Source organism: Hahella sp. HN01, from assembly GCF_018986435.1.
Lineage (GTDB): Bacteria > Pseudomonadota > Gammaproteobacteria > Pseudomonadales > Oleiphilaceae > Hahella.
The window spans coordinates 1-115,343 of record NZ_JAHMIN010000007.1; the positions used below are offsets into that span (position 1 = coordinate 1).

105 protein-coding genes (1 of these 105 running past the window's edge) are annotated in these 115,343 nt (G+C 54.4%); 56 read left to right on the top strand and 49 right to left on the bottom strand.

The features are described 5' to 3' along the window. Nucleotides 1-145 precede the first annotated feature (145 nt). The gene (locus tag KP814_RS08535; RefSeq protein WP_216736380.1) at nt 146-931 is read right to left on the bottom strand and encodes a type IV pili methyl-accepting chemotaxis transducer N-terminal domain-containing protein; all 786 of its coding nucleotides are present in this window, start codon (nt 929-931) and stop codon (nt 146-148) included. Between the two features lie 382 nt (nt 932-1,313). Then, on the bottom strand, nt 1,314-2,012 hold the full coding sequence (locus tag KP814_RS08540; RefSeq protein WP_253938259.1) for a type IV pili methyl-accepting chemotaxis transducer N-terminal domain-containing protein: 699 nt from the start codon (nt 2,010-2,012) through the stop codon (nt 1,314-1,316). Between the two features lie 666 nt (nt 2,013-2,678). On the opposite strand from KP814_RS08540, the gene KP814_RS08545 reads away from it, so the two are divergent. The 4 genes from KP814_RS08545 to KP814_RS08560 all read left to right on the top strand — a co-directional run bounded on the left by KP814_RS08545 (nt 2,679) and on the right by KP814_RS08560 (nt 6,667). Further along, nucleotides 2,679-3,362 (top strand): hypothetical protein, encoded by a 684-nt coding sequence (locus KP814_RS08545; protein ID WP_216736382.1) that lies wholly within the window; start codon nt 2,679-2,681, stop codon nt 3,360-3,362. Between the two features lie 251 nt (nt 3,363-3,613). Beyond that, nucleotides 3,614-4,369 carry an MBL fold metallo-hydrolase gene (locus KP814_RS08550; protein WP_216736383.1) on the top strand — a complete coding sequence of 252 codons (756 nt, stop codon included), beginning with the start codon at nt 3,614-3,616 and terminating at the stop codon, nt 4,367-4,369. Next, nucleotides 4,317-5,174 (top strand): hypothetical protein, encoded by an 858-nt coding sequence (locus KP814_RS08555; RefSeq protein WP_216736384.1) that lies wholly within the window; start codon nt 4,317-4,319, stop codon nt 5,172-5,174. Before KP814_RS08550 ends, KP814_RS08555 begins: the two co-directional genes overlap by 53 nt. A gap of 26 nt (nt 5,175-5,200) precedes the next feature. Further along, entirely contained in the window at nt 5,201-6,667 is a 1,467-nt protein-coding gene (locus tag KP814_RS08560; RefSeq protein WP_216736385.1) for a sensor histidine kinase, read from the top strand. Here KP814_RS08560 and KP814_RS08565 read toward each other — a convergent pair. Further along, the gene (locus KP814_RS08565; RefSeq protein ID WP_216736386.1) at nt 6,664-7,707 is read right to left on the bottom strand and encodes a GlxA family transcriptional regulator; all 1,044 of its coding nucleotides are present in this window, start codon (nt 7,705-7,707) and stop codon (nt 6,664-6,666) included. The genes KP814_RS08560 and KP814_RS08565 overlap by 4 nt on opposite strands. 195 nt (nt 7,708-7,902) lie before the next feature. Here KP814_RS08565 and KP814_RS08570 point away from each other — a divergent pair, with 195 nt between their 5' ends. Then, entirely contained in the window at nt 7,903-8,799 is an 897-nt protein-coding gene (locus KP814_RS08570; RefSeq protein ID WP_216736387.1) for an alpha/beta fold hydrolase, read from the top strand. Between the two features lie 125 nt (nt 8,800-8,924). Here the strand turns inward: KP814_RS08570 and KP814_RS08575 are convergent, their stop codons facing one another. Beyond that, on the bottom strand, nt 8,925-11,228 hold the full coding sequence (locus KP814_RS08575) for a molybdopterin-dependent oxidoreductase (protein ID WP_216736388.1): 2,304 nt from the start codon (nt 11,226-11,228) through the stop codon (nt 8,925-8,927). A gap of 136 nt (nt 11,229-11,364) precedes the next feature. Between KP814_RS08575 and KP814_RS08580 the strand changes: the two genes are divergently transcribed. The 8 genes from KP814_RS08580 to KP814_RS08615 all read left to right on the top strand — a co-directional run bounded on the left by KP814_RS08580 (nt 11,365) and on the right by KP814_RS08615 (nt 19,595). Beyond that, nucleotides 11,365-11,841 (top strand): helix-turn-helix domain-containing protein, encoded by a 477-nt coding sequence (locus KP814_RS08580; RefSeq protein ID WP_216736389.1) that lies wholly within the window; start codon nt 11,365-11,367, stop codon nt 11,839-11,841. 352 nt (nt 11,842-12,193) lie between these two features. Continuing rightward, entirely contained in the window at nt 12,194-12,790 is a 597-nt protein-coding gene (gene betI, locus KP814_RS08585; protein WP_216736390.1) for a transcriptional regulator BetI, read from the top strand. Continuing rightward, nucleotides 12,787-14,250: a betaine-aldehyde dehydrogenase gene (betB, locus tag KP814_RS08590; RefSeq protein WP_216736391.1), complete on the top strand. Its 1,464-nt coding sequence runs from the start codon at nt 12,787-12,789 to the stop codon at nt 14,248-14,250. Before betI ends, betB begins: the two co-directional genes overlap by 4 nt. Before the next feature lie 9 nt (nt 14,251-14,259). Further along, entirely contained in the window at nt 14,260-15,936 is a 1,677-nt protein-coding gene (gene betA, locus KP814_RS08595) for a choline dehydrogenase (RefSeq protein ID WP_216736392.1), read from the top strand. A 66-nt stretch (nt 15,937-16,002) separates the two neighbouring features. Continuing rightward, on the top strand, nt 16,003-16,941 hold the full coding sequence (locus KP814_RS08600) for a choline ABC transporter substrate-binding protein (RefSeq protein ID WP_216736393.1): 939 nt from the start codon (nt 16,003-16,005) through the stop codon (nt 16,939-16,941). Between the two features lie 12 nt (nt 16,942-16,953). Next, a complete protein-coding gene (choW, locus tag KP814_RS08605; protein ID WP_216736394.1) occupies nt 16,954-17,799 on the top strand; it encodes a choline ABC transporter permease subunit in 846 nt (281 codons plus the stop codon). A 45-nt stretch (nt 17,800-17,844) separates the two neighbouring features. Further along, nucleotides 17,845-19,023: a choline ABC transporter ATP-binding protein gene (gene choV, locus KP814_RS08610; protein WP_216736395.1), complete on the top strand. Its 1,179-nt coding sequence runs from the start codon at nt 17,845-17,847 to the stop codon at nt 19,021-19,023. A 182-nt stretch (nt 19,024-19,205) separates the two neighbouring features. After that, on the top strand, nt 19,206-19,595 hold the full coding sequence (locus KP814_RS08615) for a DUF2721 domain-containing protein (RefSeq protein WP_216736396.1): 390 nt from the start codon (nt 19,206-19,208) through the stop codon (nt 19,593-19,595). Between the two features lie 59 nt (nt 19,596-19,654). Here KP814_RS08615 and KP814_RS08620 read toward each other — a convergent pair whose 3' ends face one another. Beyond that, nucleotides 19,655-20,404: a hypothetical protein gene (locus KP814_RS08620; RefSeq protein WP_216736397.1), complete on the bottom strand. Its 750-nt coding sequence runs from the start codon at nt 20,402-20,404 to the stop codon at nt 19,655-19,657. 219 nt (nt 20,405-20,623) lie between these two features. Beyond that, nucleotides 20,624-21,631: a low-specificity L-threonine aldolase gene (ltaE, locus tag KP814_RS08625; protein ID WP_216736398.1), complete on the bottom strand. Its 1,008-nt coding sequence runs from the start codon at nt 21,629-21,631 to the stop codon at nt 20,624-20,626. Nucleotides 21,632-21,948: 317 nt separating this feature from the next. On the opposite strand from ltaE, the gene KP814_RS08630 reads away from it, so the two are divergent. The 4 genes from KP814_RS08630 to KP814_RS08645 all read left to right on the top strand — a co-directional run bounded on the left by KP814_RS08630 (nt 21,949) and on the right by KP814_RS08645 (nt 28,465). Beyond that, complete coding sequence (locus KP814_RS08630) at nt 21,949-23,736, top strand: GAF domain-containing protein (RefSeq protein WP_279504153.1); 1,788 nt, start codon at nt 21,949-21,951, stop codon at nt 23,734-23,736. 205 nt (nt 23,737-23,941) lie between these two features. Next, on the top strand, nt 23,942-24,550 hold the full coding sequence (locus KP814_RS08635; RefSeq protein ID WP_216736399.1) for a hypothetical protein: 609 nt from the start codon (nt 23,942-23,944) through the stop codon (nt 24,548-24,550). Beyond that, complete coding sequence (locus KP814_RS08640) at nt 24,540-27,044, top strand: ATP-binding protein (protein ID WP_216736400.1); 2,505 nt, start codon at nt 24,540-24,542, stop codon at nt 27,042-27,044. The genes KP814_RS08635 and KP814_RS08640 overlap by 11 nt, the downstream gene beginning before the upstream one ends. An 11-nt stretch (nt 27,045-27,055) precedes the next feature. Beyond that, entirely contained in the window at nt 27,056-28,465 is a 1,410-nt protein-coding gene (locus KP814_RS08645; protein WP_127968454.1) for a response regulator, read from the top strand. A gap of 53 nt (nt 28,466-28,518) precedes the next feature. Here KP814_RS08645 and KP814_RS08650 read toward each other — a convergent pair whose 3' ends face one another. Continuing rightward, on the bottom strand, nt 28,519-28,866 hold the full coding sequence (locus KP814_RS08650; RefSeq protein ID WP_127968455.1) for a YceK/YidQ family lipoprotein: 348 nt from the start codon (nt 28,864-28,866) through the stop codon (nt 28,519-28,521). Between the two features lie 219 nt (nt 28,867-29,085). Between KP814_RS08650 and KP814_RS08655 the strand changes: the two genes are divergently transcribed. The 3 genes from KP814_RS08655 to KP814_RS08665 are packed head-to-tail and all read left to right on the top strand — an operon-like array spanning nt 29,086 to nt 31,785. Then, on the top strand, nt 29,086-30,171 hold the full coding sequence (locus KP814_RS08655; protein WP_216736401.1) for a DUF2157 domain-containing protein: 1,086 nt from the start codon (nt 29,086-29,088) through the stop codon (nt 30,169-30,171). Continuing rightward, nucleotides 30,164-31,261 (top strand): DUF4401 domain-containing protein, encoded by a 1,098-nt coding sequence (locus KP814_RS08660; RefSeq protein WP_216736402.1) that lies wholly within the window; start codon nt 30,164-30,166, stop codon nt 31,259-31,261. The genes KP814_RS08655 and KP814_RS08660 overlap by 8 nt, the downstream gene beginning before the upstream one ends. After that, a complete protein-coding gene (locus tag KP814_RS08665; RefSeq protein WP_216736403.1) occupies nt 31,258-31,785 on the top strand; it encodes a GDYXXLXY domain-containing protein in 528 nt (175 codons plus the stop codon). Before KP814_RS08660 ends, KP814_RS08665 begins: the two co-directional genes overlap by 4 nt. Before the next feature lies 1 nt (nt 31,786). Here the strand turns inward: KP814_RS08665 and KP814_RS08670 are convergent, their stop codons facing one another. Further along, entirely contained in the window at nt 31,787-33,076 is a 1,290-nt protein-coding gene (locus KP814_RS08670; protein ID WP_253938260.1) for an MFS transporter, read from the bottom strand. 331 nt (nt 33,077-33,407) lie between these two features. After that, complete coding sequence (locus tag KP814_RS08675) at nt 33,408-35,687, bottom strand: Ig-like domain-containing protein (protein ID WP_216736405.1); 2,280 nt, start codon at nt 35,685-35,687, stop codon at nt 33,408-33,410. Between the two features lie 618 nt (nt 35,688-36,305). Here KP814_RS08675 and KP814_RS08680 point away from each other — a divergent pair. Continuing rightward, nucleotides 36,306-37,016 carry a DUF1223 domain-containing protein gene (locus KP814_RS08680; RefSeq protein ID WP_216736406.1) on the top strand — a complete coding sequence of 237 codons (711 nt, stop codon included), beginning with the start codon at nt 36,306-36,308 and terminating at the stop codon, nt 37,014-37,016. A 17-nt stretch (nt 37,017-37,033) separates the two neighbouring features. On the opposite strand, the gene KP814_RS08685 is transcribed toward KP814_RS08680, so the two are convergent. Continuing rightward, entirely contained in the window at nt 37,034-37,504 is a 471-nt protein-coding gene (locus KP814_RS08685) for a type III secretion system chaperone (protein ID WP_216736407.1), read from the bottom strand. 228 nt (nt 37,505-37,732) lie between these two features. Then, nucleotides 37,733-39,163: a dihydrolipoyl dehydrogenase gene (lpdA, locus tag KP814_RS08690; RefSeq protein ID WP_216736408.1), complete on the bottom strand. Its 1,431-nt coding sequence runs from the start codon at nt 39,161-39,163 to the stop codon at nt 37,733-37,735. 248 nt (nt 39,164-39,411) lie between these two features. Between lpdA and KP814_RS08695 the strand changes: the two genes are divergently transcribed. The 5 genes from KP814_RS08695 (at nt 39,412) to KP814_RS08715 (ending at nt 42,795) form a co-directional block, all read left to right on the top strand. Further along, nucleotides 39,412-39,891 carry a DUF2059 domain-containing protein gene (locus tag KP814_RS08695; protein ID WP_216736409.1) on the top strand — a complete coding sequence of 160 codons (480 nt, stop codon included), beginning with the start codon at nt 39,412-39,414 and terminating at the stop codon, nt 39,889-39,891. A 463-nt stretch (nt 39,892-40,354) separates the two neighbouring features. Continuing rightward, entirely contained in the window at nt 40,355-40,582 is a 228-nt protein-coding gene (locus tag KP814_RS08700) for a hypothetical protein (protein ID WP_216736410.1), read from the top strand. A 275-nt stretch (nt 40,583-40,857) separates the two neighbouring features. Next, nucleotides 40,858-41,673 carry an AraC family transcriptional regulator gene (locus KP814_RS08705; RefSeq protein ID WP_216736411.1) on the top strand — a complete coding sequence of 272 codons (816 nt, stop codon included), beginning with the start codon at nt 40,858-40,860 and terminating at the stop codon, nt 41,671-41,673. A gap of 73 nt (nt 41,674-41,746) precedes the next feature. Further along, nucleotides 41,747-42,484: an AzlC family ABC transporter permease gene (locus tag KP814_RS08710; protein ID WP_216736412.1), complete on the top strand. Its 738-nt coding sequence runs from the start codon at nt 41,747-41,749 to the stop codon at nt 42,482-42,484. Beyond that, nucleotides 42,484-42,795 carry an AzlD domain-containing protein gene (locus KP814_RS08715; protein ID WP_216736413.1) on the top strand — a complete coding sequence of 104 codons (312 nt, stop codon included), beginning with the start codon at nt 42,484-42,486 and terminating at the stop codon, nt 42,793-42,795. Before KP814_RS08710 ends, KP814_RS08715 begins: the two co-directional genes overlap by 1 nt. Nucleotides 42,796-42,864: 69 nt before the next feature. Here KP814_RS08715 and KP814_RS08720 read toward each other — a convergent pair whose 3' ends face one another. The 5 genes from KP814_RS08720 to KP814_RS08740 all read right to left on the bottom strand — a co-directional run bounded on the left by KP814_RS08720 (nt 42,865) and on the right by KP814_RS08740 (nt 49,572). Then, nucleotides 42,865-43,575: a CARDB domain-containing protein gene (locus tag KP814_RS08720; RefSeq protein ID WP_216736414.1), complete on the bottom strand. Its 711-nt coding sequence runs from the start codon at nt 43,573-43,575 to the stop codon at nt 42,865-42,867. Between the two features lie 143 nt (nt 43,576-43,718). Next, entirely contained in the window at nt 43,719-44,204 is a 486-nt protein-coding gene (locus KP814_RS08725) for a hypothetical protein (protein ID WP_216736415.1), read from the bottom strand. A gap of 345 nt (nt 44,205-44,549) precedes the next feature. Further along, complete coding sequence (locus tag KP814_RS08730) at nt 44,550-46,916, bottom strand: ATP-dependent DNA helicase (RefSeq protein ID WP_216736416.1); 2,367 nt, start codon at nt 46,914-46,916, stop codon at nt 44,550-44,552. Beyond that, nucleotides 46,907-48,568 carry a VRR-NUC domain-containing protein gene (locus tag KP814_RS08735; RefSeq protein WP_216736417.1) on the bottom strand — a complete coding sequence of 554 codons (1,662 nt, stop codon included), beginning with the start codon at nt 48,566-48,568 and terminating at the stop codon, nt 46,907-46,909. Before KP814_RS08735 ends, KP814_RS08730 begins: the two co-directional genes overlap by 10 nt. 17 nt (nt 48,569-48,585) lie before the next feature. After that, nucleotides 48,586-49,572 (bottom strand): GlxA family transcriptional regulator, encoded by a 987-nt coding sequence (locus tag KP814_RS08740; RefSeq protein WP_253938261.1) that lies wholly within the window; start codon nt 49,570-49,572, stop codon nt 48,586-48,588. 321 nt (nt 49,573-49,893) lie between these two features. Here KP814_RS08740 and KP814_RS08745 point away from each other — a divergent pair, with 321 nt between their 5' ends. Next, a complete protein-coding gene (locus KP814_RS08745) occupies nt 49,894-50,160 on the top strand; it encodes a hypothetical protein (protein WP_127968473.1) in 267 nt (88 codons plus the stop codon). 73 nt (nt 50,161-50,233) lie between these two features. Here KP814_RS08745 and KP814_RS08750 read toward each other — a convergent pair whose 3' ends face one another. After that, nucleotides 50,234-51,157 carry an SdiA-regulated domain-containing protein gene (locus tag KP814_RS08750; protein WP_216736419.1) on the bottom strand — a complete coding sequence of 308 codons (924 nt, stop codon included), beginning with the start codon at nt 51,155-51,157 and terminating at the stop codon, nt 50,234-50,236. Between the two features lie 248 nt (nt 51,158-51,405). On the opposite strand from KP814_RS08750, the gene ehuB reads away from it, so the two are divergent. From ehuB to KP814_RS08790, 8 genes are all read left to right on the top strand, one after another. Then, nucleotides 51,406-52,233, top strand: a complete 828-nt coding sequence (ehuB, locus tag KP814_RS08755) for an ectoine/hydroxyectoine ABC transporter substrate-binding protein EhuB (RefSeq protein WP_216736420.1) — start codon at nt 51,406-51,408, stop codon at nt 52,231-52,233. Between the two features lie 10 nt (nt 52,234-52,243). Continuing rightward, entirely contained in the window at nt 52,244-52,906 is a 663-nt protein-coding gene (ehuC, locus tag KP814_RS08760) for an ectoine/hydroxyectoine ABC transporter permease subunit EhuC (RefSeq protein WP_216736421.1), read from the top strand. Further along, nucleotides 52,903-53,580 (top strand): ectoine/hydroxyectoine ABC transporter permease subunit EhuD, encoded by a 678-nt coding sequence (gene ehuD, locus KP814_RS08765; protein WP_216736422.1) that lies wholly within the window; start codon nt 52,903-52,905, stop codon nt 53,578-53,580. The genes ehuC and ehuD overlap by 4 nt, the downstream gene beginning before the upstream one ends. Next, on the top strand, nt 53,577-54,350 hold the full coding sequence (gene ehuA / locus KP814_RS08770; protein ID WP_253938262.1) for an ectoine/hydroxyectoine ABC transporter ATP-binding protein EhuA: 774 nt from the start codon (nt 53,577-53,579) through the stop codon (nt 54,348-54,350). The genes ehuD and ehuA overlap by 4 nt, the downstream gene beginning before the upstream one ends. A gap of 127 nt (nt 54,351-54,477) precedes the next feature. Further along, the gene (locus KP814_RS08775; RefSeq protein WP_216736423.1) at nt 54,478-55,149 is read left to right on the top strand and encodes a VWA domain-containing protein; all 672 of its coding nucleotides are present in this window, start codon (nt 54,478-54,480) and stop codon (nt 55,147-55,149) included. A 6-nt stretch (nt 55,150-55,155) separates the two neighbouring features. Continuing rightward, complete coding sequence (locus tag KP814_RS08780; protein WP_216736424.1) at nt 55,156-55,917, top strand: PP2C family serine/threonine-protein phosphatase; 762 nt, start codon at nt 55,156-55,158, stop codon at nt 55,915-55,917. Further along, a complete protein-coding gene (locus KP814_RS08785; protein ID WP_216736425.1) occupies nt 55,896-58,670 on the top strand; it encodes a hypothetical protein in 2,775 nt (924 codons plus the stop codon). Before KP814_RS08780 ends, KP814_RS08785 begins: the two co-directional genes overlap by 22 nt. Beyond that, nucleotides 58,667-59,635 (top strand): ankyrin repeat domain-containing protein, encoded by a 969-nt coding sequence (locus KP814_RS08790; protein WP_216736426.1) that lies wholly within the window; start codon nt 58,667-58,669, stop codon nt 59,633-59,635. Before KP814_RS08785 ends, KP814_RS08790 begins: the two co-directional genes overlap by 4 nt. Before the next feature lie 129 nt (nt 59,636-59,764). Here KP814_RS08790 and KP814_RS08795 read toward each other — a convergent pair whose 3' ends face one another. Then, entirely contained in the window at nt 59,765-61,594 is a 1,830-nt protein-coding gene (locus KP814_RS08795; RefSeq protein WP_216736427.1) for an Ig domain-containing protein, read from the bottom strand. A gap of 322 nt (nt 61,595-61,916) precedes the next feature. Between KP814_RS08795 and sbcD the strand changes: the two genes are divergently transcribed. Beyond that, nucleotides 61,917-63,233: an exonuclease subunit SbcD gene (gene sbcD, locus KP814_RS08800; RefSeq protein ID WP_216736428.1), complete on the top strand. Its 1,317-nt coding sequence runs from the start codon at nt 61,917-61,919 to the stop codon at nt 63,231-63,233. Beyond that, entirely contained in the window at nt 63,230-66,919 is a 3,690-nt protein-coding gene (locus tag KP814_RS08805; protein WP_216736429.1) for an SbcC/MukB-like Walker B domain-containing protein, read from the top strand. The genes sbcD and KP814_RS08805 overlap by 4 nt, the downstream gene beginning before the upstream one ends. 66 nt (nt 66,920-66,985) lie before the next feature. Here the strand turns inward: KP814_RS08805 and KP814_RS08810 are convergent, their stop codons facing one another. The 3 genes from KP814_RS08810 to blaOXA form a co-directional block, all read right to left on the bottom strand. Then, nucleotides 66,986-67,210, bottom strand: coding sequence for a hypothetical protein (locus KP814_RS08810; RefSeq protein ID WP_127968486.1), 225 nt, complete (start codon nt 67,208-67,210; stop codon nt 66,986-66,988). 158 nt (nt 67,211-67,368) lie between these two features. After that, entirely contained in the window at nt 67,369-68,406 is a 1,038-nt protein-coding gene (locus KP814_RS08815) for a hypothetical protein (protein ID WP_216736430.1), read from the bottom strand. 201 nt (nt 68,407-68,607) lie between these two features. Continuing rightward, a complete protein-coding gene (gene blaOXA, locus KP814_RS08820; protein WP_216736431.1) occupies nt 68,608-69,420 on the bottom strand; it encodes a class D beta-lactamase in 813 nt (270 codons plus the stop codon). A 193-nt stretch (nt 69,421-69,613) separates the two neighbouring features. Here blaOXA and KP814_RS08825 point away from each other — a divergent pair, with 193 nt between their 5' ends. Then, a complete protein-coding gene (locus KP814_RS08825; protein WP_253938263.1) occupies nt 69,614-70,717 on the top strand; it encodes an ABC transporter substrate-binding protein in 1,104 nt (367 codons plus the stop codon). Here KP814_RS08825 and KP814_RS08830 read toward each other — a convergent pair whose 3' ends face one another. Together KP814_RS08830 and KP814_RS08835 are read right to left on the bottom strand one after the other, a co-directional pair. Beyond that, nucleotides 70,718-71,500 carry a secretin N-terminal domain-containing protein gene (locus KP814_RS08830; RefSeq protein WP_216736433.1) on the bottom strand — a complete coding sequence of 261 codons (783 nt, stop codon included), beginning with the start codon at nt 71,498-71,500 and terminating at the stop codon, nt 70,718-70,720. A gap of 83 nt (nt 71,501-71,583) precedes the next feature. Continuing rightward, the gene (locus KP814_RS08835) at nt 71,584-72,294 is read right to left on the bottom strand and encodes a hypothetical protein (RefSeq protein ID WP_216736434.1); all 711 of its coding nucleotides are present in this window, start codon (nt 72,292-72,294) and stop codon (nt 71,584-71,586) included. Between the two features lie 198 nt (nt 72,295-72,492). Here KP814_RS08835 and KP814_RS08840 point away from each other — a divergent pair, with 198 nt between their 5' ends. Both KP814_RS08840 and KP814_RS08845 read left to right on the top strand, forming a co-directional pair. After that, on the top strand, nt 72,493-73,329 hold the full coding sequence (locus KP814_RS08840) for a hypothetical protein (RefSeq protein ID WP_216736435.1): 837 nt from the start codon (nt 72,493-72,495) through the stop codon (nt 73,327-73,329). Beyond that, nucleotides 73,326-73,529 (top strand): hypothetical protein, encoded by a 204-nt coding sequence (locus KP814_RS08845; RefSeq protein WP_216736436.1) that lies wholly within the window; start codon nt 73,326-73,328, stop codon nt 73,527-73,529. The genes KP814_RS08840 and KP814_RS08845 overlap by 4 nt, the downstream gene beginning before the upstream one ends. A 6-nt stretch (nt 73,530-73,535) precedes the next feature. Here KP814_RS08845 and KP814_RS08850 read toward each other — a convergent pair whose 3' ends face one another. Continuing rightward, entirely contained in the window at nt 73,536-74,477 is a 942-nt protein-coding gene (locus tag KP814_RS08850; protein WP_216736437.1) for a LysR family transcriptional regulator, read from the bottom strand. A gap of 151 nt (nt 74,478-74,628) precedes the next feature. Here KP814_RS08850 and KP814_RS08855 point away from each other — a divergent pair, with 151 nt between their 5' ends. Further along, entirely contained in the window at nt 74,629-75,495 is an 867-nt protein-coding gene (locus tag KP814_RS08855) for a DMT family transporter (RefSeq protein WP_216736438.1), read from the top strand. A gap of 8 nt (nt 75,496-75,503) precedes the next feature. Here the strand turns inward: KP814_RS08855 and KP814_RS08860 are convergent, their stop codons facing one another. After that, nucleotides 75,504-76,046 carry a YaeQ family protein gene (locus KP814_RS08860; protein ID WP_216736439.1) on the bottom strand — a complete coding sequence of 181 codons (543 nt, stop codon included), beginning with the start codon at nt 76,044-76,046 and terminating at the stop codon, nt 75,504-75,506. Between the two features lie 64 nt (nt 76,047-76,110). Continuing rightward, nucleotides 76,111-76,911 carry an ABC transporter substrate-binding protein gene (locus KP814_RS08865; protein WP_216736440.1) on the bottom strand — a complete coding sequence of 267 codons (801 nt, stop codon included), beginning with the start codon at nt 76,909-76,911 and terminating at the stop codon, nt 76,111-76,113. Between the two features lie 201 nt (nt 76,912-77,112). On the opposite strand from KP814_RS08865, the gene KP814_RS08870 reads away from it, so the two are divergent. Then, complete coding sequence (locus tag KP814_RS08870; protein WP_216736441.1) at nt 77,113-78,081, top strand: hypothetical protein; 969 nt, start codon at nt 77,113-77,115, stop codon at nt 78,079-78,081. 12 nt (nt 78,082-78,093) lie between these two features. Here the strand turns inward: KP814_RS08870 and KP814_RS08875 are convergent, their stop codons facing one another. Together KP814_RS08875 and KP814_RS08880 are read right to left on the bottom strand one after the other, a co-directional pair. Further along, nucleotides 78,094-79,035, bottom strand: coding sequence for a ribose-phosphate pyrophosphokinase (locus KP814_RS08875; RefSeq protein ID WP_216736442.1), 942 nt, complete (start codon nt 79,033-79,035; stop codon nt 78,094-78,096). Nucleotides 79,036-79,151: 116 nt separating this feature from the next. Next, nucleotides 79,152-79,871 carry a sterol desaturase family protein gene (locus tag KP814_RS08880; protein ID WP_253938264.1) on the bottom strand — a complete coding sequence of 240 codons (720 nt, stop codon included), beginning with the start codon at nt 79,869-79,871 and terminating at the stop codon, nt 79,152-79,154. 161 nt (nt 79,872-80,032) lie between these two features. Between KP814_RS08880 and KP814_RS08885 the strand changes: the two genes are divergently transcribed. Next, nucleotides 80,033-80,446, top strand: coding sequence for an FAD-binding oxidoreductase (locus KP814_RS08885; protein WP_216736443.1), 414 nt, complete (start codon nt 80,033-80,035; stop codon nt 80,444-80,446). 7 nt (nt 80,447-80,453) lie between these two features. On the opposite strand, the gene KP814_RS08890 is transcribed toward KP814_RS08885, so the two are convergent. The 8 genes from KP814_RS08890 to atpD form a co-directional block, all read right to left on the bottom strand. Next, nucleotides 80,454-81,257, bottom strand: a complete 804-nt coding sequence (locus tag KP814_RS08890; RefSeq protein WP_216736444.1) for a FoF1 ATP synthase subunit gamma — start codon at nt 81,255-81,257, stop codon at nt 80,454-80,456. Nucleotides 81,258-81,260: 3 nt separating this feature from the next. Further along, nucleotides 81,261-82,766 (bottom strand): F0F1 ATP synthase subunit alpha, encoded by a 1,506-nt coding sequence (locus tag KP814_RS08895; protein ID WP_253938265.1) that lies wholly within the window; start codon nt 82,764-82,766, stop codon nt 81,261-81,263. After that, entirely contained in the window at nt 82,759-83,487 is a 729-nt protein-coding gene (locus KP814_RS08900; protein ID WP_216736445.1) for a F0F1 ATP synthase subunit delta, read from the bottom strand. Before KP814_RS08900 ends, KP814_RS08895 begins: the two co-directional genes overlap by 8 nt. 27 nt (nt 83,488-83,514) lie before the next feature. Further along, a complete protein-coding gene (locus KP814_RS08905) occupies nt 83,515-83,778 on the bottom strand; it encodes an ATP F0F1 synthase subunit C (RefSeq protein ID WP_370454957.1) in 264 nt (87 codons plus the stop codon). Between the two features lie 8 nt (nt 83,779-83,786). Further along, entirely contained in the window at nt 83,787-84,491 is a 705-nt protein-coding gene (locus tag KP814_RS08910; protein WP_216736446.1) for a F0F1 ATP synthase subunit A, read from the bottom strand. Between the two features lie 64 nt (nt 84,492-84,555). Further along, entirely contained in the window at nt 84,556-84,822 is a 267-nt protein-coding gene (locus KP814_RS08915; RefSeq protein ID WP_216736447.1) for an AtpZ/AtpI family protein, read from the bottom strand. A 27-nt stretch (nt 84,823-84,849) separates the two neighbouring features. Next, nucleotides 84,850-85,233 (bottom strand): hypothetical protein, encoded by a 384-nt coding sequence (locus KP814_RS08920; RefSeq protein WP_216736448.1) that lies wholly within the window; start codon nt 85,231-85,233, stop codon nt 84,850-84,852. Continuing rightward, nucleotides 85,230-86,609, bottom strand: coding sequence for a F0F1 ATP synthase subunit beta (gene atpD / locus KP814_RS08925; RefSeq protein WP_216736449.1), 1,380 nt, complete (start codon nt 86,607-86,609; stop codon nt 85,230-85,232). Before atpD ends, KP814_RS08920 begins: the two co-directional genes overlap by 4 nt. Before the next feature lie 232 nt (nt 86,610-86,841). Here atpD and KP814_RS08930 point away from each other — a divergent pair, with 232 nt between their 5' ends. Together KP814_RS08930 and KP814_RS08935 are read left to right on the top strand one after the other, a co-directional pair. Then, nucleotides 86,842-88,938 (top strand): ATP-binding protein, encoded by a 2,097-nt coding sequence (locus KP814_RS08930; RefSeq protein WP_216736450.1) that lies wholly within the window; start codon nt 86,842-86,844, stop codon nt 88,936-88,938. Beyond that, nucleotides 88,931-90,286, top strand: coding sequence for a sigma-54 dependent transcriptional regulator (locus tag KP814_RS08935; RefSeq protein WP_216736451.1), 1,356 nt, complete (start codon nt 88,931-88,933; stop codon nt 90,284-90,286). Before KP814_RS08930 ends, KP814_RS08935 begins: the two co-directional genes overlap by 8 nt. A gap of 8 nt (nt 90,287-90,294) precedes the next feature. Here KP814_RS08935 and KP814_RS08940 read toward each other — a convergent pair whose 3' ends face one another. From KP814_RS08940 to KP814_RS08965, 6 genes are all read right to left on the bottom strand, one after another. Then, nucleotides 90,295-90,678, bottom strand: a complete 384-nt coding sequence (locus KP814_RS08940; protein WP_216736452.1) for a hypothetical protein — start codon at nt 90,676-90,678, stop codon at nt 90,295-90,297. A 2-nt stretch (nt 90,679-90,680) separates the two neighbouring features. Then, nucleotides 90,681-91,055, bottom strand: coding sequence for a nuclear transport factor 2 family protein (locus tag KP814_RS08945; protein WP_216736453.1), 375 nt, complete (start codon nt 91,053-91,055; stop codon nt 90,681-90,683). 1,681 nt (nt 91,056-92,736) lie between these two features. Continuing rightward, the gene (locus tag KP814_RS08950; RefSeq protein ID WP_216736454.1) at nt 92,737-93,015 is read right to left on the bottom strand and encodes a hypothetical protein; all 279 of its coding nucleotides are present in this window, start codon (nt 93,013-93,015) and stop codon (nt 92,737-92,739) included. 153 nt (nt 93,016-93,168) lie between these two features. Continuing rightward, on the bottom strand, nt 93,169-93,753 hold the full coding sequence (locus KP814_RS08955; RefSeq protein WP_253938266.1) for a hypothetical protein: 585 nt from the start codon (nt 93,751-93,753) through the stop codon (nt 93,169-93,171). 133 nt (nt 93,754-93,886) lie between these two features. Continuing rightward, nucleotides 93,887-94,105: a hypothetical protein gene (locus KP814_RS08960; RefSeq protein ID WP_216736456.1), complete on the bottom strand. Its 219-nt coding sequence runs from the start codon at nt 94,103-94,105 to the stop codon at nt 93,887-93,889. Between the two features lie 68 nt (nt 94,106-94,173). Beyond that, nucleotides 94,174-94,485: a hypothetical protein gene (locus KP814_RS08965; protein WP_216736457.1), complete on the bottom strand. Its 312-nt coding sequence runs from the start codon at nt 94,483-94,485 to the stop codon at nt 94,174-94,176. A 273-nt stretch (nt 94,486-94,758) separates the two neighbouring features. Between KP814_RS08965 and KP814_RS08970 the strand changes: the two genes are divergently transcribed. The 6 genes from KP814_RS08970 to KP814_RS08995 all read left to right on the top strand — a co-directional run bounded on the left by KP814_RS08970 (nt 94,759) and on the right by KP814_RS08995 (nt 102,714). Continuing rightward, nucleotides 94,759-95,772 (top strand): TAXI family TRAP transporter solute-binding subunit, encoded by a 1,014-nt coding sequence (locus KP814_RS08970; RefSeq protein ID WP_216736458.1) that lies wholly within the window; start codon nt 94,759-94,761, stop codon nt 95,770-95,772. Nucleotides 95,773-95,832: 60 nt separating this feature from the next. After that, complete coding sequence (locus KP814_RS08975; protein ID WP_216736459.1) at nt 95,833-97,920, top strand: TRAP transporter fused permease subunit; 2,088 nt, start codon at nt 95,833-95,835, stop codon at nt 97,918-97,920. Nucleotides 97,921-98,162: 242 nt separating this feature from the next. Further along, nucleotides 98,163-99,689: a type VI secretion system contractile sheath domain-containing protein gene (locus KP814_RS08980; protein WP_216736460.1), complete on the top strand. Its 1,527-nt coding sequence runs from the start codon at nt 98,163-98,165 to the stop codon at nt 99,687-99,689. A gap of 194 nt (nt 99,690-99,883) precedes the next feature. Beyond that, nucleotides 99,884-100,645, top strand: coding sequence for a metallophosphoesterase (locus KP814_RS08985; protein WP_216736461.1), 762 nt, complete (start codon nt 99,884-99,886; stop codon nt 100,643-100,645). A 72-nt stretch (nt 100,646-100,717) separates the two neighbouring features. Further along, entirely contained in the window at nt 100,718-101,194 is a 477-nt protein-coding gene (locus tag KP814_RS08990) for a GNAT family N-acetyltransferase (RefSeq protein WP_216736462.1), read from the top strand. 242 nt (nt 101,195-101,436) lie between these two features. After that, nucleotides 101,437-102,714: an immunoglobulin domain-containing protein gene (locus KP814_RS08995; protein ID WP_216736463.1), complete on the top strand. Its 1,278-nt coding sequence runs from the start codon at nt 101,437-101,439 to the stop codon at nt 102,712-102,714. Nucleotides 102,715-102,774: 60 nt separating this feature from the next. Here the strand turns inward: KP814_RS08995 and KP814_RS09000 are convergent, their stop codons facing one another. From KP814_RS09000 to KP814_RS09010, 3 genes are read right to left on the bottom strand one after another with little or no spacing between them, the layout of a single operon-like run. Further along, nucleotides 102,775-104,016, bottom strand: coding sequence for a vWA domain-containing protein (locus KP814_RS09000; RefSeq protein WP_216736464.1), 1,242 nt, complete (start codon nt 104,014-104,016; stop codon nt 102,775-102,777). A gap of 34 nt (nt 104,017-104,050) precedes the next feature. Continuing rightward, nucleotides 104,051-104,614, bottom strand: a complete 564-nt coding sequence (locus KP814_RS09005; protein WP_216736465.1) for a hypothetical protein — start codon at nt 104,612-104,614, stop codon at nt 104,051-104,053. Further along, complete coding sequence (locus KP814_RS09010; protein WP_216736466.1) at nt 104,611-105,141, bottom strand: PspA/IM30 family protein; 531 nt, start codon at nt 105,139-105,141, stop codon at nt 104,611-104,613. The genes KP814_RS09005 and KP814_RS09010 overlap by 4 nt, the downstream gene beginning before the upstream one ends. A 201-nt stretch (nt 105,142-105,342) precedes the next feature. Here KP814_RS09010 and KP814_RS09015 point away from each other — a divergent pair, with 201 nt between their 5' ends. The 3 genes from KP814_RS09015 (at nt 105,343) to KP814_RS09025 (ending at nt 109,695) form a co-directional block, all read left to right on the top strand. Further along, on the top strand, nt 105,343-106,047 hold the full coding sequence (locus KP814_RS09015; RefSeq protein ID WP_216736467.1) for a response regulator transcription factor: 705 nt from the start codon (nt 105,343-105,345) through the stop codon (nt 106,045-106,047). Further along, nucleotides 106,047-108,221, top strand: a complete 2,175-nt coding sequence (locus tag KP814_RS09020; protein WP_216736468.1) for a sensor histidine kinase KdpD — start codon at nt 106,047-106,049, stop codon at nt 108,219-108,221. The genes KP814_RS09015 and KP814_RS09020 overlap by 1 nt, the downstream gene beginning before the upstream one ends. Nucleotides 108,222-108,486: 265 nt before the next feature. Then, nucleotides 108,487-109,695: an MFS transporter gene (locus KP814_RS09025; RefSeq protein WP_216736469.1), complete on the top strand. Its 1,209-nt coding sequence runs from the start codon at nt 108,487-108,489 to the stop codon at nt 109,693-109,695. 66 nt (nt 109,696-109,761) lie between these two features. Here KP814_RS09025 and KP814_RS09030 read toward each other — a convergent pair whose 3' ends face one another. Continuing rightward, on the bottom strand, nt 109,762-111,042 hold the full coding sequence (locus KP814_RS09030; RefSeq protein ID WP_216736470.1) for a hypothetical protein: 1,281 nt from the start codon (nt 111,040-111,042) through the stop codon (nt 109,762-109,764). Nucleotides 111,043-111,297: 255 nt separating this feature from the next. On the opposite strand from KP814_RS09030, the gene KP814_RS09035 reads away from it, so the two are divergent. Together KP814_RS09035 and KP814_RS09040 are read left to right on the top strand one after the other, a co-directional pair. Then, nucleotides 111,298-111,882, top strand: coding sequence for a PrsW family intramembrane metalloprotease (locus tag KP814_RS09035; RefSeq protein WP_216736471.1), 585 nt, complete (start codon nt 111,298-111,300; stop codon nt 111,880-111,882). 10 nt (nt 111,883-111,892) lie between these two features. Next, entirely contained in the window at nt 111,893-112,645 is a 753-nt protein-coding gene (locus tag KP814_RS09040) for a DUF5071 domain-containing protein (protein ID WP_216736472.1), read from the top strand. Nucleotides 112,646-112,679: 34 nt separating this feature from the next. Here KP814_RS09040 and maiA read toward each other — a convergent pair whose 3' ends face one another. The 3 genes in view from maiA to KP814_RS09055 are tightly spaced (at most 23 nt apart) and all read right to left on the bottom strand, a layout consistent with a single transcriptional unit that may run on beyond the window. Further along, nucleotides 112,680-113,327 (bottom strand): maleylacetoacetate isomerase, encoded by a 648-nt coding sequence (maiA, locus tag KP814_RS09045; protein WP_216736473.1) that lies wholly within the window; start codon nt 113,325-113,327, stop codon nt 112,680-112,682. Next, a complete protein-coding gene (locus tag KP814_RS09050) occupies nt 113,324-114,307 on the bottom strand; it encodes a fumarylacetoacetate hydrolase family protein (RefSeq protein WP_216736474.1) in 984 nt (327 codons plus the stop codon). Before KP814_RS09050 ends, maiA begins: the two co-directional genes overlap by 4 nt. A gap of 23 nt (nt 114,308-114,330) precedes the next feature. Continuing rightward, nucleotides 114,331-115,343, bottom strand: partial view of a homogentisate 1,2-dioxygenase gene (locus KP814_RS09055; RefSeq protein ID WP_216736475.1) — the 3' portion only. 115 nt of this gene lie beyond the right edge of the window; only the last 1,013 of its 1,128 coding nucleotides appear in the window; its start codon lies beyond the right edge, outside the window; its stop codon occupies nt 114,331-114,333.

Below are 115,343 nucleotides of genomic sequence, written 5' to 3' on the forward strand. Positions count from 1 at the left end.
TCCGCTCCAGAAAGATTTCCCGGCGGGTCTTACGCTTTTTATTCTGGTATTCGGCTTCGGAGAAAGTCATCTGTTCCATGAAAAGTGTTCCTGCTGAGTTGGGCTGCCGTATTATGACTGATTCTTGGGGTTATTCAGAGGTTCCTTAGCTTTGCAGATTCTCGTAAAGGCCCGTAATTCTCTCCATATTCTTGAGCATGCCTTCCGTCGTGGTGGCGATGATAAAAGGCACAAAGTTCTGGCCTTGCATCAACTGAAACCCTGAGCGAGAGAAGCTCCACTGGGAAATCACTTTGTCCAGGGCGGCGTTGATGTCCTGATTGTTGGTTTTCGCCTGACGCAGCTCATGTAACGCCTGATCATATTCCTGCACGGCCTGGGTGAAACTGTCTTGTAGATCCGCCTGCTCCAGATTCCAGCTCAACGCGGAGTAATAAAGCGCGATGCGCTGGGACAGCATTCGTTGTCGGCCGGAGAGGTTGATCATTTTGTTCTTGGGACTGCCCGACTGTTGCTCCAGTGACTGTACGATTTTATTGCTGAGCGCGAGAACACGCTCTCCAGCGTTGATCAGCTCAATTGCCTTGTCCTTCGCGGGCTTAGCCGTCGCCAATTGACGAAACCCAGTCCACTCCTTACGCACGGACTTGAGCTGCCCCGAGATTTGCGGCGACTTGGAGTAGGCTTCCAGTTCTCCCAGTTGTTGTTCGAATAAGGCGACGCTCTCTGTGAGCTGGCTTGAAGATTTATCTGGTTGAATATCCTGACCCATCAGCAAATATGACTTCACAATTCGCTGACTCAACATACGTTGGCGCCCAGCCTTGTTGATGGCTTCGTCCAGGTCGGTAATGTCTGCGATAACAATGTGGCTCCAGGAGAGTGCAAGCAGGGAGAGAACAAGCAGACTAAAGTTCCTTATATGGCGCATATGCGTTTACCTCATGTGATTAAATCTGGTGCAGTCTAAGTTAAAGCCTATAAATATCAGATGCTTACGGCGCGATAACTGGGTAGGTAGTTAACGCATCGCTGATCTGGCGCAAGTTAGGCGCCAAATGAACCGGAAATTTGTGGGTATGGACAAAGAGCGGTTTTTGAGAATGGCGAAAAGGCTTTTAGAAACAATAAGAAAGAGAGGAGTAGTCGCGTATTTGGATGAAGCGGAGCACTTTTACGCGATGAGCGACGCCTGCTGAATGCGAGAGGGAAAAGAGGCTGAGTAGGCGGGAAAAAAGAGTGCGGCTTGCGCCGCACTAAACGAAGAAGACGAATAAAACAGGAACTCGGTTTAAGAGTTCAATCCTTGCGGATTAGCTTTTCAGACCTGCGTACATGTCGGAAATCTTGCGCATGCTTTTCAGCATGCTTTCAGTGGTCGTCGCGATCACGAAGGGGACGAAATCATGACCGTCCATTTTTTCGAAACCAGAGTGGGAGAATGACCACTGTGAAATAACTTTATCCAGCGCCTTGTTGATATCTTCGCTGTTGGCGTCCGCTTTACGCAGCTCGCTCAAACCTGCATCGTACTTTTTGACCGCGGCTTTAAAATCGTTTTCCAGGTCGGAAACGCCCAGGTTCCAGCTCATGGCAGAGTAGTACATGGCGATTTTCTGGGACAACATGCCTTGTTCGTTGGAGATATTGATCAAGCGGCCTTTGGTGCTGGCGACTTGTTTTTCCAGGTTGCTGGTGACGCCTTGAGTCAGACTCAACAACTCTTCGCTTTGCTGAATCAGTTTCGCTGCGTTTTCCTGGTTGGGAGCGGTGGTGGCCAGTTTACGGAAAGCGGTCCACTCTTTGCGGACGGATTTCAAATCGCGCGCCATTTCGCCTGCTTTCAAATAACCTTCCAAGTCGGACAGTTGAGATTCAAATTGCGCCACACTGTCATGTAATTGAATCGATGATTTGTCAGGAAGAATGTCCTGACCAATCAATAAATATGCTTTAACGATTCTTTGACTCAACATTCTTTGTTGACCCGCGATGTCCAGAGCCTGATCCATGCTCGATATTTCCGCGCGAGCCAGGCCGGCGCCGAATGCGGTAAGTGTGACAAGTAAGAAACAAATCTTTCTGAACGACTGCATTAAAGTTTACCTAGTGCTAAAAATGGCGTGCATATTGAAGGATTTAGATCAAAAATCAAGCGCCAAATGGCTTTTGACATATAAGTAATTTACGAAGTCAATAGATGTTGTTCGTTTCCTATCAAATATATGTGTCAATATGTTTTGTAACAGTGAGTTTAATGCACATTTATGTAACTAAAAGTTGCATTTCAATGAGGAAAAAGAGGCGGGTATATAATTCGTTATACTGTATTATTTTTAATAAATTTTACATTGTTTTTCTTTTACGAATTGTACGTCACGTTTTTATCGCCATGCGTATTCGTAGTTATGTTTGAAAAAACATCAATGGATGGCTGTTTTTTTGATTAAAAAAGCGACCGGACTTTCGCTGACATATTCCGCGTCTTGGTCTATAGATGAATAAAATTAGTCCTGATAACAAAACATTATAAAAAATATGAAGGGCGTTTGAGTCGGGTTGACGCTAGCTTCAGTATCCGGTCACGCGCGCGGCGGGACGCCTTTTCCCAAAACGAGTAAGAACCAAGGCGAGGCTGCGGTGACTGTCGGCAATAACGAGTTTAAGGAGACGACAAGATGGCCCTGGCGGATATTTTTAAACAGAATGCGAACAAGTCAATTACCGTGACCGGCGCGGAATCCTCAAATATTTCTCACGCTACCTACAGCGTCAAATGCAACAACATCCAACGCAACTGCTATCTGGTGAACCAGCTTGAGCGGGCCAACCTGCAAGAAGGCGCACATGTGGCTGGCGGAAATACGGTCACAGTCGCCACTGCTCACAATGGTAACTGCTATTGGTTGCCATGGCGCGGGTGGCGGGCTGTCGCCGGACAGCTTCAGGGGGCGTGTAACTTCTTCGTCACCGCCAATCTGACCGGGTGCTGCTTTGTTGTATCTGGTAATCAGGTATCTCCCTTTGTCGTCCATATGAACTGCCAGCCAGCTAACGAAGGCTTGGTGAGCTTCCCCAACAGTGGAGATATCAAGGAATATAACTTTGATCTGCAAGCGGCGCAGGATCAGTTCTATGGGCAAGTCACCGAGCAATTGATCACTAACAATGTGATTGCACACGCTGGTCTGCAGATGTTGAAACCAAGTGATTACGGGGCCAAAGCGAGAGAAGGTTACGGGACGCCCACGAGCGTCTTTGGCGTCCGCACAGGGGGGCTGTGGACCTTCTATTACAACGTAGGTAAAGGCGGCGGACCTGGCATTACCCGTGAACTGTTCCCGAATTTCCAACCTCTCTGACAGCGCGCTTTCATTTCACGTATTTGCACCGCCGGCGACTCAACGCCGGCCTGCCTCTGCGTTTTCCTTGATCCTTCATCTCAACCTATCTCAGCGCCTTACATTACAGTCATTGGCGTCCCGTTTATAAACCCATAGGTTAGTGGCATAATCCCGACGGCAATCAACAGGTTGCCGCCATGCAGGCATGGGAGCGCCATCCACGCGTTGCGCGATGAGATGGAAAATGGAAAACACGGAAAGCTTTTGTTATGAAGAATTTGCTGATTGTCGGTAATGGAGAGGCCTTCTCGGAAGAGTGCAACACCTCATTCCTGTTGCAGTCCGCCGATAGCTCCATTCTTATCGACTGCGGTTATCAGGTTCCACCCCGCTTATGGGCGGGCGATTTGCACCAGAATATTGATCTGGTTTTGCTGACCCACCACCATGCGGACCACTCCTTCGGAGTCGTACCTTTGCTGGTCCGCTATCTGGAAGAAAAAAGAACCCGCCCCCTGAAGATCTGGGGACCGGCGGGCACGGAAAGTTTCATTAAAAGTCTCCTTGAGCACGGCTACCCTGGCGTGTCCAAGTATTTCAAGTACACGATTGAGTTCGCCGAGTTCGACACCCTGGACAGTAAAAAATACGGGGATGTTTCCATTCGCTGCGCGCCCACCGTACACTCTATCCCGAACTTATTGTATCGACTGGATTTTGACGGCCGCTCCTTCTCCATATCCGGAGATGGCAAGCTGACGCCGGAAGCCGTTGAGCTGATTCAAGGCGTCGAACTGCATTTGCAGGAAGTCTACGAGCTTAACAACAACATCCCCAGTCACTATTCATTCAGCGAAGTGCTGCAACTTGCTCAATCCGACGTGGCCGCCAGTGTTGGCGTCACTCATATGTGCCGGAATGAAATCAGCGTGATTACTGAGACCTACGATAAGTTAGTAAGGGAGAATGAGATTGAAAAGGACAGACTGTTTATCACCCGTTCGGGGCAAACTTTCGAATTTTAAAACCTGCGCGCTACTGACGGCCGGCGTTTGGGCGCTGTCGCTCAACGTCGCCGCCAAGGAAATCTTCGTCATCAATAAAAACGCCGCGGACTATCGCGTGGTGGAGACGAACAAAAGCGCCAAACGCATCGACGTATATTCCAATACGCCGCACCGATACCTGAACAGTGAGAAAAAGGAGCACGTTTTCACCGGTGTGCCTGTGAGCGAGCTGCCGCCCAAGGAGTGGCGTTACGATAACGTTTACTTCATTGGCGACGACGACTACATCACGTTCATGCCCGCGCAGATCGCCAACAATCCGCAAACCATCCTGGCGAGCGCCAAGGACGCCGCGCCGTTAAGTAAGAGAGATGGTGAAGTTCAGGTCATTCTGCCCACTCGCGAGGAAGCAAAGGTGGAAGATAAGTATCTGAAAAAGGCCGCTTTTTGGGCCTGGTATGTGAAGGCGGTGGTGTATGGCGAACTGGACAACCGGCTGCAATATGGCGGCGCTTCCATCGACATGAGCAACGTTATTGGCGCGCCTGCGGAAGCCTATAAGGCCCCTTCCGTATTTTCCTATGATCCTATCGCTTGCCCGGATACCTATCAGGTGTCGGTAAAAGATCTGGACCCGGGATTTGATAAAGGCAAAGTCGAATTCCTGCAATTGAACGGCAATCAGCGGACGTATGGCGCGGGAGACGTCATGCTGATTTTCTCCAAGGAGGATACGGCGCTGCCTATTGAGTGCGGCGGCCCCTATGCGGTGCGCAAGGGCGAAGAGTATATCTACAGCGTATATTCTTTTAAGGGAATTTAATCAGCTAACAAAGTGCGTCTAACAATATGGATAGTTTTAGAAAGTACTCGTTTCAGCGTTGCATCAAGTTTACGGTTTTGGTCGCTTTGTTTGGATTCGCGGTGTCCTTTTTCGTACACCAATATCAGGTGCTGGCGAACTCGATCAAGGTCTCCGATCAGACTTCCGGGTTGATTAACCGACAGCATATTTCCGTGCTGCTTGGACGGGGCAACTTTGTCCATATTGAAGACGCCTTGGCGCAGCTGGTTAAGGAGAGCCCTCTGCTGTTCGCCTATGTGCTGGACGCCGACGGCAAGGTGGCGGCGACCAGTCACAAATCCGCAGCGGTGGACGTTCCCTGCTGTTATGACTGGGAGAACCTTGAGGATAGCGCGTTTAAGTTTGAGGGGACGCCTGCGGCGCCTTTCGAGGCGGTAGCGGATGGCGTTTCCTTCATTCGCAAAGTAACGCCAGTGCTTGAGCACTCCTCGGGAGAAGAAATCGGTTCCCTGGTGACCTTTCTCGTACCACGGATGATCAAGCGTGAGCATCTCGTGGATACTCTGATTATCAGTTCCATGGCGCTGATTTTTATCCTGGCGACCGGTGTGGCGCTTTCGCTGTTATTGTCGCGGGCGCTGACCGCCCCGGTGAGGGAGCTGACGCGCTTTGTCGACTCTGTGGACGACACTGACGCCAAGGAAGAGTTAAGCCGACTGGGATCACATCAATTCGCCGGCAGCAACATTGTGGAGATACGGCAGTTGCTGCAGTCGTTTCTGGCCTACCGCGAAAAAATTCTTGATCACAAGAATATCCTCGAAGCGCAGGTGCGCGAGAGAACTCATGCCCTTGAAGTGGCGGTTGAGGAAAATCGCATGCTCGGGAAGACGCTGCGTACTGCGTTGGAAGGCGAGCGTAAGCTCATCGCCCAGGAAATTCACGACAACTTCAACGCCACGCTGGTCGCTATCAAGATGTACTCCCAGAAAATTGAGCAGTTGGCTCGGGAGGGTGGCGAAGACGCGCAGATCGCCAGCATGGGAAGGAAAATTACATCCATCGTCACGGATGCCTATAGCTCGGCCAGAAGTCTGGTTTCCCGGCTGCGACCCGAGATTATCGATACGCTGGGCTTGGGCGGCGCCCTGGAGGAACTGGTCAACAATTACAATCAGTCCTCAAATGGGTGTTCGTTTATGCTGTCGATTGGCGACCACTGCGACAATCTGGATGAAGAGCGCAATATCGGCATTTATCGCATCGTGCAGGAAGCTGTCACCAATGCGGTTAAGCATGCCTCGGCGAAAGAAGTGGCGATTTCCTTACACCGGCCCAAAGATTATGAGCTGGTGATTCAGGATGATGGCGTGGGCTTCAAGTCCTCCCAGGATAAGGACGCGGGCATCGGGTTGATCTCCATGCGCGAACGCGCCATGAGTCTGGGCGGGCGCTTCGAGTCGGAAAACACCCAGGCGGGCGCCCGCATCAAAGTGTCTATTCCCGCCTAAATGCGCCTTTCCAGAGCAGGTATGCCGACTCGTGGCGGTGTTACATAACTGAAGCGTTTGCGGTATTGCTCCATCGTGCATCCGGTGGCTCGTTTAAAGAGTCGCCGGAACGAACTGATATCCTCGTACCCGACCTCCCAGATAATTTCATTCGATGACTTGAGCGTCGTCTCCAATTGGTGCTTCACCGCTTCCACCCTTAATTGTTGCAGGTAATTGATCGGATTCTCGCCGGTGGCTTCCTTGAAGCGGCGTTTGAATGTGCGTCCTCCCAGTCCGGCCAAGGCCGCTACATCGTCCACGGAAAAATGCTCAGCGTAGTGAGACTCCATCCACTCCTGCGCTTTTTTCACGGCGTTGTCTTTGTGGGACTTGTAGCCATAGAAGGTGATGTAAGGCGTTTGTTGTTGGCGTTTGCTGTCAAACAGGTGCAGTTTGGACACCGCTGACGCCAGCCCTTGGCCCGCGAAACGTTCGATCAGATGAAAGCTGAGATCGATATAGGCGGTGGCGCCGCCGGCGCAAATGATGTCGCCGCTATCGATGAGCAATCGATCTATGTCCAACCTGATTTCCGGGTAGCGCTGGCGGAAATGTTCTGCAGCGCGCCAGTGGGTGGTGACGGTTTTGCCTTCCAGAAGTCCGGCTTCGGCCAGAACGAAGCTGCCAGTGCAGGCGCTGGCGACGATGGTCCCGCGTTCGGTATGGCGGCGTAGCCATTCATAAGCGTCATGAAATTGCGCCAGATGTTCCGGCAGGGTGGCGCCGGCGGTGATGGCCTCAATTGCGGATGCGACGATAATCAAATCCGGCTCTACTGACTCGAACGCCGCATTCGGCGCAATGGCCATGCCGTTGTAGGCAGTAACGGGCTGGTCATTCTGCGTCACGACTTTGATGTTGAAGTACGGCTCCAAAGGGCGTTTGCCGGCGGCGCCGGACAGTCGGGCGTGACAGTAATTCGCTGTCGTGAATATATCCAGAATGCCATGCACAGAGGCGGCGGCGCAGTGGGGAAGGGCGAGTAAAACGATCTTCATGGGCGACTCCTTCATCCAATTCGGCAGTGAAAAAAGAAAAGATGAAATGTCATAAAAAGCAATTTAAGTGTCAAATATGACACTCCCGCTAATGCATTGCAAACCTTATCTTGTAGTCATAGCCGCTGCGACAAGGCCACGAAAAAAAGGCGTGACGCAGGCGATTGTATCCAGCAAGTTAAGAGGAGAAGTCCCATGTCCGCGAACATTCCCCTGGTTGTCGCCCCATCCAAGCCTCTGCGGGAACCGCAGGTTCCCTTCGCCTTGAAAGCCATGCGCTGGGCGATTCGCGCCTATGCCCGTATTTCCTCTCAAGGCGCGGGCCGAATGCTGAATCGCCTGTGGTTCACGCCGCAACGTTATGGTTTGGACTCGCGCTTTGACGCCTTGTTGGATAAGGCGGATGTGTTTATGAATCTGAAAGTGGGCGCATTGACGATCCCTGTCTATAGCTGGGGAAGCGGCCCTGTGGTGTTGTGCGCCCATGGCTGGTCCGGGTCTGGCGTGCAGTTTGGCGCGATGGTGAAACCCCTGGTGGACAATGGGTATCGGGTTGTGGCGTTTGATGCGCCCGGTCATGGACGGGCGCAAGGCGTGCGCACTAATGTTCTGCAGATGCGGGATGCGATTCTGCAAGTGGCGGCGCAGACTCTGGGCGTGCACGCAGTGGTGGCTCATTCCCTGGGCTCTATCGCCGCCGCCATGGCGGTGCGGGAAGGGTTATTGACCAACAAAGTCATTATGCTGGCGCCGCCGGCGGACATGCAGGTGGTGCTGGATGTGTTTCAACAGCGTCTGCAGGTTCCGGACGCCGTCATGCTCGCTCATTGCAAACTGATGGAGCAGGAGTTTGGCGACGATATTTGGGACCGTTTGTCATTGATGAAAAATGTCCCACTCATCCAGGCGCAAGGGATGATCGTATCAGATACAGATGATGCGGAAGTTCCTGCTGCGTACGGTGAAGCCCTCGCCCTCAAATGGCGCGGCAGTCGTTTCTTGCAGACCGCGGGGCTGGGGCATTATCGGGTGCTTCGGGATGAACGCGTCATTGAGGAAGTAGTGAAGTTCATAAACCGACTCCCTGATTGACGCCGGTGAGGGGCATTGTGGTTAAGGGACGGTCTCCTCGGTCAGACCGGCGCAGCGACGATACGTCGTAATCATTTTTTAGGTGAGTGCGTATCGTCGCCTTTTTGTGGCGGTTATATTGCTGGTTAGACGTCAACGGCTTCCAGCGCAACCGGAACGTATTTGTGATAAGGCGTCTTGGCGATGGGATCGCAGTGTTGTGCGTCCGTCAGCAGGTTGATCGCCGGACCATTGCGCAACTGTCTTCCTTGATCATCCTGATAGAGCATGCCGAAACCATGAGGCAACGTCAGTACTCCAGGCAAAACGCTCTCGTCTGCGGAGGCGATAGCCTCCACGGCGCCACGTCGGGAACGGCAGCGCACTTTATCTCCAGAAACGAGCCCCAGCTTGGCCAGATCGGAGGGATGAATGCGTAACAGGCCCTCCTTGTCCGTCTTGCGCCACTCCGGTCCACGGTAGATCTGGTTGGCGTTATAGGCGCGGCGTTCGCCAGCGGCGAGGATGAACGGATAGTCCCTCTCTTCACTGAGAGCCTCTGTTTGCAAACGGTCCAGCCACTCAGTCAGTTCGGGTATATACAGGTTTATTTTGCGATCCCTGGTTTTGATCAGGTTCCAGGTTTCCTCCACCTTGAAAGTGGCGATGGGCGCAGGTCTGGGACTCTCCAGAAAACGATTGAACAACGCCAGCCCCAGTGTGTAGCCCTTGCCATGCAGCCCGGTGCGCCGGACCTGCGAGCCGAACTTGGCGACGTACATCTGGCAGACGCCCCAGATTGCCGCAGCGGATTGCATGCCTTCCGGCAATGCCTTGCCAAGGGTGGCGTATAAAATGACTGGGACGTATTGGCGCCACTGCGGATGGCGTTTTAGCGCCGCCGCCAGCGCTAATGGAAAGGCGCGGCTGACGGGCAGGCGACGGTCCAGTTTGGCGGCCTTCTCCAGTAGTGGAAAGCGGTCGGGAATCGCTCCCAGACCCACCAACAGGCGTCGGTAGATTTCCGGCTCGGGAAGCGTGTCGCCGCTGCGGGGCAGTATGGGGCGACGCAGATGGTAATAGTTAGTGGGGAAACCGAATGTGAAATAGGTGGACTCCACTTTTTCAAACTGACTGTCCGCCGGTAATATGTAGTGCGCGTGGCGGGCGGTTTCCGTCATCGCCACATCAATCACCACCATCAGCTCCAGTTTGTCGAATGCTTTTCGATAGGCTTCCGTATCAGCGGCGGACAGGGCGGGATTGGCGCTGTCCACCACTAAGGCGCGGATGCGGTCAGGATGATCGCTATCGATTTCCTGGGGCAAAATGTTGGGCGGAAACAGCTTGGCGATGCCATACATCCCAGTGACGGCGGTTTTCTTGTCATCGGCTTTGGAATGACCGATCAACGGGGCGAATTGCGCCATCAAGTGATTGCCGCCCTGTTTATTGAAATTGCCGGTCACCAGAAACAATAGCTTCTCCAGATAGGAATTCAGCGTGCTGTGTAAACTGTGTTGGATGCCAAGGTCGGCTCTGACTGTGGCGGATTTAGCGGTGGCGAAACCTCGGGCGACCTGCCGCGCTAACTCGGGATCGACGCCGGCGATGGTGGCGTACTGCTCCACTGGCAGATCGATGAAATGACGGCGCAATTCGTCATAGCCGTTGGTGTGTTGACGCAGGAATGCTGTGTCTTCCAGCGCTTCCTGAAAAATGACGGCGATGATGGCGGCGAGCAGGTAAGCGTCCATACCTGGGCGCACCCGCAAATGAATGTCCGCGTCTTTGGCGGTCTCGCTGACGCGCGGATCAACGACGACCAGGGTGCGGTTGGGATCTTTCTTGTAGGCTTTCAGCAGGTCCCGGGTTTTGCGCACGCCGTGGGCCATATAAGGGTTGGCGCCCAGCACGATGCAGTAATCAGAGTGTTCCATCCCTTCCAGCACAAAGCAGCTTTCGCGGCCGAACAGTTTTCCGTTTACCCAGAAATCCCCGGTCTTTTCCTGCGCTAGCGCAGTGTATAAATAGGGCGTATCCAAGGCCGTCCGCAAAGCCCCGGAATAACTGCCGCCCAGGTGGTTGCCCTGACCTCCGCCTCCATAGTAGGCGAATGCGCCGCCCCCATGTTGGGCCTTGATGTCGCGCATGCGCGCAGTGATCTCGACGATGGCGGCGTCCCAAGAGATAGGCGCGTACTCGCCGTTTGGCTGACGTTTTAGGGGCTGCCGCAGACGGGCTGGGTGATTCTGGTAGTGATCAAGTTTGGCGGCTTTCTGGCAGATGTAGCCTTCTGAGTTTGGCGCCAGCTTATCGCCTCTGACCTTGACGATGCGTCCCTGGTCCACCTGCATTTCCAAGCCGCAATTGATGCTGCATAGAATGCATGCAGTAGGCTGCCACTCGTGTTGATCGGTGTGCTTTTCAGCCGTCTCGGTATCATGCATGATCACTCTCCTTTTCTTGTTAGTTCTATTTTGGAACTTTCAAAATAGTAAATTCCAAACTGGAACCTGTAAAGCTATACTTCCCGTCATTCTCCATTCCTATTCCGCTAACCCAGATAAGACGCCGTATTCACCTATGCGCTGGAATGAAATCCAAGATATCCCTTGTTCAATCGCACGCACCCTATCCGTCATTGGCGACCGCTGGACTCTGTTGGTCATTCGCGAAGCGTTTCTGGGCGTGCGTCGGTTTGAGCAGTTTCAAAAGCGTCTGGAGATCACGCGTCATCGCCTGTCGGATCGTCTGAACAAGCTGGTGGAAAGCGGCGTGCTGCGCAAAGCGTTGTACCAGGAGAGTCCCGCCCGTTATGAGTATAGGCTTACCCGCAAAGGGATGGACTTATACCCCGTGATTCTCGCTATGGCGGGGTGGGGCGATAAATATATGGCTGGCGATGCGGGCCCACCGGTGGAGTATGTCCACCTGGGTTGCGGTAAGAAGATAACGGCCACGCTGGTTTGCTCTGAATGCGGCGAACCGATAGACGCCAAGTCTGTAAAACCCATGCTAGGTCCCGGGCTTAGTGGGCTAGCGAAAAAGGCGGGCGAATAAAACCAGGGCGCGCCGCCTGACGCCTTTACCGCGCTGAGATAATTTCCGTTTCTCCGTTTCTCTTCTGTCGTGCACCCACTTCTTGTCAGCTTTTCTTTGAGAAATTGTTGCTACTCAAAGTAATTCCAGAAAATTCTTCTCCTTTCTAATTAGAGTGCTAAATATTGTGTGTTTACAAAAAATTACAATGAGCGAATACTCTTCTTTTATGTGTGCTTAATTGTCTGTAATTAAAGTAATTTAATCTGTTTTTCGTTAGTCTTTCTGCTCGTCTCCTCTTGTTCTTCAAAATTGAAATATTGAGTTCAAACTATTAGTGTGTGTTTTTAATTGAACATTCAATCAATAAAAAATGCCCAAAATCGTCGTCGAAGCAGAGAAGAAAGAGCAGCTTATCGAAGCCACCCTGAAGTCGGTGGAAGCCTATGGCATTCAAGGCACGACTATTAATTCCATTAGCCGTTACGCGGGCGTTTCTACAGGAATTATCAGTCACTACTTCGGAGGCAAGCAGGCGCTGATGGAGGCGACTGTCCGCTACCTGCTGGAAGCCTTGAAAACCTCCCTGCTGAAAGAGCTGGCCAAATCCAAGGACGGTTCGCCCTACAGTCGTCTTCTTTCCATTGTCGAAGCCAACTTCAGCAAGCTGCAGGTGAGTGAACGGGCGGCGAAAACCTGGATGGCCTTTTGGGCTCAAGCGATGCATGACCCACAGCTGGCGCGATTGCAAAGGGTCAATGAACGGCGATTGTTCTCTAATTTGAAAGTAAGCCTGCGGGAAATTCTGCCGCCTTCCCAGGTGGAGGATCAGGCCCACGCGATCGCCGCTCTGATCGATGGCTTGTGGCTGCGCAGCGCGCTCAGCTCTGGCGGTTTGTCCGTGGTGCAGGCGGAACGTATTTGTAAGAACTACGTAAGTGAGTTGTTTGAAGGAAAACATAAAGCATGAGCATTCCTGTTTATCAGTCTTTTGTTGACGGCGCTTATCGGGCGTCCACATCGAACGAGACCTTTGATGTGATGAATCCCGCTACAGGCGAACTGATCTATCGTGTTGAGCAGGCTTGTGAAAGTCTGGTGCAGGCGGCGGTGGAGTCCTCACAGCACGGGTTCGCGGAGTGGTCTGCGATGACCGGCATGCAACGAGGACGAGTGCTGCAGAAGGCCGTGGCCTTGTTACGGGAAAGAAACGACGAGCTGGCGCGCATCGAAGTGCTGGATACCGGTAAGCCCTGGCAGGAAGCAAGTGTCGTGGACGTAGTGACCGGCGCTGACAGTATTGAGTTTTTCGCTGGCCTGGCGGCGTCGATCGAAGGCAATCAGCAATCCCTGGGCGAAGACTTTTACTACACCCGTCGAGAACCTTTAGGCGTTTGCGCCGGCATTGGGGCCTGGAATTACCCCTTGCAGATCGCCTGCTGGAAATCAGCGCCAGCCTTGGCGGCGGGCAATGCGATGGTGTTCAAACCTTCTGAAGAAACCCCGTTGGGCGCTTTGAAGTTGGCGGAGATTTTTATTGAAGCAGGCGTTCCCGCCGGCGTCTTCAATGTGGTGCAAGGCGATCATCGCGTCGGCCGCATGCTGACCGCCCATCCTGGCATCGCCAAAGTCTCCTTCACGGGAGAAGTGGGGACCGGCAAGAAAGTGATGGCGGACTCCGCCTCCACCCTGAAAGACGTGACCATGGAGCTGGGCGGTAAATCGCCGTTGGTGATCTTCAATGATTGCGATCTGGAAAACGCCGTCTCCGCCGCTTTGCTTGGAAACTTCTACACCCAGGGCGAAGTCTGCACCCACGGCACGCGGGTGTTTGTGCATAAAGAGATTTACGACCGTTTTCTGGCGCGAGTGAAAGAGCGCGTCGAAAGCAATGTGCGCATTGGCGATCCCATGCATCCCGACACCAATCTGGGGGCGTTGATCTCCGCGCCGCACCTGGAAAAAGTCATGGGCTACATCGAGTTGGGCAAGCAGGAAGGCGCAAGGCTGCTCTGTGGCGGCGAACGGGTGCGCCCGCAAGGTGTGGAAAACGGCTACTTCGTCGCCCCCACTGTCTTCGCCGACTGTCGCGATGACATGAGCATCGTGCGGGAAGAGATATTCGGGCCCGTCATGAGCGTGCTCAGCTTTGAGGACGAAGAAGAGGTCATTGCGCGCGCCAATGATACGGAATACGGCTTGGCCGCTGCCGTGTTCACCAATGACATCCGTCGCGCCCATCGTGTGATTGGCAAGCTGCAGGCGGGCATTTGCTGGATTAACAGCTTCGGCTATTCACCGGCGGAGATGCCGGTGGGCGGTTACAAGCAATCCGGCATCGGCCGCGAAAACGGCATGGCCACCCTGAATCACTATACCCAAATCAAGGCCGTCTACGTCGGCATGACGGACCTGGAATCACCTTTTTGAGCGAGCGTTATGGCTGACAAGCAGTTTACCAATAGTTTTGATTACATCATCGTCGGGACCGGCTCAGCTGGATGCGTTCTGGCCAATCGCCTGTCCGAAAGCGGTAAGTTCAACGTGCTGGCGCTGGAAGCGGGTCGCAAAGACGATACCTGGAAGATTCACATGCCCGCCGCACTGACTTTCAATCTGGCGGACGACAAGTACAACTGGTACTACCACACCGAACCTCAGGCGTTCATGAATAACCGCCGTCTGTATTGGCCGCGGGGAAGAGTGTGGGGCGGCGGTTCCGCCCTCAACGCCATGGTGTATATCCGTGGTCACGCGCTGGATTATGACCGCTGGGAAGAAGAAGGCGCCAAGGGCTGGGCGTATAAAGACGTGTTGCCGTACTTTCGTAAGGCGGAGACCCGTGAACGCGGGGGCGACGCCTATCGTGGCAACGCCGGCCCCTTGAACGTGCATACCGGGGACGAAAAGAATCCGTTGTTTGACGCGTTCATCAAGGCGGGAATGGAAGCTGGCTATCCCTACACCGAAGACATGAACGGCTATCAGCAGGAAGGCGTGGGCGTGATGGACATGACCATCAAGCACGGCAAACGCTGGAGCGCCGCCCAGGCGTATTTGCGTCCAGCTTTGTCGCGTCCCAATTTGACGGCTGAGACCGGCGCAATGGTGACCCGTCTGTTATTCGACAAAGGTCGCTGCACTGGCGTTGAGTACGAACAAAACGGCGTGCTGATTAAGGTGAAAGCGGAGCGGGAAGTCATTTTATCCGGCGGCGCTATCAACTCGCCGCAGACCTTGATGCTCTCCGGCATCGGCGACGAAACACAGTTGCAGTCTCTGGGTATTCCCGTCGTCGCGCATGTGCCCGGCGTAGGCCAGAACCTGCAGGATCACTTGGAATTCTACGTTCAGCAAGCCTGTTCGCAACCGCTGACCCTGTACACCTATACCAAGCAGCCCCGTAAGACGCTGGAAGGCGTGAAGTGGTTCCTTAATCACGACAGCGGCGCCTGCCGCACCGCGCACTTGGAAGCAGGCGGCTTTATCCGCACTGAAGCAGGCGTGAAGCACCCGGATATCCAATATCACTTCCTGCCGTCGCAGGTGATCGATCATGGGCGCGTGGACCCGCACTTGCACGCCTATCAGGCGCATGTCGGTCCTATGCGTCCAACCTCCACTGGCTATCTCAAGATTCTGTCCCGCGACCCGCGTAAACATCCGCTGCTGGAGCCGAATTATCTGGCGACCGAGCGTGACCGCTGGGAAATGCGTCAGTGCGTGAAGCTGACCCGGGAAATATTCGAGCAACAAGCGTTTGACCCATTCCGTGGCGAAGAGCTGCGCCCTGGACCCGCGGTGACCAGCGACGAGCAAATAGACGCATTTATTCGCGACAAGGCGGATAGCGCTTACCACCCCTCCTGCACCTGCAAAATGGGTGCGGATGACGACCCGATGGCGGTGGTGAATTCCGAGGCGAAGGTCAGGGGCGTTGAAGGACTGAGAGTGGTGGACGCATCCATCATGCCCAGCATCGTCAGCGGCAACCTGAACGCGCCGACCATTATGATGGCCGAGAAGTGCGCAGATCACATTCTCGGCGTTTCGATGCTGCCGCCCAGCGACGCGCCAGTCTGGATTCATCCCGACTACGCGAACAAGCAGCGGTAGCCAAGGCCGTCCTGTTGGCAGGGCGGACCCCAACCATTTCTGGAACGATTGAAGAGAGGAAAAATAATGAACCACTTCAAGCGACTGTTGATCAGCGGTCTGATGTTATTGACGAGTGTTAACGCCTATAGCGCGCAAAGCTGTAAAGAAGTCACTTTTGCGGATGTCGGCTGGACTGACATCACCGCCACGACTGCGTTGACCTCCGTCATTCTGCAGGGACTGGGCTATTCCACGGAATCCCAGTTACTGTCTGTGCCGGTGACCTACAAGTCGCTGGAGAACGGCGACGTGGACGTATTCCTGGGCAACTGGATGCCGACCATGGAAGCGGATATTCGCCCCTATGTGGAAAACAAGTCTGTGGAAGTCGTCGGCAAGAACCTGGAAGGCGCCAAGTATACGTTGGCGGTGCCTTCTTATGTGGCGGAAGCGGGCGTGAAAACATTCGCGGATATCGCCAAGCATGCGGATAAGTTCAAAGACCGTATATACGGCATTGAGCCTGGCAACGACGGCAATCGTCTGATTCAGGATATGATCGATAAAGACGCCTTCGCTCTGAAAGATTTCAAAGTGGTGGAGTCCAGTGAAGCAGGCATGTTGTCGCAGCTGAAAAGAGCCGTTAAGCGTAAAGAGTGGATTGTGTTTCTGGCCTGGGAGCCGCATCCGATGAATGCTAATTTCGAGCTGACCTATCTCAGCGGCGGTGATGACTATTTTGGTCCCAACTTCGGCGGCGCGTCTGTATTCACTAACGTGCGTAAAGGCCTGATGAGCGAGTGCGGCAATCTGGCGCAACTGCTGAACAACCTTGAGTTTTCCCTGCAGATGGAAAACGAAGTCATGGGCGCGATTCTGGATGACAAGAAAAAGCCTGAAGCGGCGGCCAAAGCCTGGTTGAAGGAAAACTTCGACAGCGTCGAAGCCTTGTTGCAGGGCGTGAAAACCATTGACGGCAAGCCAGCGGCGCCGGCAGTGAAAAAACACCTGGACCTGATGTAAGCAGGCGCAGGTATGGACTGGAGTAGTAATTTAAGCGCTCTCAGCAGCTACAAACTGCCAGTCGGCGATTGGATGGAAAGCCTGGTCGATGTGCTCATCGACCATGGCGGCGCCTTCTTCGACGGTGTCGCCGTTTGTCTGGAATACCTGATCCAGGGGCTCACCGAAGCGCTGTTGTTTGCGCCGCCCTGGTTATTTATCGCCGCCATCGTGGCCTTCGCCGCCTGGCGTCATCGCAACTGGTCATCGCCGTTATTCGCACTGTTCGCCCTGGGGCTCATCTGGAATATGGGGTACTGGGAGGAGACGATCGAAACACTGGCGCTGGTTCTGTTTGCGACCGGGTTCTGCGTGCTGTTCGGCGTTCCTATCGGCATCGCCGCCGCGCATCGTCCCTGGTTGTATCGTGGTATGCGGCCTTTGCTGGACCTGATGCAGACGATCCCAACCTTTGTTTATCTGATACCGACCCTGACCCTGTTCGGTCTGGGCGTCGTACCTGGCCTGATTTCAACCGTGATCTTCGCGATCGCCGCGCCGATCCGTTTGACCCATCTGGGCATCACGCAGGTGCCGGAAGAATTATTGGAAGCGGGTAAAGCGTTCGGCTGCAAACCCAGCGTATTGTTGCTGAAAGTCGAAATCCCCGCGGCGATGTCCAGCATTATGGCGGGCGTCACTCAGTGCATCATGTTGTCTCTGTCCATGGTGGTTATCGCGGCCCTGGTTGGCGCGGACGGACTGGGCAAGCCGGTGGTGCGCGCTTTGAATACCGTGGATATCGCCACCGGGTTTGAAGCTGGCCTGGCTATCGTACTGATCGCCATTTTATTGGACAGACTGTTTAAAAGAGCCTGAGCGCATTGCGCTTGGTCTCTGCTGAAAAAGTAGTGGGCAATTGCCATGATTGAGTTTAAAAACGTAGATGTGGTGTTCGGCGACCAGCCCCAGCAGGCCTTAGGCATGCTGGATGAAGGTCTGGACAGGGAAGCGATTCTCGACCGCACCGGACACACCGTCGCCGTCAATAACGCCAGCTTGCGAGTAGAAAAGGGCGAGATCTGTGTGCTGATGGGGCTGTCCGGTTCCGGTAAATCCAGCTTGTTGCGCACAGCGAATGGTTTGAATGACGTGAGCCGGGGACAGGTCCTCATCACCACGGAAGACGGCGAGCAGGACTTCTTTGCCTTGTCGGTGGAGCAGCAGCGCAAGCTGCGACTGGAGCGCATCACCATGGTGTTCCAGAAGTTTGCGCTGATGCCTTGGCTGACGGTGGGAGAGAATGTCGCTTTTGGTCTGGAAATGAAAGGCATGAGCCGCGCCCAGGTAAGAAAGCGTGTGGACGAGCAGTTGGAACTGGTGGGGTTGGCGCAATGGCGCGACACCAAGCCCGGCGAACTGTCCGGCGGCATGCAGCAGCGTGTCGGCCTGGCGCGGGCGCTGGCGATGGAGTCCGATATTATCCTGATGGACGAGCCGTTCTCCGCTTTGGACCCGCTGATTCGAAATCAGTTGCAGGATGAGTTGCTGCGACTGCAGGAGAAACTGAACAAAACGGTGATCTTCGTCAGCCACGATCTGGATGAGGCGCTGAAGCTCGGCAACCATATCGCCATTATGAAAGACGGATGCATCGTGCAGCATGACACGCCGGAAAACATAGTGTTGAATCCCGCCAATGATTATGTGCGCAGTTTTGTATCGCACACCAATCCGGTTAATGTGCTGCTTGCGCAATCGCTGATGCGTCCGCTGACGATGGCGGAAAAGGTGGCGGATGAAATCTGCGTCAGCAAGCGCTACGACTACTGGCTGAAAACGGCGGACAAGCTGGAAGAGAGCCAGGTTCGGTACGCGGACGCCGTATTTCCTGTGCAACGCTGGAGTACGGAGCAAGACGTGGAAAGCCTGCAAAAGCTGCCCACGATTATCCCTGCAGATACGCTCATGCGAGACGTAGTGGCCATCCGCCACTTCACCGGCCACGCCATACTGGTTGGCGGAGAAAAGGAAATATCCGGCGTCATCAACGACCAGAACATCTACCACGCCCTCCTGGGCCGTCACCTCGACGACAACTGATCTCAACGGCTCGCAGAATGCGAGCCGTTTTCTTTTATCCCGATTTCAGTCTCATTGTACTTATAGGCCTCATTACCCTTTAATCCACTCCACGCAAAGCGTTAGACGTCTGGCGCGCCCTGTCGCTTTGTGATTTGATGGATAGCCTAGCTTTTAATTGAAGACTTCAGCCACGCTTAATCATGTTGAACATCTCTACACCTGCACTACTGTTTCCCGCCATCTCCTTGCTATTGCTGGCTTACACCAACCGTTTTCTGGTGATTGCTCAGTTGATTCGCTCTTTGTACAAGCAGCTGAATGAGACGAAGGAACGTCATATGAAGCAGCAGATTCTGCATTTGCGGAAGCGGATTCATTTGATTCGCTGGATGCAGACTCTTGGAGTGATGGCTTTTATTTTATGCACGCTCTCCATGGGCAGTCTGATTTTGCAGTTGGAGTACGTGGGGGAAGGGCTGCTTGGAGGGAGTTTATTGTTTTTAATCGGATCTCTGATTATATGTTTGGTGGAGATACATATCTCTGGCGCTGCGTTGAGCATCCAGTTGAATAACCTGGAAGATCTCTGATATCTACATAAAAAAGCCAGCATTATGCTGGCTTTTTCGCGCAAGAAGCCGCTTGGCGATTAACCCGCCATAGTTTCCTCTTCCACGCCGAAGATATTACGGTACAGTGCGCCGTAACAAATCATGGTCATGGGCAAGGTCCAAATCAAGCCAATGCCCAATGGGATCATTGCCACAAAGTTAATCAAGCCCAGCAGCAAGAACAAGCCAAAAACGGCGAACCAGCGCTTGGTGATGGCTTTACGAGAGGCTTCCAGAGCCTGCCACGGAGAAAGACCCTTTTCTGCAATTAAAGGCAACGCCAAATAATAACTAACAGCTAGATAGATGCCTGGAATGATCAGCAGTACAAATCCGAGGGCGATCAACAGGTACATCAGGATCACGCCAATAAGTAGCGGGACGACTTTGCTGAAGTAGTTGAAGATTTCTCCTACATTGATAGGCGCATCAACTGAACGCTTTAATCCTAGGATGAACATGCCCATTGCAATAGGGATGGTGACTGCGGAAATGACAATCTGGTTTACAAGACCGAGAATGAGGGCGATCACGGCGTTGTCTGGGGTGATAATGCCGAAAATGATGCTTGTGACGATTGTCACGCCGAACATTACCGCGATATAGACTATTCCCGCGAGGATGAGGGTCATTTTCGCACCATTGGTGCGCTCCCAAGCCTCGCTGATCAGTTCGCCCACCCGAAAGTGGTAGTTGCCGTTAACGCCGTCTTCCAGCGAGCCCCACCTGCGGTCTCCACTACGCTCCGGAGTGAGGTTGGATTGCGGAGTAGAATAAACGTCGCTCATAGTTATTCCTTAATGCCCGTTGTTTTATTAAAAATAATTAACAGACAAAATATAGCATATTATTCCTAACAGGTAGCCAGACTGGAAAATTTATTTTTTACAAAGAGTTACGTAGCCCTCGGTGTGAGGTGGGAAGTTGCTCAAAAAGGGAACTGTTTGTAGCGTTACTGAGCGGGGAAAGTATTGGAGCCTTTATCCAGACTCCAATATACGTAGCGCTTATTTTTTAAATGCCTGCAGCGCTTGCATCAGGCGATCGACGTCATCCCTTGAGATATCGAGGTGCGTAACAAACCTGATCATTGGTGACGGAGAAATTAAGATATTTTGTGACTTCAGATACTGCGCCAGCGCGTTGAGGTCGTCCCCCCGGTAGGCGGCGAACACCATGTTGGTCTGCACCAGACTTATATCTATGTCGAACAGGTTGGTCTCCGCCAGACGTTGCGCCAGATAAGCGGCGTTGTCGTGATCCTCTTGTAGACGTTCAACCCCTGATTGCAACGCAATGATGCCTGCTGCGGCCAGGACGCCAGCTTGCCGCATGCCGCCGCCACAGACTTTTCGCCAGCGCCGGGCGGTGTCGATAAAGGCCTTGTCGCCGCACAAGAGCGAGCCAACCGGCGCGCCGAGGCCTTTTGACAGGCAAATGGAGACGGAGTCGAAGTATTGCGTGACCTCTTTGGGTTCAATGCCTTGCTTGACGGTCGCATTGAACAGGCGGGCTCCGTCCAGGTGAGTGGCGAGGCCCCGGCGGCGGGCAAGGTCCGTTGCGTTTCGGATGTAATCTTGCGGAATCACCTTGCCGCCTATCGTGTTTTCCAGGCTTAGCAGACGGGTGCGTGCGAAATGAAAGTCGTCAGGCTTGATGGCCGCCTCGATTTTCGCCAGAGGGATAGTTCCGTCCGCATCGTGCTCGATAGGTTGAGGTTGTATGCCCCCCAACACCGCTGCGCCGCCGCCTTCATATTTATAGGTGTGCGCCTGTTGGCCGACCAGGTACTCGTCGCCGCGCTGGCAGTGGGTGAGCAACGCCAGTAGATTGGTCTGGGTGCCGCTGCAGGCGAACAAGGCGGCTTCATAGCCCAGCATCTCCGCCGCCATGTCCTGCAAGCGGTTAACCGTTGGGTCATCGCCGTAGACATCATCGCCGACTTCTGCGGCCGCCATGGCGGCTCTCATGGTCTGGCTGGGGCGGGTGACAGTGTCGCTGCGAAAATCAATCATAATTGGATCCCAATGCGATAGAATGTTCTGTTTTGACCGGGCTGCTCAAATCATTGACGCCGAATATCCTGTCCGTGAGGACAGGAACGAGTTGTCAAGCCAATACTAATTTGGTAATTCTGAGCGCCCCTGACTTTTTTTAAAGGACTAGACCAGAGCGAATATTACGGATTAATCGCGAAATTGCGGAGCCTGGCCCTCCCAATTGTGTTAAAGTTACGTGTTACTACGTATGCCTCTGTAGTCGACGGTTTATGCGGCTAAATAAACCGTATTGAGGGTAGTAAGGATTAACACGCCCAGATTCGGACGACAATGTGTTTCGAACCAAAAGACGTAGAGCCAAGCACTCGATCCAGTTCCATTTGGCGATGGCCTTTATTGCGCTGTTACTGACCTTCGGCGCGGTATTGGGCTGGTTTCATCACCAGAAAATGTCGGACATATTCATAACGTCCACCCATCACTTGTTCGATAGAGTGGCCACGGACGTTAGCGGCGCGTTTTACGCAGGCTACTCTCCCGTTTCCGCCACCGTCAAACTACTCTCACTATCGCCGTTGATGCAGGAAAGCGACCTCGAAGGCCGCTTACAGCACTTACCCAGCCTGGTCGCCGTTTTACGGGCGCAGCCGCAAGTCGCCGCGTTATCCGTAGGGTATGCGGACTCCGAATACTTCATCATTCGCAACCTGAACTCGGAATATCTGCTGAAACGTTTTGACGCGCCATTGGGCGCCCATTATGTGGTGGACAATATCGAGCGCAGCGACGGCGCCAACGCTTTCATGCGCTTTTACTACGATGAAGCGCTGAATCGAATTGGCGAGAAAGACCTCGGCTACTCCAATTACGATCCCACCGTGCGTCCCTGGTATCGTCTGGCGGCCTATACTCGCGACGTCACCACCACGCAGCCTTATTTGTATTATTTTATCGGTAAGGTCGGAGTGACGGCGGTAAAGCAGGACCCCGCCAGCGGCGCGGTGTTCGCGGCGGACATCACCCTGGAGTCGCTGTCGCAGACTTTGCAGGAGAATCGAGTCAGTCCTTCCTCGCAAATGCTGATCTATACCCATGACGGTAGTGTGATCGGTAGTCTGGACCCCGCCACCATAGTCGTGGATAACGACCCCGAGAAATTGCGCATCCTGCAACTGGCGGACCTGAAAAGTCCTGAGATTCGCGACTTCATCGCGCGGCAGAAGGAATCCGCTGGCTCCGACTTCTTCTTTGACTCCCACGGCGAACGTTGGTTGGGAGTGACCCGTCCCGTTAACCTGGTGGGCTTCACCGCTAACCTGATGATACTGGCGCCGGAGTCCGAGCTGTTGGCGGAGGCGTACGAAATCACTAATCAATCAGGCATTATCACTCTGGTTATCGTGATACTGGCCTTGCCGTTCGCCCTGTTTTTCGCCAATCAAATTGCGCGCCCGCTCAGAAATCTGGCGGAGGAAACCCGCCGTATCCAGCGCCTGGATTTTGTGTCGCCATTAACTGTGAAGTCATCTATTAGCGACATCGACTCCCTGGCGTCCGCGATAGAACTGATGAAGAACACCATCAGCCGCTTCACTGGGCTGACTCGTACTCTGGCGGAAGAGCAGGATTTCGAGCGCCTGCTGCATGAGGTGTCCCTGAATGCGATGCATATGAGTCAGGCGGAAGGGTCGCTGGTCTACCTGATCGACCCTGAAGAGGAGCATTTGTGGCCGGCGTGTTTCCAGACGCGTCATGGCGCTAAAACTCATCACGCAATGCCGTCGCTGCGTTTGTCTGATCAGAATATCGCCTTTGTGCAGGCGACTTATCAAGAGGACCTGAGCGTCATCGCCGTCACCTACGATTCCGCAGCCCGTTGCGGCACCCATGAGAGCCTGCTGAATCACGTCGGCAGCGAACGCCTCAGCGCTGTGGCGATGCCGCTCAAGAATCGCCAGGGGCGTCGCATTGGTCTGCTCTGTCTGCTGTTTCAACCCGATGAAGAAAATGGCCTGTCCGCGCCGGAGGAGAGGCTGGCGTTCGTGCGGGCGCTGGCGGGCCTGTGCGCCCTTTCCATCGACAGCGGATATCGCGCCAGTCCCCGCAAGCAGGCGGTCTGAGGCTAAGCGGCCCGCATAGCGGGCTATGCCATCTCTCAACTTGATTTATAATTCGATTCGTGGAAAGGTTGTGCCCACTCATGCGGATCAAATTAGCGAACAAATAATGCCGAAACGTCAACAGCCTCTTGGCGTCCGAACAGGCGACGAATATGCAGCGCGAGCGCGTCGCCGCAAGTCATGCGGCAAGCTCCAATAAGCCTGTATGCCAATTCATTTTGTTACCGGCTCGCATAATTTCAGGCGGCTTCTATCCTTACTCCTGTTGCTTCTCAGTTGCGCCTGGGCGTTAACGGCGCATGCGGACACCATGGAGGAGCGCCGCATCCGCACCGGCTTGAAGTTATTCCGCTCCCTGCTGGCGGCGGATCAGGATATCGAGTCCAAGAAGACCCACGACGATTATTTAAAAATAGTGCTTATATACGCCAACAACAGCGCCAAAGCGGAGTTCTATGGCCGTGAGTTGTTGGAGCTGGGCGAGGGCGAGCTGCAGGCGCGGGTGCGAGGGCTGCCCATTCGGGTTGAGATCTCCAATGATTTCGCCTTGAGCAAATATCAGACAGCGCCACCCGCCGGTATTTTCATCATTGAAAAACTGTTTGACGACGAACTTAAGCAATTGATCGAGTTCGGCGTCGACAAACAGGTGGTGCTTTTCTCTCCGTTTGAAGGGGATGTGTCCAGAGGCGTTTTGGGCGGACTGGCGGTCGAGGCGCATATAAAGCCTTACATCAATTTGCAGACGTTGGCGGAATCGCAGATTCGTATCAAAGCGTTTTTTCTGAAGGTGGCGAAAACATATGGCCCGTGACATCCGTGCAGAGCGATCCCGCGTGCCTATCGCCGCCACGCTTGCGTTTTCATTGCTGGCGCTGGCGTTGGAAGGCGTATTGGCGGTTTATTGGTTTCTCGGCCTGGAGCCCCGTTTAAGCGAAGAAGCGCAGGCGAACGCCCAGATACTGGCCTACTCCCAGGGAGTGGCGTTGGCGGATGTGCTGACGGAGCATCCTGGTCAGCCGGTGGACCGGGAGCGTGTGGAGCGGGTGATTGATCAGATTCTGCTGCTGACCGACCCGGTGTCGGAGACGCCTTTTTTCCAGAGCGTGACGCTGGAACTGGACTACACCACGTTGAATGCGCCATCAGGGATTCTCAATCGCACCTGGGGCGTGCGCAAATGCGCAGGTTGCTACGCCGCTCAAATTGAGCTGTATTCCAGGGTGACGGACGAACTTCTGGGCGTCGCGCGTTTTGAAGTCAGCCATCTCTTCTTCAGCAAGCTCAAGCGCAACATGCAGCATGCGTTTTTAATGGACGCTTTATTGACGCTATGTCTGTTGCTCATCGCTTGGGTGGCGATCAACATCCTGATACGGAAACTGCGTGGTGAGATCGATGCGCGCAAGCAGACGGAAAAAGAACTCATTCTGGCTAAAGAACAGGCTGAAACCGCCAGTGAAGCCAAGAGTTTCTTCGTCGCCAACGTCAGCCATGAGATTCGCACCCCCATGAATGCGATATTGGGAATGTGCTATCTGATGCAGCGCACGGACCTGGACGCAAGGCAGACAGATTTCCTCACCCGCATTAACGTCGCCGCCAAGTCGCTGCTGGCGCTGATCAATGACATTCTCGATTTCTCCAAGATCGAAGCGGGCAAGCTCAAGATTGAAAACAGGCCCTTTTCGCTCGACGGCGTTCTACAGCAGTTGGCGCAAATGGAAGCGGCGAAGGCGGCGGAGAAGCAACTGGAGCTGATCTTTTCCGTCTCCCAGGACGTGCCGCAGCGTCTGAAAGGCGACCCGGACCGTCTGGGACAGATCCTGCTCAATCTGGTGAACAACGCCATTAAGTTCACGGAGCGAGGCAAAATTGTGGTGACGGTGCGTCTGTACAAGAAAGAAGCCGGCGACGAAGGACCGGTGATGCTGCGCTTTTCCATTCGTGACACCGGCGTGGGCATTGCGCCGAAAAATCTGTCGCGCCTGTTCGCTGCATTCAGTCAGGTGGATAGCCGTTTAAGTCGACGTTATGAAGGCACCGGCCTGGGGCTCGCCATCTGTAAGCAACTGGTGCAGTTGATGGGGGGCAAGATCTGGGCGAAGAGCACGCCAGGCAAAGGCAGCACATTTGTATTCACGGCTGGTTTCCAGGTGGATACGGACGAGGCTCCGCCGCCACAGGAAGTGAAAGAAGTCGGTCCTGTGGCCCGTCCAAGGGTATCTGGCAAAGTGCTGGTGGTGGAGGATAATCCGGGTAACCAGGAAGTGGCCCGTCATCTGCTGGGTGACCTGGGGTTACATGTAGACATCTGCAACAACGGCTTGCAGGCCATTAACCGTATCAAAGACGCCTTGTATCGCAAGGAAGGACTCTGGGATCTGATATTCATGGATATTCAGATGCCCGAGATGGATGGCTTGCAGGCGACGCAATTGTTGCGCAAACTGCCGGGTCTGGATAAAACGCCGGTTGTCGCCATGACGGCGATGGCGATCGCCGGTGATAAAGAACGTTGCCTTAAGGCGGGTATGAATGATTATATTACCAAGCCTATTGACGTTAACCAGTTGTATCGGACGTTAAAAGCCTGGATGCGGGAAGCGCCCCCAAGCAAGCGGACAGAGGCTGCCGAGTCTGCTGTGGACAAGCCCGCCCGTAAGATCACGGAGAACTCCATTGAACTGGATCTGCCGGGGATCGACTGGCAGCAAGCGCAAGCGCGCTTCCTGGGCAATATATCGCTGCTGCTGCATCTGGTCGTGGATTTTATTGAAAACAATTCTCACGCCTGCGCCCGTTTGCAGGACATGCTGGACCAAGGCGATGAGCAGGGGGCTGAACATTTGGCCCATAGCCTGAAAGGCGAAGCCGGTAATCTCGGCGCCGAGGGTGTGTATCAAGCCGCCATGACTCTGGAAAAGGAGATACGCCTGGGGCAGGTGAGAAACGAGTCTCTGGTGGTGCTGGCGGACGCACTGGACGAAATGTCCGGCTCTGCGCGTCAGGCGGAGCTGCTGTTGCTGGAACTGGAAAGCAACGGCGAACCCGAGCCGCAGCCTCAAAACGAGGATGGGCCGTTAGCTCGGGGTGCATTGCTTGAAATACTGGATGAGCTGGAAAAACTTATTTCCAGCAATAACTTACGCGCCAGGGACGTCGCTAAAGAAGTCAATGCGTACGTATTAAGTGACGCCGCAAAGAGAGAAAATCAGGATTTGCTATTAAACTTACAGAAGTTGAACTTTAAAGAGGCGCTGGAAGCGTTGAGACGTTTGCGAAACCTGATACGAACAGACGATTAGAGCGACGACCTATGGCTAAGCAACAACCGGCCGGGCGTATTTTGGTGGTGGATGATCAGGCCACCAATATTGAGCTTCTGCATAACATCTTCAAAGAAGTGCACGAAGTGGAGTTCGCCATGACTGGCGAAGAGGCGCTGGAAATGGCGATCCGGGACTTACCGGACATTATCTTGCTAGATATCCAGTTGCCCGGCATGGATGGCTTTGAAGTATGCCGCAGGCTTAAAAGCAACGCGAATACCCGGCATATTCCCGTCATTTTTCTGACTGCGAAAAATGACGTGGACGACATGGTCAACGGCTACAAACAAGGCGCCGTGGACTATGTCATCAAACCGTTTAATTGGTTCGAACTCATCGCCAAGGTCAACACGCAGTTGGTGTTGCGGGAAATGAAGTCGGAACTGCGCAACGCCCAGGAGCGGGAAGAATTATTCCTGCGCCAGATTCAGCTGTCTTTGGAAGAAACTGAGCTGACTCTGGGAGGCGGCAGACCGCAGACCAAGCAGCGTGTTCTTATCGTGGACGACTCCGTCAGTAATATTGAGACTCTGGCGAGCATGCTGGGGGACGAGTATGAGCTGTTCTTTGCGGTCAATGGCGAGCAGGCCAAGCAGATCGCCCGTGAGGCGCATCCGCATCTGATCATGTTGGATGTGGTGCTGCCGGATACGGATGGCTATCAGGTCTGTAAACAGCTGAAGCGTGAACCGGAAACCCGCGATATCCCCATCGTGTTCGTCACCTCGCGGGACTCTGCGGAAGACGAGACGCGCGGCCTGGAAGCCGGCGCCATCGATTACATTATCAAACCTTACAGCCACTCTATCGTCAAAGCGCGAACGCGTAATTTGCTGGAACTGGTGCGCAACCGGGACTTGTTAAAGAAGCTGACCTTGACCGACGCGCTTACTGGCGTGCCAAACCGGCGCAATTTCCAGGAAGTCTACCGTCGCGAATGGTTCCGCGCCTGCCGGGCGCGAGAGCCGTTATCATTGATCATGATCGATATTGATAACTTCAAGCGATTCAATGACTTCTATGGTCACCCCGCCGGCGACGCCTGCCTGCAGAAAGTGGCGAAGATGATTTACCAGGTGCGCAAGCGCAACACGGACTTTGTCGCCCGCCTGGGTGGGGAAGAGTTCGTGGTCATTCTGCCAGACACGGATGCGGAAGGCGGTCAGCGATTCGCTGACGCCATGTTGAACGCCGTGCACAAACTGGCGATCGCCCATGAACATAACGATGGCAAGAAGATCGTCACCATCAGCGCCGGGCTGGTGACATGCTATCCCGGCCCACACATCAGTCGCGAAAATCTGCTGTCCACCGCCGACGAATGCCTGTATCAGGCCAAGAAGGAAGGGCGTAACCGGGTATGCAGTCGCATGGAGCCGCCGGACGACCCGGCGTAAACTCCACGTCTTAGATTACTTTCAGGCGCATTTTCTAACGAGAGGCCCCGCGGTCATTTGATGCGGATATTGCCTTGCTCTGACTGCTTGAAAATGGTGTAGGGCAGGGACAACGTATCGAGCACGCCTGATACGACCAAATCCACTACTAACATGTGCGCTTCTCCATCCGTCGCCTGCCAGGTGTGAATGGGGGCGGGTGCGCCATGCAGGCGGCACAGGTCATAGGCGACGCCGCTGTAGACCCGGGGAATGGATTCACAATGAGTGCCTATTTCGTTGAGGTTGCGCGCGGCGACGTCATCGCCGCGCATGACAGTGTTTACTGTGCCACAGCCGGTAAAAGCCGTGACGGAGACAGCCGCGAGGCTGCCCAGAATGGCGGTTTTTAATATATTCATTGTTGGCGGATTAACTGCTGTATTTGTTGTTTAGTTATTGTTTTTCTTTATCTATTTTTATGAGTCGGCGCGATGTCGACGAAGAAAAATTCTAGCCAAAAGATCAGCCTTTTGGCGTGAACTTCATCAACATTGTCAACCGGACTTGGTTATAGAAAAGTATTCTAATAAGCGAGTCTGGGATAGACTACCGTCTAATGACCCTATGAAAATCCGCCTATGCAGACGAACCAGAATTTACCTCCTTCCACCGCAAAAGAAGCCGCCGAGCTGCCTCTCTCCCGCGCCTTGATATTTTGTCTCGCCAATGAGTTGCAATGGGATCAGACGACTCTGGATCGCGCGTTGGACCATGCCGGTTATCAGACCTCTCGCCCGGATTGGCTCGCCAGATGCCGCCTGTTTTTTATGTTGTGCGGCGCTGCGTTGATATTGGCCGGCGTCGCCGCATTCTTTGCCTTCAACTGGCAGGATCTGCACAAATTCGCCAAATTCGCTTTGATCCAGACGGGTGTCGTAGCAGGAGCCTGGGGCGCCTGGCGTAAAGGGCTGGATAGCATCGTCGGGCGTTGCTGCCTGTTCGCCGCTGCGTTTTTGACGGGCGTTCATTTGGCGGTGTATGGACAGATCTATCAGACTGGCGCAGATCCATACGGACTCTTTGTCGCCTGGGGCGTTCTCGTGGCGGCCTGGGTGGCGATTGGACGACAGCCAGGCTTATGGATGCTGGCGGCGGTGCTGGCCAATCTTGCCCTGATTCTTTATTGGACGCAGATGCTTTATCCCCACTCAAGCTGGAGCGAAGACTTTGGCGGACCATTGCTGATGCTTGGGCAAATGGTGTGGGATCAAGGGCTGGCGCTGGCGCTCTTGTTGCTGAATGGCCTGGTGCTGGTCGCATGGGAATATAGCGCCGAACGCGGCGTGTCCTGGATGCGGGGACGCTGGTTTCCCAGGGTTATTGGTACGGGCGTATTGGCGTTAATGGCCTGCGCCAGCTTGTCCGTCATTTTTGATGGGTGGCAGCATGGCGGACGCCTCGCTCCATTAACGCCTGTAGGTTTCATTGTGGTAGTGGGCGGTTGCCTTTGGTTTTATCAGCGTCGCAAGCCTGATTTGCTAATTCTGGCGGAATGCGCCTTAGCTATCATTTTGGTGTTGAACTCTCTGATAGCAAGACTCTGGGCGGATTCATTCGAGTTCGCGTTGTTCATGGCGTTGCTGGTGATCGGGCAAACCGCCTTCGCCGCACTCTGGTTGCGTGAGCTGGCGCGTAAGATTCGGAAGGGAGCTTCCCATGAGTAACGATAAATTAACCCTGGCGCAGCTCCTGGAGCGCATGCGGGCGGAGAATCCCGCGATTACTGCAGCATCGGAGTTACCTGCTCCGTTACAGCAACGGCTGTTGCAGTTTGAGGAGCAGCCCTGGTTCATCAAGGCGCTGGTGGGGTTTGGCGCCTGGTTGGGCAGTTGGCTGTTTATCGCCTTCGCATTAGGCGTTAGCTTGATGGCTTCTGATGGGGGCTATGTCGCCCTGGGGTTGATTTTCATCGTTGGCGCTACTGTTCTGAGTCGTTTAGTGGATCACCTGTTCGTTAACCAAGTGGCGTTGGCGACCAGCATGGCTGGCCAGCTTATGCTGGGCTTTGGTCTGGAAGAGATGGATCTGGTTGACGATGTGGAAGGCATACTGGCGACGCTGATCATGCTTAATCTGGCGTTGATTCTGCTGTTCGCAGACCGTGCGCATCGCTTTTTGTCCGTACTTTTTATCTGCATCGCGACAGCCATACTGCTTTATATCCACAAGCAACAGGCGCTGATACCTGTAGCGCCGCCTCTGTTGGCGGCGGGATTCGCTTGGCTGACCCTGAATGACTCGCAAAGCGGGTTACGCCGATACGAAGCTCTGACGTCCCCTCTCGCGGCGGGCATGATCGTCGCTGCGTTAGTATGGTCGTTATTGTCGACGGTTTATGTGCTGCCGGATCTGCTGGATGATTTTGTGTTTTACCCCAACCCCTGGATTTCCACCTTGGGAATAGCGGCGGTTTTAATCTGGTCGATATGGCGGGTGTTGTTTCCTGTCTTTGGCGAAGACAAACGTGCGCCAGCAATCCTGATCGCGACGGTGCTGATTACTGCGGTAACCGCGCATAACGCACCAGGGTTGATGGTCGCGTCTCTGGCTCTGGTGGTGGGCGTCGCGCAATGTCGCACGTTTTATATCGGTCTGGGCGTCGTGTTTTTGTCCGTGTTTCTGACGGCCTACTTCTACGGAATCGAAATCAGCCTGTTGGCGAAGTCAATCAGTCTGGTTGCGACAGGCGCAGTCCTGATTGGCGTGCGCAAATTGCTGGATCGCATTGGCGTTGAAGAGGGGGCCAGATCATGACCGAGATGATGCGCAGACGAATTCTCTGGGGCGGCCTGACGCTGGTCCTACTGGTATGCAACGGGCTGATCATCGCCAAAGAAAGACTGCTGGCTAGCGGTGAAACCGTGCTGCTGGAACTTGCTCCTCGCGATCCCCGCTCGATTATGCAGGGAGACTATATGCGCCTGCGTTATTCGCTGATCCGGCAAATCGACAATGCGCTGGGGGATCAGGAAGACGTTGTGACGGCGGACGGCTATGTGATTGCTACGCTGGATGAGGATAACGTCGCCCGCTTTCAACGCCTGGCGCAATCGGCGGATGAGGCTGGCTCATCCGAGGTGGCGCTGCTGTACCGGATCAGAGGCGGGCGGATCAACATTGCTTCGGACGCGTTTTTCTTTCAGGAAGGGTTTGGCGAGTTTTATGAAGCCGCTCGCTATGGAGAAGTGAGAGTGAGCGCAGGCGGCGACGTATTGCTGGTTGGGCTGCGGGACCGCGACAAGCGCTCCATGCAGCCGGCTTTGTCGGAAGCGGAGTAGGTTACGCCGCTTGTTCTTCTTCGCTGTTTTCCTCGTCCGTGATCTCTTCATGATCCGAACGCGGGTCGAATTCCGCCATCACCGGCGTATTCGGCGTAGTCAGCGTGTAAGCCTGGTGTTCTTCCAGGGGCACAGGCGTTCTGACTCTCCGACGCCATAACAGGAACCCAACCAGGGCGAGGGAAACGGCGGCGAAGTAAGTGAAGATGCCCTTCGGTCCCATCATAGAAACAAAGGCCGGCTCCACCAGTGGTCCGGTCATCGCGCCGATGCTGTAAGCGATCAGTAGCCCCTGATTGGCGCTGATCACCTGCTCCGGCTGCAACTCATCGCAGGCGTGGCTGAGACTGATAGGATAAATAGAGAACGCGACGCCCCCCAACAGGAAGATCATCAGCGCCATCGTAGCGTTGCTGCCGCCGGCGCCATAGCTCATCAGGCTCATGATGCTGCTGAGAATAGCCAGCGCCGCCGCCAGCGCTGTCAGCGTCAGACGACGGTCATAGCGGTCTGACGCGCGGCCCACCGGATATTGCAGCGCCATGCCGCCGACGATCACCACCGCCATCAGGTTAGCGACCCAATCCAAATCATAGCCGGACTGGGTGAAGAATAACGGCAACAACCCGTACACCACACCCAACACCATTCCCGACATAAAGCTGCTCAATACGCCGGCTGGCGTAAGGCGAATCAGCTCCACCATGCTCAACGGATGCGGCTCGCCCATTTCCGGCATAGGCACGCGAGTAAGAGAAAGCGGCACTACGGACAGTGAGGCGGCGATAGCGGCTAACGCGAAAGGAATCAACGTTAAAGGATCGATGTACTTAAGCAACAGCTGTCCACTCGCCAGCGAGGCGTAGAAGAGAATCATGTAGACCGCCATCACCTTGCCGCGGTTTTCGGAAGAGCTGGACACCAGCATCCATGATTCAATGACCACTAACAGGCCGCCAGTGGCGAAACCGCCCAGCAGACGCAGAAAGGCCCAGGTGTAAGGCTCCACCACCAGTCCATACATGATGGCGACGCTGGCCAGCATAGATGCGTACGCCGCGTAGGCGCGAATATGGCCGACCCGGATAATGAGTTTGGCGTTGACGAATGAACCGATCACCAGACCCGCGAAATACGCGGTGGAAATCATACCGATGGCGAAGGTGGAAACATTCTCCGCGGACATGCGCAGGGTCAGTAACGTGGTTAACAGGCCATGGCCGACAACAAAGATCAGCATGCTGAAGAGAGGAGGTATGACGCCAAGGGCGCCTGAACGGGGGGCTGACATGGTCAGACTCATAGTGGAAACGAACTCACTTTGGTAAAACAAGAGACATGCGCATTTTTCTGGGGACTATAGTGTATGCAGTTATTTATTCAAGTGAGTGAGGGTACGTGAAGATACCTGTAACGGCGGTCTTCTTCGGCGAAGAGGTGTGGCGGGTTTGGTATATCCTATTGTTTTATATATAAATATCTATTTGATTACTTTTGTGTAGAAATTGTAATTGGCGAATTGTTGGCCGATTAGGTTAATCGATATACGCAGTGGCGCGAGGGATTGGAGAAGGGATAGCAGTGGTTGAAAAAAGGGCGCCTAAAGGCGCCCAAGGCAGGGACTATAAACCGTTGAGGAACGGCTTATGGTTCTTCAGATATTCGTTATTGTTGACGCGATCCCAGTTGATGGACCAGGTCATCAGGCCTTTGAAGCCCGGATAACCATCAGGATTCTGCAACTGGTAAGTTCCGCCGAAAGATTGCCCTTTCACCAGATAATTCACCGCTTGATGCACGACCGAGGGCGAGGTGTAGCCGCTGCCTGCGGCCGAAGCTGAGGCGGGCAGGCCAATCGCCACTTTTTCCGCTGGCAGAGGCGGGAAGCGGTTGTTGGCATTGCCGCCTACAGGGAAACCAGCCAACAGCATTTCCGCCATGGCGACGTGGAAGTCGGCGGTGCTGACGCTGTAGCACTTGCCGTCCAGCCCGAGCATGCAGCCGGAGTTATAGTGCTGCACATGAATGAAGCTGAGTTCATTGCGCAAGGCGTGAATGACCGGCAAGTAAGCGCCCGAGCCGCCGCCATAAGCGCTGAAGCCGCCCTGAACATAGTAGGTTTCCGGCGCCATGGTCAGCATCAGGTTGCTGCCGAAATTGCCGATGATGCGCTTGCTGGCGGAGATCAGATGCGTCAGTACCGGAGATTTCGGATTTTTGAAGTCGGTGTCGCCAGCATCCAGAGACAAGGAACTGCCCTCCAGATCGATATCGAATCCGTCGAAGCCGTATTCGCGAATCAGCGCCGTCATGCTGTCGACGAATTCCTGCTCAGCGTTGGCGTCCGTCAGCTTCACTACGGCTTCCGCGCCGCCGATGGAGATAATGACTTTCTGACCGCGGGCCTGTACGGCGGCGATATCCGCTTTCATCTGCGCCGGTGAAATCTGGAACGGAGAGAATTCCATGTCGGAATGGCTGCCCAGCTTGGGCGTGGCGAAGGCGACATCAATCACATCCCAGTCCGCTGAGACATCCGGCAGTCTGACGAAGCCGGAGCCATTGTCGAAGTTGTGCCAGTAACCGACGATAACGCGATCAGACGTCTTGCCGCCAAGCACAGTCACCAGGATGGGAGCGGAAGTGGCGTCGTAGCCATCCTTGTCAGTGGCTGTGACGGTCAGCTGGTATTGGCCTTCCGCCGTAGGCGTCCAGTTACTTTGATAGGGCGCGCTGGCGTCTGAGGAAATAGAGGTTCCGTTAACAAAGAACTCCACCTTGGCGATATCTCCGTTGATGGAGCTGGCGCTGGCGCTAATGCTGACGCTGGCGCCAAGCGTGACTCGCGCATTGTTTTGCGGTGAAGTGATGGCGGTGGCGACGGCTTCGTCGCTGACGGTAATGGTGATGCTGTCGGAGGTAGTGGACTTGCCCCCATCGTCTTTAGCCACGGCGGTCAACGTATGTTGTCCGACAGGCGCGTTCAGCCACTCATAGGCGTAAGGCGTGTTTACCGTGCTGCCCAGCAGGTTTGAACCGTCGTAGAAAGAGACTTCCGTGACCACGCCGTCGCTATCGGAGGCGCTCGCCTGCAGATTTATGGCCGTTCCGGAGAGGATAATTGCGCCGTCTGCAGGATTGCTCAGGGAGACCGTCGGAGCGGCGTTGCCGTCGCTGCATACGCCAAGATCGCCCCAGGCTTGTTCCCAGTAGAGCCCTTTACCTGGTTCGTACGCCCAGGCGGCGCTGGAGGAGCACCATCCGCCGACCTTACACTCGTAAACCCGACCCAGATTTTGCACTTGGTCGCCATTGGCATATGTCGTTCCCGCGGCGTATTGCGGGGCGTCACAGTCCGAAGAGGGCGGTTGTGTGTCGTCATCAGAGACATTAATGGAAACGGTTGCGGATTCGCCCTGTGCGGAACGGTCATCGGTAGCGACGACTTTCAGGGTATGCGCGCCAGCGGTGGCGGTCCAGGTGGCCGCATATGGCGCGGTGGCGTCCTGGGCGATTTGTGCGCCGTCTACGAAGAAGGCGACGTTGGATACTGAGCCGTCTGCATCGGTGGCTTCTGCGTTAATCGCCACCGTCGCTCCAACTTTGAATGTTTGCCCTGCGCCGGGTGAAGTCAGTTTGGCGGTGGGGCGTTGATTGCCGCCGGCGCCATCACAGGCTCCTTCCGCTTTCCATTCCTGCCATTGTCCGGAATGGGCTTCCGGGTCTGCGCCCTGGTTCCACCAGTTAGCGGTGTAGGCGTTTTGCTTGTGTTGGATTGTTTTGCCGCCGACATAGACGGCGGCGGCGTCCCAGCTGCTCAGTCCTGCGCAGTCATAGGCCATTGCCGGCCCGGCTGCGATAAGCGCGGCGATAGCCGTCGCTTTAAGTCCCTGCTTAATCATTGGCGATACCTTATGTAATTGTCAGGTTTAAAAGGCCGACGCGCTCACTGCGCGCGTCGGAATCTCCCGAGGAAGCTTTACGCCGGAGGGGCTGGAGCCGAGTTCACAACTTCGACATAGCCAATGCTGTATTAGCGCGCCAGCAGCCATGACGGACGGAAGACGGCGCCTGTCATGTCGCCCCCGGTAATTCGTCGCAACGAGAGTGTTTGCTGGTGCTTAATTAAGTAACGCCTTTGTCCGTGGTCATTCAGACGGGACAAGACGTTGAAGTGGAATCGTTTTCATTATGTGTGCGAAATACTCTAGCTTTCCTTCGAAATATTGCAAACCCCCATTTGGACTACATCCGGTGATTTGGGAGATAACTGAAACGCCTGATAACGATGCTTTGGCGGGGCTTATTCTCAAGAGGCCATTGCTTTCTCTGGAAAGCGTTTTCAACGCTAACCGTCGGGTCTGGGTGTCGAGAAGAGACTTGAAATGGAACTAATGCATCGGGGCGTCCAGGGAACTGATTGTCTTAAGCGGACTCTAAACCGTCAGACTTTGGTTTTATTCAATGACCAGAGGCTGTCGTCTTGATGTCTACAGCCCCTGAAGCGCGAGGAGTGAAAAGTGAAAGCTAACCTGTTTGCATGCATATTATTGGCGTGGCCATTACTGGCTCCTGCGCAGGAGTTTGTCAGCGCCAAACACGCCACGGATGTGGTTGAACTCTTTACTTCCGAAGGCTGCAGCAGTTGTCCTCGTGCGGATGAGTGGTTGTCGGAAATGAAAGGGGACAAGGGGCTGTTTAAAGATTTCATCCCTATGGCGTTTCATGTGGACTATTGGAATCAGCTGGGCTGGACCGACCGCTTTTCGCGGAAGGAATACAGTGAGAGACAGCGGGATTATGTGCGCTCAGGTCTGGTCGCCCATGTTTACACGCCGGGCATTGTGGTGAACAGCAAGGAGTGGCGTCGCTGGTTTTCCGGGGCGAGACGATGGCATGGCGGTGACGCCGAGCCTGGCGTACTGTCGGCGCAGTTGCAGGACGGCCGTTTACATGCCTCGTTTGCGGCTTCCAGTAAAGCCGTTTTGAACGTTGCATACCTGGGCGTGGGGCTGACCTCCGAGATCAAGGCGGGGGAAAACCGCGGACGTATGCTGATGCATGACTTTGTCGTGCTGGACAGGATGCAGACGGCGGGCGCAGGGGAGTGGGACATCGAACTTCCCCCGCCGCCGCAGATAGGTCAGGAGAAAACGGCGTTGGCGATATGGGTGTCGCCGCCGGATTCTCCCCGTATTATCCAGGCTGTCGGCGGATACCTTCAGCCCTAGTGCGCCCTGTATTGACCTCAGAGCGCTTGATGACGAGCGTGCAGGACGCTTGCGCCTAAGTGCGGGCTGCACGGCTTGGGCGTGCTCTGAGGCGTCTCCAGCTCCTGCCTGAGCGATTGCCGCATGTCCATCATGTTCAGCAGGATGGCGGCCATTTCGCTGTCGTCCAGGCTGAGCGCCTCGCGACTCATGCATAGCTCCACCGCACCCGAGTGTTCCGATAGCGCAAGCCATGCCCCCAGCATGGTTTCCGGTTGTGAGTTGATGTGCAGTAGTTTGGCGTAAAACGTCTCCCTGTTGGCGTTGGGGGGCTGGGTCAGAGGCATTCTGAATACCACCGTTTCTGAATCCCGGCCGACCTGCACGTGCAAACGGGACTCCTGATCAAAGGAGAGCGTGCAGTAGCCGTTCTTCAGCGTCAGATCAACGCCGCAACGGTTTCCTATCACCTGCAGCAATTGATGAATATGCGTTTGATATAGAGTCATATTGGAACTCGCTATACTCCTGTGGTTGATACTACCCGGTATAAATGCAGCGCCGACTCGTCCTGCTGGTCATAGCGCCTCAACTTGTAAGTAACAGGGAAAGCGAAAAAGTTCCTAGTCCAAAAAGATTATGCCCACTGTAGCGCCATGAAATGGCGGCGGATTTGATTTCTCCGGGTAATAAAAAAGCCGGCGTGAAAGCCGGCTTTTGAGTAGCGAGTGAGGTGATCAGGATTTCTTGATCTTCGCCATGGGGTTAGGCAGGTCGGTAATGGTTCCCGCCGCCAATTCGCCAGCCAAACCAACGGTTTCGTGCAGCGTTGGGTGAGCGTGGATAGTCAGCGCCAGATCTTCCACATCCGCGCCGAACTCAATGGCCAGACTCAATTCGCCCAGCAGTTCGCCGGCGTTGATGCCCACGATGCCGCCGCCAATCAGCGTGCCGTCTTCTTTGTAGATCAGCTTGGTTTTACCTTCGCTGCGCGCGGCGCCTAAAGCGCGTCCGCTGGCTACCCAGGGGAATACGGCGGTTTTGTACGGGATGCCCGCCGCTTTGGCTTCTTTCTCGGTCAAACCAGTCCAGGCTATTTCCGGGTTGGTGTAGGCGATGGAAGGAATGACTTTAGGATCGAACACGCACTTGTGGCCTGCGATCACTTCCGCCGCTACATGGCCCTGATGGGTGGCTTTATGCGCCAGCATCGGGTTGCCGGCAATATCGCCGATGGCGTAGATGTGCGGTACGTTGGTGCGCTGCTGGTTGTCAGTGTTGATGAAACCGCGCTCATCCACTTGGATGCCTGCTTTTTCTGCGCCGATCTTCTTACCGTTGGGAGAACGGCCTACCGCCACCAGAATGGCGTCATAAGACTGCTGGCCTTCTGGCGCATTCTTGCCTTCGAAAGTCACGTACAGACCGTCTTTCTTCGCTTCCACCGCCGTTACCTTGGTGGACAGCATGACGTTGAACTGGTCTTTGACGAATTTGCTGTAGACGGCGATCAGGTCTTTGTCCGCAGCCGGGACCAATTGATCGGCGAATTCGACGATGCTGACTTCGCTGCCGAGGGCTTCATATACGGTGCCCATTTCCAGACCAATGATGCCGCCGCCAACGATCAGCAGGCGTTTGGGGATTTCTTTCAGCTCCAGTGCGGAGGTGGAGTCCAGAACGCGGGGATCGTCGTGAGGAATAAAAGGCAGTTTAACGCTCTGAGAACCCGCCGCGATGATGCAGTGGTCAAAGGTAATTTCGGTTTTGACGCCTTCGTTGTCCACGGTAATCTGGTTGGGGCCGGCGAATTCGCCATAGCCGTGAACCACTTTCACTTTACGGCCCTTGGCCATGCCCTGGATGCCCTGGGTCAGCTTCTTGACCGTGTTGTCTTTGAACGCGCGCACTTTATCCAAGTCCACTTCCGGCTTGGCGTAAGTGACGCCCACGGCGGAGGCGGAATGCGCTTCTTCCATAACGTAAGCGACGTGCAGGAGCGCTTTGGACGGAATACAGCCTACATTAAGACAAACGCCGCCCAAGGATGAATAGCGTTCAATCAAGGTTACTTCCAAGCCCATATCCGCGGCTCTGAACGCTGCGGAGTAGCCCCCCGGTCCGCTGCCCAACACTACAACCTGGGAATGAGTCGTTTGCCCGGCCATATAGTCTCCTTAGTTGTCTTCTAGGTTAGATTTTTTACCAGCTAGGCAAACTAAAGGCTTATTCTCACCGGGTCAATAAGATGTTTGTCGACGGGAACTGACGGTGGTTTGGGGCGTGTGGACGATGCGCCGCCAGCGCCTGGGGGAAACCCCAGGTTGTAGTGATTTGCAAGGCGTCAGAGTGAATGATTCGTTACAATGGCAGCAGCGTCTGACTATAAATCTATTGATTCTCAAGGAGAAAAATGATGTTGAAATCTGTAGTCGCCTGCGTCATGACGGCGATTCTACTGAGCCCTTCCGCTTTCGCTGCGGATGATGGCGCCAAGAAAGCCGCAGCCAGGCTGCTGGATGTTATGAATATGGAAGTCATGATGGAGCACTCCATCGAACAAATGATGACGATCCAGCTGCAACAAAATCCCAATCTGACGCCTTTTCGGGATGTCATGATGAGATATTTTAAAAAGCAGATGAGTTACGACACCCTGAAGGGAGAGTTCGTGAAAATCTACGCGGACGCTTTTACTGAAAAAGAGCTCAATGAGATTATCGCTTTCTATCAGACCGAAACCGGACAGAAAGCTATCCAGAAGATGCCTGAGCTAATGAGCAAGGGCGCTCAATTGGGCGCTTCTCGCGTGCAGGCGAATATTCAGGAACTGCAACAGATGATCAAGGCGGAAGCCGAGCGTCTGAAAACTGAGGGCGGTCCTACTCCTCAGTAAAAACGTTTCCGGCACAAGGATGTGTCGCGGCTTTCAACTATTTCTTCCGTGCTTATCATCACTATACTGCTCAAATATCGCTCTTCTTAACCGATCTGACGACGTGTCAGGGTTCCGGGTTTGTTTCCTGAATGTTCCTTCAATCCTGCTAAGTGGCGAGATTTCTGGAAAAATTTTGAACGATGTTCACTTATCGGGAGCCCAGGCCTGGTCTGGACTAGGACAAATATAGATCCTTTGGGTGATCGTCTGTAAACGGTTCCCGTCCTATACTCGGCGGTTTCGAGAAAAAAGATAGTTACTCATGTTTGGGTGTAGCTTGCGGAGGCGGATTTGGTAAGTGTTCCGGCAAGTCTATGGCGCGGTCCATGGGATCACAGCAAGTTTCGAAACGCTGCCGCCGATGTGGTGGAAACAACCCAAGCGAATCAGAATTTCTTAAACGATACAGGTAGTAATGCATATGGATAAGCAAAAGCAGCCCACGCCTCAGCAAATGGTTGAGGAGGCGATCAAACGCTACGCTCCGATATATGTTCCTGATGCGCCGCAATGGGCTGAGGAGCAGATCTGGGCGACTACGGATGAGCAACGGGACTGCCGATATCGCAGAAATATGGGACTGCGCCAGATCGCAGAAGTTATGAACGGCGGAGTCGCCGCTTCTCAGGTTAAAAGAAAGAAGAGCTGATCTTCATCAGAATGGCTGCAGGCGCTGGTTCCAGCGACCTGGCTGTCAGCCGCCGAATTTTTTTCTCAATCGTCACACGCCCTTGGCCCGCCACCGGCAAACTCAATTAACTCAACTCTCTCCGCATCCTCCGTCCCATTTGCAACCTTAACGTGCGTTATCCGCAGCGCAAAGAGCAAAAACGTACAATACAGCCGTTAATGAAGCCGCTAGACTGACTCTATATTGGGCCTTCCCATTTATCGTTAAGTGACCTTTACCATGAGTGTCGGTTTGTGATTGAGCATGCTAAGTACTGGCAGGACAAAGCGCTAGGCGGCGTCGAGATTCTGAAAGCCACCTTCGTCAAACAGCACTTTCCCCGGCATGTGCACGAGGGCTACTGCGTGGCGGTCATTGAAAAAGGGGCGCAGCATTTCCTTCGCGATGGCGCTGAGCATACTGCGCCTGTCGGCAGTATCGTATTGGTTAATTCCGATCAGGTGCACACGGGGCGCACCGCGACGGAAGAAGGGTGGTCCTATCGGGCGATTTATCCCACTCCGGCCGAACTGGCGCCGGTTATCGCGGATATATTCGGTCCTGGCGTTGAGCCCTGGTTCCCGGAGCCGGTGGTGCGCGATCCACAGTTGGCCAGAGGACTGCAGGTTCTGCACTGTCTTCTGGAGCAGGGCGATGAGCCGCTGCATTGTGAGACGCTTTATTACCAGATGATGGGGCAGCTGATGCAGCGGCACGCCCGTATGCGTCCCCGTCAGCTTCTGGAGAAGGGCGGCTCGCACTGGGCGGTGGCCAAGGTGAAGGAATATCTGCAGGCGCACTATGCCGACGCAGTTTCATTAAAGGATTTGACCGACTGTACCGGGTTGAGCCCCAGCTATCTGACGCGGTTGTTTACGCGCATGACGGGCATGCCTCCGCACGCATATTTGAATCAGGTGCGGGTAAGCCGCGCGCAGCATTTACTGCGGATGGGGCTGAGCCTGACGGATGTGGCGGCGGCCACAGGATTTTCCGATCAAAGCCACTTAAGCCGTCACTTCCAGCGAATTATGGGCGTCTCTCCAGGACGTTTTGCGAAAGTCTGTTAGTTTGACGACCCTGATGCGCTCATCTTCGATGCTTTCTATAAGCAAATAATTAATCTCTTAGAGCAGTTCTTTTATGACGACTCACGCATTTGAATCGCCCGGACAGGCGTTCCGAGCCGGCGCACAGAACACGATTCCTTTGATCGTCGGCGCTATTCCATTTGGCATTGTATTCGGCACCCTGGGGCCGGTGAATGGGCTGTCTTTTGAGGCGACGCTGGCGATGTCTTTGATCGTGTTCGCCGGCTCGGCTCAGTTTATTTCCCTGGGTTTACTGGCGGCGGGAGCGTCTCCCTGGTTGATCGTCCTGACTACCTTTGTGGTTAACCTGCGTCATCTTCTTTACGCCGTCACCTTGATTCCCATGGTGCGCACCTTGCCGCAGCGCTGGCGGGCGCCGATGGCGTTTTGGCTGACGGACGAAACCTTCGCTGTTGTCGCCGGCCGCCTGGGCGGCGAGCATACAGGGCAGTTTCATTGGTATTACCTGGGGTCTGCGCTGTCCATGTACCTCAATTGGCAGCTATGCACCCTGTTGGGACTGACCTTGGGCGAGTGGGTTCCTGATATCGAAAACTGGGGCCTGGATGTGGCCATGGCGGTGACCTTTATCGGTATTGTGGCGCCGCAGGTGGTTAACCGTCCTCGCCTGGCGGCGGTGTTGGCGGCTGGCGTCTGTTCGGTATGGTGGCGTGATTGGCCGCATCAGCTGGGGCTGTTTGCGGCGGCGCTGACGGGAATACTCTGCGGGTTGGGCGCGGAAGTGGCGTTGCAAGACCGCAAGTCTGAACTGGCCGAAGGAGGTTGCTGATGGAGTGGGCCATGTTATTGGGCATGATGGCGGTAACCTTCGGCATTCGCTATCTGCCGTTCGCCCTGGCGGATCGGCTGCGTCTTAATCCATGGGTGGAGAGAGCTTTGAGCTATGCGCCGATGGCGGTCCTGTCGGCGATTATTGCGCCTGCTGTGCTGGTTCCGAAAGGCGAGCTTTGGCTTGACTGGCGTAATCCTTATCTGGTCGCGGCGGTCGTGGCGATCATTGTTGCCGCGCTCACCCGAAATCTGCTGGCGACCATCGCCGCGGGCATGGGGCTTTTCGCACTATGGCGGTTTTGGTTGTAACGCGCTTTATCTTTGGGCGGGGACGGCGCTCAGAAGAGCGCCGTTAACCTGCCTCCCGCACAGTGATTACTATCCCTGCTTTTTGTAGATAGCGGTATTATTGCTTTCGTCGCACTCGTCCACTTTGTGGGAATAATCCACCATGAAGTGCAGTTCGGCGTCAGGGTCGAATACCCAATAGCCAAGCCGGAATGCCACGCCAGCGGAAGCTCCCGGCGCCAGTGCGGGGACGGGCTGTACGTTCGATGCGCCCGTACCGGGATCGTAGACGCGTGCGTCCGTTGCCGCAGACATGCTGACGCCCACATTCGTGACGACAATTTTTATGACGGACTCGCCGGTCGTAGAATCCCATACAGGGTCGTATACCGTACGAATTACCAAGTCCGGACCACTGCAATTGCTGACGCAGAGGCAGTAATAACGCTCGCTGACGATAGTCTTTTCACTGGGCGTTCCCATGAAGCAGGCTTTTTTATCACCAAACTGGTTTCCGTAGAGCCACATGTCTCTGTCAGTTGGTGAGGGGATGGTGTCGATGTTGTTCGACTTGCACACATAGGTGGCTTTATGCTCGTCATAGGGAGTCCGTTCACCTTCGGCGCGCCAACCTGTCCAGGCGCGGCAGGTTTTCGGGCAGGTTAAAGGACCCTCGTTTTCATAAACGTTCGGATACCAGCCGGCCTTGTAATGGTTGGAAACGCTGTCCTGAATCGGGTCAGCGAAGGCATTGGAAATCGCAAACAAAAGTGCGATAGAAATACAGCGAAGAAATGTCATGGCGTCCCTCCATCATAATCCTGAAGTGATAAAGGCATCCTGCCCGGGCGTTGAGAGTCCATGCCCGGTATGGGTAGTTTAGATTCGGCGGGATTTTATTGGAAATAACGAAAAGGAACTTATCGGTTTAAGGCGTGACGCTATTACTTCGTTGAGCAATATGCGCTGTTTTTTCTGTCTTTTACGCTTTGCAGCATATGCCAGACTAGGTATGCATGCATTGTTTCCTCGTTATGGAAATCGGCCAGTGATTGTTTGCTAAAGGTATTTATGGATTCTTTGCTGGCATTGTTAGTCAGCCACTTGGAGAAGGAATTAATTAATATCTTCTCCTGATCGGAGCCTTGTTTAACTCTTTGAGCCCGCCCCTCAAGCTGGCCTAGGATAAAGGTGCAAGGATGCTCTGACTCAAGCGCCTTGTCGAAAGTTACCCACATTTTTTCACCGTCGGTATCAATGCAATAGGCCATGCTTCCGCCATCTGAAGGCAGCGCGAGTTCACAAATGTCAAAATCGCCATCGCTATCCTGGATATGACTTATAGCCGCCCCCGACGTGTCACAAGCTGAGAAAAAAGGAGTTGAGATAAGCGCCAGGGTAAAGTGCAAGTAACGGGATACTTTTCTCATGCCAGAAGTATCTTTCCTTAATTTTGGCTCATGAATGTATAGATCTGAGCTCAAGCTTCAATGCTTGAGATCAAATATAAAGGCGCCGGATCTGAAGTTTCTGGTGTAAGCGATCTTAACCCTGCCCGAGCGGCGACGATGCATAATGCCTATTTTGTTGAGAAGTTGTTATTTTTTTTCTGGCGGACTGCCTATCTTTGCCTACACTTAGAAAGACACAGCGAATGCGCAGTCTGCCTCGTCAGACCAGCGGTTCGAACCTCTCGAATGATGTTTTCTTGAACGCTACTCGGCCCCTGCTTGGGGCCTTTTTTTATTCCTGGACCTGGAGCGTCGTATAGCTGCTCAATGGTCATCAGGGGCTGGGTCTTGCGACCAGAATTGAGTAAGACCGGATTGCAGATTTTGACTGCTTCTGACGAGCTTCGGACGCCAATGTTGTGGGGCCAAGGCAGGGTAAGGCGGTTTGGTGAAACGGTCGTCCACCAGGATCACGACGCCTTTGTCTGACTCCGTGCGGATTACCCGTCCTGCGGCCTGCACCACCTTTTGCCAGCCCGGCAATTGGTAAGCGTAGGCAAAGCCGTCCATTCCCTGGCGCTCAAAATAGGCGGAGATCTGCTCGTTGACCGGACTGATCTGCGGTAGACCAGGGCCTAGAATAATGCAGCCCACCAGACTGTCTCCGACCATATCGATACTTTCCCCATAGACGCCGCCAATAACGGTGAAACCCAGCAGCTCGCGGGCCTTGCGGAAGCGGGTGAGAAAACGCTGCTGATCTTCCTGGCTGGCCTGTCGGGTCTGCTGCGCAAACTCTATCTCTGGATACAGCTTGGCGAAGCGCTCAGTGAGCTGCTCCATGTAACTGAACGCTGGCGTGAATACCCAATAGTTTCCAGGTCGGGAGGCGATGCTCTGCTGGATCAACGCGCACACTGCGTCCAATTGCGTGTCCCTGCTGCGCAGCCGGAAATTTAAGTAGGGCGCAATAAACACTCCCAGATGCTCTGGCGGAAAAGGCGACAGGCTACGCAAAAGCTGAGGATTGTCGTCCAGGCCCAATAAGCTCTGGTAGTAATACGGCGGCGTCAGTGTTGCGGAAAACAGGGTGACGCCATGACAGGCCTGCAGCATCGGCCGCAGTAAACGGGCGGGAGACAGACAACGTAGACTCAGGACGCGCTGTTGCTCCCAGTCGCGCTCGAAACAGGCGAAATCGTCGCCGATGCTGGGCGCCAGACGTATCCAGCCCTGTGCGGTGAAAATCGCCTCCTGCACCTGTCGATTCAGCTCCGTATCCGCTGACGCCAGCAAATCCTGGGGCGACATCAGCCAGTGCTCCGCCACGGCGCAAAAATCCTGCAGACGCGCCTCCAGCGCTTGCTGGCCTTTTCCTGGCGCCTGCTCGGGCGTGATATGCATTTGCCTGATGGCTTTGGCGACGGCGCTGGCGTCTTTCCTCAGCGCCTTGCATTGTCGGCCAATACGGTTGAAAGGAGCCTCGGACAGCTCTGCGGAGAACAGATCCCGCGCCCGGTCAGGCAGGTTGTGCGCTTCATCCGCCAGCAGGCCGATACGATTTCGAGTGAAAAGGCTGTCTGATCTGACCTGGGGAGAAAACGCATAGTTATAGTCGCCAATGAGGACATCCACCCAGGGCGCCAGCTCGCCCTGCAAACCGTGAGGGCAGAGATCGTATTTCAGCGCAATCTCGCGCAGGCGTTCGCCATCCAGCCATGCCGCTTCCAGCGCTTCCTCCCTTGCTTCCGGTAGACGTTGATAGAAGTCGCGTCGGCGTGGGCAGTCCAGCGGATCGCAAACGGAGTCACCCCCGCAAATACGGTCGCGGGCATGGAGCTGCAAGGTGCGCAGCGGCGCATTGTCCAGGCGCATATCCTGCGTGGCTTTTAGCGCGGCTTCTTGGGAAGAAGTCTTGGCGGTGATCAGCATCACTTGATCCAGGTGACCTTCCCCCATGGCCTTCAGCGCAGGGAACAGCGTCGCCAGTGATTTGCCGCTTCCAGTGGGCGCCTCTATCAGCGCCTGACTGGCGTCGCGCAGGCTAAGATAGGTTTGGCGCGCCAACTCCCGCTGACCCGGGCGAAATCCGCTATAAGGAAAGTTGAGATCGCGCAGCAGACCGTTACGTTGAAGTCGATGCTCGGTCAGACGCCGATACCACTCTTGCAGACGCTGAAACAGCGTGTCGCTCTCTTGTTCGGCTTCCTCACAGGACATTTCGCTATCAAACTGCGTTTGCTCCATGTCCGGAACGCGCACATAAGTCAGACGCAGCCTGATCGGCGTTAGTGGGGGCTCTGTTTGCTCCCGTCGCCACAGCAGGGCGTACAGCAACAGCTGCAGCCGGTGTCTTTCCGCCAGTCCAAGGGGGATATGCTGAGGGTCCTGGCGCAGCGTTTTGATTTCTTCGAACAACACATGGTCGTCAGCAATGCGGAGGCCGTCTATGCGCCCCTGCAGTTGTAGTTGAAAGTCCGTTTCGGAGAGGGTGATCTTTACCGGGGCTTCGCTGATGTAGTCCGCCGGCCAGCCTTCCTGAACCTGCTTGTGCGCAAGCTGCCCTTCGCGGGCGCTGGCGGTGTCCCGATCCTGATGGTCGAGATCGCCCAACAGCGCAAGAAAATGAGCGGCTTCCCGAACGCTGAGCTTGTAGGAGAGTTTGTCCGGAGGCGAAGTCTTTATAGCCAAGTGACTTGAACCAGTTGGTAAGGGATGCCATTTTGCTCGAACGTCGCCATCCAGCGCTTTTGATTAGGTTGCAGGCTGTCGGTGGGGCTTTTCACTTCCAGCAATTCATAGCCGCCCTGTTCAGGGAAGTGAATCAAGTCTGGAAAGCCGCTGCCGTTCTCCCGCAAGTCCCGCAGCATGCGTTGAAAGACTGCCCGCCAATGCTCGCGGGGAATACGCTGTAGCGCTATCTGCAGGTGGTCTTCTCCTGCTTCCGGCCAACCGACGAATGGATTGCTCAGGCCGAATTTGTCCCGCCATCGCGCCAGTATGACCTCCGGCCAGTCTTCTGCGTTTAATAAAGCGAAAGCGGCCTGGATCTGCGTATGACGCTTCTTGGTGAAGCTGGCGTCGTAAAGATCATGGGGGCGATGCTGATAGGGATGGCTGAAAGCGCCGGAAACCGGGGCGAAGACAGCCGGCCAGAAGGTCAGCCCGAATACCGCATTGAAGAGCCAGTTCTCTACGTAGACACAAACTCCGCCCGCCCCGGCGACCTCCAAGCGCACCAGTTCCTCCACCCGCAACTCGGGATTGGCGGCGATAGTGAGCAAGCGCTGTAGGGGACGGAAAGGCGAAGAACGGTCCTTTGGGCGGCCCAGTGCTTTGGCGCACTTGTCGGTGAACTGCTCAGCGAAAATCAACTCCGCTTCGGTGTAAGGCGAGTCAATGATGCTTGCGCAGATATCGTGCGCCGCCTCATATTTTTCCTGCTTGAACAGAATGCGGGCGCGGCGCTCCCGCGATGGTGGCGTCTCCGTACGCTGGTAAACCTGATACGCTAGATCCAGATCCTGCAGGCGCTCCAGATCACGAGCGACTTTATTGCAGAAGCGATCGTGGCGACGGCGTAGGACGGCGCTATCTCCCGGCGCCGGCGTTCTGGCGACAATATCGGCGCATACGTCGACGCTTAGAGTTTCTAGAGCGGAATATTCGTCCGCCAGCGCCACCAGTTGCTTGATGTGATCGATATCCTCACGTGCGGCGAACAGTCGGTGCTCGGGATCGAGCTGGTAGCTCTCGTAGCGAATGACGCCCAAATCAGAGGTGACGAAGGTGGTCAGGTCCTGATAGAGGTTGCCGAAAAACAGCAGCCGAAACAGCAATACTAAATCGGTATGGTTCAGCTGCAGAAAGCGGAAGTCGCCCTGTTGATAAATGTCCGCGCAGGTCAGCTCAAGTCCTTCCAGCAGTTTGTCGCGTTTGCTGCTGCGAGGGGCTTCCGCACGCCAGTTCTGGCGGATTTCCTCCTTGGTCAACAAGGCCAGTAACGCCGGGGCTTCTGCATCAGGATTGAATTCAATCCAGCCCTTGTCGGCAAGAATATCCAGGTCTTCGCCAAGTTGGGGAATCTCTGTATAAGCCAGTTTGTCGCTACGAAACAGCGGGCCTTTGCGCCCGTACAAGCGCACCAGCAATGCCTGTTGCGTGCGCGTCAGGGAGCGGAAATTCTGGATATAGGCGCTTTCTTCTGCGTTCAGCAGGTTGGCGTATTGAGCCTCCACGCAGCTCAACAGGGTAAGGAAGTTGTCCAGGTAATAAAACGGCTGAAGCGGCGGCGCAGTGACGGGAACATCCGCGTTGGAGAGGGTGGCGTTTGCTTCAGACATAGGGTTGGCTTCGGACATCAGGTTATGCTGCGCCGCTGGAACTTGTTTCGATACTCTTTCGGCGTCAGGCCGGTTTTTTGCCGGAACAGTTTGGTGAAAGAGCTGACGTCTTCATAACCCACCGCTAGCGTGATCTGACTGACGTTGTCGGAGGTTTCCTCCAGGAGCTTTTTGGCCTCTTCCAGACGCAATGTCTGCAGGTAGCCAAGCGGCGTATCGCCGGTGGCGGCCTTAAAGCGGCGCGCCAGAGTGCGTGGACTCATATTGAAGCGTCCCGCCAGGTCGTCGATGCGCACGTCCTGATCGCAGTGCGTTTCCAGCCAGTTTTGCACCCGCAGCACATCCTCATCGCGATGATATTTGCGCGCCCGCATGGAGGAATAGCTGGATTGATAGGTGCGTCCCATATCAATGACGAAGGTTTTGGCGGTCTGCACCGCCACTTCGTGGCCGCAGAAATGTTCGATCAGGTACAGACACAAATCCAGCCAAGCGATGCCGCCGCCGGAGCAGAACACGTTTTCCGAGGCGGTGAGCATTTGCTCCGGCCGCAGGTCCACGCTGGGGTATCGCTGGCGGAACATGTCCACAAAGGCCCAGTGGGTGGTCGCAGTGCGGTTGTCGAGAATGCCAGCTTCCGCCATGAAAAAGGCGCCGGTGCAGTTGCCCGCGATGATTGTTCCCTGACCATTCATGGTTTTCAGAACCTCAATCAGTTGAGGGTTCTGCGTCAGTGTTTTTTCGATATCGCCAGCGATGGAGGGAATAACCAGGATATCGCTCGGCTTAATATCGTCAAAGCAGGCGTCGGCCTGAATCAGCAGCCGGTTATGGCAGCGCACAGGCTGGGCGTCCCGGGTGGCTACGCGGATATTGAACTTGGGATGGGGCTGGCTGCGCTGAATGTGATTCCAGGTGACCCCGGCCATCGCCAGCAAATCCACCACGCCGGTAATGGCGGAAGATACCGCGTAGTCGAAACCGAGAATTGTGACTTGCTGCATGCTTTTACCCGTCATCGCTTGGATTGGCTATATTAGCCTAAAAAATGTCGAAACAGACAGTGTTGGAGCGAGGCGATGCATGACATTCTGCTTTGGCCAACCAGATAGCGGCCTAACAGCTATCCTTTCTGGTTTGATTTGTCTCATACGCACCGCGTCAGCGGTACTTATCAGTCCATGTTCGACGACTCCCATGAAGGCGTCGGGCGTGGGTTTTTTTATGGATAAACCCTCACTATACTCACTATAAGAACTCAGATACGTTGTCTCTTGGTTTTTGCGGAATAAATTATTAGAACAAGCTGTTATAGGAGATCGCCAATGAGTATGGCGGAAGAGAGCCGGCAGGCAAAAATGATTGCGGAGATGCGGGGCTTCATTAAGAAAGTGCTGATGGATCCCACCATTCCGGTTAAGTGCATGGAAATCGCACGCAGGTTGCAGCAGGAAAAAGACGCGGAACGTAAAATGGCTGATGAAATCAGCGCCAGCACCACCATCCGCATTCCAGAAAACATGAGTGATGCGGACAAGCTGTTCCTGGACGTACTCAACGAAGTCTTGGAGGATGAATCGGCGCTGTACTGATTCCCGCAGGCCGGCGTCGCCGGTCTGATCAACGGCGCGCCAGAGTATTAATGACTCTGGCGTCGCACGCTTCTTATTCGCTTATTACCACTTTATACACATACAACTCGGCGTCTTTATCGCTAATCACATAGAGCGTTTGGCTCGTCGGATCATAAGCAACTCCTTCCGCCTTTCGCACTGGCTTGAGCTTGCCGGGCTTTTTCCCAGGCTTGGTCAGCGCCGCAGAGCTTTTAACCCGTCCGCTTGTCAGATCATAGAAATAGATCCTCGCCGCTTTGTCGCTGACGATAGCCAGTAAGTTGTGCTCGGGGATCACGGTCAGGCCGGAGTAGTCGATGTCATCCAGGGCGATATCGTCGTCGCTGACGCCGGTTTCCGCGAGTTTGACGCTGCTTATCACCTTGCTTAGATCGCCGGATAAATGCAGAAGTACGCCGGGATCGCCTTCTTTTATAGCGTAAATGCTTGCGTCTGCGGGGTTCCAGGCGATTCCTTCCAGGCCTTTATTCTCTCTGGTTTGAGAAAAAAAGGTCGCGCTTTGGGCGAAGTCCTCGAAGTCCGATAAGCGACGCTGCGCCACTGGTTCGCCAGACGCGAGGTCGAAAATGAAAAACGCGTTGCTTTCCTCTTTAACCGCGATCAGACGGCGGTGTTCAGGGTCATAGGCGACGCCTTCAAAACCGGATGCAGGCGCATCGATGCTCTTGAGCACCTGTCCCTGACGATCCAGCAGAAATAACTTGGCGGTGTCGTCGCTGACTGTCCAGAGTCCGCCGTTGGCGTCGAGCGTCAGCCCGGATGGCTCCGTTAGCCCTAGGGCCTTGCTTTTAACAGAATGGTGTTCGGCGAACTGCAGGGATATTTCCATGGGCGCCGCCTCTGCAGACAGGTGGATACTGGCGGCCAGCAGCAATGTGAGCCCCGGTTTGCGCGCCATGAAATGACGGAATGGTCTGGCGAAAATATGGGAACAGGAAAACGAATAGCGGCGCATAAGTTTGATGTCGAATATTTATTGGCAAGGTTGGGGCGCTATTGTAATGCAAAACCTGATTGAGACGCCGGTTAACTCCCTGAAAGCCTCTGTTTCAGAGGCTTGCGGAACTGTTGGTGAGGAGGGTTAGGTTGTAAATATCATTAGAATTCAAAATATTTATTGAGAATTAACTTTCACCTACTTATGATTTTTAAGGATTTCGATAGACATTTTTGTTTAGTCATATAAGGAATTCGAGGGAAGTCATGAAAAGTATATTCGCGTTTATATTGTTCGCGCTCTCCACCGTCACAATGGCTGACACTTGGGATGAGATCAGCAAAGAAGGCAAGATCACCCTGGGCGTCGCCAACGAGCGTCCCTATGGATATCTCACTCCCATGGGGGAGCCCGCGGGAGAGGCTCCATCCATCGCCATGTACGTTTTGGACAAGCTTGGTGTGGATGATGTGGAAGTGGTCGTAACGGAATTCGGCTCCCTGATTCCCGGATTGAAAGCAGGCCGGTTCGACGTCATTGCCGCCGGTATGTACGTTAACCCCAAAAGATGCAAACAGGTGTTGTTTTCCAACCCTACCTACACTATCGGCGAAGGCTTTCTGGTGCTTGACGGTAACCCCAAGGGGTTACACGGCTATGGCGACGTGAAAAAAGCGGATGAAGTAAAAATGGGCGTGATGGCTGGCGCGGTTGAATTTGGCTACGCGAAGAAATTCGGCGTGCCGATGGACCGCATTGTGACGTTGCCGGACTATCCTGCTGGCGTAGCGGCGTTGAAAGCCGGGCGCATTGATGCGCTAGCGGGCACCAGTTTGACCATGGCGCAACTGGCGCAGAAAGATGAGCGCGTGGAGTTGGCGCAGCCGTTTGATGAACTGAAGATTGATGGCGAATCTGTCAAAGGCTACGGCGCATTTGGCTTCCGTAAGGGCGATGAAACCTTGCGCGACAACTTCAATCGAGTGCTGGATGGTTTCCTGGGAACGGAGCAGCACGTCAGCATGGTGCAGGAATACGGATTCGGTAAGCACACTTTGCCGGGCGACATCACTACCCAGGAGCTGTGTAACTAAGCCTTATCTCATGGAACTGAGCGAACTGACGCCTATTTTGCTCCAGGGCGCCTGGATCACCCTGAAAATTCTATGCCTGTCTCTACCCGTAGCGGGGGCGCTGGCTTTTATCGCCGGCTTGACGCGACTGTTCGCGCCCACCCCGTTGCGGCAGATGGCGCGGGTATATATTGAGTTTTTTCGCGGCACTTCCGCCTTGATTCAGCTGTATTGGATTTATTTTGTGCTGCCGTTTTTCGGCTTGAATCTGGATGCGATGACGGCAAGCGTCATTGCGCTTGGATTGAATATCGGCGCTTATGGCGCGGAGGTGGTGAGAGGATCTGTGCTGGCTGTGCCCAAAGGGCAGTACGAGGCGGCGGTGGCGTTGAACTTTACGCCCTGGAGCCGGTTATGGCGCATTATTCTGCCGCAGTCGCTGATCAATATGATTCCGCCGTTCGGCAACCTCGCTATCGAATTGATGAAAGCGACCTCACTGGTATCTCTGATCACCATTGGCGACCTTACCTACAAAGCCAAAACCCTGGCGGACGCAACCTTGCAGGTGGGGGAGATTTTTGGCCTGGTATTGCTGATCTATTTCGTGATGGCGCAAGCGATGGCCTTTTTGTTCCGGTGGCTGGAAGCCCGTCTGGGCCGGGGCCTGGATAGAGGAGGCCTGCGCTCATGATAGAACTGGATTGGGACTGGGATTTCACCTGGGAAGTGTTGCCGGATCTATTGAACGCCGCACAGATAACCTTATTAGCCACCCTGCTGGGCAGCCTGCTGGCGATTGGCGTGGGGTTGGCTTTGTCATTGTTGCGACGCAGCCCCTCGCGCTGGATCAGTTGGCCGGTCTACTGGGTGGTTGAGTTCGTGCGCAGCACGCCGTTGCTGGTGCAGATCTTTTTCCTTTATTACGTCATGCCGGAGTTTGGCGTGAGTCTGTCGCCCATGACCACTGGCGTGCTGGCGCTGGGCGCGCATTATGGAGCGTATTTGTCTGAAGTGTTTCGCAGCGGCATCGATGGGGTGGAGAAGGGGCAGTGGGAAGCCGCCAGAGCGCTTAACCTGTCTCAGTTCATAACCTATCGCGATATCGTATTGCCGCAGGCGTTGCGGGCGATGATTCCGGCCACCGGCAACTATATCATCGCCATGTTCAAGGAAACCCCTCAGCTCTCCGCCATCACTTTGCTGGAAATGTTGCAGACCGCCAAAATCCTGGGTTCTGAAAATTTTCGCTACCTGGAGCCGTTCACGCTGGTCGGCTTGCTTTACCTGGCGTTCAGTATTGTCGCTGCGCTGGGCGTACATCAGATCGAGCGTCGTTTTCCCAAAGAAGGATTCAGCCTACGATGACCTCTCCCATTATTGAATTTCAAAATGTAAAAAAGCAGTTCGGCGAACTGGCGTTATTTGAAAATTTTAACTTCAGTGTCGAAGAAGGCGAGATCGTGTCTATCATTGGCTCCAGCGGTTCCGGCAAGAGCACGCTGTTACGCATCCTGATGACCCTTGAGGATATCGACGGCGGTGTGGTCAGGGTGAAAGGCGAGCCGTTATGGCATATGTCCAAAGGCGATCGGCTTGTTCCCGCTGATAAAAAACACCTGCGCAAGATGCGCAACCATATGGGCATGGTGTTTCAGCACTTTAATCTGTTTCCGCATATGACGGCGCGCCGTAACATCACCGAGGCCCCTATGCGAGTGAAGGGTAAATCCCGACAGGAAGCGGAACGGGAAGCAATGGATCTGCTGGCGCTGGTCGGGCTGCAAGATAAAGCGGACAGCTATCCCGCGCAGTTATCCGGCGGACAGAAACAGCGGGTTGGCATCGCCCGCGCTTTGGCCATGCGGCCGGAAATTCTGTTGCTGGACGAAATAACGTCGGCGCTTGACCCGGAGTTAGTGGATGAAGTGTTGGACGTGATTCGCAACCTCGCCAAAGAGCACAGCTTCACCATGCTGCTGGTGACTCACGAAATGTATTTCGCCCGGGAGATAAGCGATCGCGTCTGCTTTTTCGACCAGGGCAGAATTCTCGAAGAAGGGCCGCCGGATAAAATTTTTGTGGCTCCAGAGAAAGAGCGTACGCAAGCGTTTCTGAATGCTTTTATAAGCGCCTGATATCCTTCAGAATGCCCATCTAAACAGGCGTTTTTTTCTATATGTCGGCTATATGACGGGTCGCTTTTATAAATAGCGCTTTGTGTTTCTTTTGCCTGAATTCATCGGATGTAAACGAGGAGTAGGTATGTCTGATACTTTGATACCGGATGTGGTCTTTAATGATAACAACAGCCAGCGCACCCCCTGCGTTCTGGTTCTGGACGGCTCCAGCTCCATGTTTGGCGAGCCGATCAGACAGCTCAACGAAGGACTGAGACTGTTGGAGCAGGCCCTGAAAGAGGACGCCAGCACAGCGATGCGCGTGCAGCTTTTGGTGATCCGCGCAGGCAACCATGATCAGGCGGAAGTGCTGACGGACTGGGTGGATGCGATGGACTTCAACGCCCCCGAAGTGTTCGCCAACGGCACGACGCCGCTGGGCGCCGCCATGAATCTGGCGCTGGATAAAATCGAAGATCAGAAAGCCGCGTATGACGCCAACGGCATTTCCTCCACGCGTCCCTGGATTATCCTCATCAGCGACGGGGCGCCCACAGACTTCGACTGGGAGAGCGTCGCGGATCGTTGCCGCCATGCGGAGCAGAATCGTAAAGTCGTAATTTTTCCCATCGGCGTGGAAGGCGCAACCTTCGAGACGCTCAACCAGTTTTCCAACAAAGGCGCCAAGAAACTGAAGGGCCTGCAATTCCGTGAGCTGTTTGTCTGGCTGAGCCGGAGTATGGCCACTGTATCGGTGTCGTCTCCTGGCGAAAAAGTGCAGTTGCCTGCGACAGACTGGTCCGAAGTCGAAGTTTAATCCTCTATGACAAGCAGTTATCCAGAGCCGGCCTGGAAAGTGGTCGCGGCCAGCGTTGCTGGCCCGCACCATGTCCGGGACGGACTACCCTGTCAGGATGCGTTCAGTTGGCGCGTTATTGGTGAGCGGCTGGTTGCGGCGATAAGCGACGGCGCAGGTTCTGCGGCGCAGTCGGAGCAAGGAAGCCGCATGGTAAGCCAGTGTGTCGTGGACGCCTTCGTTGAAATCGTTGCCGCGCCGTTGCAAGAGTCCGACGTACGAAGGATTGCCGAGCAGGCCGTCGAAACTTGTCGCGCCCAACTACTGCAGGCTTATCCTGACGCCAAACTGGCGGACTTTCATGCGACGCTGGCGGCAGTTGTCATGGACGACAGCGGCGGATTTATTCTGCAAATCGGCGATGGCATGGCGGCGGCGGTGCAGGAGCGTCAATGGGCGCCTTGTCTGCTGTGTTTGCCGGAAAACGGCGAATACGCGGAAGAAACTTTCTTTTTCACTCAGGATCGCTGGCGTGAGCATCTGCGCATAACCCCAGTGCCCTCTGAATATGATGAGCTGATACTGGTGACTGACGGCGCCTACAGCTTTACCGCCAAACCCGCGGCTAATGGATTGGACCGCGACTTTATCGCTCCGGTCTGCGCATTTCTGGAACAGAACGAAGAAGAGCGGGGCGTTGTTGCGCTCAAGCAGATTCTCGATCACGCCAACGCCCGCCGCATTTCTGGTGACGATAAGACGCTGTTATGGGCCAGACGCAAACGCTGATTGAGGTGGGCGGCGGAGCCGTCCGCCTGCTGGATAAACCTCTGGGGCAAGGCGCGGATGCGGCCATATACCGCGTCGAGGGACGCCCTGATCTGGTCGCCAAGATCTATCATAAGCCAGAGCAGGACCCCGGACGCCGCGCCAAGCTTGAAGCCATGTTGGCGAATTCGCCAGAGCTGTCCCACATTGAGCACGATGGACATCGCTTTGTGCAAATCGCCTGGCCGCAGTCCATTGTGACGAATAGGCGCGGCGAGTTGAGAGGCTATCTGATGCCTTTCGTCGACCTGTCCCGAGCTGTTTCACTGGAAATGATGCTGAACCGTAAGACACGGCAGTTCAGCAAGCTACCGGAGCACTACGGATACCGCCTTTCCGCCGCCAAGAATCTGGCAGCGCTGATCGCAGCGCTGCATCGCAAGCGCCATCATGTCATCGACATGAAGCCGGTAAACATCAATGTTTATCGGGAAACCTTCTTCACTGCATTGCTGGACTGTGACGGTTTCAGTATTCAAGGCGCTGGCAAGCGCTTCACGGCGCACCAGTACACGCCTGACTATATCGCCCCGGAAGCCATCAAGGGACGTCAGGGGCCGGATCAGCTTGGTGAAGAGCAGGACCGTTTTGCGCTGGCCGTCATCCTGTTTCAATTGCTCAATCAAGGCGTGCATCCGTTTCAGGGAACCCCCAAAGGCGGCGCCAATTTACCTACGACTAACCACGAACGTATTGGCGCGGGTCTCTATGCTTATGGCTTAAAGGAGCACCCCCGGATTGCGCCTTCCCCCTGGAGCATTCACCAGGCTCTGGACTCACGCACGCAACAGTTGTTTGAAAACGCCTTCACTAAGCCTCCCTACGCCAGACCCTCCGCACAGGAGTGGAGTGATCATCTGCATTGGCTATTGGCGGCGGATGACTCCCCTTTGCAACCTTGTCCGAATAACAAGGAGCACTTGAGCTTCGGTAATGGGTGTCCGTTCTGTACTGTTGAACAAAAAGCCGCGAATACTGTAAAGCGTAAAGCCAAGCGGCCCGCCAATGCGCAACCGCCCAAAGGGAGAAGGGCGCATCGCGCTACGGCGCAGACGCAACCCCAACCTCAATATAGGCCCCAACCTCAGCCCGCGGCGCAGCCTATTGTCATGCCGCGCAAGGTTAAGTGGGGGCTAATCACGGCCTTGTCAGTGGTGGTTATCCCTCTTCTGTTATCAGCGATTTTGAATCCGGTCATTGCTTCCTGGCGATGGCCTGGCTTTACGGAGGCGGCGCTTGATATGGGCTGGCCCGTCTGTGACAGTGACCGGGACTACAATTTGTTATCCCAGGCGCTACTCTCAGAAGAAAAGGGGCATATCCAACTGGCTTTGCAACATATCAAGGGAGCTAGTTGTTTAGGCGATGTCGCCGTCAATTACGCCTCTGGGTGGCTTGGTTCAGACGTGGATGATGACAGGCTATGGATGCTGCTGGAGAAACTGTCCTCAGCATCGCAGTCATATGAAAGATGGATGTCATTGGATACAGCAGCCCGGCAGAACTATAGTGGCGCTTATACCTCCTACTACCACGATCCGTTGGGATATATCGAGACGGCCGTCAGGGAGCGCCTCTCAAACCTGCCTTATAGTCCTGAAATGAGGGACAGTTGGCGACAGCGCCTGAGAAGCGTAAGCGAAGACCATGGTCGGCGAGCATTAGGCGACGACTCGCCAGGGGATGAGTTAGCGCCGACCTATGCGCACGCCAGAGCTGTTGTGAATGGGATAGAAGAATCGGTTTTAGAACCTCTGTGGAAGTGGACGGCTGAGCATGACCTTGAGGGCTTGATGGAGATATTGCCCGAGCGGGCTCTCGTTGACTTGAAGAAAGTAGAGTGGATTATCGCTGCGGTAGCGGAAAAAAACGTAGATAAGCTGGCGGACCTTCTTCAGCGTCCGGCCATCGCCTTCAATGAGGGTGACTATGCCGGTGAGGACAAGTTGGCGCGCGACCAGAGCATCGTCGCCAGCACGCTGCGAGTGTCAGACCTGTCTACGCTTCCTGAGGCGGTTAAAACGTTGTCTTTGAATTGCGCTCAGTTGTATCACGCCTTCAGTGTTCTGGGAGAGGGCAACATGAACTTTATGTCTCCCCGCAGAGTGCCTACACCCTACTACAATCCCTTGATTGCAAGGAATGCTTCATCGTCGGAAGTTCCTTTGAAAAGTGGAGGCATGGCGTATCTGGTGCGGCAACCTGAGCTGGCTTGTGCGTTGTCGGCGGTAGCCGACGGGGATAGCGGGGATGGGGTGAGTCTGAAGGCGGTGGCGGTCTTTTTGACCAGGGCTGAAACCGCAGAGCCAGGGATAAAGCAAAAAGTGCTTTGGGATATGGCGCGAAACATGCCCCGCTGGGAGAGCGATAGCGGGCTAAGGCTTTACAAATCCCGCGACAATACCGAAAGACTAGTGGCTTGGCTGGTGGAAGAGCAAACTGCCGCTGAGTGGGTGGATAGAGATGGCGAGACACTGGCGCATTACCTGGTGAACTGGGTGTCGCCGGAGTTGGTGCAACGCCTGCCGAGTTTGGGGGCGTCGACTTCACTGCGTAATAGTCGCAATTTAACTTTGAAAGAAGCATACCAGCGCCGTCTGTCAGCACAAGGGACAGCGTCGAACCATGAGAGAGCTGCGCTGGAGGCGCTGGGTCGCCGCAGTCCTGCCGAAAAGCTTGATGACTACTTTTTTGGAAGCGAGAGCGATTCATGACGGCGTTTTCCAAGGGAAGCCTGCCCATCGCTAAAAAACCTGTCGCGTGGATACTGATCACGGGAGTTACGATTTCCATCCTGATGCTTTCCTGCCTGGCCAAAGCAGAAACCGAGAGGTCTAAGGCGGAAGCGCTATATGCGGCGGACAAGTTGCAGTGGGACCAGGTAGTGGACACAGCATGGCCTGAGATGATGAAAAACGCCAAGCACACTCGCTATCCGGTGCAAGGTATTAATCCTGAACAATACACGGATGAAAATACGCAGGCGTACGGGGGCTTCTCCTATCTCAATTTTCTCGCCCGGGACGGCATGTATGACGCGCTTTTGGACGCGCTTCGCGCTGGCGTGAAGTTTCCCCGTAGCGATAACTATGACGCCGTGTACACCGCTGTGATTGAGTCGAAGGAGCACAAAAATCCCTTTTTCACCATGGCGTTGGTGTCCTCCATCGACCAGTGGAATATCGCCCATCGTTTGGCGGCTCGCAACAAAGTCAAAGAACTACGCGGGCTGGATAAAAAAGTACTGATGGCGCAGACGAAGTTTGGCCGCAACGCGCTGATGCTGGCGATTCTTTACCAGAATGAAGAGGCGGTGAAGTATTTAAGCTCCTATCAGGCGCTTCTGAACCAGAAGGATGACTTTGGCTGGAGCGTTATGATGTATGCGGTTTATGTGGAAAACCCATCGATTCTGGACGTGTTGTTCAGCCTGCCAAAACCGCCAAATGTAAACCTGCAGTCTTATGCATGCGTGGACGCCCCTAAACTGCGTATCGCCATGATTGGCAGTCGTATGCTCAGGCAGGCGATGTCGGGAAGAGGAAGCCCTGCGGACTCACGGGAGCTGTTACAGCAGGATGCCATCTACAACCGACTGCTGGCGCTGTCCAGCAAGCAACGTAAAGACTCCTGTAAGTATTATTTGATGGACAGACCTTATCATAACTGGTTGTTATAACTGGTAAACAGTAAGTCCACACTTTACTCAGGACGGGTCACCCTAATAAAAAAGGCCGAACATCCCGATGGATATTCGGCCTGTCTCGAGGCTGGCAGTCAGCCGATCATTACACTCTTGTCAATAACATCAGTTACAGGGAACTGCGCCGATGTCAGAACCGTCACTGGCCGCGCCGCAGACCGGGGAGTTGGGGAGCGGGGTGTAGTCACGGAAGGCTGGGCCTATGAGCATAGGGCTTCCTACAATGCTATTAATATCTTGGCCAAATGAGTTCCATGTAGACATTGTGAAGCGATTACTTCCCCACATACCTGCGATGATGGAGCTGTTGGTGGATATGAAGTTGTAGTCTCTTGAAACAGTATCAGAGGCCCATGCCCCACCATCACCTGTATTACAACAGAAATAAGTGGGTCTGGATGATCCTATGTTATCAATGATGTTATCGCGAATCTGAATGCTATTTTCGCCGCCAACTGGAGTTGTGCCGTTTGTATGTGACATGCCTCCATAGATAGTGTTGTGATGGGCGAGGATATTCCCAATTAAACCAGTATTTTGATGGCCTATACGAAGCCCTATAAATGATGCTGTTAGCTTGTTGTATAAAATATCTAGACCGTAAGAATACTCTTGGTTAGAAATGGATATGCCAACATCTTTCACATTATACGCAAGGTTGCCGCGGAAGGTGTTTTTAAAAGATCCGGCCTTGTCATGGAATGCCATCCCATCAATGTTATAAGCAATATTGTCTTCAACTAGAGAATGATGAACGTCAAACATGACAATGGCATTGCCTGAATAATCAGCATGGATGTCGCCATTTACGCCTGAGCCCCGGTCAAATAGGTCGCGGAACTTATTGTCCTGAATAACAAATCTATAGCTGTTTGCCTTGCCGTCCCAAAAGAATATGAAGGCTGAGTTTACATTTTTATTCGCAATATCATAAAGGTGGTGCATATGATTGCGTCGGAAAATCCAGTCAGTTTCGTTACCGCTGGCGGAGAAGCACCATTTTTGGCAGTTTTTAATTTCAAGGCCGTCAATGACTCCATAATGGTCGCGAGTATCCATAATGCCACCGAAGTTAACATCCACTACTGGCGTTTCACTTGGATAGGCAATTACTTTATTTGTTTTCCCTAGGTCAAACTTAATTAGCTCACGGTAATCACCACCACGCACATATAAAATGTCGTCGAGGGTACCTTGGTCTATGCCATGAGATATTGTTTGCCAAGGGTTGTTAATCGTTCCATCCCCATTTTCATCAGAACCATGGGGGGATACAAAGTGAAAGCCTGCCTTGGTCACCTGGAGTGTATACTCCTGTGAAGTCATTTGCTGGAGGCTATCATATACGTCGACTTTAATTTGATAGCTTTGTCCCTCAGATGATGTAGATGGCTTCCAGGAAATTTCACCCGTTTTAGGGTGAATAGACATACCAGAAGGTGCTTGTGCCAGAGTAAAGGAGTAGGGGTATTTCCCACCAACAACACCAAGTCGGATGTTATATTCAACGCCAGGATAAGCTTTGCTTAAAGGCCAAGAAATAACTTCCGGGGTTAGGCTGACCATTGAGTGTATATTGAGCGGCTTTCCTTGGGGTAAAGAGGTGGCGCTCAATGAGCTTGCATTTGTCCATCCATCAACGCCAGACTCATAATCAATATTCCACCAACTCTCGCCATTTATATCAAATGGCCCCTCAACGATAATACCAGCTGAATCTACTGATTGAGTACCGATAGATGACGCGCTAGCGAGCTTGGGAGGAATGGTATAGATACTGCTATCAGCAATATTTTTAACCGTTACGTTAACACCAAGAGAAAAGTCTTCAGCACTTGCTGAGCCTGTTGATGCAATAAGACCAAGCGGTGCAAGTAATGCAAGACTACGCGCTAGCTTGGATTGAAAGAGATGAGTAGGTTGTTTCTTTAACATGACCGAATTAACTCCATGGCCGGTTGTTTAAGAGCTTTATCGTTTTATGAGCGTCACGGAAGGGGAAAATTTGTTCGGCCATCCGTGTCCGCATCGCAAATCTATACTACAAGTTATAACGACATAACTAGGGTGTGCACTAGGTAAGTTTTTGACTTCAAATGTGATAGCCGGTTTTGAGCTGTGCTGAGTGGACAAATATTCTACTATGTGTGCTCTGTTAACTCCGGGCGGAGTTTTCACGTTATCCCCTTCATCTATAGCCTTTACCCGCCAAGCTTCGTAAACTTTGCCGAAATTTGGATTCGGCTGACTTTTTCTAATGACCTTTCGTATTCTTCATACCTCGGACTGGCACCTTGGCCAGCACTTTTTCGGTAAAACGCGGGCGGACGAGCATGCCATGTTTTTCAACTGGCTGTTGGAGCAAGTCCAGGTGCATGAGGTGGATGCTTTAATCGTCGCGGGCGATATTTTCGACACGGGAGCGCCGCCCAGTTATGCGAGGGAGTTGTACAACCGCTTTGTTGTGGAGTTACAGCGGACGGACTGCCAGTTGGTGCTGCTGGCGGGGAATCATGACTCTGTCGCCACGCTTAATGAATCCAAAGATCTGCTGGCCTGTCTGAATGTGCATGTTGTGGCGGGTATGCCGGAAACGCCAGAGAACAACGTGCTGTTGTTGAATGATCGCAATGAAGAGCCGGGCGCTATTCTGTGTGCGGTTCCCTTCCTGCGGCAGCGGGATCTCACCACCAGCAAGGCGGGACAGGACGGTGTTGAGAAACAGCAGGCGCTGCAGCAGGCGATTGCCGATTACTATGCGCGCCTGTTTCAGTTGGCGCAGGCGCGTCGTGAGGAGTTCGGCGAGGCGCTACCCATTATCGCCACGGGTCATCTAACGACGGTGGGGGCGGAACTCTCGGAGTCTGTACGGGATATCTATATTGGCGCTTTGGACGCGTTTCCTTCCGGCGCCTTTCCTCCCGTGGACTACCTCGCTTTAGGCCACATTCATCGCTCACAGAAGGTGGGCGGTCAGGAGCATATTCGCTATAGCGGCTCGCCCATTCCTCTGAGTTTTGATGAGGCGGAGCAAACCAAATCGGTATTGATGGCGGACTTTGAAGATGGGCGTTTGCAACAAGTGACGCCACTGGAGACGCCCTGTTTTCAGCCGATGCAAGTGATTCGCGGCGATCTGAAGTCTATAGAGAAACAGCTGGGCTCCATTGTTGCGCCCAATTCGCAACTGTCGCTGTTCAGCAATGCGGATAAGGTCTGGGTCGATATCGAGGTGGCGGCGACTCAGGACTATCTCGATGATTTGCAGCGCCGCATCCAGGAGATGGTTGGCGCTCTGCCGGTGGAAGTGCTTTTGGTGCGTCGCGAACGCAAGAATAAGGGGCTCAGACTGGAGCGGCTGGAGAAAGAAACCCTGGCGGAGCTGACGGTGGAAGAGGTTTTTGAACGCCGCCTCGCTCAGGAAGTCTGGGAAGGAGAAGATGCGGAGGCGCGGAGGCAGCGCCTGATTGGGATGTTTCGTCTGGTGGAGAGTGATGTGCTTGCGGACGGCGTGGAAGCGGAAGTTATCGCTGAATCCAGTGTTGAAGCCTCTGTGACGGGGGACGATGCATGAGAATTTTGAGTCTTCGCCTCAAGAACCTGAACTCCCTCAAAGGCGAGTGGAAAATAGACTTCAGAGCAGACCCTTTTCATAGCAATGGGCTGTTCGCCATTACCGGACCGACCGGCGCTGGCAAAACAACATTGCTGGATGCGATCTGTCTTGCGTTGTATCACCAGACGCCACGCATCAACGTCTCACCCATGAACAATGAGATCATGACCAGGCACACTGCGGAGTGTCTCGCCGAGGTCGAGTTTGAAGTGAAAGGCGAGGCCTATCGCGCTTTTTGGAGCCAGCGACGTGCGCGCAATCTGGCGGAAGGTCGGTTTCAGCCGCCTCAGGTCGAGCTGGCGACAGCGGACGGTAAGATCCTGGCGGATAAAGTGAAGGATAAGCTGACCCTGATTGCAGAGTTAACGGGTCTGGACTTCGTCCGGTTCACCAAGTCCATGTTACTGGCGCAGGGCGGCTTTGCGGCGTTTTTGAACGCCCCTGCGAATGAACGCGCCGAGTTGCTGGAAGAGCTGACCGGCACAGAGATCTACGGCAAGATTTCCGCCCGGGTCTTTGAGCGCCAGCGTGACGCAAAAGGCGAGTTGGAACGACTGCGGGCGAAGGCGGAAGGGCAGGACCTGCTCAGCGACGATGAGCTGACAGCCTACTATGAAGAAGCGGCGGCCCTCGACACTCAGGAAAAAACAGATACCGAACGCCTTGAGACTTTGCGGGCGCAGAAACAGTGGCTGGACCGATTGACCCAGGCGCAGCAGTCCTTCAATGAAGCTGAACGGCGTCTTACCGAGGCGACGGCGCGACTGGAGCAGGAGAAAGCTGACTTAGGGCGACTGGCGCTGAGTGAGCCGGCGGAGAAGTTGCGTCCTTTCTATAAAGACTTCCAGCAGGCCCATGACGCTTATGCGCAGACGGAAAGGCATATCAAGTCTCTGACGGAAAGCCTGGAATTAGCTCGCGAAGAGCTGGAGCGCAAATCCTCTGAACTTGCGTCGGCGAAACAAGCGTTGATGCAATTGCAGACGCAACGGGAAGAGTTGGAAAGCCTGGTGGCGGAAAAGGTCATGCCTCTGGATCAGGCGATCGAACAACTCAGTTCTCTGATGCGGCAGCAACAAGAAACTGTCACTGAGACCCTGCGACGCCAAGAGGAATCTGGAGAGCAGGAAAAAGCCCTATCTCTCCAGTTGAAGGCGTTACGGGAGGAGATCCAAGAGGCGAACGAATACCTCGAAAACAGGCGCTCCCATAAGCGATTGCCGGAGAATCTGCCGTTATGGCGGGAGCGTCTGGCGCAGCGAACAAAAGCGACGGTTGAGCTGACCAAGTTGCAAGAGGCTGCCAGCACGCGTCAGGCGGAGCATCGCCAGCAGGAGGCGGAGTCTGTTCGTTTACAGGAGGCGCAGGCTACGGCGCACAGCGTTCTGGAAGAGCGTCGTCAGACCGTCGCCGCGACTCAGCAAGCCATACTCGATGTATTGTCGGGAGTGACCGAGGCAGACCTGCGTGAACGCCTGGCGTCAATGCAAAAAAGCCGCACGGATCGCTTTCGGCTGGGACGTTTGGCGGATGATCACGGCAAACGTAATCAGGAGTTAACGGCGCTGAATGCGCAACTCAGCCAGCGCGAGAACGAGTTAGAGCAAGGAAAGCAGTCTCTGGCGTTGATGCGTAAGCAGTATAAAGCGGAGAAGACGCATCTGGATGACCTGGATCGTCTGCTACAGCAAGAGCGTCAGATTGCTTCGCTCAGCGAGCATCGCGCCCGCCTGAGCCCCGGAGAGCCTTGCCCTTTGTGCGGCTCTCACGAGCATCCCGGCATCGCGGCTTATGAAGCGCAGCGGGAGTCCGACACAGAAAAACGCCTGCAAGAGAAGCGCAAGCAATTGCAGGAATTGGAGGACAAGGGCAAGAAGCTGAACGAAGCGGCGGCCCGACTGTCCAGTGAGTTGGAGTTGGGGGTGGCAAGCCGCGGCAAGTTGAATCAGGAAATGGCTGCTCTGAAGGATGAGTGGACGCAGTTGTGTCAGGAGTTCGGCGTCAATCTGGCGATTGATGCGCCTGCGGGCGCCCAAAACGGTGTTGATGTTTATTTACAGAAAGAAGAAGCCAAAGAAAATGCTCTGGCGGAGCGTGTGCGGTCGTTGGAGCAAACGGAAAAACAACTGCAGCAAGCTAAAGAGTCCGCGACTGCTGCGGAGCAGGAACTTGGCGAGATCCGCAGAAAGTTAGAGCTGCAGCAGCGCGATCTACTGAATCTCGGCAAAGAGATTGATGCGCACCTTGCGCAGCAGACCGAGCAACGCTCTGTGCTGAGCGCCCTTGAACAGGGGCTGACGGAAGCGTTTTCCAGTATGGGCTATGGGATGCCCCAGGAGGATGAGCAGGACGCCTGGCTGGAGGCGCGTAATGCCGAAGCGCGAGAGTATCAGGCCCGCCAGGAGAAGCTGGAGCAGGGCGTGAAACAAGCCGGGGATCTGGAGCGTCAGCGGGAGCATGTAGCGGAGAAAACCGCGGATATCGCACAAACCTTAAAAGGATTGCAGGAAAACTTGGCGCAGACGGAAATGGCGTTGGCGGAGAAAAAGACGCAGCGTCAGGCATTATTTGGCGACAAGTCGCCGACGGAAGAGCGTAAGCGTATGCAGGAGCAATTGGCGGCGGCGGAGAAGCGTTGGGCCACATTGCAGGAAGCCAAAGAAATGGCCGACACTGCGCTGCAGCAGCACTTGGGACGTGAGGAAGTGTTGAAGACGCAGCTGGGCTCACAGCGTGCTCTATTGTCCGATGCGGAACGCTTATGGAGCGAAGCGCTCGCCGCAAGCCGCTTTGCGGATCAAGCTGCTTTTGAACAGGCGTTGATTAATGAAGACGAGCGACAGGCGCTGTCGGTATTAAAGCAGGAGCTGGATCAACAGAAGGATCGAGCGGCCACCCTGAAGCAGCGTGCGGAAGCAGAATTGAATGCGTTGTTGGCGGCGCCAGCGACTCAGTTAAAAGAGTCTGAGTTGGCGGAGCAGCTGCAAGCCCTCACGGATGGCCTGAAAGCCATTAGTCAAAAACAGGGTGAAATCAAACAGCTATTACAAAGCGATCAGTCCAGGCGGATGAGTCGGCAAAAGCTGCTGGTCGATATTGAGTCGCAACAGCAGCGCTACGACGACTGGGCGTATTTGAGCAGCCTCATAGGGGCGGCGGACGGCGCCAAGTTCCGCCGTTATGCGCAAGGCCTGACTTTGGACCATCTGGTCTATCTCGCCAATCAGCATTTAAGTCGCTTACATGGTCGTTATGAATTGGAGCGCCGTGAAGGCGAAGCTCTTGAGCTGCAAGTGGTGGATACCTGGCAGGCGGATACCGTCAGAGATACCAAAACCTTGTCTGGCGGGGAGAGCTTCCTGGTGAGCCTGGCTTTGGCGTTGGCCTTGTCTGATTTAGTCAGCCATAAAACCAGCATTGACTCACTATTTCTGGACGAAGGCTTCGGCACTCTGGACAGCGAGACCTTGGAGGTGGCGCTGGATGCCTTGGACTGCCTGAACGCCAGCGGCAAGATGATCGGCGTCATCAGTCATGTAGAGGCGATGAAAGAGCGTATTTCCGTACAGATCAAAGTGAAGAAGATGAGCGGGTTAGGCGTTAGCCGGTTGGATAACCGGTACTGTCTGGAAGGCGCTATGTAGGGCGCGATTCGGAAGAAATTGAAGGCAATAAAAAACCGAGGCGTTCGCCTCGGTTTTTTTGTCCGCTTAGAGCAGGATATGCACTTTGCGGGGGTCGCTCTCAAGTCCGAAGAAGTTGGTGATTTTCTTTTCACCATCTTGCACTAATTCACGGACTTCTGAGGCTGATAATTCTTCCGGGATATTACGGGGCATCAGTTCCCGTAACTCGCCGCCGAATGCGTAAAAAAACAGCTCGAGTCCGCTTGGATGAATGGCGTTTCTTTGGCTGCTATTGATTATCCAGTCCACAACACTAACCGTATATGTTTCTATGTATTCGAGAGTAGTCTAAAGAATCAGTCGGTTAGCGGTCTGTAGTGGATTCTCTGTAAGCATTATTGCTTAAGGCTGGAAACGCAGATATAAGCCTGGGCGAACTTGCTGTTCGCCCTTGAAAAACAAGGCTTTTAGCCATTGCAGCGTTTGAGGGCGGGGATAGCTTTGCGCATATCCTGCAAACTGAATTCCTGGTGAGCAAGCGACGACTTTTGCTCACCTAATACCAGGTAAACGTGCAGCATTTTGCTCTTTTCCAGTTGCTCGCTCAGGTCCGACAAGACAAGCGTGCGGGTAGGGTAATCCTGTTGTGAGAAAGTCATCAGCTTGGACTGGTCCAGGCGTAGGCCTACGCCGCGTTTTTTCAGGAAAATGTCTGATGAGGCGTAAACGACAAAGCGGCCCGGCTCCAAGGATAACCATATTTGAGAGGTGTGGTCGCCGATTTCCACCTGGCGGGTTGGCGTGCTGAGGCGGCAGCTGTCCGGGTGTTCTCCATCCCAGTTGCGCTCCAGGGTCCAAATGCCGAATGAAGCGACGCTCTGACTCAGCGCGGCTGTCGTGGAGGAACGTTCGATAGAGGTAGGCTGAGCTTTGACTTCCACGACCTTCAGTGACCCGGCTTCTTCATCTACAACATCTTCACTTTGCCCTACCGCCTTAGCGTTGGCTTGCTCTGGCGAAGGCTTTGAATCTTGCGCTATCGCCAGCATGGGCTGTGAAGTCGCCTGTTGATCATGGGAGGCTTCCGCCGTCGGTGGCGTAAGTGCGGAGGCTGCTGTCGTCTTTGTGACGATAGTGGGCTCTTTACTGGTTTGCGTTGCAGGTTGGAGTGAATCCTCGTGCGCTAACGCCGCTGTGTCATGTCCAGCCGCAGGAGGCTCGCTACTGATGATTTCTAGTGAAACGATAGATTGTTCGAACTCGTGGCCTTCGATGGCTTCTTCAGGTGTTGAGACAGCTGCAGTCTGAGTCTGAGAGATGGACTCATTGGGGACGACAATCTCTTCCGCTTGGCTGATCTCCTCTTGTGGCGCGGAGGGCTCCGCGTCTTGCCACCAGGAAGTCGCACACCCGTGCAGGCTGACGACCAGACTGACGAAAAGGCTGAAACGAATTGTGTTGTGGAGACGACGGGAGAACTGCGACTTTATTATTGTTAGTGGCATGGCTGTTACCCTGAAATAGGCGTTGCTGAATCGATATGACAGCTGTTGACTGTGCAGGCTAGCACTTAATTTCAGGGCAAACTGATAAGCAGTCCTCGAAAAAAATGGGTTATTCACATGGCGGCGACAAGCCCGCCGCTTCTGTTATCGCAGGCGAGACAAATAAAAAGCCGCTACTTGTCCGCCGGCTGAATAACGCCTCTATGGCAGAATCCCCTCCGATGTCATGATGCGTCGGGGAATGCTTTTTCTGAACGCCAGCTTTTCATTCTTGTCGATATCGAAATTGGCGGCGAAGAAATACAGATCAGCGCCTTTTTCCACCCATCCGACCCACCAGGCCAAACCAGGTTTGGTTGCATCGTTGTATCCTGGCATGCCCAGGCTATAGCCGGTTTTACTCCTTAATAAAAAGGTGTTGGCGGCTTCGGTCAGCAGCGCCTCTTGTACGATCAGTTGATTGCGTTCAGAAAATGGCAGTCCGGCGTAATAAAGGCGGGACAGGAATTCAATTTGCTCCGCGGCGGATATTCGCAGCGCGCCATCAAGCCAGAAGTGGTCCGCGCCGCCGCTGATATCGGCGTTACCATAGTTCACTTGAGCGACATGATGGCGCATGCGTTCTTCGCCAATCTTTATCGCGAGTTCCTGAAAAACCGGCTCGACGGAGTTTTGCATGGCTCCACGTAAGCTGAAGTCGTCTTCCCATATTTTGAACGGGCGTTTTTGCCCATCCCAGTGAAACACTTCCCGGCCGTCTTTCAAAACTCCGGTCTCCAATGCAATCAGCGCCTCCAGGATTTTGAATGTGGAGGCAGGGACAAAGCTCTCTGAGGCGCGCTGTAGATCGCTGGTCTGACAGTTGTCCGCATTTTGTCGGCAAAGCACGAAGACGCCCTGAACCTGCGCGTTGCGGAAAAACTCGCGCCAGTCGCTGCGCTCCGTTAGCTCGCGGGCGTAAAGAGAAGAGCAGAAACATAAAAAATAAAGGGTAATCAGAAAGCGCCGTAACATGGTGCACTCCGAGTCTTGGGGCGGGGAGCGCATACTATTACGGCTGCGCAGGCCGCGCAATCAGGAAGCGCCGACATGGAAGGAAATATTTTACGTCAGTGGGCGCCAGGCGGATTCTTTGCAAACTAGCGGTTATGGTCCACTCTTAATGGAGGTGCCTTATCTATAAATAACTATGAATCTCGCAACTGTAATGAAGTTCTTGCGCGGCTTCATTGTCGTCTGGGTTATCGCTTCGTCCGGTCTGTGTCATGCTGGCGCTCCGTCTGTCGGACGCTTGTCCGATACGGATTATTTCCTGTTTATATCACCGTCTCCCGCTGAAAATATCTTCTGGGGGAAGACCGGCGCCTTCGCCAAAGACGTGGCGAAGGACCTGGGCGTCAAACTGGAAGTCATGTACGGGAACGATCAACGCTTCAATGTGTTGAAAATGGGCATGGAGGCGCTGCAGCGTCCCAATCCGCCGAAGGTGATTATTGTTGGATACTTTTTTTCCATTACAGAAAAGCTCCTGCAGGAAGCTAATGCCCGAGACGTAGGCATATTTCTTGTCAACACCAGTGTGCCGGAGCGCGATCGGGTTCTGGTGGGACAGCCGCGTTCGGAGAAGTTTCCTAATTGGCTGGGACATATGTACCCCGACGATGAGGAGGTCGGCTATCTGGTCGCGGCGGAGTTACTGCGACAGGCTCAGGCAAAGTGGCCGCGAAAGGGCAGCTTTGACATGCTTGCGTTCAGTGGAGGCATGGATTCCACTGCGGCTTTGGACCGTAACGCCGGTTTGCGGCGGTTTCTGTCAGAGCACACTGATAAGGTGAGCCTGAAACAACTGGTTTACGCCAACTGGTATTGGGATGAAGTGACGGCCCGCGCTCCGAAAATGTTGGAACGCTATCCCTCGGTGGACCTGATTTGGGCCGCCAGTGACTTGATGGCGCTGGCGGCGCGCTCAGTCGCGCGGGAGCCGGAGCGCCTGATTGGCGGTGTGGACTGGTCGAATGAAGGGTTAGAAGGGGTAAAGGACGGGCGCCTGTCCCATAGTGTGGGTGGGCACTTTGTCGAAGCCGGCTGGGCGGTCGTGCTTCTGTATGATTATTTCAACGGCGTTGATTTTGCGGATTATCTGGGCGTCACCATTCGCACGCATCTGGCTATAGCGACGGCGGCCAACGTGGATAAGGCCATCGATGTCGTCACGGAAGCCCACTGGGCTAAAGAGGATTTTCGCCGTTTCTCTTTATCGTTGCGACCGGAAAATAAGGGCTATCACTTCCACGACTTTTTTACTGAATAGCTAATTCCCCAATAATTCAACTTTGATGAGAACGCTTTGTTCATCTGCGCTCTGTCTGCGTGTGGAATAGGTTATGCCGCTGTCTGAGCGGCTGCTGGTTAATGACGCGCCTCCCAGCTCCACCCACTCGCCGAGCTGGACGACGCGAATGGTGTCCAGGGAAGACGTATTGATGCGTTGCTGTTGAATGTCGTCGCGCTCGTTGCTTTGTGAGCGGACTTTCAATTCAACCCGGTTCTGTCCGGTCAGACGGGGCTCTACGTAGACGCCGCTGCTCAGGTCCAGATATTCCACGTTATCCACCAGTCGGCCATTGATTCGTTGCGTCGTTCTGACAGGCTGCTTCTGGCCGGTATTGATAAAGGCGGAAGAGCCTTCCACGACGGTGAGCGTTTGCTGCCCGCCGCCCCGGGTGGAGTAGACTTTCTTGCCTGCTTCGACCCGCACCGATCCGCCTTCATTGCTGATGACGCCTGAGACGCCCCAGCCGCTGTTTTCTCCCAGCCGATTGCGGTCACGGCTGACAGTAATGAGAAACTGCCGTTGTGGGGTATCCAGTTGCATCACCAGGTCATGGATTTCCGCAATAACCGAGTCGTCTGCCCGAATCAGCAACTGGTTGCGATGTCCGCTGATATGGGCCTGATCCTCGGGGTACAGTTCCCGAATCTGGCGCGCCATGTCCTCTGCTGTTCGGTGTTGCAGTGTGATGGTTTCCAGACGCTGGGCCTGTGTCATGAGACTCAGGCCCAAAGCCAACAGCAATGTTATGGCGCGTAGCATGTCCATACTCCCTCAATCGATTCTGGCCAGACCACGAAAAGTGGGAGGCGTGCTAACTGAGGATAATGGACGTCGCTGAGGAGTTAAAGAGTGGACGCTGCGCTTCCGCTGGTTTCTTGCCTGAGTCGCTCGCCGAAATTTTTCAACGCGTTCAGACGGGCGAGGCGTCGGGTTTCATACCTTTCTGAGTACATGAATGGTCGGGTTTGAGACGCTTTGCCGAAGGCGCGGGCGAAAGCGTAGAGATAGCCGTTGCGAACATCCACCAGAGAGCCTTCCAGGCGCACGTCCGACGACGTGTGATGCGCCGGGACCACCCACATGCCGACCAGTGTGATGTTGAGAATGCTCAAAGGGTTGGCGTATTCCTCTTCACTGCTGTTGATGTCGAAAGCCAGCCAGGCGTGCGCCTGAAAGCGCGCTGCCTCCATGCGCTGTTCTTCAAGTTGGCAGTTGTCATACTGATAGCAGTTTCTGCGCGACGACTCCGGCGCGACAAATAATTCAGACACCAGGCCGTTTTTTTTCAAGAAGGGCTTCCATGACTCGATTTCCTCAATCTCCTCCTGGCTCCACGGGTTGTCATTGGCGGGTTGTGGTACGTACAACCGCAATGGAAGCTCGGCTTGCGGTTTCAGTGCGTCGATTTCTTTGACCGAGTCAGCCCGTGCGTACTCTTTGGGCTGTCCAGACTCGGCGGATATTCCTTCCATTGCGGCGCGATTGAAGTGAGAAGAGGTGGCGCAGCCACTGAGGTAAAGAAGAGTGATAGCGGCTAAAGCAAGTTTTTTCATGATCGGTTCCTAGTGCTGATTGCGGCGGTAGCGGCGCTTGACGCAGCCTTTGATTCCCGGTCAGCATAGCGATCTGGAAAGAGGCCTAAAAAACCAGTTTCATAGCAAAAACTGGTCTTGACATTTTGCAGAACATAAATGCCTACAACTTTTAACAAAATTCATCGCTTAAAACGTCTTTGGACATGGGAAGCGTTTTTGGCCCAGTATGAGGCTGGCCCGGATATCAAAACGCTGAAGGCGAACTATCACCATCCCCACCATAAACCCAATAAAAATACGGTGGACATTATCAATGCTTTGCATGAAAGGGAGTTTCCCAATCCGTTTCCTGCGGCATTGGAAGGCATGTTCGATCTGTACGAGGACTTGCTTCGTCGTAATGGCGACCTGTCGCAGGAGGAGAATATCGGGCGTCTGGAGTTTTTCCTGCGTCATGAGTTGAGGATTGCAGGGCGCGCGCCTGTGGGGCGCGCGCGTTTGTGGTGGTTGCTGGGAGATATATTGTTTGACCGTTGCCTTGGCGCGCGTAAACGCAATCAGGACCAGCGTATGCTGGCGTATCGCGGAGAAGCGATTCAGGCATACCAGTCCGCACTGGATATTCTTGAGCAGGCGCAACTGGCTAATTTAGTCATCCGTTATAAGTTGCGGCAGAATATCCTCGCCTGCTATCTCAATGCGTCGAAACGCCAGGGCGTGTGGACGAAAGATCCAGAAACCCTGAGTTACTTTCATGAATCTTGTTTTCTGGCGCGTACTAAAGAGCTGCTGGCTGAAGAGCCCTTCCAGTGGAGTGTCGCCAGAAACGGGCTGCGTTTTGCGTCGCTGTTGGAGAATGCGGAAGAAGTCATTTATTTTTTCGCTTGTCTGCTTAAGGTCAGCGTCCAATTCGCCGACTTTGATTATCAACCCTATCAAGCCCCTGCGATAGGACGCAGTAAAGACTTTGCATGGGCGCGAGAAAATGTATTGACGGATGAGCGGGTGCGCAGCCTGATTGACGAGTGCAAATTAAAAGGAAAATCCAAGTGAAAAAGCTGTCTAGACGGAAGTCGCGTTGGCTGCGGCCTGCGTTAGTCGCTTTGTTGGCGCTGGTGTTGTCGTCCTGCGCGTCGCATCATCAGCCTGATCCGCAAACTCAGCATCCGGTTTGCGACGAAACGCAAACAGACAAAGAATGTCGCAAAGCGGAGGAGTTATCCGAAGATGATGACATGGGGCGTTTGCGTTGAGCGTCTTTAGTCACTCAAGCGTCCGTCCGCCTCGATGAATCCGTCGCTGAAACGCTCGGAAACCATCACTGTCCGTATGGCCTGCGCGAACGCTGCGAGCCGCTTGCGGATTGGCGCTGACGGCGGATAGCTCAAGTAAAACTCCGTCAGTAGCGGCGCGCTATAGGACGGAAACAGCTCAATGACCTTGCCTTCCGCGATATCCCGCCCCACAGCGAAGCTGGGCAATATCGCTACTCCCAGATTATTGCGAACGCCTTCCGCCAGTGCGAAGGTATTGCCAAGACGCATGCGCTCCGGCATCGCATCCAGATTGAGATCATTCTGCTTTAATAACTGTCCCCAACTGGCGGCTTTGCCGTTGGCGCGGGTTAGCAGACGGTGATGTCTTAGATCTGCGAGAGTGTCCGGCAGACCGCGTCGCTGCAGATACTCTTTGCTGGCCACCACCTGTTTTTTGGAGGTCGTCAGCAGGTGATGCGTCAACCCGGCGCCTGTCGCAGGAGAGCGAATTGCGACGTCAAACTGCTGCGCGACAAGATCGATCAGGTCGTCACTGACGTGCAGCTCTATTTGCAGCGCAGGCGCCAGACGCTCCAATTCCGCAATGGCGGCAGGCATAACCAGACTGCCGAAGTCGACGGGGGCGGTGACCTTTAATCTGCCGCTGAGGCTTTCACCACTCAGACTGTCGAGAGTCGCCTGCAGGCGCTGCTCGCTGACCAAGTACTCATCCACCAGATTCTGTCCGGCATGGGTCAGATGGATGCGGCTACCGGATTGGCGCACGACCAGACAAACCCCGATCTTTTGCTCCAACTGCCGAATCTGGTAGCTCACCGCCGCCTGGGATACGTGCATTTCCTCCGCCGCGCGGGTAAAGCTGCGCGCGCGATAGACCGCGGCGAGAAAGGGAAGATGGGCGATGATGTGATGAGATAAATTCATAAAGTAATTTTATTAATTAATAAAAATAAACTCGTTTCACAAATGTTAGACGCTGCCGCAAGCTATCCCAAGTGAAATTTTCCGCCTCGCACTGCTGATCTGAGGGATTGGCGTGTGTGATGTGTTGTAGGACTGATTAGAGGGGGCGACTATGAGAGCGGCGCTGATGGCCCTGTGCGGCTTTTTCTTTTTTACCTGGATGGACTTAAGCATCAAACATTTGTTGGCGAATTACCCGTTGCCACAGGTCATTTTTTTCAACTGTTTGTTTGCTCTGCTGGCGTTATCGGTATGGGTGGCTCCACGCTGGACGCTATTGAAGACATCGCGGCCGGGCCTGCATTTAATTCGGGCCGTCATGCTGTTGCTGGTCGACGCCCTGGCGTTTTACAGCTATGGCGCTGCGCCGTTAACGGAGGCGTACAGTCTGATTCTGACCATGCCTGTGTTTGTCGCGGTATTCGCGATGGCGATGAATATGGAGCGCTTCGATACGGGACGCTTCATGTTGGCGCTGATGGGCTTTGTTGGCGCGTTGATTGTGCTCTCGCCAAGTTTTGGTGTGGTGAATATGGCTTTATTGCCCGCCTTGGCGAGCGCCATGATTGAAGCGGCGGCATTCATAATGGTCGCAAAATATAAAGACCAGGAGCATCCTCTGGCGTTCGCCGTTTATGGGCTGAGCCTGATCGTCGTCGTGACGGGATGCTGGCCCGGATGGTCTTTGTTCTCCTTTGATATGTCGGCGCTGGCGATCAGTGCGGCGGGCGGAGTGTGCTACGCCTTGGCGACTTTGTTGGTGCTGTCAGCATTTCAGAGCGGATCGCCCAGTACGGTCAGTGCGATGCAGTATTCTCAGTTGGTATGGGGGATGGCGTTGGCTTATGTGTTCTGGGAGGAAACGCCTGCGTCTTTGGCGTTAATCGGCGCTCTGCTGATCGCGGCGAGCGGTTTGTTGCTGATGCGGCGGGAAATGAACGCACGGCGCGCCAGAAAACGCGCGCCGCTTGCGGCGTAAACGAAACCCTATACGGGGAACAGGCTGACGGGTTCGATGGCGACGCTGTTGGAGGCGTCGCTCAGCCAGACCTGTCCATCCTGAATGGTGCATTGCAGATCCATGGCGCGTTGCGCCAAATCCGCCAGTTGTTTGGTCGTCTCTGCGCTGACTTCCATGATGCGCAGGTTATCAAAGCGGGCGAGTTCGTCCTGATTTTTCCGCCACCATAACGGAACGGCTCGACCACCATAGGCGTAAATGATGACTTGCCTGGCGCGACCGCAGGCTTTGCGAATGCGGCTTTCTTCCGGTAGTCCGAGATCAATCCACAAGTCTATTTCATCACTCAGGCTTTTTTCCCAGATATCCGGCTCATCCTGCGTGCTGATGCCTTTGGTGAACTGCAGACGATCCGATGCGTGCAGCGCGAATGCGACCAGACGCAGCATCATGCGTTCGTCGGTTTCTGAAGGGTGTCTGGCGACGGTGAGTGTCAGGTCCTCGTAATAGTTCCGGTCCATATCTGCAACATGCAGTACGGCTTTATAGATGGTTGCTTTTAACGCCATGGGGGGTGCTCCGCTGATTACGGCGGGGATTATACATCTGCGGCGATCACAGTGAGAGGCTCGATTACTCGGGGTTGAGGTATTTCTGATGGATCGCCTGGATTTCTCCCTTATCCCATAGCGTCTGCAGCGCGAGCCTGAGACTGTCTACGGTTGCGTCTGGCGTCTCCAGGCTGCAAGCCATATAGAGGTTGTAGGAAATGTCGTCCAACGTCAGCACATTCTCTACCTCCGCAGGGGAAAAACCCTCTTGTTTCAACATGATGGGGAGGCTGAACTCACTGAATGGAATCAGGTCGATGCGCTTGGCGAACAGCATGCGAATGTTGAGCTCGTCTTCCGCCATCAGCACAATATTCTTACCCACCTCGAAGCCCTGCTTAACCAGATAATCCTGCTTGATATCCTGATACTCACCGCCGACGACATAGCGTTTGGCGTCTTCCAGGCTGCTTATAGTGATGTTTGATCGGCTTCTCAGCTTGTAGAGGTTGACCCGAAACGGCGCAATCTCACCCACCCACTTGAACAGCGGCTCTCGTTCGGAGGAACGGGCGATGGAGTAGATCAGCGTGTTGGGCTCGGTCTGAGCAAGTTTATAAGCCCGCGCCCATGGGTAAACGCGGAACGAAGACACACCGACGCCAGACTTCGCCAACACGGCTTTCACCACTTCCGTCGCCATACCACGGATTTCGCCGCTCTCTTCAAAGGAATAGGGGGGGAAGTCGGTGGTGACTACTTTTATTTCTGCTGCGGGAAGTCTGAAGGAACATAGCGCGATCGCTATTATGACCAGCAGTACGCCAAGCTTTCCTCTTTTGCTAAATAATGAGTTTTCCATAACGGTGCTGCTAAGAGACATAGTTTGTCCTTTTCATGTGGCGTATCAGGAATAAGTTTAATGCATAACTGAAAGCTTTCACCCCGGAATCTAAATGAGCTTTCCGTGAATTTTGCTTCGTGAAATAACTCTTATATTTCATGCAATTATTTTTTATACGTGAGGCGTTTTCATCTTTTTTGGCGCTAATGCTATGTTTTAGTAGCCCAAGGAAATGAAACGATGGATTTCGCAATTAATCCGGATGATTTGAAAAGGACTCAGGCCGTTCTCGCAACCAACGGCTTCGGAGAAGTTCTTCACACTGCTGCATGGCTGATTGCGATGTGTTACGTCGGGAAGGCGTCGGATGTGGAGTTAATTATTGATTCCCTGGAGCCGCCAGGTGATATTGTTTCCGACGCGCAGATACTACACTTTTTACATAGATTTCATCCAATAAACTCTAAGCTTAAGCGACAGAATAAAGACGATCCTCTCACGACAAACCGCACCACTCTTACTGCCTATAGTCACCTCGATGAGCTTGGACCTCCGTTAATTCGTGAAGAAATCAGAAAGGCGTTTGTATTCGCCTGTAGCCCGGTTAATCCAAGCATTGAAGGTCAGCTGCACCGTCTTTTGGGCAATATACAGCGAAACAAAGTATTGGTGTGGGTCCGGCGCGGTAGCAAGGACCGGCGAGGTACATCAGAGGCGTCTTTGCAGCAGGTTGTGGAAGCGCTAGATGCGCGAGGTCTTGTGGCGGTGCTTGTTGGCGACCTCCGGGATATCAAGAAGATTCCTGCAAAGGCGATTGATTTGACTCCTGTGCAAAACACGCTTTACACATTGAAAGCTTCTTATGTCAGCCAGGGTGGCATGTTACTTTGCGCGCACGGTATGGGGGTTTTTGCGTCGATAGGCATGATGAGTGGGGGAATGGATTTTGGCGCGTTTCTGGGGATACCTACGGTCAATATAACCAAGTATACGCCCAGCCCAACTGTGTCCCAGCGGATGCGGGCGATGGCTAAAATAGCGTACATGAAAAACGTGGGCTATGATGAAGCCTGCTATGACTCACAAAGTAATACGCCTTTGCCTCAGCGCGTTATTGATGAGGCGATGAGCTACATTAGCGCGTGGCACAAGAAGTCCACGTATCTGGCTTCTTGGTGGGACCCCGTCAACAATAGTCTGTTCCGTTAATCGCTTCCGTTATTAACTAAACAAAGCCCCCACACTCTCCCCGGAATGGATTCGGCTGATCGCCTCCGCCATTAGGGAGGCGACGGAGAGTTGGGTGATTTTCTCCAGTTGTTTCTGTTCCGGTAGATAAACCGTATTAGTGACGACCAAAGATGAAATGCTCGCTTCACGCAGATTGGTGATGGCGGGACCGCAAAGCACTGGATGCACGGCGCCGACATGAATGCTGCGTACGCCTGCCTGCTGCAGGGTTTTGACGGTGGACATCAGCGTGCCGCCGGTAGAAATTTCATCTTCGAAAATCACGGCGTCCATATCCTTTACGTCGCCCACGACATGTCCTTGTTTGACCTGAGTGTCGCTGACGCGTCGTTTATCGATGATCGCCAGAGGAATATTCAGGCGTTCGGAAAAGCGTCCCGCCCGTTTGGCGCCGCCAGCATCTGTCGCAACCGCCACCATCCGGCTCAGATCGTAGTTCGCTTTGAAGTAGTCGGCGATCAGCGGGACGGCGGTCAGGTGATCGACGGGAATATTAAAAAAGCCATGCACCTGGTCTGCGTGTAAATCCATGGTCAACACCCGATTGGCTCCGGCGGTTTGCAGCAAGTCGGCCATCAGCTTCCCGGCGATGGAAATGCGAGGGGCGTCCTTCTTGTCGGAACGGGCGTAGGAGTAATAGGGAATGACTGCGGTGATACGGCGGGCGGAAGCGCTGCGTAAGGCGTCAAGCGTAATCAGCAGCTCCATGATGTGTTCGCTGACCGGCTCAGTGAACGGCTGCACCACAAATACGTCCCGCTCGCGCACGTTTTCCTGGATCTGTACAAACAGGTTGTCGTTGGAGAAACGTGAGATTTGCAGGGGGCTTAGATCTATCCCCAAATGCCCGCATATTTCGTGGGCCAGGGCTGGGTTGGAGTTGCCGGTGAACACTTTCAGGGGATGTTTCATTGCGCCTCTCTCGTTGGGTTCCGCGCTGCATTGATAACCCGTATTACACATCAATTCAAGGGATTGCGCTATTTTATTAGCGCTAACTCTCCCTGCTTATTTTGAGTGGGAGGTCTTTATTCCTTATGGACGTCGCGGTACATCAGCATATCCCATAGGCGCTGTTCTTTGGCGTCGTCGAAACCGCAGGTTTTATTCCAGGTTTTGGGATTCTCATAAGTGCCAAAAAGCATGTCCCACCAGGTAATATCGCCATAGTTATTCTTGTGGCGACCGTATTCATGATGAATACGGTGCATTTCCGGGCGCTGGAAAAAGTAACCCACCCAGTGCGGCGTCTTGATATTGGTGTGGTAAAAGAACTCACCAATCGCCGTGCAGAAGGTATATACCGCGCCAGCGGCGGGGTCCAGGCCGAGCAGCGCATAGACCAGCAGACCGCCCAGGATGGAGTTGAAGATCATTTCACCCGGGTGTTTATAAAAGGACGTGATGACTTCAAGGCGCTGGGGACTGTGGTGTATTTGATGGAAGATGCGCCATAAAAAGTCGCTTTCATGGCGCCAGCGATGCCACCAATAAAAAACGAAGGTGGCGATGAAGTACGCGAAAAAGCCGCCGGCGATAGGGTTCAGGTGACTCGAAAGATTGAAAACGGAGTAAGCAGACAACCAGATTTCCCAGGTGACGCCTGCCAGCAAGACCACCGCCAGTTGGAATGCATTCACCAGTAATACGCGGAACCACCAAGTCTTTACCTGTGGCAGACGCCAACCGGTGTGCACACGTTCCAGAATAAAACAGCCGATAAAAATCAAGAAGAGACAAAGCAGCATGATGCGGTCCTGGCAAGAGTGTTAGGTATCGTTTGAAGAACGGCCACCTTGCCTGATTGATCTGCTTTAGCGCTAACTTGGGGGGACAGGTTGCGCTTTGTAATACGCAGGGTTCTGGCATAAGCTACGGGCAGGATTACCGGTGTTGGATTGATTGCTCTATGTTCGCCCGCAATATTGTTTTGTCGTTATTATTGCTAGCTCCCGCCTTATGCGTCGGAGAGGAACTCAAGCCTTTCGTCAGCGATGGCTGCAGTTTGTTTCCCGATGGCTCCTTCAGTGAAGAAAATCTTTGGTTTGACTGCTGCTATCAGCATGACCTCGCCTACTGGAGAGGTGGAACATACGAAGAGCGCGTACAGGCGGATAAAGCCTTGCAGCAATGCGTCGCCGGCGTAGGAGAGGAAAGCCTGTCATTTGTGATGGAAGCCGGTGTGCGCGTCGGTGGGTCGCCATACTGGCCGACTGGCTTTCGCTGGGGATATGGCTGGCCCTACCTAAGAGGCTACAAAGCGCTCACTGACGAAGAGACGCGTCAAGTTGAAGAGGCGTTGGAGAAGTTGACCACACCCTAGCGCTACGTCAGTCGGCCACCACAAATAACAGAGCCTCTATATCCTCAATAATTTCTTCCTGACGCAGCATATTGGTTTGTAGCGTTAGCGCATTCATCCGCTCTTGCAAGTGGCGTGTTGCGTACTCCAGATGACTGAGCCGCTTCCTGTTTTCCCCCAGCAACGCATCCTTGAGACAGGATTGTAGAGAGGCGAATAGATACATGGGGATCAGTTCCAGCAACAACTCCGGCGCAGGACGGTACATCATGGGAGTTATGGCCGCGGCGCCTCCTCCATGATTCCGCTTGGGGAAAAGTGGAAATCGGCGGGCATGTCCGTCCTGCTCCCGGTAGTAGAGAATCTCCGCCTCGGTTAATGGGTAGCGTTGGCTGTGTTGGGACAGAAGAGTGACCAGCTCATCGGTGACCGATTCAACGTCTTCCGCCACGGAAGGGCCCGAGACTTGCGCCAGCACTTCAAAGTTTGCGTGGGCATGACGATATAACTGGTCGCCCACCAAAATGACGCCACATGGCGCTGTCCTCATCATCTCAGTGGTTGCGTCGAGCAGACGACGGTTGATATCGCCACAAAAACCTCGCTCTGTTCCCATCACAATGACCAGCTTGTTATGTGGCCCGTCTTCACTAGGGTGTTGCTGCAGTTTTGCTATGGCGGCGCGCATGCGCTCGGCGATCGCCAATTGCGGCGGAATCTGTCGCTGTAACTTGCGGGTTTCCGCATAGGCGAGGGCTTTTAGCGCCGCCATGATTTTATTCAATGTGGCGTACAGCTCTTTCTTACTCTGCAACTGGCGTCTGCTTGGCATGGTTCAGTCGTCCGCGTGCGTCAGCATTTCCTGGAGCGCCGCCGTCCAGTCTTCACGGGGCGTTTCCAGACTCAGGCGAGAATTGAGCCCGGACGGTATCTGTAGCAACACTGAAGGGATGTCTGTGAGGCTATGGTCGTCCAGAAGCCCTTCGTTGTAGGCGATCATCCAGGCCAGTTCCTGTTCCGGCGAAAAGCGTTCGAATCGGTCCTGTTTGAGGAGTTCGCGGAGCAATTGGCCGCGTTTGATAATGGTCTGCATGCCTGGGTCCAGTTTGGCTCCGAAACGGGTAAAGATTTCCAGTTCCAAAAAACGGGAATAGTCCAGCTTCATGCGGCCGGCTTCATGTTTGATGGCGGGGTGCTGGGCTTTGCCGCCGATGCGCGATACGGAGCGCCCCACGTCAATGGCGGGGCGTACGCCGGCGGCGAACAGGCTGCGCTCCAGATAGATCTGGCCGTCCGTGATGGATATCAGGTTAGTGGGGATGTAAGCGGCGATTTCTCCCTGTTGGGTTTCCGCAATGGGCAATGCAGTGAGGCTGCCCCCGCCTTGCTCGGGCGAAAGGCAGGTCGCCTGCTCCAGTAGACGTGCGTGTACAGAGAACACATCCCCAGGATAGGCCTCGCGCCCAGGAGGCCTGCGCAGCAACAGAGACAGCTCCCGATAACTGCGCGCATGGCTGGAGAGATCGTCATACACCACCAGAACATGGCGACCTTGGCGCATCCAGTGCGACGCCAGCGCCGATCCGGCGAACGGCGCCAGATACTGCAAACCGGGCGGCGAGCCGGCGTCAGCCACCACCAGTGTGGTGTAGGCGTCCGCGCCATGCCGTTGCAGCGTCTGCATGACATTGACCGCCGCGCCTCGTTTTTGTCCGATCAACACGTAGACACAGCGAACATCCTTATCTTTCTGATGTAACACCGCATTCAGCGCGATGGAAGTGCGTCCCAGACCTTCGTCGCCAATGATTAATTGCCGCTGTCCTCTGCCGATAGGAATCATTGCGTCGATCATGCGGATGCCGGTATAAAGCGGTTCGTGCACGAAGTCCCGTTCAACGATGGCTGGAGTGGGGGCGTTAAGGTTAACCCAGGCGCCTTCATGTAAGGGCGGTTGACCGTCCAGAGGTCGGCCGGTGGGATCAATGACACGACCAAGCAGGTTGTCATGGGCCATTAACCCCAGGGGACGACGAGTGCGATGCACCTCTTGTCCGGCGGTCAGGGAGCCGGTTTGTTGCAGAATGACGGCGCCGACCAGTTCTTCGCAAAGGTCGAACACCATGCCCTGGCTGCCGTCTTCAAAATCCAGCAACTCTTCCATGCGCGCCGACGGCAGGCCCTTGATCCAGGCGACGCCATCGCCGACGGACACCAGCACGCCGCGCTCCTGTATGCGAACGTCAGGGGAGTAGTCGGATATCCAGTCACGGGTGCGCCGCAGCGCGCGGTCATCTTTGTTGGGATTGGGATCTTGCATGGGGTCAGAGAGATTATTCATGGTGTGACTCGGCGAAACCTCTTAATTCATCCGCCAGATTCAGACCGAGCGTCCAGCCTCCAGAAGCGATTCTGACGCCGGCCAGAAGACTTGCGTCCTGTTGAAAGAGTATGGAGCGATGGTCCGTCGCCAACGTTTGCAGCGTCTCCTGCAGACGCTGTTGGGCGTTTTCCTGCAATGGATAGGCGGTGCTGATTTCGATGTCGCCGCCATTGCGCAAGCCGCTGAGTCGTTCCGGGGGCCATGCGCTGACCCGCTCACAGAACAGATTGACCAAGCGTTCTTCCAGGTGAGGATCAGCCAGTGGCTGCAGCAATGCGGAAGCGAAACCTGCGCCCATCTGCAACGCCTGCTCGGTGGTCTCTCTGCGCCACTGCTGGTTCTGGCTTTTGCGAGCCGCGCGGGCTTTGTCCACCTCTTGATCCAGACGCACTCGCAATGACTCCAGCTTGCCTGCTTTTTCGCGGGCGAGTTCTTCCTGCAGTTTATGACGGGCTTCCTGCTTCTCCTGTTCCCAGGTCTGCAGACGCTCGTTGTACTGGCGCTTGAGAGCGTCGGCCTGCGCCTGGGCGTCGCGAGCCTGATCGAGAGAGGCTTTGATGTTGGCTTGCCGCTGCTCGACGATGTTCAGCACGGGGCGGTACAGAAAGCGTTTCAGTAACCACACCAGAATTATGAAATTGATAATTTCCAGTGCGACGGTGGTCCAATCCAGTTCCACGGTATTTTCCTTCTAGGCCGGTCGGAATTATTGCGCTGGCAGCAGGTACTCCAGTAGCGGATTGCGGAACAAGACGATCAGCACGATGACCAGCACATAGATCGCCAGGGATTCAATCATCGCCAAGCCGATGAACAGCGTGCGGGTAATCGACTTTTCCGCTTCGGGCTGACGCGCCAAGGCATCGAGCGCGCTGCTGATGGCTTTGCCCATGGCCAGGGCGGGCAGCATGGCGCCCAGCGCAATGCCGATAATCGCTGCGACGGTCGAGAAAGATACAAAGCTGTTCATGGTCTCCATTAAGGGGCTCCTGAGTTTGAACGTGACGAGGTCGTTACGGGGGATTCCGTTGTTTGTTGCATGGCGCCGGCGACATAGATCAGCGCCAGCATGCCGAAGATGTACGCCTGCACCAGCGCTTCAATGATGTGTAGCATGAGAATCGGAACGGGCGCCAGAAAACCCGCCACCAGCAGAATCAGCAGCGCCGCCATTTCCAGGCTCATGATGTTGCCGAACAGGCGAATCGCCAGCGCTACGGTGCGGGTGATTTCGCTGATAATGTGAAACGGCAGCAGGATCGGACTGGGAGACAGGTAGTGCCTAAAGTAGCCCAGGCCCGATTGGCGGACGCCATAGGCGTGCACCGCAAAAAACACGACCAGCGCCAGGGCGGCGGTGACTGACAGGTCGCGAGTGGGCGAATGCATGCCGGGAATGACGCCAAGCAGATTGGCCACGGGAAGGAATATCCAGAAGGTTCCTATCAACGGCAACAAGCGCCGCGCATTGCGGCTGTCGGCGTTGGCGATGGCGTTTTCCAGCGTCAGAACGACGCCTTCCAGCATGGCTTGTACGCGACCCGGCTGAAGAGAAAGTCTGCGCGTCATCAGAATGCTGGCGACGACCAGCGCAAGCATGATCAGCCAGGTTGTGACCACGGTTTCATGGATCGCCAGCGGGCCGATATGCAGCCATACCGGAGTCGATACGCCGTCATTCATAGGTGTGTCCTTTGCGATGCCCTGTGTAGTTAAAAGAAAACCCGGGTCGGCTGACGCGCATGATTTATTCCCGTAACGCCAGATAGGCGTTGACGCCGCCAACGACGATTCCCAGCAAGATAAAGCCGACTGTCCAGCGTACGGAGTAACCTTCTCCAAGTCCGTCCAGCCAATGCCCCAGGTAAGCGCCCCCGATGACAGGCAATACAAACAGAAAACCCAGCACGCCAAGGATGCGAGTGGCCTGCATCAGCGTGGAGCGCTCCCGGCCGGCTTTGTCGAGTCGGGCTTTGTCCCGTTCCAGATTGTCCCGCAAGCGTTTGTATTCCATGGCTCACTGGTTTCCTCGTCAGTTATTTCAGGCGCGACTCAGTCGGCGCATCAGCTCATGCTCCAGCTGTTGCAAATGGACGTGAGAGCTGGCGCGGCGCTCTTTCTCGTTGGCCAGCCATTCCATTAAGCGCTGCTGGATAATGTTTGCGTCGGCGTCAATAAAAAAACGTCGCGTACTGAAGTAAAGCACGCCTTTCTCAAACTCCAACAAGCCGCCAGTGGCCGCCAGAAATTGCGCTCCCTGGCTGCGTGTCAATTGACTGAGCCCGGATTCGGTCAAGGTGAGGAAGTCGGCATGACGCGCCTGCAGGCTGAAAGCGCCGCTGGCGTCACGGCTACGAAAGGAAACCAGATCGTCAATGCGTAACTCCTGGTCGCTGTCCCTTAGAATGGCGGTGAATGGCGTCACGTCGTCAATCCTTCCAATCCGCCGCGCATGTAAAACTGGTCTTCGCTGAAGTCGTCATAGCGACCGGCCAGGATGCCGTCGCAGTCGGAAATGGTCTGTTTCAACTCTACGGAGGCCCCGGTCATGCCGGTATGGGCGGCGGTGACGACAAAGGGCTGGGTGAGATAACGTTGCAGTTTTCTGGCTCTTGCCACGACCTGCTGATCCTCGGCGGACAACTCCTCCACGCCCAGCATGGCGATGATGTCTTCCAGCTCTTTGTAGCGGGCGAGATGTCCGCGCACCGCTTCAGCGACAGTGTAGTGGGCGGCGCCAAGGGTATGGCGGTCCAAAGCCTTGCTCCCGGATAGCAGTGGGTCCACGGCGGGGTACAGCCCTTTCGCTGCCTGGGTGCGGGATAGAATCACGCTGGTGTCTAGATGGCTTAAAATGGTGGTCACCGCCGGGTCGGTCATGTCGTCGGCGGGAACGTAGACCGCCTGCACGGAGGTGATGGCTCCGTGCAGAGAAGAGGTAATGCGGTCTTCCAGTTCGGCCACTTCGCTACCCAAAGTCGGTTGATAGCCCACCGTGGCGGGCATGCGGCCCAGCAGACTGGAGACTTCAGCGCCGGCTTGCACGAATCTGAATACGTTATCCATTACCAGCAGCACGTCCCGACGCAGGCTGTCGCGAAAATATTCCGCATACGCCAGGGCGGATAAACTGACTCGAAAACGCACGCCAGGGGATTCATCCATCTGCCCGAACACCAGCAGCGCGCGATCCATGACGCCGGCGTCCTGCATGTCCCGCCAAAGTTCGTGCGCCTCGCGAATGCGCTCGCCGATCCCGGAGAATACGGAAACGCCCTGATGAAGGTGCGCGATGGCGTGCATGAACTCCATGATCAGCACGGTTTTCCCCACGCCGGCGCCGCCGAACAGGCCCGCCTTGCCGCCGCGTATAAACGGACAGAGAAGGTCGACCACTTTGATGCCGGTCGGCAGGAGGTCGCCCTGGGCTGTCAGTTCGTTAAGCGGAGCAGGTGAGTGATGGATATTGCGGTATTGATCGGTTTCTATGGCGGGACCGCCATCAAGCGGCTCGCCGAAGATATTCAGCAGACGTCCCAGACAGCTTTCCGCTACGGGAACATGCAGGGGCGAACCGCTGTCATACACCGGCATGCCGCGCCATAAGCCTTGTGTGCTGTGCAACGTCACCGCCTGGAGTTCATTGGGGCTGATATGACGGTGCACTTCAAAAATGCAGGTGTCGCCATCGAGACGGGTATAGACCGCGCGTCGCAGAGGCGGCAGCTGAGGGCAGCGAATAATCGCCACGGGGCCGTGAACTTCGACAATTTCTCCAATAGGCGCAGTGTCTGCGGTCATGTGGCGAGATCCCTGTCGTGCATAATTATTTGTTTCCTATGGAATAAAAATAATCCAGTTACAATCGGCGAGTCAAAAAAGAGTTTTTCGAGTGTAGGCGGCGGGAACGGAGCCCCGGTTGATTTGGCGCATTTTTTGGCAAATCTGACAGGATGGTAAGGTTGAGACCTTGATTCCCACAGGTACGGAATGTCGTTAAGATGAACGCCAATAAAAACAAGTGTAGTTGACCATGCTCCCGGCTGATTCGTCCCGTCCGTCCCATCGCAAGGCGCGCCAGATCGCGCTGGCTTTTTTGTTGCTGGCGACGGTGTTTTTGAGTTTTTTCCTCTCCCGCAACCTGCTTATCAAACACAACGGCGTTGAATCGGAGCAACTGTTGCGGGCGTTTGAAAGCGCTTTGCTGACTGCGGTTGATAAATATGTCTATTTTCCCGCTATCCTGACTGCAGACCCGCGTTTTCAGCGGATGCTGCGCCGCAATGAGCGTGACGACGACATTTCCGAACTGCTGAATCGCTTCAATCAAGCGGCGGGCTCTGATGAGATATTCATCATGAACGCAGAGGGGCTGACCCTGGCTTCCAGTAACTATCGCGACGTCACCAGCTTTGTCGGTCACTCCTATGCGTTTCGACCTTATTACGCGGACGCCGTAGCGGGACGCACCGGGTTTTACTATGCGGTCGGCGTCACCACCGGCAAGGCGGGATTGTTTATTTCCGCGCCGATACGCGATAACACAGGACGAATACTCGGCGTCACGGTCGTCAAACTGGACTTGACGCCGCAACAGGCAAGTTGGGCCGCGACTGGCAACCGGATATTCCTGAGCGGACCCAACGACATTATCTTCCTGGCGTCTGATCCAGCGGCGCTGTATCGCGCATTGAGGCCGTTAGAGCAGAGGGTGACGGCGGAACTCAAGGTCACCAAACAATACGGCTCTGCGGAATCGATGCCATTGGCGGCGCAAACGGACGCCTGGTCTGACGCGCCGATTGTGGAAGTGGAGGGCGTCCGTTTGCTGCTGTATTCGCGTCAGGTCATCGGTCAGCCCTGGCGGATGCACCGGGCGTTGCCAGTAGCTGATGTGAACACCATGGCGGCTCTGATCGCCACTGCGTGCGGCAGCGCCGTGTTGCTGCTGATCGTGCTCGCTTTGTATTACCGCGAAGCGCGTCAGAAACGCCGTACGGAACACCGGCTCTTGAAAGTGATTGAAGAGAGCGACGCCCATCAACGCGCCATCATCCAGAACACGGACGCGGGATTGATGACCCTCAACGAACACTTTGAAATACGCGAGGTGAACCAGAAAGCGGCGGAGCTTTTCGGCGTGGCGGCGCAGGAACAAGGCGCTTCCCTGGACCCGACGCGCTTGCTGTCGCCCTGGATCAACGCGCCCGACGGAGAGGTCAGGGAAGCGGAAGGCTACCGTTCAGATGGCGCTTCATTCCCCATCCTGTATTGCGTCAGCCTGATTCGCACTGGGCCCGATCGGGAGTATTTGCTGACGGTTCACGACGTCAGTGAATTGAAAGCGGCGCAGGCGTCTTTGCTGCAAGCCAATGAAGAGCTTGAGGCGAGAGTGGAGGAGCGCACCCAGGCGCTGCGGGCGACGCAGGAAGCATTGATGCAGGAGCGCAAACTCGCGGCGATGGGGCGCATGTCCGCCGCCATCGCCCATGAGCTGAACCAGCCGCTGACGGCGCTGGTCAGTTATGTCGCCATGGGACGCCTGTATCTGGCGCAGGAACAAAAAGACAAAAGCGCCGCTACCTTGGATAAAATGGACGCGCTGGTGCAACGTATCGCCAGAATTTCCTCACAGCTCAAGTCGTTTGCCGGTATTCGCTCCGTCGACATACGGCCAACCGCTTTGCAGGCGGTCATGCGTTATGTGGAGGAGGTGCTGGAGCATAAGCTCAGCCAGCAGCGGTCTGTCATTCGTACTCAGATTCCTGAGGGACTTCAGGTCATTGCAGATCAGCATATGCTGGAGCAAGTGATGATCAACTTGCTTGATAACGCCATTGCGGCGGTGAAGTCCGCGGTACAGCCTGATATTTTTGTTATGGCGGAGCGCAGCGGGGATAAGATCATGATATCCGTTCGCGACAATGGCGAAGGGATGGACGAAGAGCGCATGCGACACCTGTTCGATCCGTTCTTCACCACCAAGACAGGAAGTGAGGGGTTGGGCCTGGGATTGGCGATCAGTTATAACCTGCTGCAGGACATGCATGGGGAGATAACCGTTACCAGTACACCGGGTGAAGGCAGTGAATTCACCCTTAGCTTACCGGCTGTAATTCATTATGACTAAATTGGTTTATATCATCGACGACGATAGCTCCGTCAGGGAGGCCTTGGAAGAGTGGCTGGCGCTGGCGGGTCTGGAAGCCAAGGGGTGGGCGTCCGCTGAAGCGGCCTTGCAGACCATTGATGAGAACTTCGTCGGCGTGGTGGTGTCAGACGTCAAGATGCCTGGTTTGGACGGCATGGCGCTGTTGCAGAAGATGCCGAAAAATATTCCTGTGCTGCTGATCACGGGCCATGGCGACATCGCCATGGCGGTGGAGGCGATGAAACAGGGCGCCTATGACTTCATTGAGAAACCGTTTCAGCCCACGCATCTGGTGGACGCGATCAAGCGCGCCTGCCGGCAGCGTTCTTTGCTATTGGAAAATCAGCGCCTACGCAAGGCGTTAGAATCGCAGCAGGGGCTGGAATCGATTCTTATCGGGGACTCGCCGGGCATCAAACGACTGCGTCGACATGTCCATGAATTGGCGCAGTTGGATGTGGACGTGTTGATCCATGGTGAAACCGGCGTAGGCAAAGAGCTGGTGGCTCGATGCTTACATGACTTCGGTAAGCGCGCCAAACATCCTTTTGTAGCCCTGAATGTGGCGGCGATTCCGGAAAATCTGTTTGAAAGTGAACTGTTTGGGCATACCGCCGGCGCCTTCACCGGCGCGCAGAAAGCCCAGGCGGGTAAGTTTGAATACGCCAACAAGGGCACGCTGTTTCTGGATGAAGTGGAAAGCATGCCGCTGCATTTTCAGGTGAAGGTGCTGCGCGCCTTGCAGGAGCGGGAAGTGGTTCGGCTTGGCTCGCATCAGGCGGTAGCGCTGGATGTGCGTGTGGTGGCGGCGACAAAAGAGGACCTGAAAAAAGCCGGGGATGAAGGCCGCTTCCGCAGTGACCTTTATTACCGCTTGATGGTGGCGGAGTTGCGCATCCCTCCGTTGCGGGAGCGACGCGAAGACATTGCGCTGCTGTTCGCGCACTTCCTCAAGCTGGCGGCGCAGAAACACGATAAAGAAGCGCCCGAGCTGCGCGGCGATGACTGGATCGCCCTTGAAGGTCATAACTGGCCGGGCAACGTGCGGGAACTCAAGAATCTCGCGGAGCGTTATCTTTTACGCAGCCAGTTCAGCGACGAATCCATCCGGGAAATGCTCTCCGGCGAAAAACTGGACATGTCCAGCCCGTCAGACCAGTCCTTGGCGTCCCGTGTCGCGGAATATGAAAAAGCGGTGATCAGCGCGGAACTGACCGCCAAGAAAGGCAATATCAATCAGGTGATGGAAGAACTGGACCTGCCCCGCCGCACACTGAACCAGAAGATGCAGCGTTATGGATTGCGGCGGGAGGATTTTTTGGGGTGAACTTCATTTCAGGCGAAAAGCTGCTTCAGCAGAAAGAGAAGCTTCGGGATAGATAAAATCAATAGGGAAACGGAGCCAATAAATACATAACAGTCGAGCCAGTTATTGGCTCGAACACGTCCTTTCTCTATTTCAACACCATCAATTGATATGCTATATCGCGTCAGTAAAGCTGACGCAGGAACTAGTGAAGTGAGTAATCCCTTATACTCCAGATCATCCGATCGAAATGAAAAGGGTATAGTTTCAGATAGGCCCTTAAGTCTATCTAGCGATTTACCCTTTAGTTCGCCATCGACATAAACTTCTATGGTCAGGCTAAGCCATAGGTGTTTTGGTTCTGACTTTGACGTAACTTCAATACGATGGTTTTTCCAAACATGCACTGGCATTATTAACTCACCTCCACCCACTCTTTACGCCACTCCTGCGGCGCAAAGTCATCTGGCCAGTACTCAACCTGTTTGATGATCAAACCATCCCTGACCGTACTGAAGGTGAGGGCGCGTCCTTTAATCACACCATCCGTGACAGACACATCCGTCACCACCTGCTCGCCTTCGCACAGGATGTGATTAAGCGTAAAACGCCACTCGCCCTGCGCGGGGTAATTGGCGTTGATCAGAACAAAATTCTCACGCCCTCGAATGACTTCACCAGACTGCGGCCAATGGCAGACATAATCCTCCGACAGCATCTCGCTGGCCTTATGGAAGTCATTGGTTTGCATGAGTTCCCAGTACCTTTCAATAGTAGACTTTGGGTTCATATTACTCACTGGTTATATTTGCTCTATACAGCTATATGACTAGGAACTTGTATAAGTAAATTCAACTCCCCCGCTCACGACGCCAAGCACAATACTGCCTAACATTAAGTAAAGAGGGGTTCTCATTTCAGATTCATAAATAGCGAATATGCCTTGCGCTATAGGCGGGAAAAARAAGTTTAACAAAAAACATACGAATGATACTTGAAACCCTTTTATTAACGACATTATGTAGCCAATAATGAAAATGATTGCTGCGATAGTTTCCATAGTGTTTACTGCGACTCATGTGGTTTAGATAATTCTGKTTTTTTCTCAAATTTTCTGGAATGAGGGAGAATAAAAATATATCCCGCCACTACTTAGGAGGGACTATGCAGTCCATCATTCTCATTCCATACTTGTGAAATTCATCCTTGCTGCCAATCATGTCCGGCATATCCTTTCCGACGCGGCTTCTACACATACTTTTAAAGCTCTTTGCCCGCTTCATACAGCTTGCGTAATTTGGTGAGTGCTCATCCATGTTGTTGACTTCTAGACAAAGTCCTTCTTTTTGTGCGGACATGAAGTCAAGTAGTTCTTCTTTAGTTACGGGGTTCTCATCAAGCTTGCTGAAGGAGGCTGCGTAGAGGCCTGATTGTTATGCCAATAATAATATCCTGCCGCTATGGCTAGAAGGTGCTTCATATATGCATCCTGGTACTACAATGCTATAAAAATAAAAGACTTAGCGAACACGGAACGTGCTGTCAAAGATGGTAGTGGAGCGAGAAGGGAGAAGTATGAGGGCTAACTCATAGAGTCCTGCATGCCAACGCATCCGTGCCAAGTTGTCAGCATTATAAGTATCAGAACCTGGAAGGCAATATTCTGTCTAGATAATGACTGAAGTGGGTTGCAGTGTAGGGGGGAACTGTGCGCGTGTTCTCAACATGGCGCTACTTACAGGGGGCGCCTCGTTATCTATGTTCTGTCGAGGTTGATGTCTATTAGGAGCGGCTATCGACTAATGCTCGTTGAGATGATTATCAGAATGTGGAGACGCTGATTCAGACCCTTCCTTCACTGAGAGCAGGGCTCCTGGTTTCACGCTTTTTCCGAATAAACATAACCAAGAAACAAGTCGTGACCACTAACAGTCCAACCTTCAGGTTAAACAAAATAAACACGCTTACTCCAAAAACAAGGGCAGCCCCTCCATAAACCGGGCTTTCTTTTCTCCGTCTCGCCAGGAACGCACAGAATATGGCGGCGAGGGCGCATGAAAATGCTATGCCGTGATTGATCTGCACGGCTAACTCTTCGGTAAGCGAAAAGCCGCCAGTGATAAAAGCAGGCTCCGCGACAGGGGGAGCGATAGAGAATGCCGACAATATATGGGCGTAGAACTGTGCGAAGAAAGTCACGTACTGATCGTTGATAGACCAATAATATTGGGTGACTCCCAGTAGAAGTACGCCTAGCGCGGCGAGAATAACGCCTGCTCCGGCTATCTTGCTGTGTCTCTTTGGCGGCATAAGTTATCAAATCTCAATCGTTCATCATGGCCACTGCGTATTGCGTGGAGCTGTCTTCCCTGACTGTCTTTGGGGAGTGAAGAAGGCGCTCAGTGTAGTCTAGCGGCGGACGGACGCCAACATTGTGAGCGTCAGATAACGATCTGTATAACAGAACCGATCTAGTCAGGCTTCACGAGTCGTTTTCTTAACGATTTGATATATCTAAATAAAGCTGATCCCGTTTTAACGAGCGCGAGAGCGGCAAGGAGGTTGCCCACCAGAGAAAGAGGACTGACCAGCGTTGTGTGAATCTTTTCAATCTCGCCAATGGGGATAAGATACCAGTCAATGTCCTCATGGGATGGAAATACCAACGGGAAAGGAAGTCCGTAAGCGGCTCCGCCCATGCAGAATTCCCATGGAATGGCTGACAAAAGGAGCATCACTACAAGAGTCATTTGTAATGGCCTGGATATGCGCACTGGCGATGTGTCCTGATGTGAAGGTACAAGGCAGGCATTATCGGGGCGGTCAAGCCGGCGTGCAACCAGGCGTGTGGCGCAATCCACGCCATAAATTGAATGGGATGGATCGCGTGGCGATAAAGTCGCTTAGAACGTGACGGCGCGCTCGTTCATGGGATACAGCGCGCCTTTATCGATGATGGCGACGCGGGTGGGACTAACGGAGAAAGCGCCTTGATAGCCGGTCACCTTAACCTTGGGAAAGCTCTGCTTCATCGCGTCTTTCAAGCGGCTGGCCCAGGGCGCCATTTTCCCTTCGTAACCGCCGCCGCAGGCGCAAACGTGCAGGTTGACAAAGGTGCTGGGCAGCCCTTCTTTGGTCAGCGTGGAGGTGAGCTGATCCGGCGTATAACTTTTCCACTCGCCGCCTTCCCAGGTGTCGTTGCCGTTAACGTTGACTCTTTTCTGTTTGTTTTTCCCCATGTTGCGCTCCGAGCCGATGGTCAGGGCGTCAGCGGCTCCAGTGCCGTGGGTGACGAGATAGAGCGTGTCGTCCTTGGTGAGCTTACTGAGACACTTGTCAATCCAGCGATACATCGCTTTGCCTTTGCCTGAAACGCACTTGTTGGCCAGTATCTGATTGACTGGAATGCCTTTCGCTTTCGCGAATCTCTCCGCGAACTCGCTCATTTCATCACTGTTTACAGGGATATAGATGTATTCATTTGCCATGGTGTTAGCCTTCTTGTTGATGATAGCGTCGCCGCTCAGAGTTATTGATAGATTCTGATAACTCTGAAAGCGCTCACCCACGAGGAAGGCCGTCGGCTGAAATAAGGAAAGATTGTGCAAATTCAAAAGCCGCTTACGGCTTCTGTTTCGCCAGCTCTTTTCGGCGCCTTTCGTAATCGTCGTAACTTTCATTCGCCTGCCTCATGCAGGCTTCGTACTGTGATTGTTCAATATATTTTTCGCACTGTTGTCTTTGGTTTTCCCGTACGGCGTAGTAAGCCTGCTTGGTCGAGCAGGCCTGGATAAGCAGTGCGCCGCCGACGAGTAGAAGCAGCTGGGTGGCTCTATGCATGTTCATCTCCCTTTAATTTCTGCTTTGCGACTCCGGTTGAGCGCATTGAATGATGACGCTGGGTCCCGCTAGTTTTTCGGTCTGTATTTATCCATCACCTGATCAAGTCTGTCGTTGGTGATCTCTGGGTTGGCTTGTTGCAGACAGGGTAAGAGCACGGATTTATTCATGCGTTCTCTGGCTTTTGTGGGCGTTTGGCCTTGTGGAACCGGATGGACGTCGTTGAAGCAGGCGACGAATTGGTCCGGCGTTACGCCTAACTCCCGGCTGATATCAGCGACAGGGCGCTTGGGATCGTTCTTCAGCATGGGCGCTTCCGCGGCCAGGGCCGGCAATGCGAAAAGGCAGAGTGTGAGCGCCAGGATGCGTTGGTTCGACATAGGAAAGGTCTCCTCATTCAACGTTTTATTACGGCTTGCTTGCATTGATGGTGTCGTCACGGTTTTCAAGCATAAAGCCACATTCATTGGTCGATAAGCAAAATTTTGCCTATAAAGTTTTAGCGATAAGCCAAAATTAGCTTATGGCGCTTTTTGTATTTTAGTTGGCTTCTTTATAAATCAGTAAGTTGTGTGAAGGTGGTAAGCGGCATGACCTTTGCGAAGCATTTGAACGCCTGTGACTTAAAAAAATAAAACTTTGAGGTATTCAGTATGAATCGGTATATCCGACTAATCTCTCTCACCCTTTCCGTTCTGTCCTTTTCTGTGTTCTCTTCTGGCCTGCGCGCCGCGGAAGAGAAGAATTACATCATGGCGACCGCCAGCACAGGAGGTACTTACTATCCCGTTGGCGTCGCAATCGCCACGTTGACGAAAGTAAAGCTGCAGCCGACGCATAAAATCGGCATATCCGCCATCAGTTCCGCAGGGTCTGCGGAAAACATCAAATTGATGCGTGATAACGAAGCGCAGTTCTCCATCCTGCAGGGGCTTTTCGGCAAATATGCGTGGGAAGGCTCTGGTGTGTTCGCCAATGAAGGCAAGCAACGCAACATCCGCTCCATCACCATGTTGTGGCAGAACGTCGAGCATTTCGTATTGGACAACAAATACGTCAAAACCGGCACCATCAGCGATCTGGTCAACGCCAAGGGCGAACGTCTGGCTCTGGGATCCAAGAACTCCGGCACTATTGAGTCCAACCGCACCATCCTCGCCAACTTCGGCCTGGATCTGGATAAAGACTTTGATCTTTTGTACGCCGGCTACGGTCCCAGCAGCCAGGCGCTGCAAGACGGCAAAGTCGTGGGCATGGGGACGCCGGCCGGCGTTCCAGTGGGGGCGGTGATTAACGCCTTCGCGCAACGCTCCGATATCACCCTGCTGTCTTTCACGCCGGAGCAAATCCAGCGGGCGGACAATGGCTTTGATCTGTGGACGCCTTTCACTGTTAAAGCTGGCGTATATCCAGGCGTGAACAAAGATATCGTTACTATCGCCCAGCCTAACTTCCTGGCGGTGCGCGACGACATCGACGAGGAAACCGTCTATCTCCTGACCAAGGCGATTTATGAAAACCTGCCTTTCCTGAACAGCATCCACAAGGCCACCAGCGACATGGCGCTGGAAAAGGCGATCGCCGGTCTGCCGATTCCATTGCACCCTGGCGCAATTCGCTACTACAAAGAACAAGGACTGAATATTCCTGACCGGCTGATGAAATAACAGCCTCCATCACTGAGTCACAACGGGGGACGCGTCCCCCGCTTACTTTGGAGATTTGTAATGAGTCAGTCTGCGACGGAGTGGAGTCAGCTCCGTGACAGCCGCATGTTTTTTTATGTGGCTGTCGTAGTGTCCCTGATCCATATCGTTATCAACATGACCGGCTGGATCAGCGGTTTTTGGCCTAACGTCATTCATTTCATTGGATTCGCCTGGCTATGCGTGGGCTGGTATGTCTCCAAAGACGCCAGCAAAACGTTGAAAGCGTTCAACTACGCCTTGGCTGCGGCCGCAACGGCGGCGACGCTTTGGCTGTTTTTCAGCGAGGACATTATTTATGAGCGCGGTCTTCATTTAAGCTGGGCGGACTGGCTGGCCGGATGCGTGGTGGTGCTGTCTTCGCTGGAGTTGACCCGGCGCATGGCGGGCTGGCTGATACCCACGCTGATTATTATCGCGTTGGGCTACGTCGCATGGTGGGGACAGTACCTTCCCGGTGTGTTCCGTTTCAGTGGTCTGAGTTTGGAAACCATCATGTTTCGCAGTCTTTTCGGCGATGACGGCATGTTTGGAAGCATTGCGACCATTTCCTCCAGCTTCGTGATGATGTTCATTCTGTTCGGCGCTTTTCTGGTGCGCTCGGGCGCTGGGGATTTCATTATCGATCTGGCCAAACGCTCCGCAGGCAAGATGCACGGCGGACCGGGTCTCATCGCGGTTATTGCTTCCGGTCTCACAGGCACTATTTCCGGCTCTGCGGTGGCCAATACCGCCTCAACCGGCGTCATCACCATTCCTTTGATGAAAAAGGCGGGGTATTCGCCGCGTTTTTCCGCTGGCGTTGAGGCCGCCGCCTCTACCGGAGGGCAACTCATGCCGCCGATCATGGGGGCTGGAGCCTTTGTCATGGCCAACTACACCCAGATTCCTTACACGGACATCGTGGTTGTGTCGTTTCTGCCGGCGTTGCTGTACTTCCTGACAATAGCGGCTTTTGTGCGACTGCAGGCTAAGAAAGAAGGCCTGAAACCTATCGAGGACAGTAACCCGGAACCGTTGTCAGTGTTGATGAAGCGGGGCGGTTACTCCTTTCTGGTTCCGATTGTACTGTTGATCGGGCTGCTCATATGGGGATTGAGCCCCACTTATGCGGCGGGCTTCGCGATCCTGGCGGTGATTGGCTCTTCCTGGCTGACGCCTAACCGCATGGGCCCGGCGGCTGTCTGCGAGGCGCTGGCGTTGGGCGCCAAGAATATGGTGATGACTGCGCTGTTACTGATCAGCGTGGGGCTGATTGTCAACGTGGTGGCCACGACCGGCATCGGCAATACTTTCTCATTCATGATCGTGCAATGGGCGGGAGGACAATTGTGGATCGCCATCGTACTGATCGCCCTGGCTTCCTTAGTGCTGGGCATGGGGCTGCCGGTGACGGCGGCGTACATCATGGTGGCGACGATCGCTGCGCCGGCGTTGCAGCAACTGATTCTGCAAAACCAGTTGGTGGATTTGCTGGTAGCCGGACAATTGCCGGAGACTGCGCGTGTGACGCTGCAGTTTATGGCGGGCGTGACGGATGTGGATCTCAGTCAGCCGATTCCTTACGATCAAGCCGCCGCGCTGGTGGGGGGCATCAGTCGGGATATCCTGCCGACGCTGCTGGATGTGGCGATTGCGCCGGAAATGATTACCCTGGCGCTGTTGTCCGCGCACATGATCATTTTCTGGTTGTCTCAGGACAGTAACGTTACGCCGCCAGTCTGTTTGACCGCCTTTACCGCTGCGGCCATCGCCAAGACTTCGCCGATGTCAGCCGGGCTGTCCGCGTGGAGTCTGGCGAAAGCCTTGTATATCGTTCCGTTCCTGTTCGCCTACACTCCGTTTTTGAGCGGCGACTGGGGCGAGGCGCTGCAGATCTTCGTGTTCTCCGCATTTGGTTTGTACGCCTTCGCCGCCGTGTTTGTGGGCTGGCTGGGACAGGCGTTGAATCCAGTCATGCGATTGCTGGTTTGCGCCGCCGCGCTGTTGTTGCTCTGGCCGCTGTCGCTTTGGTGGCATCTTGGCGGCCTTGGCATGTTGATCGCACTGCGTTTACTGAACCGCTCGCGCGCGTCGTCAGACGACGCGACGCCACTGCAGACACCCTAGCTCCCAGGCCTTCTAGGCCGTAAAGGAAGGCATTCTCCACTTTCACACCAAGCCATGGACGGCTTCATTTCTCCGGCGCCGGAGAGTCTCCTGTTTCAACGCTTTTACTCTTTTTCACGACGCTGTATTCTCGACCGATTCAATTTGTATGACAGCGGCCGCCTGACGCGACTGCTTTGCATAAAATATGGCGTCTACACTCTCCTCCAATGTGAGGCGCGACAACCTCAAGGGAAGCTCATATGTCCAGAACAACCATCAGCACGGGCGAAATTCAGTTTAAAACCAAAGATGCCGGCGACAAGAAAGCGACGCCAGCCAATCAACCCTGTCACATCGTGGTGTTGGGGGATTTCAGCGGCCGCGGACATCGTGGCGCGCATGAACCGGAGACGCTGGCGAAACGCAAACTGATTGAAGTGGACCGGGATAATTATGACGACGTTTTCGAGCAGTTGAAGGTGGAGCTGGATATTCCTGTCATCGATGACGTCATTCGTTTTCGCGAGCTGGATGATATGCATCCGGATTATATCTATGACCGCACCGCACTGTTTGAGAAGTTCAAAAGCCTGAAGCGTCGTCTCAAGAGTAACGATACTTTCCAGGCGGCGGCGGATGAAATCCGCGGCTGGAGTGGTTCCGCTCCAAAAGCGGAAACGTCTGTGACGGAGGCTAAGCCGTCTAATGTGGGCGGCTCCAGCGACAGCGGGTCTCTGTTGGAAAGCCTGTTGGACAGCACATCTGGCGTTCAGCGCTCCAGTAACGCTTTTGACGTGCGCACGCTGGTGCAGGAAATCTTTGCGCCCTATGTGAGCCAGGGGCCGGACCCACGCCAGCAGGAAATGCTGGAGGCTGTGGACCAGGCCGCCAGCGACCTGATGCGCAAAATCATGCATCACAGCGCTTTTCATGCCTTGGAAGCGAGCTGGCGCGGGCTGTATTTGTTGGTGCGCAGGCTGGAGACGGATGCAAACCTGCGCGTTTTCATCGTCGATGCGACGCGTCAAGAGCTGATAGCCGACGCGAACGCCGCGGAATCTATCGACGAAACCGGACTGTACAAGTTGCTGGTGGAAAAGCGCAGCGCCAGCGGCGCTACGCCATTCAGCATGATCCTCGCTGACTATGCCTTCGGACCGGAGACGGAGTCGCTGAACTTTCTTTCCACACTGGCGGGTTCCGCCCATGTGATCGGAGCCGCGGCATTGACCGGCGGCGCGGCGGCGCTGGCGGGATGCGGCGATTTGGCTGCGACCCCTGACCCGGATGACTGGAGCGACGCCGTCGATGCGGAATTCTCTGAACACTGGAAAACCGTGAGGGAGCAGGTTTGCGCCGGCAGTCTGGCGATGGTGGCGCCGCGGGTATTGCTGCGCATGCCCTATGGCAAACGCACCTCTCGTACGGAGCGCTTTGATTTTGAAGAGCTGCCGGAACGTAATCGACATGCTTTCTACCTGTGGGGCAACGGCGCCTGGTTGGCGGTAATGCTGCTGGCGCAACACTATACGGATTTCGGCTGGAATTTTGTTCCGGGTAAAAAGCAGCAGGTGGACCGCCTGCCTTTGCACGTTTACAGCGAAGATGGCGAATCCGTGGTGACGCCTTGCGCGGAGATTAACATCACCGACTCAGCGGTGCGGGCGCTGAGTCAGGCTGGCTTGATGGCGGTGCGTTCCATCGTGGGTAAAGACAGTGTGCTGATACCGAATTTCCGTTCGATCGCCACGGCCAGCCCCGACCTTAATGGTCCTTGGAACGCATGAGTCGTGAACAGCCTGTCGATATGGATATGTTGATAATCTGGCGCAGGGACGCGCCAGGATGGCGGCAAGCCTCTGGAGATAAGGCTGTATAGACGCATGCCCTAAGGCTCAGGCGGATAACAGGTAGACAAAAGGAAACACAGGCTTGCTCTTGGTGATGATGACAGGCGGAGAGTGAGCCAGTAAGCAGTAGTATGAAAATTAGAGTATTAAGCGACCTCCATTTGGAATTTGAGGACTTCGCTGTCGATATCGACGATGTGGATGCACTGGTCCTGGCCGGGGACATTCATGTCGGCGACAAAGGCGTGCGTTGGGCGCTGGAGCAGAATCCGGCGAAGCCGATCATATATGTGCTGGGAAATCATGAGTACTACCGGCATATCTACCCGAAACTGGCGCGAAAGTTACGAGAGATGACGCAGGGAACGCATGTTCATGTGCTGGAGAATGAGTCCGTGGCGCTGGGCGACGTCGTCTTTTTCGGATGTACGCTGTGGACGGACTTCGAGTTGCTCTGCGATCCTCGCGTGGCGGGTTTTGAATGCCAACAGGTGATGAGCGACTTTCGTAAAATCCGCAGAGAACCCGGCTACTCCAAAGTGCGCTCACTGGATCTGGCGGTGATTCATTCTCGCTCGCTGCACTGGCTAAAAGGCGCCTTCGCCCATTGCGACGAAACGCATCCAACCAGCCGGCGCGTCGTAGTTACCCACCATGCGCCCAGTAGTCAGTCACTGCCGCTGCGCAGGAAAAACGACATCATCAGCTCTGCGTATGCTTCTAATCTGGAGCCAGTGATCGAGTCCTTGCAGCCGAACCTGTGGATTCATGGGCATTTGCACAACAGCAGTGATTACCAGATCGGAACCACACGAGTCGTATGCAATCCACGCGGTTATCCCGGCGAACGCAATCTGGATTTTGATCCGGCTTTCACTGTCAGCCTTTCATAGTTAATAGTAATTTGTCTAACTAACAGGCGAAGGCCATATACCTATTTGATAAATAGTGAGAGCAATATAGTTGTGAATATTGATGTGATTGATTACGACTCTCAGTACGCCGTGGCGGTGGCTGATTTGTTTCATAGGGCGGTGCATGGCGTCGATTCGCAGATGTACACGGCTGCGCAAAAAGAAGCGTGGGCGCCGACGCCGCCTGATTATGATAAATGGAAAGCCAGACTGGATATCAAAAAGCCGTTTTTGGCGATAAGCGATGGGCGCTTGCTTGGTTTTATCGAATTGGAGGCTGATGGCCATATTGATTGCCTGTATACCCATGTCGAGTTTCAGCGGCGTGGCGTGGCGGCTCAGCTTTATCAGCGATTGGAGCGGGAGGCGGTTGACGCAGGTATGACGCGCCTTTATGTAGAAGCATCAAGGGCTGCGCGCCCATTCTTCGAGTCAAAAGGCTTTGTAACAACGCAACTTAATGAAATACAACGCAACGGTCAGATACTGGTTAATTTCACAATGGAAAAGAAGTTAACAAAACGCTAGCACATTTGGTTTTTTTATATCCATTTGATCTTATCGTCGTTATTTACAGAGTAAATCCTTTACTAAACTGTAAATAATGGCGCCGCATAAATACTGCTTCTTGGATTTTGCGCCCAAAAGGACGAGAACAGCCCGCATATTTATTCACGCCAGAACAACATATCCGTCGCAGCCCGAAGTCATGCGCAGTGAAGCGCCAAGTGGCGAGTCGGCGGGAAGTATCCTCAGAGGGGGGAGTGGACATGGCGGAAGCACCCGTATCATCGTCAGATAAGACCCGTTTAGGGGACCTGTTGCTTGAGCGGAATCTCATCACCCAGGAGCAACTGGAAAGGGCGATGTCTTTGCAGAAGACATCCCATAAGAAGCTGGGTGAGATCCTGGTCGAAGAACACTTGGTGTCAGACCGGCAAATACGGCGCACTCTTAAGATTCAACGCAACTTACGACGCACCGTACTGACATCTGTTTTAACTTTGTCGCCGTTATTCCTTGCAGGGTGCGGGGGGGCGACGCCGGCTAGCGCCGCGCCAAAAACACAGGCTTCAGCGGAAAGCTCCATCACCGTTTCAGAAACGGAGCTGAGCGGCGATACGGTACTGGATTCGTCTTACACCACTTCCACCAAGAGCGGTAAAGGCGGGACCAAGGGAGGAGGCGGCAGATGGGGCGATGGCTCCAACACCAGCACTACTGACACCACCACGGACACTTCCGGCTCCACGACGACAACTGAAGATCCGTTTAGTCCCACTACGGATACCACTGATACTACCCAGTCATCAGATCCGTTTAGTCCTTCAGACACGACTACCGACACTAGCCAGTCTACTGACACCAGTCAGACTACGGATACCAGCACTACTGATACGTCGTCGAATCAGACCACCACGACGGATACTACCAGTACGACTGACACATCCAGTACAACCGATACTACGGCGACGACAGATACCTCCACCACGGATACTTCCACAGATCAGACACAGCCAGATGAGGTGGACATAGTCATTTCTTTGCCTCCCGCATCGCAGTCTGCAGCAGTGGGCTCGTCGGTTACCTTGAACGTTAGCGCCAGTGGCAGCAATACGCTGTATTATCAATGGCGTAAAGACGGACAGAATATTCCGGACGCGGTGACCTCCAGTTACACCATACCCAATGTGAGCGAAGCGGACGCGGGCAGTTATGACGTCATGATTGGCAACGAGAGCGGTGTTGTCATCAGTGATGCGGCGACGCTGGACGTTGTGGTTGATCGCACTGCGCTGCTGAGTTGGACGCCGCCGGCGACCCGTGAAGACGGTAGTGTGCTGGCTGCATCGGAAATCCAGCTTTACCGGATCTATCACCTGTCTGAAGACGGTTCCGTGGAAACAGTATATGAAGCGTCGCCGGATGAAATCAGCTTCTCCTTCGACAACTTGCCCGTCGGCACTCACTACTTCGCCGTGTCGGCTGTGGATGTAAATGGGCTGGAGAGCGACACGTCAGATATTGTGATGAAAAAAGTCTTATAAAAACCAAGGGCGGATTATCCGCCCTTTTTACTTCCCTTACTTCTATTAACCTCATATCCCTCAGTAAGCTGGCGCGCTCTCGTATTGGATGCCTTTTTCCGCCGCCTGGGCTTTAACTGTTGAGTAAATTTTGTAGTCCAGCGTTTCTTCTTCTGCGCCGCTGTCTTTGAGTTTCTGTTCGATAAATTCCTGACGCTGGCGTGACAGCTCCGCAATTTGCGTGCGCAGGGCATCACGTTTTTCCGCTGTTTCCTTGATGACTTTCGCCTGTTCGTCTTTTTCCAGCGCTTGCAACGGGGCGGGTAGCGTCGCCGGGGCGATGCTGTCCAGGTCGACGCGGCCGCTACTGATGTCATCGACCAGTTCGCTTTCCGCGAGGAAGTTGCCTTCGCCCGCAGCGGACGCATTAAAGGCGGCCCGTTTAGCCAGTGCGGCATCGGAACTGACTGCATTCAGTTTGTCCGTGGCGGCGCTTTTGGCGGCGAGAGCCTTACGTTTTTCTTCCGTGCCGTAGAACATGCGGGTCTTGTCCATTTCTCTGGAGAGGGAAGCCAGCTGTTCATCAAATGGCGTGGCCACCGCAACAGCCTGGCCGGATTGCTCCACCTGGAAGAAGGAGCCCTGGTTCAACTGCGCTATGCGACGCCATTCCGTCTGCGTAAAAGGATCGTCGCCAGCCTGGATGGTGTTGACGACGATGCCCTTGGTCAGTGCGTCTTTCAGTGTTTGCGGGTATTGCTGCTCGTTCTGATAATCCATGTGCGGAGGCGCGTCGCCAACCAGAAAGATGACCCGGTAACTGTCTTTGTCCTGACTCCAGGAAATCTTATGCACGGCGTCGAACAACGCCTGATTGACGCTTTCTGGACCGTCGCCGCCGCCTTCAGCCTGGAAGTCCATCAAGGTGGCGTACATGGAGTCCAAATCCGGCGAAAGATCGATGACGCGGGTGATATAGCTGTCTCCTCGATCCCTGAAGGCGACCAGCCCCATTTTGATTTCTGGAGCGGGTTGCGCGGAGGCCATGGTGCTGGCGATGGACCAGATGTTTTCTTTCGCCGCCTGAATCAGCCCACTCATGCTGCTGGTGGTGTCGAGAGCGAACACGACTTCAATTTTGGCCCGCTTCTCATTAATTGTCGCGATCGGGTTCGTTGTGGTGATGGGGTCCGTTGTCGTGACTGGATAAGTTATCTGGTTGACCGCTGGCTTCGCAATAGCGAGGTTCTGCAGCGTAGGGTAAAAGGCGACCACGCCGGCGGTGGCTGCAAACAGGGTGAAGGCGAACAGTTTCGATTTCATGGTTGAGTTCCTCCAATAAATGAATGAGCCGAAGTCAGGAATGTCTGGATAGACGGCGCAAGGCGGCGTCCGCATTGCGATAGGCGCGCTCGAAATCTTCGTTGTTGACGGGAGCTTCGCCTCGTCCTGACGCAGACAGTTTGCGAGGGATGTAAACGAACGCCGCTTGCACGAGAAAGAACGTCCACAGAGCCAGAAACAGACTGTGGGTATGTAGTGCGGCGGCCAGGGATGCGAGCAGGGCGGCGCCATTGAGAAAGGCGTCCAGCGCCGCGGCGATCAGGCTGTCGTGGATATAAAGGCAGCGCGTCAGCCAGATAGCGGCGGTTTGCGTCGCCAGCCAGACCCATACGCCAGGGTTAAGCAGGAACAAGGCGGCGGTAACGGTCATCCAGGCGGCGAACACGACCAGACGTCCGGTGCGGGCGCGACTGTCGCGCAACAAGATCACCACATACGCCAGACCCAGCGCGGAAATCAGCAGCCTGAGTCCGAAGCCTTCTCCAACCACTGGTGCGAACAGAACCAGCGCCAGTGCGCCGACGATACTGAGCGCCAGCGCAATCACAGCGCCGCGCCAAAAAGTAGACTTGCTCATGACGCCCTCCGCTTTTGTTGTTCGCGCAGCATCGCCAGATCAATGTCTTCCTCGGTAATGCTGACGTCTTTGCTATCCCAGGCCTTGGGCTCGACGCTGTGATCAGTCTCAAACAAAGCGGCTTTCTGTCGCATGCTCTCAAGCCGGCGACGCTGATCGCAGAGGGATGAGGCTTGGGCAGTAATGGCGTCGGTCAGTTGACTGGCCTGCTGACGGAATTGCGACAGCAGCAGCTCGCCTTCCAGTTTGCGACGGAGCAGGCTCCGGGCGAGGTTTTCATTCTCTGCTTCGAAGCAAAGATCCAGTTGAGCGTCGAGTCCGCTCAGAGACTTTTCCACCTCTTTGATGCGACTGCTAACCTGCTGTATCTCATGCTCTTTCGCTTGCAGCCGGCGCGCGTTTTGCGATACTTCCTCTTCCATTTCCCGAATCGCCTGACGCAGAAGGGCGTCGGGTTCTTCCAGGCGGTCCAGCACGGCGTGCATATCCGCTTTGAATAAACGAGTCAGTCTGGTGATCAGCGCCATGTTCGTCTCCTTTCAGGGTGTTCGTTGATGTGGTTACAGTCTAAAAAGGAGCGTGCAGGTGTCGTAGACAGGCTTTTGTAAAACCTTCGCGGCGCTGTTTACAAAGAATTTACATGGCGTGGCGACGCTTGTTGTTAGACTCGTTTGTAACTACATTCGCTATCGCGAGAGTGATTTTTTCAGGTATCAATTGAGGTGGAGATGCAACGCAAAGCGCGCATTCTGATCGTGGAGGACGAAACGGCGATTCGCACCGGACTGGTGGATGTCTTCGTTTACCATGGCTATGAGGTGGATTTCGCCGTGGATGGCGACGAAGGCCTGAGCAAGTCGCTGAATGGCGCTTATGACCTGATCCTGCTGGATGTAATGTTACCGGGTAAAAACGGTTATGAGATCTGCGAAGCAGTGCGCCTCAAGGACCGCGATCAACCCATCATCATGCTGACCGCCAAGTCTTCCGACGAAGATGTCATTCATGGCCTGTCACTGGGCGCCGATGACTACGTCGCCAAACCTTTTTCCGTGGCGCAACTGGTGCTGCGGGTGCAGGCGGTATTGCGGCGCTCTCGCTCCACGACGCTGGATGACGCCCATATTCGTCTGGCGGGCGGCCTGGAGATAGACACTCTGAATCTGAGTTGTCAGCGCAAGGGGGAGGACGTGGCGTTTACCCGCAGAGAGATGGATGTCCTGCAATATCTGCATGAGCACTGCGAGCGCCCGGTATCGCGAGAGGAGTTATTGAACAAGGTCTGGGGGTACGCTCGGGATCTGGATATTGAAACCCGCACCGTAGATATTCATATCGCCAAACTGCGTCGTAAGATCGAGGATGATCCCAAGCAACCGCAACGGCTGGTGACTGTGCGCGGCGGCGGCTACCGCCTGATGACGGAGTCCTGATGGCCGCCTCGCTGCGACATGGACTTACGCCAGGACGCCTGCGCCTGTTCCTGGCGGTTTTGTTTTTGGCCCTGCTGATCCCCTTTGCGGTATTGGTCTGGCAGACCCAGCAGCAGATCAAGTGGGAGGCGTTTCATCAGTACCGCTTGCTGGCGGAGGAACTGTCTCAGCGTATCGACTCTGAACTGCAGCGCTGGATTGCAGCGGAAGAGGCGCACTCTTACGCGGATTATCAGTTTCTGGTTCTGACCGGCGATCCCAATACCTCCAGTTATGTGCAGCGTTCCCCCTTGGCGACGTATCCTGTGGAATCGTCCATTCCAGGACTGCTAGGGTACTTTCAGGTGGATGCGGAAGGCGTTTTCTCCACGCCGGCGACCCCTGACACCCTGGATAACCCAGAGCGTTGGGGGCTGAGCGCAGAGGAACTGACCCAGAGAACCGCCTTGCGCGACACTTTGTTGGATATTCTCAGCCAGAACCAGTTGGTGCAACGTCGCCGGGCGGACGACAAGCCTGTCAGTCTGGCGGATGAAGCGATGAGCCTGGCGGATACTATGGGGCTGTCTTCCCGCGCCTATAGCTCGTCGGTGGAGTCCGGCGCGGGAGGCCTGAGCGAGAACGCGGACAGCAGTTGGAGCCGCGACGCGGAGATGGACAGTACGGCGCAGACCGAACCAACGCCAGCGGCGTCGGTCGCGCAGGAGAGAGAAATCGCGCAAGCGCCGGCGCAGGAAGAATACAAAGCCAAGTCCCCGCCGGTATACGCGCAGCAGGCATTTGATAATCTGAACTCGCCGGTGTTCGAGCAACGCCAGCGTAGCCAGAGCGACAAGCGTCTGGAAGATCTCAAGCTACAGAGCAGCTTCAAGAAAGAAAACGTTGCGAGCAAGTCCCTGTCGAAAGCGGCAGGCGTTTCAGCGCCCGCCCCTAATCGCTCCTCGCGCATAGAGCAAACCGCCTTGGTCGAGGAAGTGGAGTCCGAAGCCGCCCCAGGAGAGCCTGCTGTTGCTGCGCCCAAAGTCAAAATCTTTGAAAGTGAAGTTGATCCCCTGGAGCTGGCCTTGTTGGACAGCGGACAGTTTGTCCTGTTCAGGAAAGTCTGGCGCGATGGCCAGCGCATCATTCAGGGGGCGATCATTGAACAGAACGCCTTTATCGAAGGCGCGATGGCGCAGGCGTTTCAAGGGACGGCCCTGGCGCAGATGAGCAATATGGTGGTGGCGTTTCAGGGCGATATCCTGCAGACCGTTTCCGGCTCCATCAGACGTGGCTACATGGACCAGAGCGATGAATTAAATGGCGAGCTGTTGCATCAGGTGCGCTTGTCAGCTCCTCTTGGCGACTTTCAGTTGCTGTGGACGATTAACCGACTTCCCGCTGGCCCTGGCGCTCAGGTTGTCATATGGGCCAGTGTGATTCTTGGCGGAGTGCTGCTGCTGGGATTCATCATGCTGTACCGGCTTGGCCTGCGGCAGATCAAACTGGCGCGGCAGCAGCAGGACTTTGTTTCCGCCGTCAGCCATGAACTGAAAACACCTCTGACCTCTATTCGCATGTACGGCGAAATGCTGCGGGAAGGCTGGGTTGGCGAGGAGAAAAAGCGGGAGTACTACGACTTCATTCATGACGAGAGCGAACGGCTCTCCCGCCTCATCGCCAACGTGCTGCAACTGGCGAGAATGGAGCGCAATGACCTGAAGCTGGAACTCAAGCCCATCGGCGTCCAGGCCCTGATGGATATGGTGCGCTCCAAAATCAGCAGTCAGGTGGAGCGAGCCGGATTTGAGTGCAGCTACGAACTTGATCCTTCCTGTGCGGATAGAGAGCTGCACGTGGACGCAGACGCCTTCGTGCAAGTGATCATCAATCTGGTGGATAACGCCATTAAGTTCTCCTCTAAATCCGAGCGCAAACGTATCGAGATCCACGCGCGGCCGCGGGGCGCCAAGTCAGTCGCCTGGAGCGTCAGGGATTACGGCCCGGGCGTTCAGAAAAGCCAGATGAAGAAAATCTTCCAACTGTTCTACCGCTCCGGTAATGAACTGACCCGCGAAACCGTCGGCACCGGAATTGGGCTGGCGCTGGTGCGACAGCTGACCCGCGCCATGGGAGGCGAAGTCGACGTGCTCAACCGCACCCCGGGAGCGGAGTTTGAGGTGGTGTTGAGTTGATGCAGGAATAAGTGGCTAACTGTAATTTTCTCTATAAAATAGCCACTTATCTGTTTTAAGGCTTGTTGCAGGACGCAAACGATGATGTACCCTCCGCTTCGCTTGTTGCGAACTTACCCCTCGACGATTTACCTCTCTTCTGCGCTATGTCCTATTAGTCGCGGATAGCAACGTTCTCTGAATTTTCCCTCCAAACGAAGCCGGTTTTTGCCGGGCTTTGCAGTTGGTGGCGATAGCGCTGAATGATTAAGGATTGAGTAGGGCCATGAACGCTGTATTGCGTATTAAAAATGATCTTGTCGCGGCCAGTATGGTCGCCAGTATTTTGTTTCTCGCGATTGTCAGTCTGGGGCTTTCCCTGGCTGTCTTGCCGTTGTACGTCAATAAAACGCTGGGCTACTCTGCGTTTTATGTTGGATTGGTGGTAGCGATTGAGTCAATTTCTACGTTGCTTTCCCGCGCCTACGCCGGCAGGTTTTCGGATAATCACGGCCCCAGAAAAGGGATGGTGCTGGGGCTTACGCTGACCTTCAGCGCGGGAATGCTGTGCTATTTGTCATTCGCTTTGTTGCCGGCGACTATTCTTACTTACGTGATTATCTGTTTCTCCCGTATTTTGATGGGGGTTGGCGAGAGTCTGATTTTTACCTGTAGCGGAACATGGCCTATTGGTCTGGTTGGGCGGGAGCACGCCGGTAAGATTATGTCCTGGGTGGGTATCGCTATGTTTTTAGGGCTGGCTGCCGGTAACTATGTCGGGGCCTGGTCTTATTACTCTGTAGGCATTGTCTATGCGGCGCTTTTCATGAGTCTACTGCCAGTCATTGGCTTTGTATTTGTGGCGGTTGTCCGTCCCGTGGATGTGCATCCGGAAAGAAGCGAAATCAAGCTCGCTTATGCGATCAGTCGGATCTGGAAGTCGGGGGCAGGTTTTTCCCTCGCGAATATTGGCTATGCGGCGATTACCGCTTTTCTGGTGCTGTACTTTGTGGAAAGCGGCTGGCGGGAAGAGGCGGCTTTCTCTTTATCGCTCTTTGGCGTGGGCTATGTTTGCGCGCGTTTGACGCTGGGCTGGATGGCGGATTCATCCGGCTTAAAGATGACGCTGTTTTCTCTCGTCATTGAGGCGGTAGGGCTGTTGTTGATCGGATTGGCGACGTCGCCGCAGCAAGCGATGGTTGGCGCTTTCCTGACTGGGTTCGGTCTATCCATGGTGTATCCGTTACTGGCGCTGCCAGCCCTGAAAAGCCTGCCGGATAAGAACATCGGACTGGCGTTGAGCACCTATGAATCCTGCTTTGACATTGGAATTCTGATTGCGGGCATTATCGGCGGCTCGATCGTTTCCTGGTTTGGATACGAAGCCATATTTATTTTCTCTTTCTTCTGTTGCCTGTTAGCCATGGCGTCCACCGTGCTGGCGTTCAGACAGTTAGATGAAGAGCAAATGGAGCCGATTGCGGTGACGAGTTAAGTCACTGATAGACGGGTTAAGTGGACTCAGCCGGAGCCTATGGTCATTCGCTCCGGCTTCTGGGCGTTACCTATGCTGCGCCTCAGGGAAGAGCAGTGCGTAGGCGTCGAAAAAGGACAGGGCGTCTTCTTCGGTGGAGGCGTCTGCGAGAGTTTTCAGCTCAGGCTTGAGCGCCAGTCTATAGCCGTCCAGCAGGTGCTCAATATTATGCAGCTCGGGATGGTGGTTGACGGCGTCGGGCATCATTTTCAGGATCGCATCCACATAGTCGAGGTTGCGATGAATCGCGTCTTCATTATGCAGGCTGGAGGCGACCCAGAGGTGGTTAAGTTCCTTGCCTGAGGTGCGCTTTTCCGAGTCGGCGGCTTGCACGACGGTGGTTCCATACACGACCGTGCACAGCTTTTCTTCCACCTCAAACTCACCATTTCTGTTGGCATCATACCAAAACTCATAACCCAGCTCGTGGGTGAAGGCTCGGGCGTCGATGCTGATTTTGGCGACAGGCTTGCTGTCTGGACCCATCTCCAAGCCTTGATACAGGGAATAGCCATCGAACCAGCTGCGGGGACGTCCCAGGAAATTACCCGGGGGATACTCTTCTTCTACACGATAATGAGAGCCCAAAATGTTGAGGTCGCTGCCCTGGTGAAAAAACAAATCTCCCAGCAAAACGCCGTCTTCCTGCGTTTCCATGAGCAATTGCTGGCGTTCGTCTTTTAACTTTGTGCCGGTGCGGATGCGTTCGCCCAATATGCCCAGCATGCCCCGGCCTTCGATGACGGTATACAGCGGTTTAATATCGTGGACGTCGCCATTGTTGATAGCGCCATACACTTCGGTCTCTTCCCGCCCAAAGGTTGGGTCATTTTCGTTGATGGCGAAGACAGGAATAAGCTGATCCTCGACGAGCACTCGACCGATCAGCGCCTCTTTGCGGCCCGCCAGACCCAACCACTTGCGGACTTCACGCTCTTCAGAGGAGGCCAGCAAGACGCCGTTGGCGTCCTTAACCTGAAAAGTTTCCACCTTGCCGTTGTCGTTAGCGTTGATTTCGGCGATAACGTCGCCGCTGGGAAGATTGATGTCGTTGTCGCCCCAGAAGTTATAAGATCCGCTTCCCCGACTGACGCCGCTATACACTCGAATAACTGACTGATAAGGGACATCCTCATTAGCCCCTGCGTTCCATGGATAGGTTGTTCGGCTTTCCGCAATGGTCAGCACCGCATTGGAGACCGGGTAATCATTAAAAGGCAGGCTGCAGATTAACTTAATAATTCCCCATAGGATGAATGCGGGAATGATATAGATCCCATAGCTAAATAGTTGATTAATAAACTGCATATCTAAGTAATGGATGAGGCTTGTCGGTAGTGTGTCGGATATGTGAGGCGTTAGCTGGTCGAGTATATCATAAGGTGGTAGTATTTCGGCCCGACTCATTGTCGAGTCCTTATCCCTCATGAAGTTTGCGCCCGCGGCGCTTTATATTTGACGCGATATATAGCAATGGAATACTGGTCTTTACTCTACCTTCCGTGCCTCTTCTGGGCCGCCTATCACTACTATAAGGACCGACATAAACCAGAGCCTGTTTTAATGCTGATTTTGGCCTTGGTATTGGGGTACTGCTCAGCCTATATCGGCTTATATTTGTATGAAGCGCTGGACTATATTCATTTGCGTTTTGACGCCTATGAACTTGCGAAAAGCTCAAGTCTGCAATTATTTTTATATTCCGTTTTAGCCATTGGGCCGATAGAAGAGCTGGCCAAGTTCATTCCTTTTCTTCTTATCATTGTTAGATTGCCGCATTTTGATGAACCCATAGACGGCATTATTTATTCCTCGTTTATCGCGCTCGGATTCTCATTACATGAGAACAGTTATTACCTGACTTATCTGGAGGGCTGGGAAGCGTTGGCCAGGTCGCTGACGGCGCCGATGGTGCATGTCATGTTCGCCTCCATTTGGGGGTATGCATACGGCTATTCTGACTCCCATGGCGGCAATCGATACCTCGTGACTTTTTGTTTTCTCCTCATCGCGATGTTTCTGCATGGCGTGTTCGACTTTTTTAGCATTGGGTTATCCATCTGGGCGAATATTGCCCCGCCATTGCTGATCCTGGCGATCTGGATGTGGCGGTTGCGGATTCTGCACCGTGTGCAAAACGAGGCTTGATGACTCGCATATGATTAATTCCAACGACTACGTTTATTCATTGCAGGCGCTGCGCTTCTGGCTGCAGGACATGAGGCGCCGTTTGCACTCCCGCGCCAATCTTGATCCTGACGAAGAGGAATTAATGCTTCAGGTCGAGCTATGTTATGAGGACGTCTGGCAGGCGTATGTTTCTACCTATGACCCATCGACAAACATGGTTCCCCCTGACTTATTACAACGGTCCGCCTGGGTTCAGAGTCCAGAATGGCCGGAAGCGCTGCAGGAACTACGCCCGGAAGATAAATGCGATACGGATAAAGCAAAGAGACTGCTGCAGTTGCCGTTTGAGCGGATCGAACCTTGTTTGCCGGAATTGCTGACGTGGTTACAGGGCCCTAACTGGCCCGTCGCGGGAGTCATTGCCGAACCTTTGGCTGCGATGGGGGAGAAGTTAACGCCCGCGTTGCTGCAGGCGCTCCAAATGGCGCGTCAGGATAATGATTCCTGGTGGGTGTCCAATCTTATCCTTAACCTGATCAACAGGTTGCCGGCGACCTCTGTGGAGGCGCTTAGAACGGAATTGTCATTCTGGATATTAAGCGAAGACCAGGAATTGGGCGTCCAGGTTATCCAGCTCTTGCTGCGTCATAAACTGGGCGACCAGCAGAATCTGCGCAGATGGGCCCAGATAAAGATAGATGCGTACGCGGAGTATATAGCGGAGCTGCAAGATGCTCTCAAGGAAGAGGAAGAGGAAGAGGAAGAGGGAAATCAGCGTTAGCCAATCTCCCTTGTAGTGAGCCTGATCCGAACGGTTAAGTCGCGTCCGCCTGTTGTTCAGGCGTCGCCTTCTGGAAAGCATCCAGTTTCAAGCAGTTGTCGTTGATCTCACGCAGTCTCGGGAAATTCGTCATCGGACAGTTAAAACGATTGGCGTTATATACCTGAGGAATCAGGCACACATCCGCCATCGTCACATGCTCTCCGAAGCAATAAGGGCCCTTATCCGCATAGCCCGCCGCCATATGCTCAAGCGCCTTGAAGCCTTCAAGAATCCAATGCTGATACCACACCAGCTTCTTCTCCTCATTGACCTCCATGGGGCCAGTCAGATACTGCAACACCCGCAGGTTATCCAGCGGGTGAATGTCACAAGCAATGACCTGACTGAAAGCCCGCACTTGCGCTTTTGTTTGAGGATCTGCAGGCAGAAGAGCTGGAGTCGGATGACTATCCTCCAGATACTCAATGATGGCCAGAGACTGGTTCAGGCGAAAATCGCCGTCTGTCAGTAGCGGCACAAGACCCTGAGGATTCAGGGCCTTATAGTCCGACTGGTGCTGTTGACCGCCGTCTTTCACCAAGTGCACGCTCTGGGCTTCGTAAGGAAGCCCTTTCAGGTTCAGCGCAATACGCACCCGATAGGCGGCGCTGGAGCGCCAGTAATCGTAGAGCCGTATCATGAGTAGCGCGTCACTTTCTGGTCGATGGCGCCGAAAATGGAGCGCCCCTGCTTATCCAGCATCTCAATACGCACTTGGTCTCCGAAACGCATGAACGGCGTTTTGGGCGCGCCGTTTTCAATGATTTCCAGCATGCGCACTTCCGCCAGACAGCTTGAGCCGGTGGAACGGTCTTTGTTGGAGACCGTACCTGAACCGACGATGGCTCCGGCGGACAGCGGACGGGTTTTCGCGGCATGGGCGACCAGCGTGGGAAAGTCGAAGGTCATATCAATGCCTGCGTTGGGTTGACCCAGCAGCTTGTCATTCAAATGCGTGATCAAGGGTAAGTGCACCTTGCCGCCGTCCCAGGCGTCGCCCAGCTCGTCTGGCGTCACCGCCACAGGAGAGAAGGCGCTGGAAGGTTTACTTTGGAAAAAGCCGAAGCCTTTCGCCAGTTCGCCGGGAATCAGGTTGCGCAGGGACACATCATTAACCAGCATCAGCAGGCGAATATGTTTGCCGGCGTCCGCGGCGTCAACGCCCATACGAACATCGTCGGTAATCACCGCCACTTCCGCTTCCATATCGATGCCCCAGTCTTCCGAAGCCATGGCGATATCTTCGCGCGGCCCCAGGAAGGCGTCGCTGCCGCCCTGGTACATCAGTGGGTCGGTCCAGAAGCTCTCCGGCATTTCCGCGCCGCGAGCCTTGCGCACCAGCTCTACGTGATTAACGTAAGCGCTGCCGTCAGCCCATTGATAGGCGCGTGGCAGCGGAGAGGCGCACTGGTTGGGATCAAATGCAATCGCGTCTTTGACGCCGCCTTCGTTCAAGGCGTTGTATACCTCTTCCAACGCGGAAGACAGGTCGTTCCACTGGTCCAAAGCGGCCTGCAGCGTGGGAGCGATCTGTGGAACGGCGACGGCCTGTTGCAGGTCGCGGCTGACGACAACTAGGACGCCGTCGCGCGAATTGCTTTTTAATGTTGCGAATTTCATGGATATTGCTCCTTAAACCGTCGCTATTTCATTTTCCAACTGTCTGCATACTCGATGGTCTCCACCTGACAGGCGGCAGGCCCGACTTCCAGCGCATCGCGGGTGTCGAGCATCACGGCGACTTCATCGGTTTCTTTGCGGGTATATTCGAGGCCCGCCGCGAACGCTTTGGGGTGAGGCCCGTGGGTGAAACCGGAAGGATGGAAGGTCACCATGGCCGGACCGATATTGTCGCGGCTGAAGAAGTTGCCTTGATGGTAGAAAATGACCTCATCGAAGTCGTCGTTGTTGTGGTAGAAAGGCACCTTCAGTGCGCCTGGATCGGATTCGATCGGACGGGGCACAAAGGTGCACACCACAAAACGACTGGCGACGAAGGTGGAGTGCGCTGACGGCGGCAAATGGTAGCGATGAGACGCCAACGGGCGAATGTCGCGCCAGTTGATGCGCACCACGGACAGATCGCCGTGCCAGCCGAGAGCGTCCAGCGGGCTGTAAGGATAGGTCACCCTGGAAATCGCATTGCGACGTTTGATTTCCACCACCCACTGAGTGTCGTCCTGCTGGGCGAGGAAGGCGTCGTCAATGCGGGGGACGTCCAGCATGGCGGGATCAAAGATCGCCTGTGGTCCCACCAATCCTTTTTCTGGCAGCTGATAGCTGTCGTTAGTGGCTTCGATCATCAACATAGTGATGGGAGACTTAGGCTCCAGTCGCCACATGGTGCTGCGCGGCAGCACGATATAGTCGCCTTCGCGCACGGTCAGACGGCCGTAATCACAGAAGAAGTCGCCTTCTCCTTCGTGAATGAAGAACAGCTCGTCGCCGTCCGCATTGCGGGCGAGGGTGTCCATCTTCTGCGTGCAGCGCCAGTAGCGATACTGGCAGTGCGCGTTGTGCAGCAATACCGGGGCGTCGAACGGCGATTTGGTCTCGATATTCAGCCTGTTGAGGTCAAAAGCCCGGGGGCGTAGCGGCCCTTCCCAGCTATCCCAATCGGTAGGCGGACGCTTGTGGTGGAAGTGGGCGGTAGGCC

Bases quoted from the DNA above. Each gene is read 5' to 3' on its own strand.
- KP814_RS08535 (WP_216736380.1), bottom strand. From the start codon at position 931: ATGCGCCATATAAGGAACTTTAGTCTGCTTGTTCTCTCCCTGCTTGCA.
- KP814_RS08540 (WP_253938259.1), bottom strand. From the start codon at position 2,012: ATGGATCAGGCTCTGGACATCGCGGGTCAACAAAGAATGTTGAGTCAA.
- KP814_RS08545 (WP_216736382.1), top strand. From the start codon at position 2,679: ATGGCCCTGGCGGATATTTTTAAACAGAATGCGAACAAGTCAATTACC.
- KP814_RS08550 (WP_216736383.1), top strand. From the start codon at position 3,614: ATGAAGAATTTGCTGATTGTCGGTAATGGAGAGGCCTTCTCGGAAGAG.
- KP814_RS08560 (WP_216736385.1), top strand. From the start codon at position 5,201: ATGGATAGTTTTAGAAAGTACTCGTTTCAGCGTTGCATCAAGTTTACG.
- KP814_RS08565 (WP_216736386.1), bottom strand. From the start codon at position 7,707: ATGAAGATCGTTTTACTCGCCCTTCCCCACTGCGCCGCCGCCTCTGTG.
- KP814_RS08570 (WP_216736387.1), top strand. From the start codon at position 7,903: ATGTCCGCGAACATTCCCCTGGTTGTCGCCCCATCCAAGCCTCTGCGG.
- KP814_RS08575 (WP_216736388.1), bottom strand. From the start codon at position 11,228: ATGCATGATACCGAGACGGCTGAAAAGCACACCGATCAACACGAGTGG.
- KP814_RS08580 (WP_216736389.1), top strand. From the start codon at position 11,365: ATGCGCTGGAATGAAATCCAAGATATCCCTTGTTCAATCGCACGCACC.
- betI (WP_216736390.1), top strand. From the start codon at position 12,194: ATGCCCAAAATCGTCGTCGAAGCAGAGAAGAAAGAGCAGCTTATCGAA.
- betB (WP_216736391.1), top strand. From the start codon at position 12,787: ATGAGCATTCCTGTTTATCAGTCTTTTGTTGACGGCGCTTATCGGGCG.
- betA (WP_216736392.1), top strand. From the start codon at position 14,260: ATGGCTGACAAGCAGTTTACCAATAGTTTTGATTACATCATCGTCGGG.
- KP814_RS08600 (WP_216736393.1), top strand. From the start codon at position 16,003: ATGAACCACTTCAAGCGACTGTTGATCAGCGGTCTGATGTTATTGACG.
- choW (WP_216736394.1), top strand. From the start codon at position 16,954: ATGGACTGGAGTAGTAATTTAAGCGCTCTCAGCAGCTACAAACTGCCA.
- choV (WP_216736395.1), top strand. From the start codon at position 17,845: ATGATTGAGTTTAAAAACGTAGATGTGGTGTTCGGCGACCAGCCCCAG.
- KP814_RS08615 (WP_216736396.1), top strand. From the start codon at position 19,206: ATGTTGAACATCTCTACACCTGCACTACTGTTTCCCGCCATCTCCTTG.
- KP814_RS08620 (WP_216736397.1), bottom strand. From the start codon at position 20,404: ATGAGCGACGTTTATTCTACTCCGCAATCCAACCTCACTCCGGAGCGT.
- ltaE (WP_216736398.1), bottom strand. From the start codon at position 21,631: ATGATTGATTTTCGCAGCGACACTGTCACCCGCCCCAGCCAGACCATG.
- KP814_RS08635 (WP_216736399.1), top strand. From the start codon at position 23,942: ATGCCAATTCATTTTGTTACCGGCTCGCATAATTTCAGGCGGCTTCTA.
- KP814_RS08640 (WP_216736400.1), top strand. From the start codon at position 24,540: ATGGCCCGTGACATCCGTGCAGAGCGATCCCGCGTGCCTATCGCCGCC.
- KP814_RS08645 (WP_127968454.1), top strand. From the start codon at position 27,056: ATGGCTAAGCAACAACCGGCCGGGCGTATTTTGGTGGTGGATGATCAG.
- KP814_RS08650 (WP_127968455.1), bottom strand. From the start codon at position 28,866: ATGAATATATTAAAAACCGCCATTCTGGGCAGCCTCGCGGCTGTCTCC.
- KP814_RS08655 (WP_216736401.1), top strand. From the start codon at position 29,086: ATGCAGACGAACCAGAATTTACCTCCTTCCACCGCAAAAGAAGCCGCC.
- KP814_RS08660 (WP_216736402.1), top strand. From the start codon at position 30,164: ATGAGTAACGATAAATTAACCCTGGCGCAGCTCCTGGAGCGCATGCGG.
- KP814_RS08665 (WP_216736403.1), top strand. From the start codon at position 31,258: ATGACCGAGATGATGCGCAGACGAATTCTCTGGGGCGGCCTGACGCTG.
- KP814_RS08670 (WP_253938260.1), bottom strand. From the start codon at position 33,076: ATGTCAGCCCCCCGTTCAGGCGCCCTTGGCGTCATACCTCCTCTCTTC.
- KP814_RS08675 (WP_216736405.1), bottom strand. From the start codon at position 35,687: ATGATTAAGCAGGGACTTAAAGCGACGGCTATCGCCGCGCTTATCGCA.
- KP814_RS08685 (WP_216736407.1), bottom strand. From the start codon at position 37,504: ATGACTCTATATCAAACGCATATTCATCAATTGCTGCAGGTGATAGGA.
- lpdA (WP_216736408.1), bottom strand. From the start codon at position 39,163: ATGGCCGGGCAAACGACTCATTCCCAGGTTGTAGTGTTGGGCAGCGGA.
- KP814_RS08695 (WP_216736409.1), top strand. From the start codon at position 39,412: ATGTTGAAATCTGTAGTCGCCTGCGTCATGACGGCGATTCTACTGAGC.
- KP814_RS08700 (WP_216736410.1), top strand. From the start codon at position 40,355: ATGGATAAGCAAAAGCAGCCCACGCCTCAGCAAATGGTTGAGGAGGCG.
- KP814_RS08710 (WP_216736412.1), top strand. From the start codon at position 41,747: ATGACGACTCACGCATTTGAATCGCCCGGACAGGCGTTCCGAGCCGGC.
- KP814_RS08715 (WP_216736413.1), top strand. From the start codon at position 42,484: ATGGAGTGGGCCATGTTATTGGGCATGATGGCGGTAACCTTCGGCATT.
- KP814_RS08720 (WP_216736414.1), bottom strand. From the start codon at position 43,575: ATGACATTTCTTCGCTGTATTTCTATCGCACTTTTGTTTGCGATTTCC.
- KP814_RS08725 (WP_216736415.1), bottom strand. From the start codon at position 44,204: ATGAGAAAAGTATCCCGTTACTTGCACTTTACCCTGGCGCTTATCTCA.
- KP814_RS08735 (WP_216736417.1), bottom strand. From the start codon at position 48,568: ATGTCTGAAGCAAACGCCACCCTCTCCAACGCGGATGTTCCCGTCACT.
- KP814_RS08740 (WP_253938261.1), bottom strand. From the start codon at position 49,572: ATGCAGCAAGTCACAATTCTCGGTTTCGACTACGCGGTATCTTCCGCC.
- KP814_RS08745 (WP_127968473.1), top strand. From the start codon at position 49,894: ATGAGTATGGCGGAAGAGAGCCGGCAGGCAAAAATGATTGCGGAGATG.
- KP814_RS08750 (WP_216736419.1), bottom strand. From the start codon at position 51,157: ATGCGCCGCTATTCGTTTTCCTGTTCCCATATTTTCGCCAGACCATTC.
- ehuB (WP_216736420.1), top strand. From the start codon at position 51,406: ATGAAAAGTATATTCGCGTTTATATTGTTCGCGCTCTCCACCGTCACA.
- ehuC (WP_216736421.1), top strand. From the start codon at position 52,244: ATGGAACTGAGCGAACTGACGCCTATTTTGCTCCAGGGCGCCTGGATC.
- ehuD (WP_216736422.1), top strand. From the start codon at position 52,903: ATGATAGAACTGGATTGGGACTGGGATTTCACCTGGGAAGTGTTGCCG.
- ehuA (WP_253938262.1), top strand. From the start codon at position 53,577: ATGACCTCTCCCATTATTGAATTTCAAAATGTAAAAAAGCAGTTCGGC.
- KP814_RS08775 (WP_216736423.1), top strand. From the start codon at position 54,478: ATGTCTGATACTTTGATACCGGATGTGGTCTTTAATGATAACAACAGC.
- KP814_RS08780 (WP_216736424.1), top strand. From the start codon at position 55,156: ATGACAAGCAGTTATCCAGAGCCGGCCTGGAAAGTGGTCGCGGCCAGC.
- KP814_RS08785 (WP_216736425.1), top strand. From the start codon at position 55,896: ATGGGCCAGACGCAAACGCTGATTGAGGTGGGCGGCGGAGCCGTCCGC.
- KP814_RS08790 (WP_216736426.1), top strand. From the start codon at position 58,667: ATGACGGCGTTTTCCAAGGGAAGCCTGCCCATCGCTAAAAAACCTGTC.
- KP814_RS08795 (WP_216736427.1), bottom strand. From the start codon at position 61,594: ATGTTAAAGAAACAACCTACTCATCTCTTTCAATCCAAGCTAGCGCGT.
- sbcD (WP_216736428.1), top strand. From the start codon at position 61,917: ATGACCTTTCGTATTCTTCATACCTCGGACTGGCACCTTGGCCAGCAC.
- KP814_RS08805 (WP_216736429.1), top strand. From the start codon at position 63,230: ATGAGAATTTTGAGTCTTCGCCTCAAGAACCTGAACTCCCTCAAAGGC.
- KP814_RS08815 (WP_216736430.1), bottom strand. From the start codon at position 68,406: ATGCCACTAACAATAATAAAGTCGCAGTTCTCCCGTCGTCTCCACAAC.
- blaOXA (WP_216736431.1), bottom strand. From the start codon at position 69,420: ATGTTACGGCGCTTTCTGATTACCCTTTATTTTTTATGTTTCTGCTCT.
- KP814_RS08825 (WP_253938263.1), top strand. From the start codon at position 69,614: ATGAAGTTCTTGCGCGGCTTCATTGTCGTCTGGGTTATCGCTTCGTCC.
- KP814_RS08830 (WP_216736433.1), bottom strand. From the start codon at position 71,500: ATGCTACGCGCCATAACATTGCTGTTGGCTTTGGGCCTGAGTCTCATG.
- KP814_RS08835 (WP_216736434.1), bottom strand. From the start codon at position 72,294: ATGAAAAAACTTGCTTTAGCCGCTATCACTCTTCTTTACCTCAGTGGC.
- KP814_RS08850 (WP_216736437.1), bottom strand. From the start codon at position 74,477: ATGAATTTATCTCATCACATCATCGCCCATCTTCCCTTTCTCGCCGCG.
- KP814_RS08855 (WP_216736438.1), top strand. From the start codon at position 74,629: ATGAGAGCGGCGCTGATGGCCCTGTGCGGCTTTTTCTTTTTTACCTGG.
- KP814_RS08860 (WP_216736439.1), bottom strand. From the start codon at position 76,046: ATGGCGTTAAAAGCAACCATCTATAAAGCCGTACTGCATGTTGCAGAT.
- KP814_RS08865 (WP_216736440.1), bottom strand. From the start codon at position 76,911: ATGTCTCTTAGCAGCACCGTTATGGAAAACTCATTATTTAGCAAAAGA.
- KP814_RS08870 (WP_216736441.1), top strand. From the start codon at position 77,113: ATGGATTTCGCAATTAATCCGGATGATTTGAAAAGGACTCAGGCCGTT.
- KP814_RS08875 (WP_216736442.1), bottom strand. From the start codon at position 79,035: ATGAAACATCCCCTGAAAGTGTTCACCGGCAACTCCAACCCAGCCCTG.
- KP814_RS08880 (WP_253938264.1), bottom strand. From the start codon at position 79,871: ATGCTGCTTTGTCTCTTCTTGATTTTTATCGGCTGTTTTATTCTGGAA.
- KP814_RS08885 (WP_216736443.1), top strand. From the start codon at position 80,033: ATGTTCGCCCGCAATATTGTTTTGTCGTTATTATTGCTAGCTCCCGCC.
- KP814_RS08890 (WP_216736444.1), bottom strand. From the start codon at position 81,257: ATGCCAAGCAGACGCCAGTTGCAGAGTAAGAAAGAGCTGTACGCCACA.
- KP814_RS08895 (WP_253938265.1), bottom strand. From the start codon at position 82,766: ATGAATAATCTCTCTGACCCCATGCAAGATCCCAATCCCAACAAAGAT.
- KP814_RS08905 (WP_370454957.1), bottom strand. From the start codon at position 83,778: ATGAACAGCTTTGTATCTTTCTCGACCGTCGCAGCGATTATCGGCATT.
- KP814_RS08910 (WP_216736446.1), bottom strand. From the start codon at position 84,491: ATGAATGACGGCGTATCGACTCCGGTATGGCTGCATATCGGCCCGCTG.
- KP814_RS08915 (WP_216736447.1), bottom strand. From the start codon at position 84,822: ATGGAATACAAACGCTTGCGGGACAATCTGGAACGGGACAAAGCCCGA.
- atpD (WP_216736449.1), bottom strand. From the start codon at position 86,609: ATGACCGCAGACACTGCGCCTATTGGAGAAATTGTCGAAGTTCACGGC.
- KP814_RS08930 (WP_216736450.1), top strand. From the start codon at position 86,842: ATGCTCCCGGCTGATTCGTCCCGTCCGTCCCATCGCAAGGCGCGCCAG.
- KP814_RS08935 (WP_216736451.1), top strand. From the start codon at position 88,931: ATGACTAAATTGGTTTATATCATCGACGACGATAGCTCCGTCAGGGAG.
- KP814_RS08940 (WP_216736452.1), bottom strand. From the start codon at position 90,678: ATGCCAGTGCATGTTTGGAAAAACCATCGTATTGAAGTTACGTCAAAG.
- KP814_RS08945 (WP_216736453.1), bottom strand. From the start codon at position 91,055: ATGAACCCAAAGTCTACTATTGAAAGGTACTGGGAACTCATGCAAACC.
- KP814_RS08950 (WP_216736454.1), bottom strand. From the start codon at position 93,015: ATGACTCTTGTAGTGATGCTCCTTTTGTCAGCCATTCCATGGGAATTC.
- KP814_RS08955 (WP_253938266.1), bottom strand. From the start codon at position 93,753: ATGGCAAATGAATACATCTATATCCCTGTAAACAGTGATGAAATGAGC.
- KP814_RS08960 (WP_216736456.1), bottom strand. From the start codon at position 94,105: ATGCATAGAGCCACCCAGCTGCTTCTACTCGTCGGCGGCGCACTGCTT.
- KP814_RS08965 (WP_216736457.1), bottom strand. From the start codon at position 94,485: ATGTCGAACCAACGCATCCTGGCGCTCACACTCTGCCTTTTCGCATTG.
- KP814_RS08970 (WP_216736458.1), top strand. From the start codon at position 94,759: ATGAATCGGTATATCCGACTAATCTCTCTCACCCTTTCCGTTCTGTCC.
- KP814_RS08975 (WP_216736459.1), top strand. From the start codon at position 95,833: ATGAGTCAGTCTGCGACGGAGTGGAGTCAGCTCCGTGACAGCCGCATG.
- KP814_RS08980 (WP_216736460.1), top strand. From the start codon at position 98,163: ATGTCCAGAACAACCATCAGCACGGGCGAAATTCAGTTTAAAACCAAA.
- KP814_RS08985 (WP_216736461.1), top strand. From the start codon at position 99,884: ATGAAAATTAGAGTATTAAGCGACCTCCATTTGGAATTTGAGGACTTC.
- KP814_RS08995 (WP_216736463.1), top strand. From the start codon at position 101,437: ATGGCGGAAGCACCCGTATCATCGTCAGATAAGACCCGTTTAGGGGAC.
- KP814_RS09000 (WP_216736464.1), bottom strand. From the start codon at position 104,016: ATGAAATCGAAACTGTTCGCCTTCACCCTGTTTGCAGCCACCGCCGGC.
- KP814_RS09005 (WP_216736465.1), bottom strand. From the start codon at position 104,614: ATGAGCAAGTCTACTTTTTGGCGCGGCGCTGTGATTGCGCTGGCGCTC.
- KP814_RS09010 (WP_216736466.1), bottom strand. From the start codon at position 105,141: ATGGCGCTGATCACCAGACTGACTCGTTTATTCAAAGCGGATATGCAC.
- KP814_RS09015 (WP_216736467.1), top strand. From the start codon at position 105,343: ATGCAACGCAAAGCGCGCATTCTGATCGTGGAGGACGAAACGGCGATT.
- KP814_RS09020 (WP_216736468.1), top strand. From the start codon at position 106,047: ATGGCCGCCTCGCTGCGACATGGACTTACGCCAGGACGCCTGCGCCTG.
- KP814_RS09025 (WP_216736469.1), top strand. From the start codon at position 108,487: ATGAACGCTGTATTGCGTATTAAAAATGATCTTGTCGCGGCCAGTATG.
- KP814_RS09030 (WP_216736470.1), bottom strand. From the start codon at position 111,042: ATGCAGTTTATTAATCAACTATTTAGCTATGGGATCTATATCATTCCC.
- KP814_RS09035 (WP_216736471.1), top strand. From the start codon at position 111,298: ATGCTGATTTTGGCCTTGGTATTGGGGTACTGCTCAGCCTATATCGGC.
- KP814_RS09040 (WP_216736472.1), top strand. From the start codon at position 111,893: ATGATTAATTCCAACGACTACGTTTATTCATTGCAGGCGCTGCGCTTC.
- maiA (WP_216736473.1), bottom strand. From the start codon at position 113,327: ATGATACGGCTCTACGATTACTGGCGCTCCAGCGCCGCCTATCGGGTG.
- KP814_RS09050 (WP_216736474.1), bottom strand. From the start codon at position 114,307: ATGAAATTCGCAACATTAAAAAGCAATTCGCGCGACGGCGTCCTAGTT.